Source organism: Variovorax paradoxus, from assembly GCF_022009635.1.
GTDB lineage: Bacteria > Pseudomonadota > Gammaproteobacteria > Burkholderiales > Burkholderiaceae_C > Variovorax.
In genome coordinates, this window is the sequence record NZ_CP091716.1 from 1,794,438 (window position 1) to 1,908,505 (window position 114,068).

At 66.9% G+C, this 114,068-nt stretch carries 101 protein-coding genes (2 of these 101 cut by a window edge); 81 read left to right on the forward strand and 20 right to left on the reverse strand.

What is annotated here, in order from left to right:
• On the forward strand, positions 1-613 hold the 3' portion of the coding sequence (locus tag L3V85_RS08400; RefSeq protein WP_237678860.1) for a hypothetical protein. The gene continues 518 nt to the left of window position 1, outside the view; 613 of the gene's 1,131 nt are visible here — the last part of the coding sequence; its start codon lies off the left edge, out of view; its stop codon occupies positions 611-613.
• A gap of 109 nt (positions 614-722) precedes the next feature.
• Here the strand turns inward: L3V85_RS08400 and L3V85_RS08405 are convergent, their stop codons facing one another.
• Complete coding sequence (locus tag L3V85_RS08405; RefSeq protein ID WP_237680527.1) at positions 723-1,964, reverse strand: porin; 1,242 nt, start codon at positions 1,962-1,964, stop codon at positions 723-725.
• 273 nt (positions 1,965-2,237) lie between these two features.
• Here L3V85_RS08405 and L3V85_RS08410 point away from each other — a divergent pair, with 273 nt between their 5' ends.
• A complete protein-coding gene (locus tag L3V85_RS08410) occupies positions 2,238-2,687 on the forward strand; it encodes an OsmC family protein (protein ID WP_237678861.1) in 450 nt (149 codons plus the stop codon).
• Between the two features lie 20 nt (positions 2,688-2,707).
• Here the strand turns inward: L3V85_RS08410 and coq7 are convergent, their stop codons facing one another.
• Entirely contained in the window at positions 2,708-3,337 is a 630-nt protein-coding gene (coq7, locus tag L3V85_RS08415; RefSeq protein WP_237678862.1) for a 2-polyprenyl-3-methyl-6-methoxy-1,4-benzoquinone monooxygenase, read from the reverse strand.
• A gap of 281 nt (positions 3,338-3,618) precedes the next feature.
• On the opposite strand from coq7, the gene L3V85_RS08420 reads away from it, so the two are divergent.
• From L3V85_RS08420 to ygiD, 10 genes are all read left to right on the forward strand, one after another.
• The gene (locus L3V85_RS08420) at positions 3,619-4,905 is read left to right on the forward strand and encodes a porin (protein ID WP_237678863.1); all 1,287 of its coding nucleotides are present in this window, start codon (positions 3,619-3,621) and stop codon (positions 4,903-4,905) included.
• Positions 4,906-5,089: 184 nt separating this feature from the next.
• On the forward strand, positions 5,090-6,070 hold the full coding sequence (locus tag L3V85_RS08425) for an ABC transporter permease (protein WP_237678864.1): 981 nt from the start codon (positions 5,090-5,092) through the stop codon (positions 6,068-6,070).
• A gap of 1 nt (position 6,071) precedes the next feature.
• Positions 6,072-7,343, forward strand: a complete 1,272-nt coding sequence (locus L3V85_RS08430) for a M20 aminoacylase family protein (RefSeq protein ID WP_237678865.1) — start codon at positions 6,072-6,074, stop codon at positions 7,341-7,343.
• 31 nt (positions 7,344-7,374) lie between these two features.
• Entirely contained in the window at positions 7,375-8,958 is a 1,584-nt protein-coding gene (locus L3V85_RS08435) for an ABC transporter substrate-binding protein (protein WP_237678866.1), read from the forward strand.
• A 157-nt stretch (positions 8,959-9,115) separates the two neighbouring features.
• Entirely contained in the window at positions 9,116-10,027 is a 912-nt protein-coding gene (locus L3V85_RS08440; RefSeq protein ID WP_237678867.1) for an ABC transporter permease, read from the forward strand.
• A 22-nt stretch (positions 10,028-10,049) separates the two neighbouring features.
• Entirely contained in the window at positions 10,050-11,120 is a 1,071-nt protein-coding gene (locus tag L3V85_RS08445; protein ID WP_237678868.1) for an ABC transporter ATP-binding protein, read from the forward strand.
• Complete coding sequence (locus L3V85_RS08450; RefSeq protein WP_237678869.1) at positions 11,117-12,154, forward strand: ABC transporter ATP-binding protein; 1,038 nt, start codon at positions 11,117-11,119, stop codon at positions 12,152-12,154. Before L3V85_RS08445 ends, L3V85_RS08450 begins: the two co-directional genes overlap by 4 nt.
• A 94-nt stretch (positions 12,155-12,248) precedes the next feature.
• Positions 12,249-12,428, forward strand: a complete 180-nt coding sequence (locus L3V85_RS08455) for a DUF3311 domain-containing protein (RefSeq protein ID WP_237678870.1) — start codon at positions 12,249-12,251, stop codon at positions 12,426-12,428.
• Entirely contained in the window at positions 12,428-13,933 is a 1,506-nt protein-coding gene (gene mctP / locus L3V85_RS08460; RefSeq protein WP_237678871.1) for a monocarboxylate uptake permease MctP, read from the forward strand. The genes L3V85_RS08455 and mctP overlap by 1 nt, the downstream gene beginning before the upstream one ends.
• Before the next feature lie 73 nt (positions 13,934-14,006).
• Positions 14,007-14,915 carry a 4,5-DOPA dioxygenase extradiol gene (gene ygiD / locus L3V85_RS08465; protein ID WP_237678872.1) on the forward strand — a complete coding sequence of 303 codons (909 nt, stop codon included), beginning with the start codon at positions 14,007-14,009 and terminating at the stop codon, positions 14,913-14,915.
• Positions 14,916-14,933: 18 nt separating this feature from the next.
• Here the strand turns inward: ygiD and zwf are convergent, their stop codons facing one another.
• The gene (gene zwf, locus L3V85_RS08470; protein ID WP_237678873.1) at positions 14,934-16,406 is read right to left on the reverse strand and encodes a glucose-6-phosphate dehydrogenase; all 1,473 of its coding nucleotides are present in this window, start codon (positions 16,404-16,406) and stop codon (positions 14,934-14,936) included.
• 144 nt (positions 16,407-16,550) lie between these two features.
• Here zwf and L3V85_RS08475 point away from each other — a divergent pair, with 144 nt between their 5' ends.
• The 4 genes from L3V85_RS08475 to L3V85_RS08490 all read left to right on the forward strand — a co-directional run bounded on the left by L3V85_RS08475 (position 16,551) and on the right by L3V85_RS08490 (position 21,559).
• Positions 16,551-17,564 carry an ABC transporter substrate-binding protein gene (locus L3V85_RS08475; RefSeq protein WP_237678874.1) on the forward strand — a complete coding sequence of 338 codons (1,014 nt, stop codon included), beginning with the start codon at positions 16,551-16,553 and terminating at the stop codon, positions 17,562-17,564.
• 93 nt (positions 17,565-17,657) lie between these two features.
• Positions 17,658-19,838 (forward strand): ABC transporter permease, encoded by a 2,181-nt coding sequence (locus L3V85_RS08480; protein ID WP_414080226.1) that lies wholly within the window; start codon positions 17,658-17,660, stop codon positions 19,836-19,838.
• On the forward strand, positions 19,835-20,884 hold the full coding sequence (locus L3V85_RS08485; protein ID WP_237678876.1) for an ABC transporter ATP-binding protein: 1,050 nt from the start codon (positions 19,835-19,837) through the stop codon (positions 20,882-20,884). Before L3V85_RS08480 ends, L3V85_RS08485 begins: the two co-directional genes overlap by 4 nt.
• Before the next feature lie 12 nt (positions 20,885-20,896).
• Complete coding sequence (locus L3V85_RS08490; protein ID WP_237678877.1) at positions 20,897-21,559, forward strand: HAD family hydrolase; 663 nt, start codon at positions 20,897-20,899, stop codon at positions 21,557-21,559.
• Here the strand turns inward: L3V85_RS08490 and L3V85_RS08495 are convergent.
• On the reverse strand, positions 21,505-22,173 hold the full coding sequence (locus L3V85_RS08495; protein WP_237678878.1) for a lipocalin family protein: 669 nt from the start codon (positions 22,171-22,173) through the stop codon (positions 21,505-21,507). The two genes, L3V85_RS08490 and L3V85_RS08495, sit on opposite strands and share 55 nt — an antisense overlap.
• 247 nt (positions 22,174-22,420) lie before the next feature.
• Here L3V85_RS08495 and tal point away from each other — a divergent pair, with 247 nt between their 5' ends.
• The 3 genes from tal (at position 22,421) to L3V85_RS08510 (ending at position 25,407) form a co-directional block, all read left to right on the forward strand.
• Positions 22,421-23,377, forward strand: a complete 957-nt coding sequence (gene tal / locus L3V85_RS08500; protein WP_237678879.1) for a transaldolase — start codon at positions 22,421-22,423, stop codon at positions 23,375-23,377.
• A gap of 2 nt (positions 23,378-23,379) precedes the next feature.
• Positions 23,380-24,933 (forward strand): glucose-6-phosphate isomerase, encoded by a 1,554-nt coding sequence (pgi, locus tag L3V85_RS08505; RefSeq protein ID WP_237678880.1) that lies wholly within the window; start codon positions 23,380-23,382, stop codon positions 24,931-24,933.
• 141 nt (positions 24,934-25,074) lie between these two features.
• Positions 25,075-25,407 (forward strand): DUF805 domain-containing protein, encoded by a 333-nt coding sequence (locus L3V85_RS08510; protein WP_237678881.1) that lies wholly within the window; start codon positions 25,075-25,077, stop codon positions 25,405-25,407.
• Between the two features lie 67 nt (positions 25,408-25,474).
• Here L3V85_RS08510 and L3V85_RS08515 read toward each other — a convergent pair whose 3' ends face one another.
• Positions 25,475-26,524: a 4-hydroxythreonine-4-phosphate dehydrogenase PdxA gene (locus L3V85_RS08515; RefSeq protein WP_237678882.1), complete on the reverse strand. Its 1,050-nt coding sequence runs from the start codon at positions 26,522-26,524 to the stop codon at positions 25,475-25,477.
• A gap of 37 nt (positions 26,525-26,561) precedes the next feature.
• Positions 26,562-27,545, reverse strand: coding sequence for a Bug family tripartite tricarboxylate transporter substrate binding protein (locus L3V85_RS08520; RefSeq protein ID WP_237678883.1), 984 nt, complete (start codon positions 27,543-27,545; stop codon positions 26,562-26,564).
• A gap of 93 nt (positions 27,546-27,638) precedes the next feature.
• On the opposite strand from L3V85_RS08520, the gene L3V85_RS08525 reads away from it, so the two are divergent.
• The 11 genes from L3V85_RS08525 (at position 27,639) to xylB (ending at position 39,382) form a co-directional block, all read left to right on the forward strand.
• Positions 27,639-28,568 carry a LysR family transcriptional regulator gene (locus tag L3V85_RS08525; RefSeq protein ID WP_237678884.1) on the forward strand — a complete coding sequence of 310 codons (930 nt, stop codon included), beginning with the start codon at positions 27,639-27,641 and terminating at the stop codon, positions 28,566-28,568.
• Positions 28,569-28,747: 179 nt separating this feature from the next.
• Positions 28,748-30,058, forward strand: coding sequence for an ABC transporter substrate-binding protein (locus L3V85_RS08530; protein WP_237678885.1), 1,311 nt, complete (start codon positions 28,748-28,750; stop codon positions 30,056-30,058).
• Positions 30,059-30,197: 139 nt separating this feature from the next.
• Positions 30,198-31,055: a carbohydrate ABC transporter permease gene (locus L3V85_RS08535; RefSeq protein ID WP_237678886.1), complete on the forward strand. Its 858-nt coding sequence runs from the start codon at positions 30,198-30,200 to the stop codon at positions 31,053-31,055.
• 13 nt (positions 31,056-31,068) lie between these two features.
• Complete coding sequence (locus L3V85_RS08540) at positions 31,069-31,905, forward strand: carbohydrate ABC transporter permease (RefSeq protein WP_237678887.1); 837 nt, start codon at positions 31,069-31,071, stop codon at positions 31,903-31,905.
• A 17-nt stretch (positions 31,906-31,922) separates the two neighbouring features.
• Positions 31,923-32,963 (forward strand): ABC transporter ATP-binding protein, encoded by a 1,041-nt coding sequence (locus L3V85_RS08545; protein ID WP_237678888.1) that lies wholly within the window; start codon positions 31,923-31,925, stop codon positions 32,961-32,963.
• An 85-nt stretch (positions 32,964-33,048) separates the two neighbouring features.
• Positions 33,049-34,443, forward strand: a complete 1,395-nt coding sequence (dalD, locus tag L3V85_RS08550; RefSeq protein WP_237680528.1) for a D-arabinitol 4-dehydrogenase — start codon at positions 33,049-33,051, stop codon at positions 34,441-34,443.
• Positions 34,440-35,228, forward strand: a complete 789-nt coding sequence (locus tag L3V85_RS08555) for an L-iditol 2-dehydrogenase (protein ID WP_237678889.1) — start codon at positions 34,440-34,442, stop codon at positions 35,226-35,228. The genes dalD and L3V85_RS08555 overlap by 4 nt, the downstream gene beginning before the upstream one ends.
• Before the next feature lie 22 nt (positions 35,229-35,250).
• A complete protein-coding gene (locus tag L3V85_RS08560; protein ID WP_237678890.1) occupies positions 35,251-35,922 on the forward strand; it encodes a transaldolase family protein in 672 nt (223 codons plus the stop codon).
• A 30-nt stretch (positions 35,923-35,952) separates the two neighbouring features.
• Positions 35,953-36,921 (forward strand): carbohydrate kinase family protein, encoded by a 969-nt coding sequence (locus tag L3V85_RS08565; RefSeq protein WP_237678891.1) that lies wholly within the window; start codon positions 35,953-35,955, stop codon positions 36,919-36,921.
• An 11-nt stretch (positions 36,922-36,932) separates the two neighbouring features.
• The gene (locus L3V85_RS08570; RefSeq protein ID WP_237678892.1) at positions 36,933-37,889 is read left to right on the forward strand and encodes an AraC family transcriptional regulator; all 957 of its coding nucleotides are present in this window, start codon (positions 36,933-36,935) and stop codon (positions 37,887-37,889) included.
• A 26-nt stretch (positions 37,890-37,915) separates the two neighbouring features.
• The gene (gene xylB / locus L3V85_RS08575; RefSeq protein ID WP_237678893.1) at positions 37,916-39,382 is read left to right on the forward strand and encodes a xylulokinase; all 1,467 of its coding nucleotides are present in this window, start codon (positions 37,916-37,918) and stop codon (positions 39,380-39,382) included.
• 149 nt (positions 39,383-39,531) lie between these two features.
• On the opposite strand, the gene groL is transcribed toward xylB, so the two are convergent.
• A complete protein-coding gene (gene groL / locus L3V85_RS08580; RefSeq protein WP_081268077.1) occupies positions 39,532-41,184 on the reverse strand; it encodes a chaperonin GroEL in 1,653 nt (550 codons plus the stop codon).
• Between the two features lie 29 nt (positions 41,185-41,213).
• On the reverse strand, positions 41,214-41,504 hold the full coding sequence (locus L3V85_RS08585) for a co-chaperone GroES (RefSeq protein ID WP_007835162.1): 291 nt from the start codon (positions 41,502-41,504) through the stop codon (positions 41,214-41,216).
• Between the two features lie 254 nt (positions 41,505-41,758).
• Between L3V85_RS08585 and L3V85_RS08590 the strand changes: the two genes are divergently transcribed.
• From L3V85_RS08590 to L3V85_RS08610, 5 genes are all read left to right on the forward strand, one after another.
• Positions 41,759-42,268: a sigma-70 family RNA polymerase sigma factor gene (locus tag L3V85_RS08590; RefSeq protein WP_237678894.1), complete on the forward strand. Its 510-nt coding sequence runs from the start codon at positions 41,759-41,761 to the stop codon at positions 42,266-42,268.
• Positions 42,268-43,293: a FecR domain-containing protein gene (locus L3V85_RS08595; RefSeq protein WP_237678895.1), complete on the forward strand. Its 1,026-nt coding sequence runs from the start codon at positions 42,268-42,270 to the stop codon at positions 43,291-43,293. Before L3V85_RS08590 ends, L3V85_RS08595 begins: the two co-directional genes overlap by 1 nt.
• A 122-nt stretch (positions 43,294-43,415) precedes the next feature.
• Positions 43,416-45,896: a TonB-dependent siderophore receptor gene (locus L3V85_RS08600; RefSeq protein ID WP_237678896.1), complete on the forward strand. Its 2,481-nt coding sequence runs from the start codon at positions 43,416-43,418 to the stop codon at positions 45,894-45,896.
• 1 nt (position 45,897) lies between these two features.
• Positions 45,898-46,617 (forward strand): hypothetical protein, encoded by a 720-nt coding sequence (locus L3V85_RS08605; RefSeq protein ID WP_414080198.1) that lies wholly within the window; start codon positions 45,898-45,900, stop codon positions 46,615-46,617.
• 13 nt (positions 46,618-46,630) lie between these two features.
• Positions 46,631-49,246 (forward strand): sulfite reductase flavoprotein subunit alpha, encoded by a 2,616-nt coding sequence (locus L3V85_RS08610; protein WP_237678897.1) that lies wholly within the window; start codon positions 46,631-46,633, stop codon positions 49,244-49,246.
• Here L3V85_RS08610 and L3V85_RS08615 read toward each other — a convergent pair.
• Complete coding sequence (locus L3V85_RS08615) at positions 49,243-49,998, reverse strand: FTR1 family protein (RefSeq protein ID WP_237678898.1); 756 nt, start codon at positions 49,996-49,998, stop codon at positions 49,243-49,245. The two genes, L3V85_RS08610 and L3V85_RS08615, sit on opposite strands and share 4 nt — an antisense overlap.
• 137 nt (positions 49,999-50,135) lie before the next feature.
• Here L3V85_RS08615 and L3V85_RS08620 point away from each other — a divergent pair, with 137 nt between their 5' ends.
• The 4 genes from L3V85_RS08620 to L3V85_RS08635 all read left to right on the forward strand — a co-directional run bounded on the left by L3V85_RS08620 (position 50,136) and on the right by L3V85_RS08635 (position 54,626).
• Positions 50,136-50,483, forward strand: coding sequence for a hypothetical protein (locus L3V85_RS08620; RefSeq protein WP_237678899.1), 348 nt, complete (start codon positions 50,136-50,138; stop codon positions 50,481-50,483).
• 208 nt (positions 50,484-50,691) lie between these two features.
• Complete coding sequence (locus L3V85_RS08625; RefSeq protein ID WP_237678900.1) at positions 50,692-52,842, forward strand: TonB-dependent receptor; 2,151 nt, start codon at positions 50,692-50,694, stop codon at positions 52,840-52,842.
• A gap of 6 nt (positions 52,843-52,848) precedes the next feature.
• On the forward strand, positions 52,849-53,352 hold the full coding sequence (locus L3V85_RS08630) for a hypothetical protein (RefSeq protein ID WP_237678901.1): 504 nt from the start codon (positions 52,849-52,851) through the stop codon (positions 53,350-53,352).
• Between the two features lie 23 nt (positions 53,353-53,375).
• The gene (locus L3V85_RS08635; protein WP_237678902.1) at positions 53,376-54,626 is read left to right on the forward strand and encodes a Zn-dependent hydrolase; all 1,251 of its coding nucleotides are present in this window, start codon (positions 53,376-53,378) and stop codon (positions 54,624-54,626) included.
• A gap of 6 nt (positions 54,627-54,632) precedes the next feature.
• On the opposite strand, the gene L3V85_RS08640 is transcribed toward L3V85_RS08635, so the two are convergent.
• On the reverse strand, positions 54,633-56,222 hold the full coding sequence (locus L3V85_RS08640) for a phospholipase D family protein (protein WP_237678903.1): 1,590 nt from the start codon (positions 56,220-56,222) through the stop codon (positions 54,633-54,635).
• Between the two features lie 179 nt (positions 56,223-56,401).
• Between L3V85_RS08640 and L3V85_RS08645 the strand changes: the two genes are divergently transcribed.
• The 5 genes from L3V85_RS08645 to L3V85_RS08665 all read left to right on the forward strand — a co-directional run bounded on the left by L3V85_RS08645 (position 56,402) and on the right by L3V85_RS08665 (position 64,514).
• Complete coding sequence (locus L3V85_RS08645; protein WP_237678904.1) at positions 56,402-58,522, forward strand: TonB-dependent siderophore receptor; 2,121 nt, start codon at positions 56,402-56,404, stop codon at positions 58,520-58,522.
• A 33-nt stretch (positions 58,523-58,555) separates the two neighbouring features.
• Complete coding sequence (locus L3V85_RS08650; RefSeq protein WP_237678905.1) at positions 58,556-59,728, forward strand: PepSY-associated TM helix domain-containing protein; 1,173 nt, start codon at positions 58,556-58,558, stop codon at positions 59,726-59,728.
• Positions 59,725-59,919: a hypothetical protein gene (locus tag L3V85_RS08655; RefSeq protein WP_237678906.1), complete on the forward strand. Its 195-nt coding sequence runs from the start codon at positions 59,725-59,727 to the stop codon at positions 59,917-59,919. The genes L3V85_RS08650 and L3V85_RS08655 overlap by 4 nt, the downstream gene beginning before the upstream one ends.
• A gap of 171 nt (positions 59,920-60,090) precedes the next feature.
• Positions 60,091-62,307, forward strand: coding sequence for a metallophosphoesterase (locus L3V85_RS08660; protein ID WP_237678907.1), 2,217 nt, complete (start codon positions 60,091-60,093; stop codon positions 62,305-62,307).
• A gap of 80 nt (positions 62,308-62,387) precedes the next feature.
• Positions 62,388-64,514, forward strand: a complete 2,127-nt coding sequence (locus L3V85_RS08665) for a TonB-dependent receptor (RefSeq protein ID WP_237678908.1) — start codon at positions 62,388-62,390, stop codon at positions 64,512-64,514.
• A gap of 57 nt (positions 64,515-64,571) precedes the next feature.
• Here the strand turns inward: L3V85_RS08665 and L3V85_RS08670 are convergent, their stop codons facing one another.
• From L3V85_RS08670 to L3V85_RS08680, 3 genes are read right to left on the reverse strand one after another with little or no spacing between them, the layout of a single operon-like run.
• Positions 64,572-65,447, reverse strand: a complete 876-nt coding sequence (locus L3V85_RS08670) for an ABC transporter permease (RefSeq protein WP_237678909.1) — start codon at positions 65,445-65,447, stop codon at positions 64,572-64,574.
• Between the two features lie 17 nt (positions 65,448-65,464).
• The gene (locus L3V85_RS08675; RefSeq protein ID WP_237678910.1) at positions 65,465-66,283 is read right to left on the reverse strand and encodes an ABC transporter ATP-binding protein; all 819 of its coding nucleotides are present in this window, start codon (positions 66,281-66,283) and stop codon (positions 65,465-65,467) included.
• Between the two features lie 2 nt (positions 66,284-66,285).
• Positions 66,286-67,326, reverse strand: coding sequence for an ABC transporter substrate-binding protein (locus tag L3V85_RS08680; RefSeq protein WP_237678911.1), 1,041 nt, complete (start codon positions 67,324-67,326; stop codon positions 66,286-66,288).
• Positions 67,327-67,500: 174 nt separating this feature from the next.
• On the opposite strand from L3V85_RS08680, the gene L3V85_RS08685 reads away from it, so the two are divergent.
• Complete coding sequence (locus L3V85_RS08685; RefSeq protein WP_237678912.1) at positions 67,501-68,175, forward strand: response regulator transcription factor; 675 nt, start codon at positions 67,501-67,503, stop codon at positions 68,173-68,175.
• A 1-nt stretch (position 68,176) separates the two neighbouring features.
• Positions 68,177-69,613 (forward strand): sensor histidine kinase, encoded by a 1,437-nt coding sequence (locus L3V85_RS08690; protein ID WP_237678913.1) that lies wholly within the window; start codon positions 68,177-68,179, stop codon positions 69,611-69,613.
• Positions 69,614-69,634: 21 nt separating this feature from the next.
• Here L3V85_RS08690 and metK read toward each other — a convergent pair whose 3' ends face one another.
• A complete protein-coding gene (gene metK, locus L3V85_RS08695) occupies positions 69,635-70,822 on the reverse strand; it encodes a methionine adenosyltransferase (protein ID WP_237678914.1) in 1,188 nt (395 codons plus the stop codon).
• 217 nt (positions 70,823-71,039) lie between these two features.
• Between metK and L3V85_RS08700 the strand changes: the two genes are divergently transcribed.
• Both L3V85_RS08700 and L3V85_RS08705 read left to right on the forward strand, forming a co-directional pair.
• The gene (locus tag L3V85_RS08700; protein ID WP_237678915.1) at positions 71,040-71,930 is read left to right on the forward strand and encodes a lysophospholipid acyltransferase family protein; all 891 of its coding nucleotides are present in this window, start codon (positions 71,040-71,042) and stop codon (positions 71,928-71,930) included.
• Positions 71,927-72,811: a lipid A biosynthesis acyltransferase gene (locus L3V85_RS08705; RefSeq protein WP_237678916.1), complete on the forward strand. Its 885-nt coding sequence runs from the start codon at positions 71,927-71,929 to the stop codon at positions 72,809-72,811. Before L3V85_RS08700 ends, L3V85_RS08705 begins: the two co-directional genes overlap by 4 nt.
• On the opposite strand, the gene L3V85_RS08710 is transcribed toward L3V85_RS08705, so the two are convergent.
• Together L3V85_RS08710 and yihA are read right to left on the reverse strand one after the other, a co-directional pair.
• Positions 72,805-73,719, reverse strand: coding sequence for an alpha/beta fold hydrolase (locus L3V85_RS08710; RefSeq protein ID WP_237678917.1), 915 nt, complete (start codon positions 73,717-73,719; stop codon positions 72,805-72,807). The genes L3V85_RS08705 and L3V85_RS08710 overlap by 7 nt on opposite strands.
• Before the next feature lie 85 nt (positions 73,720-73,804).
• Positions 73,805-74,545: a ribosome biogenesis GTP-binding protein YihA/YsxC gene (gene yihA / locus L3V85_RS08715; RefSeq protein WP_237678918.1), complete on the reverse strand. Its 741-nt coding sequence runs from the start codon at positions 74,543-74,545 to the stop codon at positions 73,805-73,807.
• 73 nt (positions 74,546-74,618) lie between these two features.
• On the opposite strand from yihA, the gene L3V85_RS08720 reads away from it, so the two are divergent.
• The 5 genes from L3V85_RS08720 (at position 74,619) to L3V85_RS08740 (ending at position 80,729) form a co-directional block, all read left to right on the forward strand.
• Positions 74,619-75,299, forward strand: coding sequence for a c-type cytochrome (locus L3V85_RS08720; protein WP_237678919.1), 681 nt, complete (start codon positions 74,619-74,621; stop codon positions 75,297-75,299).
• Positions 75,300-75,420: 121 nt separating this feature from the next.
• On the forward strand, positions 75,421-77,586 hold the full coding sequence (locus L3V85_RS08725) for a cytochrome c biogenesis protein ResB (protein ID WP_237678920.1): 2,166 nt from the start codon (positions 75,421-75,423) through the stop codon (positions 77,584-77,586).
• Complete coding sequence (gene ccsB, locus L3V85_RS08730; protein WP_237678921.1) at positions 77,583-78,899, forward strand: c-type cytochrome biogenesis protein CcsB; 1,317 nt, start codon at positions 77,583-77,585, stop codon at positions 78,897-78,899. The genes L3V85_RS08725 and ccsB overlap by 4 nt, the downstream gene beginning before the upstream one ends.
• A gap of 116 nt (positions 78,900-79,015) precedes the next feature.
• On the forward strand, positions 79,016-80,041 hold the full coding sequence (gene msrP, locus L3V85_RS08735) for a protein-methionine-sulfoxide reductase catalytic subunit MsrP (RefSeq protein ID WP_237678922.1): 1,026 nt from the start codon (positions 79,016-79,018) through the stop codon (positions 80,039-80,041).
• Positions 80,042-80,069: 28 nt separating this feature from the next.
• Complete coding sequence (locus L3V85_RS08740; protein WP_237678923.1) at positions 80,070-80,729, forward strand: sulfite oxidase heme-binding subunit YedZ; 660 nt, start codon at positions 80,070-80,072, stop codon at positions 80,727-80,729.
• Positions 80,730-80,747: 18 nt separating this feature from the next.
• Here the strand turns inward: L3V85_RS08740 and lysA are convergent, their stop codons facing one another.
• The gene (gene lysA, locus L3V85_RS08745; protein ID WP_237678924.1) at positions 80,748-82,037 is read right to left on the reverse strand and encodes a diaminopimelate decarboxylase; all 1,290 of its coding nucleotides are present in this window, start codon (positions 82,035-82,037) and stop codon (positions 80,748-80,750) included.
• Positions 82,034-82,288, reverse strand: a complete 255-nt coding sequence (gene lptM, locus L3V85_RS08750; protein ID WP_423838537.1) for an LPS translocon maturation chaperone LptM — start codon at positions 82,286-82,288, stop codon at positions 82,034-82,036. The genes lysA and lptM overlap by 4 nt, the downstream gene beginning before the upstream one ends.
• Before the next feature lie 36 nt (positions 82,289-82,324).
• Here lptM and cyaY point away from each other — a divergent pair, with 36 nt between their 5' ends.
• Entirely contained in the window at positions 82,325-82,657 is a 333-nt protein-coding gene (gene cyaY, locus L3V85_RS08755; protein WP_237678926.1) for an iron donor protein CyaY, read from the forward strand.
• Positions 82,658-82,666: 9 nt separating this feature from the next.
• Here cyaY and L3V85_RS08760 read toward each other — a convergent pair whose 3' ends face one another.
• On the reverse strand, positions 82,667-85,078 hold the full coding sequence (locus L3V85_RS08760) for a penicillin-binding protein 1A (protein WP_237678927.1): 2,412 nt from the start codon (positions 85,076-85,078) through the stop codon (positions 82,667-82,669).
• A gap of 239 nt (positions 85,079-85,317) precedes the next feature.
• On the opposite strand from L3V85_RS08760, the gene L3V85_RS08765 reads away from it, so the two are divergent.
• From L3V85_RS08765 to L3V85_RS08815, 11 genes are read left to right on the forward strand one after another with little or no spacing between them, the layout of a single operon-like run.
• Positions 85,318-86,397 carry a pilus assembly protein PilM gene (locus tag L3V85_RS08765; protein ID WP_237680530.1) on the forward strand — a complete coding sequence of 360 codons (1,080 nt, stop codon included), beginning with the start codon at positions 85,318-85,320 and terminating at the stop codon, positions 86,395-86,397.
• Complete coding sequence (locus L3V85_RS08770; protein WP_237678928.1) at positions 86,394-87,017, forward strand: PilN domain-containing protein; 624 nt, start codon at positions 86,394-86,396, stop codon at positions 87,015-87,017. The genes L3V85_RS08765 and L3V85_RS08770 overlap by 4 nt, the downstream gene beginning before the upstream one ends.
• 6 nt (positions 87,018-87,023) lie before the next feature.
• Positions 87,024-87,701 (forward strand): type 4a pilus biogenesis protein PilO, encoded by a 678-nt coding sequence (locus L3V85_RS08775; RefSeq protein ID WP_237678929.1) that lies wholly within the window; start codon positions 87,024-87,026, stop codon positions 87,699-87,701.
• Positions 87,698-88,237 (forward strand): pilus assembly protein PilP, encoded by a 540-nt coding sequence (locus L3V85_RS08780; RefSeq protein ID WP_237678930.1) that lies wholly within the window; start codon positions 87,698-87,700, stop codon positions 88,235-88,237. The genes L3V85_RS08775 and L3V85_RS08780 overlap by 4 nt, the downstream gene beginning before the upstream one ends.
• Positions 88,234-90,414 (forward strand): type IV pilus secretin PilQ, encoded by a 2,181-nt coding sequence (gene pilQ, locus L3V85_RS08785; RefSeq protein ID WP_237678931.1) that lies wholly within the window; start codon positions 88,234-88,236, stop codon positions 90,412-90,414. The genes L3V85_RS08780 and pilQ overlap by 4 nt, the downstream gene beginning before the upstream one ends.
• A 23-nt stretch (positions 90,415-90,437) precedes the next feature.
• The gene (locus L3V85_RS08790; RefSeq protein WP_237678932.1) at positions 90,438-90,986 is read left to right on the forward strand and encodes a shikimate kinase; all 549 of its coding nucleotides are present in this window, start codon (positions 90,438-90,440) and stop codon (positions 90,984-90,986) included.
• 34 nt (positions 90,987-91,020) lie between these two features.
• Positions 91,021-92,130: a 3-dehydroquinate synthase gene (gene aroB / locus L3V85_RS08795; protein ID WP_237678933.1), complete on the forward strand. Its 1,110-nt coding sequence runs from the start codon at positions 91,021-91,023 to the stop codon at positions 92,128-92,130.
• Positions 92,127-93,257, forward strand: a complete 1,131-nt coding sequence (locus tag L3V85_RS08800) for a deoxyguanosinetriphosphate triphosphohydrolase (RefSeq protein WP_237678934.1) — start codon at positions 92,127-92,129, stop codon at positions 93,255-93,257. Before aroB ends, L3V85_RS08800 begins: the two co-directional genes overlap by 4 nt.
• Positions 93,258-93,283: 26 nt before the next feature.
• Positions 93,284-94,510, forward strand: coding sequence for a CynX/NimT family MFS transporter (locus L3V85_RS08805; protein WP_414080199.1), 1,227 nt, complete (start codon positions 93,284-93,286; stop codon positions 94,508-94,510).
• Positions 94,507-95,082: a DUF1415 domain-containing protein gene (locus L3V85_RS08810; protein ID WP_237678936.1), complete on the forward strand. Its 576-nt coding sequence runs from the start codon at positions 94,507-94,509 to the stop codon at positions 95,080-95,082. The genes L3V85_RS08805 and L3V85_RS08810 overlap by 4 nt, the downstream gene beginning before the upstream one ends.
• Positions 95,079-95,963 carry a class I SAM-dependent methyltransferase gene (locus L3V85_RS08815; protein WP_237678937.1) on the forward strand — a complete coding sequence of 295 codons (885 nt, stop codon included), beginning with the start codon at positions 95,079-95,081 and terminating at the stop codon, positions 95,961-95,963. The genes L3V85_RS08810 and L3V85_RS08815 overlap by 4 nt, the downstream gene beginning before the upstream one ends.
• Positions 95,964-95,979: 16 nt before the next feature.
• Here L3V85_RS08815 and L3V85_RS08820 read toward each other — a convergent pair whose 3' ends face one another.
• Positions 95,980-96,687: a DUF1266 domain-containing protein gene (locus L3V85_RS08820; protein ID WP_237678938.1), complete on the reverse strand. Its 708-nt coding sequence runs from the start codon at positions 96,685-96,687 to the stop codon at positions 95,980-95,982.
• Positions 96,688-96,755: 68 nt separating this feature from the next.
• Between L3V85_RS08820 and L3V85_RS08825 the strand changes: the two genes are divergently transcribed.
• From L3V85_RS08825 to L3V85_RS08900, 16 genes are all read left to right on the forward strand, one after another.
• Positions 96,756-97,451 carry a transposase gene (locus tag L3V85_RS08825; RefSeq protein ID WP_237678939.1) on the forward strand — a complete coding sequence of 232 codons (696 nt, stop codon included), beginning with the start codon at positions 96,756-96,758 and terminating at the stop codon, positions 97,449-97,451.
• Positions 97,452-97,636: 185 nt separating this feature from the next.
• Entirely contained in the window at positions 97,637-102,394 is a 4,758-nt protein-coding gene (locus L3V85_RS08830) for a glutamate synthase-related protein (protein WP_237678940.1), read from the forward strand.
• 34 nt (positions 102,395-102,428) lie between these two features.
• Positions 102,429-103,907 carry a glutamate synthase subunit beta gene (locus tag L3V85_RS08835; protein ID WP_237678941.1) on the forward strand — a complete coding sequence of 493 codons (1,479 nt, stop codon included), beginning with the start codon at positions 102,429-102,431 and terminating at the stop codon, positions 103,905-103,907.
• A 101-nt stretch (positions 103,908-104,008) separates the two neighbouring features.
• Positions 104,009-104,836 (forward strand): ABC transporter ATP-binding protein, encoded by an 828-nt coding sequence (locus L3V85_RS08840; protein ID WP_237678942.1) that lies wholly within the window; start codon positions 104,009-104,011, stop codon positions 104,834-104,836.
• Complete coding sequence (mlaE, locus tag L3V85_RS08845; protein WP_237678943.1) at positions 104,833-105,615, forward strand: lipid asymmetry maintenance ABC transporter permease subunit MlaE; 783 nt, start codon at positions 104,833-104,835, stop codon at positions 105,613-105,615. The genes L3V85_RS08840 and mlaE overlap by 4 nt, the downstream gene beginning before the upstream one ends.
• Positions 105,616-105,653: 38 nt before the next feature.
• A complete protein-coding gene (gene mlaD, locus L3V85_RS08850; protein WP_237678944.1) occupies positions 105,654-106,145 on the forward strand; it encodes an outer membrane lipid asymmetry maintenance protein MlaD in 492 nt (163 codons plus the stop codon).
• Positions 106,142-106,888 (forward strand): MlaA family lipoprotein, encoded by a 747-nt coding sequence (locus L3V85_RS08855; RefSeq protein WP_237678945.1) that lies wholly within the window; start codon positions 106,142-106,144, stop codon positions 106,886-106,888. The genes mlaD and L3V85_RS08855 overlap by 4 nt, the downstream gene beginning before the upstream one ends.
• 165 nt (positions 106,889-107,053) lie before the next feature.
• Positions 107,054-107,710: an MlaC/ttg2D family ABC transporter substrate-binding protein gene (locus tag L3V85_RS08860; RefSeq protein WP_237678946.1), complete on the forward strand. Its 657-nt coding sequence runs from the start codon at positions 107,054-107,056 to the stop codon at positions 107,708-107,710.
• A 10-nt stretch (positions 107,711-107,720) separates the two neighbouring features.
• Positions 107,721-107,996, forward strand: a complete 276-nt coding sequence (locus tag L3V85_RS08865; RefSeq protein ID WP_237678947.1) for an STAS domain-containing protein — start codon at positions 107,721-107,723, stop codon at positions 107,994-107,996.
• A gap of 33 nt (positions 107,997-108,029) precedes the next feature.
• Complete coding sequence (locus tag L3V85_RS08870; protein WP_237678948.1) at positions 108,030-108,977, forward strand: ABC transporter ATP-binding protein; 948 nt, start codon at positions 108,030-108,032, stop codon at positions 108,975-108,977.
• Positions 108,974-109,738, forward strand: coding sequence for an ABC transporter permease (locus tag L3V85_RS08875; RefSeq protein WP_237678949.1), 765 nt, complete (start codon positions 108,974-108,976; stop codon positions 109,736-109,738). The genes L3V85_RS08870 and L3V85_RS08875 overlap by 4 nt, the downstream gene beginning before the upstream one ends.
• A gap of 20 nt (positions 109,739-109,758) precedes the next feature.
• Positions 109,759-110,001: a BolA family protein gene (locus L3V85_RS08880; RefSeq protein WP_007835251.1), complete on the forward strand. Its 243-nt coding sequence runs from the start codon at positions 109,759-109,761 to the stop codon at positions 109,999-110,001.
• Between the two features lie 41 nt (positions 110,002-110,042).
• Positions 110,043-111,335, forward strand: coding sequence for a UDP-N-acetylglucosamine 1-carboxyvinyltransferase (gene murA, locus L3V85_RS08885; protein ID WP_237678950.1), 1,293 nt, complete (start codon positions 110,043-110,045; stop codon positions 111,333-111,335).
• The gene (gene hisG, locus L3V85_RS08890) at positions 111,332-111,973 is read left to right on the forward strand and encodes an ATP phosphoribosyltransferase (protein WP_081266450.1); all 642 of its coding nucleotides are present in this window, start codon (positions 111,332-111,334) and stop codon (positions 111,971-111,973) included. Before murA ends, hisG begins: the two co-directional genes overlap by 4 nt.
• Positions 111,974-111,993: 20 nt before the next feature.
• Positions 111,994-113,316: a histidinol dehydrogenase gene (hisD, locus tag L3V85_RS08895; RefSeq protein ID WP_237678951.1), complete on the forward strand. Its 1,323-nt coding sequence runs from the start codon at positions 111,994-111,996 to the stop codon at positions 113,314-113,316.
• A 32-nt stretch (positions 113,317-113,348) separates the two neighbouring features.
• Positions 113,349-114,068, forward strand: the 5' portion of a protein-coding gene (locus tag L3V85_RS08900) for a hypothetical protein (RefSeq protein WP_237678952.1). 93 nt of this gene lie beyond the right edge of the window; only the first 720 of its 813 coding nucleotides appear in the window; it begins with the start codon at positions 113,349-113,351; its stop codon lies beyond the right edge, outside the window.

A 114,068-nucleotide genomic window follows, 5' to 3' on the forward strand; every position in this document is an offset into this window, starting at 1 on the left:
CTCGCATCCGGTGCTCGATCAACTTGCAGCCGGCGAGCGTTTCTGGATTGCACGCGAGCTGCTTGCAATGCCGGACGAGTTGCCCTGGTTGATACGCTGGATGGTTAACACCTTCGTGCGCCCGAGCGACATCAAGCTCATGAAGCACAAGCACATCGAGGTCGTGCGCGGCAAGCACGTCTATCTGCGAATGAATCTGCCCGAGACCAAGCGGCACAGCCAGCCCATCGTGAGCTTGCGTCCTGCTGTGCGCGTGTATGAATGCTTGCTCGCCTATCGCGGCGAGCATGGGTACGGTGGGGCGGAAGACTACATCTTCATGCCGCAGTTGAAGAACCGCGAGCATGCGTTGGCGGTGCTCAACTTCTTCTTTCACTGGGTGCTCGAAAAGGCGGGCCTCGAGAAGGGGCCGTTGGGGCAGTCGAGAACGCTGTACTGCCTGCGCCATACCGCGATCACGCTGAGGCTCTTGTACGGGCAAGGGATCGACATGCTGACCTTGGCGCGCAATGCACGCACGAGCGTCAACATGGTCGAGCGTTTCTACGCATCGGCATTGAGCGGAGAAATGAATGTGGGGTTGCTGCAAAGCCGGCGCGGCCGGAGCAGCTGAAGAAAGCAGAGAGAAAGGACAAAAAGCCGCCCGGCGTGAGCCGGGCGACTTGAGGCTTTGCTGTTGACTCGAACTGGCAGGAGCCAGCATCGGGATCAGACGAAGAAGATCAGAAGGCGTGACGGATGCCGAAGTCGTAACCCGTCGACGTCTTCGGCGTGAACACGCGATCCGTAACCTTGTAGAAGCCAGGGCCGCCAACAGTCAGGGCGGCACCGTTCTTGTTGCTCACGCGAGCGACAGTTGCGTACAGGGCGGTGCGCTTCGAGAGGTTGTGCACGTAGCCGATCGCCAGCTTGTTCGCCTTCGGGTCAAGGTTATTGGCGGGGGTGAAGTAATCGAAGGGCAGGTTGCGGTCGTACTTGACTGCCGAGTAAGACGCGCGGATCAAACCTGCACCGACGGGCACGGTCACACCGATCAGGTAACCGGTCAGATCGACATCGGGACGCGCACCGGTGATCGGCCTGATCGCGTAATCGCGCGAGTTCTTGAGGCGCGACAGTTCGCCGAACAGCTTCGCGGGACCGAAGTCGTACGAGGCGCCCAGGTTGAAGGTCTTCACCGAGTCGGTGGTGCCGGCGAAGAACTGATCGCCGACCGTGCTGTTGCCGTAGGCCACTGCGACGTCCAGAGGGCCGTTGGCATAACCGACGCGACCACCGATGTAACGGCCGGCGCGGCTCTTCGAGGTGGCGCTGTCCGCCGGGGTGAACTGGCCGCCGCTGTACTTGTCGTTCTCATGGAACGCGTACATCACTTGACCGTAGAAGCCACCCAGGTTCGGCGGCAGGAAGTAGCCGATCGAATTGCTGGCGCGGGAGTAGTTCTGGTTGCCGGCGAAGCCGCCGGTGTCCTTGGCGCCGCCCGTGGTGAAGTTGTAGTTGCTGGCCGTGTTGATCAGGTTCGCGCCGACACCGTTGGTGCCGAACGGATCGAACACGGTGTCGTTCCAGAAGGTGGGGGTGTAGTCACGACCCAGGCGGATTTCACCGAAACCGCCCGAAAGGCTCAGGGTCGAGCGACGCGAGAAGGTCGAAACGCCCGTGGCGCCGTCGTCGTTGGAGATCGGGGCTTCGAGCCAGAAGCTGGCTGCCAAGCCGCCACCCAGGTCTTCCGTGCCACGGAAGCCCAGGCGGCTGGAGTTGTAGCCCGAGTTGGCCAGCGCCGTGCGGCTGACCTTGACGCTACCCTGATTCGTATAGGTGGGAACGCGGAAGTTGTTGGCCAGAACGGTAGGCTTCAGGTCGCGCGAGCTGTTCGAATAGCCGCTGATCGACGCGTCGACCACACCGAACAGCGTGACGGACGACTGGGCCGAGGCAACACCGGCAACAGCCAGGGCAGCCAGAGCAACTGCCCTTTCGGGGTAAAAACTAGAGTGGCCTCAGGACCCGCTAGGGTTGCCCCGCAAAGAAAAAAGCCCCGAGCTTTGCAGCTCGGGGCTAAATCCACCAATTGGAAGGGTGGAGGAGACAACTGGGTGCGCATACGTTTGCGCAATGAAATAAAGTATATCGGCTGTTTGTTGCGATGCAACAAGCGAGTGATGCTTTTCCCACACACAAAACGGGTGTCGCCATGCATTTCTGCCCGACATCCCTCACTGGAAACTCAAAAATTCATGGAATGCACAGTAAGTTGGACCGGCGACGCGGGCACCAAGTCGGCCATGGGCTTCGTGGCGGAGACGGGCAGCGGCCACGTCCTGATGATGGATGGGGCCCCTGACGCTGCAAAACCCGAGAACGGTGGCCAGAACCTGGCCGCCAGGCCGATGGAGACCGTGCTGGCCGGCACTGGCGGCTGTACGGCCTATGACGTCGTGCTGATTCTCAAGCGCGGACGGCATCGGGTCGAGCGCTGCAGCGTCAAGCTGACCAGCGAGCGCGCTGAAAAGGACCCCAAGGTCTTCACCAAGATCCACATGCACTTCACCGTGGCAGGCAAGGGCATTCCGGCGGCCGCTGTCGAGCGCGCGATCGCGTTGAGCCACGAAACCTACTGCTCCGCCAGCATCATGCTGGCGAAGACCGCCGAAATCACGACCAGCTTCGACCTGATCGAAACCTGAGGCCGGCGGTCGCCTTCAGGTCAGATGCGGTGCGCCAGCGTGGTCATCACGCGGGATGCCATGCGCATCAGGGCTTTGGCCGGAGCTGGCAACTCTGCCGCACCGGCGTCGACGGCTTGCGCCGCGTGGCGGGCTTCGTCCTGTTTCATTTGCTCGACCACGGCCCTGGAGGCGCTGTCCGTGGGCGGAAGTCGGTCCAGATGGCTGTCCAGATGGGCTTCCACCTGGCGCTCTGTTTCCGCGACAAAGCCCAGGCTCAGCGGGTCGCCGAGGCGCCCCGCGACGAGGCCGAGACCGAACGCACCCGCGTACCAGACCGGATTCAGCAGGGAAGGCCGCGCACCCAAGTCATCGAGACGTTGGCGCGTCCAGGCCAGGTGATCGGTTTCCTCGTGCGCAGCTTCAATGAAGTGCGCGCGTAGGGCGGGATCGCGCGTTACGGCCGCCTGGGCCGTGTAAAGCGCCTGTGCGCAGACTTCGCCGACATGGTTCACGCGCATCAATGCGCCGGCTTCGCGGCGCTCCGCCTCGCTCATTTCGTCCGGTACCTGAGAAGGCGCAGGCAGGGTTCGGGTTGCGTGGGGACGGGCAAACAGGGTGCGCAATGCCGCGTCCGCCGCGGTCAGAACGGGATCAAACAGAGCAGTCATGCCCCCATTTGACCGCACACGGGAAACCCCGGATCGAACGGGCGTTGCATTTCATATAGTGGGGTGCGGCGGCTCTAAGACCTTTGTTGCAGGACTGCAACGAAACGCGCGGGCCAGCCAACATTTCGGGCGATTTGTTTTGCCCTGCCGCAGCGGCTCTGGTGCAATAGCATCAACTTCCCAAAAGGAGGTTGGCCCGGGGTCCGGTGGGAGCACAAATGTGCCAGTCACGGTGAGCCCTTCGCACCGGAGCCCTATGTTTAACCTTGGAGAAACTTGCAATGAAAAAATCTCTAGTTGCTCTGGCTGCCCTGGCTGTTGCCGGTGTTGCCTCGGCCCAGTCGTCCGTCACGCTGTTCGGTGTGGTCGACGCGTCGATCAGCGGCTATTCGAACAGCTCGCGCGACCTGAAGCCTACCGTTCTGGCCAACAACTTCCGCGTTCCCACCTATACGAATCAGGGTAGCGTCAAGGTCAGCCGCACGGCGCTGGCCAACTCGGGCTACAACTCCAGCCGCCTGGGCTTCCGTGGCACGGAAGACCTGGGTGGCGGCCTGGCTGCCAGCTTCTGGCTCGAAGCTCCGATCTCCAACGACGACGGCCAAACCGGTATCTCGACGTTCGCTCGTCGTTCGACCGTGAGCCTGTCGGGTGGTTTCGGTGAAATCCGCCTGGGTCGTGACTACACCCCCACCTTCTGGAACGACACCGTGTTCGACCCGTTCGGCACCAACGGCGTTGGTACCAACCTGATCTCGACGGCTAACGGCCTGTTCGGCGGCTTCAGCGGCTATTCCGCTGCAGCGACCACCCTGGTCAATCGTCCGCAGATCCCGAACGTTGGTGGTTCCAACTACGTTCGCGCCAGCAACACCGTCGGCTACTTCCTGCCGCCGAACCTGGGTGGTTTCTACGGTCAAGTGATGTACGGCTTCAGCGAGCAAACGAAGTACGACTCGGGCGTGTTCACGCCTAACGTTGCGAACAACTCGCGCGCTGGTCGTTACATCGGCGGTCGCTTCGGCTACGCCAACGGTCCTCTGGACGTCGCTCTGGCTTATGGCAGCAGCACCATCGGTGACCAGTACTACGCTGGCGTGACCACCAAGGTCAACACCCTGAACCTGGGCGCTTCGTATGACTTCGGTCCCGTGAAGCTCTTCGGTGAAGTGTCGAAGGCCAAGAACAAGAACGACTACGAAGTGACGCCAATCCTGGGCGGCCGTCCTGACATCGATCTGACCGGTTACCTGATCGGTGTGACCGTGCCGGTCGGCGCTGGCCTGATCCGTGCTTCGTACTCGGCTGTCAAGCTCGACACGAACCAGCCTTTCGACTTCTTCAACCCGGCTAACAACCTGGACCCGAAGGCTAACAAGCTGGCTCTGGGCTACGTGCACAACCTGTCGAAGCGCACGGCTCTGTACGCTACGATCGCTCGCATCAGCAACAAGAACGGCGCTGGCTACACCACCGGCGGTCCTGGCTTCTACAACGGCCTGGCTGGCACGACCTTCACGCCGAAGAGCGCAACCGGCTACGACTTCGGTATCCGTCACGCTTTCTAATTCGACGCTGGCGTAAGCCAGCTTCGAATGAAAAGCCAAAAGCCACTCGACGCAAGTCGAGTGGCTTTTTTTCGTTCGTGCTTTTCATCCCGCTCCTCGGGAAATCACGCATCGCACCCCCGGGGAACCACCGTGCGGGCACGCACCTTGCACTGCTAGCATGCCCGTTCACTTTGTTTGATGAATGATTGCCTTTGTACTGCGCCGCCTGATCCAGGCCGTGATCGTGATGATCGCGGTCGCGTTCATCGCCTTCCTCTTATTCCAATATGTCGGTGATCCCGTCGTGTTCCTTCTGGGGCAGGACGCGAAACCCGACCAGATCCGTGAATTGCGCGCCGCATTGGGGCTCGACCAGCCCTTCTTCGTGCAGTTCTGGCACTTCCTCGTCAATGCGGCGCAGGGCGAGTTCGGGCTGAGCCTGCGCCAAGGCGCGAAGGTGTCGCGCCTGATCGGCGAGCGCTTCCCGGCCACGCTCGAGCTGGCGCTCGTGGCGGCCGTGCTGGCGCTCTTCATCGGCATTCCGATGGGCGTCTACACCGCACTGCGCCGGGGCACGTTCATGAGCCAGTTCTTCATGACGGTGTCGTTGCTCGGCGTGTCGCTGCCCACCTTCCTGATCGGCATCCTGCTGATCCTCGTCTTCGCAGTGACGCTGGGCTGGTTCCCGAGCTTCGGCCGTGGCGAGACCGTCAAGTTCGGCTGGTGGACCAGCGGCCTCTTCAGCGTCGACGGTTGGCAGCACATCGTGCTCCCGGCGGTGACGCTGGCGATCTTCCAGCTCACGCTCATCATGCGGCTGGTGCGCGCCGAGATGCTCGAGGTGCTGCGCACCGACTACATCAAGTTCGCGCGCGCCCGCGGCCTGTCGAACCGCGCGATCCACTTCGGCCATGCGCTCAAGAACACGCTGGTGCCCGTGATGACCATCACCGGCCTGCAGCTCGGCGGCCTCATCGCCTTCGCGATCATCACCGAGTCGGTGTTCCAGTGGCCCGGCATGGGGCTGCTGTTCATCCAGGCCGTGACCTTCGCCGACATCCCGGTGATGGCCGCCTACCTGTGCCTCATTGCCTTGATCTTCGTGGTGATCAACCTCGTGGTCGACCTGCTGTACTTCGTGGTCGATCCGCGGTTGCGCGTCGGCAAGGCGGGAGGACACTGACATGACAGCAGCGACAGCAGAAGCTCCGCGCCTGAAGGCATCCGGCCGCGCATTCGCGCACATCGCGAGCTTCTACCCCGAGATCACGGCCTTTCGCCGCGACCTGCATGCGCACCCCGAGCTCGGCTTCGAAGAGGTCTACACCTCGGGCCGCGTGCGTGAAGCCCTGCGTGCCTGCGGCGTCGACGAGATCCACGAGGGCATCGGCAAGACCGGCGTGGTCGGCATCATCCGCGGTCGTTCGACGGCCAGCGGCCGCATGATCGGCCTGCGCGCCGACATGGACGCGCTGCCCATGCGCGAGGACAACGACTTCGGCTGGCGCTCCGCCAGCGACGGCCTCATGCACGGCTGCGGCCATGACGGCCACACCGCCATGCTGGTCGGTGCCGCGCGCTACCTCGCCGAAACCCGCGACTTCGACGGCACCGCCGTGCTGATCTTCCAGCCCGGAGAAGAAGGCTTCGCCGGCGCCCGCGTGATGATCGAGGACGGCCTGTTCGACCGCTTCCCGGTGAACGCCGTCTACGCGATGCACAACTGGCCCGCCATGCCGGCCGGCACCGTGGGCATCAACCGCGGCGCGATGATGGCCGCGGCCGACCGCATCACCATCAGCATCAAGGGCAAGGGCGGCCACGGCGCACATGCCTACCAGACCATCGACCCCGTGATCGTCGCGGCGCACATCATCACCGCGGCCCAGACCATCGTCTCGCGCAACGTGCGCCCCATCGACGCCGCCGTCATCAGCATCTGCGCGATGCAGGCCGGCGACCTCGGCGCGATGAGCGTGGTACCCGGCGAGGCCACGCTGGTCGGCACCGTGCGCACCTTCAGTTCGCGGGTGCAGGCGCAGGTCGAGCAGCGGCTGAACGAGCTGTGCACGGCCATTGCGTCGGGCTTCGGCGCCACCGCCACCATCAAGTACGAGCGCATCTACCCCGCCACCATCAACACAGCGCCCGAGGCCATGTTCGCGGCCGACGTGGCCGAGTCTTTGGTCGGCGCGAAGAATGTCGAGCGCAGCATGGAGCCCAGCATGGGCGCCGAAGACTTCTCTTTCATGCTGCAGAAGAAGGCCGGCGCCTATCTGCGCATCGGCCAGGACGTGCGCGACGGCGCCTTCCTGCACAACAGCCGCTACGACTTCAATGACGAGATCCTGCCGCTCGGCGCCGCGCTGCATGCCGGCCTGGTCGAGCAGGGCATGCCGCTTGCCGCCACCCGCGGCGCGCAGCCAGGGAAAGCCGCCGCCACCGCGGCGTCGTGATGTGTTTGATTCCAACCCGAGGAGTGTTCCCATGAGTTTCAAGAAGAATGTGGCCGCGGCCGCCGTTTTGTGCGCCCTGGGCGCCGTCAGCATGGTCGCCAGCGCGCAGACCATCCGCATCGCGAACCAGGGGGACGCGCTATCGCTGGACCCGCACTCGCTGAACGAATCGCTGCAGTTGAGCGTCACCGCCAACGTCTATGAAACCCTCGTGGGCCGCAACAAGGACCTGAGCCTTGCACCGCTGCTGGCCACCAGCTGGAAGCAGACCTCGCCGAACGTCTGGCGCTTCGAGCTGCGCAAGGGCGTGGTCTTCCATGACGGCACGCCGTTCACCGCCGACGACGTGGTGTTCAGCTTCGCGCGCGCCCAGGGCGACGGCTCCGACATGCGCGCCACGCTGAGCGACATCAAGGCCGTGCGCAAGGTCGGCGACCTCGCCGTCGAGATCGAGACCAACGGTCCGTTCCCCATCCTGCCCGACGTGATCTCGCTGACGATGATCATGAGCAAGAAATGGTGCGAGGAAAACCAGGCCACCAAGCCGGTCGACCGCCGCAAGGGCATCGAGAACACCGCCTCGTTCAAGGCCAACGGCACCGGCCCGTTCCGCGTGCGCGAGCGCCAGCCGAACGTGCGCACCGTTTTCACGCGCAACGGCACCTACTGGGGCAAGATCGACGGCAACGCGCAGGAAGTCATCTTCACGCCCATCGCCAACCCCGCCACCCGCGTGGCCGCGCTGGTCTCCGGCGAAGTGGACGTGATGGAGCCGGTGCCCGTGCAGGACATCGCGCGCATCAACGCCGCGCCCAATGCGCGCGTCATCACCGGCCCCGAGATGCGCACCATCTTCCTGGGCATGGACCAGAAGCGCGACGAGCTGCAGTACTCGAACGTCAAGGGCAAGAACCCGTTCAAGGACAAGCGCGTTCGCCAGGCCTTCTACCAGGCCATCGACATCGCCGGCATCCAGCGCACGGTGATGCGCGGCGCCTCGCGCCCCACCGCCTTGCTGGTCGGCCCCGGCATCAACGGCTGGACCGCCGAGCAGGACAAGCGCCTGCCCTACGACGTCGAAGCCGCCAAGAAGCTGCTGACCGAAGCCGGCTACCCCAACGGCTTCGAGGTGTCGCTGAACTGCCCGAACGACCGCTACGTGAACGACGGCCAGATCTGCCAGAGCGTGGCGTCCAACCTCGCGAAGATCGGCGTGAAGATCAACCTCGTGGCCGAGACCAAGGGCACTTACTTCCCCAAGGTGCTGCGCCGCGACACCAGCTTCTACATGCTGGGCTGGACCCCGACCACCTACGACTCGCACAACGCGCTGAGCTCGCTCACTTCCTGCCCGGACGACAAGGGCACCGGCCAGTTCAACCTGGGTGCCTACTGCAATCCCAAGCTGGACGAGCTGACCAAGAAGATCCAGTCCGAAGGCGACAAGGACAAGCGCAACGAGATGATCAAGGAAGCCTTCAAGATCCACGCCGACGACGTGGGCCACCTGCCGCTGCACCAGCAGTCGCTGGCCTGGGGCGTGAGCAAGAAGGTCGAGCTGGTGCAGCTGGCCGACAACTTCATGTACTTCAAGTGGATGAGCATCAAGCCGTGATCCCCGAGGCCGTCCGCCAGGCGGCCTGACCATGGGCCCGCTTCTTGCGGGCCCATTCCTTTTGCTTCACGATGAAAAATAACCCTCACGCTCCCCTTGCTGCGCAAGGTCCGCTGCCCCCCGAGGGGGCCGCTTTTCATCTTGGGGCGGCCCGGCGATGAAAAAAACACTTGCCCGTTGGCTCGACAGCGATGTCGGCTACAGCTTTCGCACATCGCCGGTGGCCATTGCCGCGGCGCTCATCGCGCTGGTCTGCGTGGTCTGCGCGGTGTTCGCCGGCTGGGTGTCGCCGCACAATCCCTTCGACCTTGCAGCCCTCGAACTCGGCGACGCGCGGCTACCGCCCGCCTGGAGTGCCGAAGGCTCGTCCAAGTACCTGCTGGGCACCGACGACCAGGGGCGCGACATTCTCTCGGCCGTCATCTACGGCGCGCGCATCTCTCTGATCGTCGGCCTGGTGTCGGTCGTGCTGTCGGTGGTGGTCGGCGTGGTGTTGGGGCTGCTCGCCGGCTTTTTCGGCGGCTGGCTCGACTCCTTCCTCATGCGCGTATGCGACGTGATGCTGTCGTTCCCGCCCATCCTGGTGGCGCTGCTCATCGCGGGCGTGGGGCGCGCGCTGTTTCCGGGCGCCCATGAGTCGCTCGCCTTCGGCGTGCTGATCGTCTCGATCTCGCTGACCGGCTGGGTGCAGTACGCGCGCACGGTGCGCGGCTCCACGCTGGTGGAGCGAAACAAGGAATACGTGCAGGCCGCGCGCGTGACCGGCGTGGCGCCGATGCGCATCATGCTGCGCCATGTGCTGCCCAACGTGCTGGGACCGGTGACCGTGCTCGCCACGATCCAGGTGGCCACGGCCATCATCACCGAGGCCACGCTGTCGTTCCTGGGCGTCGGCGTGCCGCCGACCTCGCCGTCGCTGGGCACGCTCATCAGCATCGGCAACCAGTACCTGTTCTCGGGCGAATGGTGGATCACGGTGTTTCCGGGCCTGATGCTGGTGCTCATCGCGCTCAGCGTGAACCTGCTCGGCGACTGGCTGCGCGACGCGCTCAACCCGCGCCTGCGCTGAAGACAACAAGGAGAACGCCACCATGACGCTGCTCCAGGTCAAAGACCTCGTCGTCGAGTTTCCGCACCGCCGAGGCACGCTGCGCGCGCTCGACCGGATTTCCTTCGACATCGCGCCGGGAGAAATCCTCGGCGTGGTGGGCGAGTCGGGCGCCGGCAAGTCGCTCACGGGCGCGGCCATCATCGGCCTGCTCGAGTCGCCGGGCCGCGTGGCCGGCGGCGAGATCCGGCTGGAGGGCCAGCGCATCGACAACCTCGGCTTCGATGCGATGCGGCCCATTCGCGGGCGCAAGATCGGCGCGATCTTCCAGGACCCGCTGACCTCGCTGAATCCGCTCTACACCGTGGGTCGGCAGCTGGTCGAGACCATCCGCGCGCACCTGCCGGTGACCGACGCCGAAGCCCGCAAGCGCGCCATCGGCCTGCTGCAGGACACCGGCATTCCCGCCGCCGAGCAGCGCATCGACCACTTCCCGCACCAGTTTTCGGGCGGCATGCGGCAACGCGTGGTGATCGCGCTGGCGCTCGCGGCCGAGCCCAAGCTCATCGTGGCCGACGAGCCGACTACCGCGCTGGACGTGTCGATCCAGGCGCAGATCATTCAGTTGCTCAAGCGCATCTGCAAGGAGCGCGGCGCGGCCGTGATGCTGATCACGCACGACATGGGCGTGATCGCCGAGACCTGCGACCGCGTGGCCGTGATGTATGCCGGGCGCATTGCCGAGATCGGCCCGGTGCACGAAGTGATCCACCAGCCCGCGCACCCCTACACCTCGGGCCTGATGGCCTCGATTCCCGACATGACGAGCGACCGCGAGCGGCTCAACCAGATCGACGGCGCCATGCCACGGCTCAATGCCATCCCGACGGGCTGTGCCTACAACCCGCGCTGCCCGCGCACCTTTGCCCGCTGCCTGACCGAACGCCCCGAGCTGATGAACGCCGGCGCCACCCGCGCCGCCTGCTGGCTGCACGATGCCGCCGATCCGCACACCGGCCAGGCCGAGCTCGCCGCCCGGCACCACGACGCACTGGCGGCCGGCGAACGCGCCATGCCCGAAGCGGCCGAACCCCTGAGCGAGGTGACGCGATGAGCGCCGTGATCGAACCCCGCGGCAACGCACCCGCCGCCGCCGGCGAACCGCTGGTGGTGGCCCACGACCTGGCGCGCACCTTCGACGTCTCGCCGCCCTGGCTCAATCGCGTGCTCGAACGCAAGCCGCGCGTGCTGCTGCATGCGGTGGACGGCGTGAGCTTTTCCATCGAGCGCGGCAAGACGCTGGCGCTGGTGGGCGAGTCGGGCTGCGGCAAGAGCACCGTGGCGCGCCTGCTGGTGGGCCTGTATGCGCCCACGCGGGGCGGGCTGCAGTTCGACGGGCAGGACGCGCATGCCGCGTTCAAGACCTCCGAAGGCCGCAAGCTGCGCCGCCGCATCCAGATGATCTTCCAGGACCCCTACGCGAGCCTGAACCCGCGCTGGATCGTGGAGGACATCATCGGCGAGCCGCTGCGCGAGCACGGCATCATCAGCGACAAGGCCGCGCTGCGCGAACGCGTGGGCGAATTGCTCAAGTCGGTCGGCCTGTCGCCGCTGGACATGAGCAAGTATCCGCACCAGTTCTCCGGCGGCCAGCGCCAGCGCATTTCCATCGCTCGGGCGCTCGCCACGCAGCCCGAATTCCTGGTGTGCGACGAGCCCACCTCGGCGCTCGACGTGAGCGTGCAGGCGCAGGTGCTCAACATCATGAAGGACCTGCAGCGCGAGCAGGGCCTGACCTACCTCTTCATCTCGCACAACCTTGCCGTGGTGCGCCACGTGGCCGACCAGGTCGGCGTGATGTACCTGGGCCGGCTGGTCGAGGTGGCCGACAAGCAGAAGCTGTTTGCCGCGCCGCAGCATCCGTACACCCGCATGCTGCTGGACGCCATCCCGCAGATGAAGCACACCGGCCGCTCGCGCACGCCGGTGCAGGGCGAGGTGCCGAATCCGCTGAATCCGCCCACGGGCTGCGCCTTCCATCCGCGCTGTCCGCATGCGAATGCGCGCTGCTCGGCGGAGCGGCCGAAGCTGCTGGGCATCGCGGGCGTGCAGGTGGCCTGCCATGCGGTCGAGGAGGGCCGCATCTAGCGCGGTTCCTTAATCCGGGTCGGCGCCGCGTGTTCGGCTTCAGGTCTATAACTCCTTGGTGCTTTCGTAAAAATCACACCAAGGAGAACAGCACATGTGGGCCTTGCTCGTGTTGCCCTTCATCGGGCTTCTGTGGCTGCCGTTCTACAACAGCCCCTTGCCGGAGCTGTTCGGCTTTCCGTTCTTCTACTGGTATCAGCTGCTGTGGGTGCCTGTCACGGCGCTGCTGATCTGGATCGTCTACCGCAGCGGGTATGACGCGGGAGACGAATGATGGCCGGCCAGATCAACTGGACCGCGCTGTCGGTCTTCGTCTTCTTCTTCCTCCTGGTCACCGTGATGGGCTTCTGGGCCTCGCGATGGCAGAGCGGCGGCGCCAAGGGCAAGGGCGCCCATCTCGACGAATGGGGCCTGGGCGGGCGCAACTTCGGCACCTGGATCACCTGGTTCCTGGTGGGAGGCGACTTCTACACCGCCTACACCGTCATCGCGGTGCCCGCGCTGGTGTACGCGGTGGGTGCCTACGGCTTCTTCGCGCTGCCGTACACCATCCTCGTCTATCCGATCGTCTTCATCATCATGCCCAGGCTCTGGCATGCGGCGCACAAGGCCGGGCACGTGACGGCGGCCGACGTGGTGTACGGGCGCTACGGCTCGCGGGCGCTGGAACTGGCCATTGCCGTGACCGGGGTGGTCGCGACCATGCCGTACATCGCGCTGCAACTGGTGGGCATGGAAGTGGTCATCAAGGCGCTGGGCCTGACGGGCGAGCTGCCGCTGGCGGCGGCCTTCGTGATCCTGGCGCTCTACACCTACTCGGCGGGGCTGCGCGCGCCGGCGCTCATCGCCTTCGTGAAGGACCTGATGATCTACATCGTCGTGCTGGTGGCGGTGGTGCTGGTGCCCATGAAGCTCGGCGGCTACGGCAGCGTGTTCCACGCGGCCGGCGACGCCTTCGCTGCCAAGGGCGGCGCGACCGGCCTCACGCTCAAGCCGGCGCAATACCTGCCGTATGCCAGCCTGGCGCTGGGCTCGGCGCTCGCGGCCTTCATGTATCCGCACACGCTGACCGGCATCTTCGCGGCCAAGAGCGCCAACACCATCCGCAAGAACGCCGTCTTCCTGCCGGCCTACACGGTGCTGCTGGGCCTGATCGCGCTGCTGGGCTACATGGCCTACGCGGCCCACCTCACGGTGAAGAGCAACAACGACGTCGTGCCGGCGCTCTTCAACGCGCTGTTCCCGTCGTGGTTCGCGGGCTTCGCCTTCGCGGCCATCGCCATCGGCGCGCTGGTGCCGGCGGCCGTGATGTCGATCGGCGCGGCCAACCTGTTCACGCGCAACTTCTGGAAGGCCTATGTGCGGCCCGACGTCACGCCGGCGGGCGAGGCCAGGGTGGCGAAGATCGTGTCGCTGGTGGTCAAGCTGGGGGCGCTGGTGTTCATCCTGTTCCTGCCCACGCAGTTCGCGCTCGACCTGCAGCTGCTGGGCGGCCTGTGGATCCTGCAGACATTCCCGGCGGTGGTGTTCGGCCTGTTCTTCGGCTGGTTCCGCGCGCCGGCGCTCCTGGCCGGCTGGGCCGTGGGGCTGGCGGGCGGTAGCTGGCTGGCGTTCTCCGACGGCATCAAGCCGGTCCACACCTTCGTGATCGGTGGCGACAGCTTCACGCTCTACACGGGGCTCGCGGCGCTGGCGCTGAACATCGTGGTGGCGGTGGTGGTGCAGCTGGTCGTCAAGGGCGCGCCGCTGCGCGAGCAGCCGGCGCTTGCCGGGAGATAGCGGGCACCGCGTTCTGAAAAAAAGTGTGCGCAAAGGCACCGCCTTGCGCGCAAATCTATTGCAGAGTGCCGCCATGCCGATGACGACCACTCTTGCAACTTCCGAACTGGGCCGCCGCGGCTTCCTGATGGGCACCGCCCTCGGCGCGACCGCGGTTCTGGCTTCCCTGGCCTGCAGCATTCAGACCGCCGGTGCGGCCACGCGCCGCATGCCGGTCGTCTTCATCGGCCATGGCTCGCCCATGAACGCCATCACCGACAACGCCTTCACGCGGCGGCTGACGGCATGGGGGCGGGAGTTGCCCCGACCGACGGCCATCCTCAGCGTGTCGGCGCACTGGCTGAGCCGGGGCGCCACGGGTGTCGGCATGCAGGAGCGGCCGAAGACCATCCACGACTTCGGCGGTTTCCCGCAGGCGCTGTTCGACATCGAATACCCGGCACCGGGCCATCCCGCGCTCGCGCGGGAAACCGTCGGCGCGGTGAAACAGGCGCCGGTGATCGGCACCGACCAGTGGGGCCTGGACCACGGCACCTGGACGGTGCTGAAGTACCTGTACCCGAAGGCTGACGTGCCCGTGTTCCAGCTCAGCATCGACTACGACAAGCCGGCCGCCTTCCACTACGCGGTGGGGCGCGACCTGGCGGCCTTGCGCGACAAGGGCGTGTTGGTGATGGGCAGCGGCAACGTGGTGCACAACCTGCGCGCCACCGACCGCGGCACGCCGGACGGCCCGAGCGCCAGCCGCCCGTGGGCGCAGTCCTTCGACGATGCGGTGAAGTCCGCGCTGGCCGGCCGCGACGACCGCGCGCTGGTCGACTACGCGAAGCTGGAGGGCGCCTCCACCGCTGTGGCGACGCCCGACCACTACTACCCCTTCCTCTACGCGCTGGGCGCCGCCGGCGGCGGCGAGCGCGCGAAGACGGTCTACGAGGGGTTCCAGTCGGGCACGCTCAGCATGCGTTGCCTGCAGTTCGGCTGAGCGCGGCCGTAAGCCGGCTTACTGCTCCTCGCCCCAGGCGAAGCCGTCGCGCGCGATCATGGCGCTCGACGCGCTCGGGCCCCAGGTGCCCGCCGCATAGGGGCGCGGGCCGCCGTCGGATTCCCAGCTGTCGATCAGCGGCTCCACCCAGCGCCATGCCTCTTCCTGCTCGTCGCTGCGCACGAACAGGTTGAGCCGGCCGTCGATCACGTCCAGCAGCAGCCGCTCGTAGGCGCCCACGCGCTCGGCGCCGAAGCGCTTGTCGAAGTCCAGGTCGAGCTGCACCGGCGCCAGCTGGGTGGCCGAACTCTGGTTGCCGTTGGTGCGCTGGCGGTTGTCCTGCGCCTGCGCGAGCATGTGCAGCTCCAGCCCGTCCTTGGGCTGCAGGTTGATGACGAACTTGTTCACGTTGCCGGCCGGCGCGCGGTAGATCGCGTGCGGCGTGGGCCTGAAATTGACCTCGATGCGCGCGTCGCGCGAGGCCAGCCGCTTGCCGGTGCGGATGTAGAAGGGCACGCCGGCCCAGCGCCAGTTGGCGATTTCGGTGCGCAGCGCCACGAAGGTCTCGGTGCGGCTGTCGGGGTTCACGCCCGGCTCGTCGCGGTAGCCCTGCACCCGTTCGCCGTAGGCCGTTCCGGCCGTGTACTGGCCGCGCACCGCGTGCAGGCTCAGGCTCTCGGGCGTCCAGGGCTTGAGCGCGCGCAGCACCTTGAGCTTTTCGTCGCGGATGGCGTCTGCGTGCGAGTTGATCGGCGGCTCCATGCCGATGGCGCACAGCAGCTGCAGCGCGTGGTTCTGCACCATGTCGCGCAGCGCGCCGGTCTGGTCGTAGAAGGCGCCGCGCTTTTCCACGCCCAGGTCTTCGGCGATGGTGATCTGGATGTTGGCGATGTGCTCGCGGCGCCAGATGGGCTCGAACAACGCATTGCCGAAGCGCATGGCGAACAGGTTCTGCACCGAAGGCTTGCCCAGGTAGTGGTCGATGCGAAAGACCTGCTTTTCCTCCAGCACCTTGCCCACGGCCGCGTTGATGGCGCGGTTCGAAGCCAGGTCGTGGCCCAGCGGCTTTTCCAGCACGATGCGCGTCTGGGGGCCGTTCATGCCGGCGGCGGCGATCTGCTCGACCACCTGCGTGAAGAGCGCGGGTGCCGTGGCCACGTACATCACCACGGTCTTGGCGTCGCGCTGCTTGAGCAGCTCGGAGAGCCGTGCGTAGTCGTCGGGCTTGGACAGGTCCATGCGCAGGTAATGCAGCATCGACGCGAATTTCTTGAACTCGTCCGGCGAGGGCCGCTTGGCGCCTTCGACCGCGCTGAAGCGCGACTGGATGAGCTCGCGGTACTGGTCGTCGGAGTGATCGTCGCGTGCCACCCCGATGATCCGCCCGTCTTGCGGCAGGCTGCCGTGCCGGAATGCCTGGAACAGCGCTGGCATCAGCTTGCGCCATGCGAGGTCGCCAGTACCGCCGAACAGAACGAGATCGAAGCTCATGAGAAAACTTTCCTTGTGTCTGAGTGCCGAGCAGGCCGATGTGCCAGTCGCGATGGTACTTGTACCGATTCGCGAGACCTGTACTAAAGCTACGCTGCACGATGGCCGCAAGGCCATTTTTTTATGCCGAGGCGGAGATTCCGAATGAAGAACAAGCTTTTTACCGCAGCCGCGCTGCTGGGTCTGTCAGCCGCCGCGTCGGCCCAGACCGTCAATGTCATCTGCTCGGTCCAGGCCGAGTGGTGCAACGTGATTTCCACCGTCTACGCGCGTACCACCGGCGTGCGCATCAACATGGCGCTCAAGGGCTCCGGCGAGGCGCTGGCCCAGCTCATCGCCGAGAAGGACAACCCCAAGACCGACGTCTGGTTCGGCGGCACCGGCGACCCGCACCTGCAGGCGGCCGAGCAGGGTCTCACGCTCGAATACAAGTCGCCCACGCTGTCGCAGCTGCACCCCTGGGCGCAGCAGCAGGCCAAGCAATCGGGCTACAAGACGGTGGGCATCTACTCGGGCCCGCTGGGCTTCGGCTACAACCCCGAGCTGCTGGCCAAGAAGAAGCTGCCGGTGCCCAAGACCTGGGCCGACCTCCTCAAGCCCGAGTACAAGGGCGACATCCAGGTGGCCAACCCCGCCTCCAGCGGCACGGCCTACACCATGATCGCCACGCTCGTGCAGATGATGGGCGAGGACAAGGCCTTCGACTACCTCAAGGCGCTGCACAAGAACGTGGGCCAGTACACCCGCTCGGGCACCGGTCCGATCAAGGCGGTGGCGCGCGGCGAGACCGCGGTTTCCATCAGCTTCGTGCACGACGGCCCGGGCGAGAAGATGCAGGGCTTCCCGGTCGAGACCATCACGCCGAGCGACGGCACCGGCGCCGAGATCGGCTCCATGAGCATCATCAAGGGCGCGCGCAACCTCGACGCCGCCAAGAAGTTCTACGAATGGGCGCTGACGCCAGGGGCGCAGGAGCTGGGAGCCGCCAACAAGCAGTTCCAGCTGCCGAGCAACGTGAACGCCAAGCTCGACCCGCGCATTCCCGACTTCAAGAAGATCAAGTTCATCAACTACGACTACGCCAAGTACGGCGCCAGCGCCGAGCGTCGTCGCCTGATCGCGCGCTGGGAAAAAGACGTCAATTCGCTGCCTCGCTAAGTGGAAGCGCGCGCTATCGAAGGCGCGCCGGTCAATCCGGCGTCCCTGGCCGCCGCCCGGCGTTCGCAGCGCTGGATCTGGGCATGGGTCGCGATGGGCCTGGCGGCCTACCTGCTGCTGCCCTGGTATGCGATCCAGGATTCGACCTGGTACGAGGCCGTTCCACAGGTGTTCAGCCAGGCGGAGGGCGCCAACGGCCTGATGCAGGCGGCCACGCAGGGGCGCGGCTGGCTCTTCATCGGCCTGGCGGGGCTGCTGCTGTGCGCCGTGGGTGCATGGCTGCCGGCCGGCAAGGCGCAGGGCCGCTGGCTGCTGGCCGGCGGGCTGGTCGGCGCGCTCGGACTGGCGGCCACGGGCTTCACCATCGGCGCGCGGGGCTGGAGTTTTGCCGCCTTCAACACGCAGTTCGGCGAGCTGGCGGTCAACCAGTTCGGCATCGGCGCGGGCGGCTTCCTGGCGCTCACCGCGCTCGTGCTGCTGATGGCCTTCGGCATCGCGCGGCTGGGCCTGTTCAAGGGCGACCTGTTCGTGGCTGCCGCGGTCGTCGGCTGCGGCGTGCTGATGGCGCTGTTCATTGCCTACCCGGTGAGCAAGGCGCTGTCGGGCGCGTTCTTCAATGAAGACGGGCAGTGGTCGATCACGGCCTTCGTTGCCCGTGTGTTCACCGAGCGCATCTGGGGCCTGGGCTGCCTGAGCGGTGGCGTGCGCTGCGGCGTGGCCTGGAACACGCTGGTGCTGGCACTGCTCACGGCCGCCGGCACCACCTTCCTGGGCACGCTGATGGCGTTGATGGCCGAGCGCGGCAGCAAGCGCGGGCAGGGCGCGCTGCGGGTGCTGGCGCTGCTGCCGATCATCACGCCACCCTTCGTGGTGGGGCTCGGGCTGATTTTGCTGTTCGGCCGCGCCGGCATCGTCAACCAGGTGCTGGAGAGCGTGTTCGGCATCGAGCCCACGCGCTGGTTCTACGGCATGCCGGGCGTGCTGGTGGCGCAGCTCTTCGCCTTCACGCCCATCGCCTTCATGATCATGCGCGGCGTGGTGCAGGGCATCGCGCCCAGCCTGGAAGAAGCCGCGCAGATGCTGCGCGCCGACCGGCGCCGCACCTTCTTCACCATCACGCTGCCGCTTCTGAAGCCCGGGCTGGCCAACGCCTTCCTGGTGGGCTTCATCGAAAGCATCGCCGACTTCGGCAACCCGGTGGTGGTGGGCGGGCAGTTCTCGGTGCTGTCGACCGACATCTTCTTTGCCATCGTCGGCGCGCAGTACGACCAGGGCCGCGCGGCCTCGCTGGCCTGGGTGCTCACGCTCTTCGCGCTCGGCGTTTTCGCGCTGCAGCGGGGGCTGCTGGGCAAGCAGAACTACACCACCGTCAGCGGCAAGGGCGACGCCGGCATCGCGATGGCGCTGCCCGACGGCGTGCGCCGCACCATCTACTGCATCGCCATGCCGTGGATCGCCTTCACCGCCGTGGTCTACCTGTTCGCCTTCGCGGGCGGTTTCGTGCAGACCTGGGGGCGCGACTACAGCTTCACGCTGAACCACTTCAAGAGCGCCTTCGCGCTGGAGTGGGGCCAGTTCGGGCTGGTGTGGGCGGGCACGGCGTGGAATTCGCTGATCACCACGCTCAAGCTGGCGGGCATCTCGGCGCCGATCACCGCCGCGCTGGGTTTGCTCATTGCATGGCTGCTGGCGCGCAACGAGTTCAAGGGGCAGGGGCTCTTCGAGTTCGGCGCGCTGCTGGCCTTCGCGATTCCGGGCACGGTGCTGGGCGTGAGCTACATCCTGGCCTTCAACGTGCCGCCGTTCGAGCTCACGGGCACCGGGCTCATCATCGTGTTGTGCTTCATGTTCCGGAACCTGCCGGTGGGCGTGCGCGCCGGCACGGCGGCGTTCAAGCAGCTCGACCGCTCGCTCGACGAGGCCTCGCTGATGCTGCGCGCATCGACCTCGCAGACGCTCTTCAAGGTGGTGCTGCCGCTGCTGAAGCCGGCGCTGGTGGCCGCGCTGGTCTACAGCTTCGTGCGCGCCATGACCACGGTGAGCGCGGTGATCTTTCTGGTCACGGCCGAGAACGAACTGGCCACCACCTACATCATCGGCCGCGTCGGCAACGGCGACTACGGCATTGCGCTGGCTTACTGCACGGTGCTCATGATCCTGATGTCGCTGGCCATTGCGCTGGTGCAGTTCGTGGTGGGGGAGCGCAAGCTGGGGCGGCGAGGGGCCACGCCACAACAACACCAAGGGCATCACAAGATGGAGGGCCTGGCATGAACGGCATCGAATTCCGCAATATCACCAAGCGCTACGGCACCGACAAGAACGCGCCGCTGGCCGTCAAGGGCATCAGCTTCGAGGTGCCCGTGGGCACGCTCACCACCATCCTCGGCCCCTCGGGCTGCGGCAAGACGACCACGCTGCGCATGATCGCGGGGCTGGAGTCGCCCACCTCGGGCGCCATCTTCATGGGTGGCCGCGACGTGACCACGCTGGGCCCGGCCGAGCGCAACGTCAGCATGATGTTCCAGAGCTATGCGCTGTTCCCGCACATGAACGTGATCGAGAACGTGGGCTACGGCCTGCGCATGAGCGGCGTGAAGAAAGACGAGGCCACGGCACGGGCGCGCGAGGCGCTGCGCGGCGTGGGCCTGGTCGGCTTCGACGAGCGCCTGCCCAGCGAGCTTTCGGGCGGCCAGCAGCAGCGCGTGGCGCTGGCGCGCGCGCTGGTGCTGGAGCCGGCGGTGCTGCTGTTCGACGAGCCGCTGTCCAACCTCGACGCCCGCCTGCGCCGCGAGATGCGCGAGGAAATCCGCGCGCTGCAGCAGCGGCTGAAGCTCACGGTGGCCTACGTCACGCACGACCAGAGCGAGGCGCTGGCGGTGAGCGACCAGATCATCGTGATGGACCACGGCGTGATCGCCCAGCGCGGCACGCCCGAGCAGCTCTATGGCCGGCCCGAGAGCGAATTCGTCGCCGGCTTCATGGGCGAAGCCTCGGTGTTCCCCGCCACCGCGCAGCCCGACGGCAGCGTGGCGATGGGTCCGCTGCGCCTGCAGCCGCGCCATGCGGTGGCGCCCGGGGCCGTGAAGGTCGCGGTGCGGCCGGAGGCCTGGCGCATCGGCGCCGGTGGCGCGGCGGACGGCCTGCCGGCCACGCTGCGCAAGGCCGCCTACCTGGGCAGCTTCTACGAATACGGCTTCGATACCACCCTGGGGCCGGTCTTCGTGGTGTCGACCGACCTGTCGCGGCCGCTGGCCGCGGGCGCCCAGGCGACGCTTTCCCTCGGAGCCCATGGCGTGAGCGTGGTACCCGGCGCATGAAACAATGGCGCCATGAACGTGGTTTTCGATCTTGGCGCCGTGCTGTTCGCATGGGAGCCCACTCGCCTGGTACAGACTCACCTGGCGCCCCATGCACCCACCGAGGCCGCCGCGGCCGCGATGGGGCGGGCGCTCTTCCATCACGACGACTGGACCGGCTTCGACTGCGGCACCCGCACGCTGGATGACGCCATTGCCCGCATGTCGGCCCGCCTGGCGCTGCCGCCTGAACCGCTGCACACCATGCTCCAGGGGCTGGGCGAGCGGCTGGAGCCCATCGGCGTCACGGTCGAGATGCTCGAGCAGCTCATCGAGTACCGCGAAGCCGGCCAGCCGCTTCGCCTGTACTACCTGTCGAACATGCCGGCGCCCTACGCCCGGGCCATCGAGCGCCGCCATGCCTTCATGCGGCGCTTCGACGGCGGCGTGTTCTCCGGCGACGTGAAATTCCTCAAGCCCGAGCGCGAGATCTACGAAGTGCTTGCCATGCGCTACGGCCTCGATCCCGAGCAGACGGTGTTCATCGACGACTCCGCCGCCAACGTCGAAATGGCCCGTGCCTTCGGTTGGCATGCCATTCACTGCACCTCGCCGGCCATGCTGCCGTCGCAGCTGCAGCGTTACCTGCCGGTCAATACGACCTTGTCGGTGTCGAACCCCAGGCTGCGGGCGTAGTCGAGTTCGGCTTCGAGCACCGCGGCGTCGAGCCGCGGCGCGCGCGACAGCACCCAGAGGAACTGCCGGTCCGGCGTGCCGACCAGCGAGACCTGATATTCGCGGTCCAGCTTCAGGATCCAGTAGTCACCCCACACCAGCGGCAGCCAGCTGAGCCATGCCGGGGCAAAGCGCACTTCGAGCCTGCCCGCGCCGGGCTGGCCCGCCACTGGCACCACGCGCGCGCTGCCGATGGCCTCGTCGAAATTGCCGTCCTCCCGCACGCAGCGGTTGAGCACCTGCACGGTGCCGTCGGGCTGCGGCGTGTATTCGGCGGTGACGGGGCCGGCGCATTGTTTCTGGAAGCGATTGGGCAGGCGGGCCTGCTCATGCCACATGCCGGCATAGCGCTGCAGGTCGACCGGGGCCACGACCTGCAGCGGCGCGCGCATCAGGGGCGCGCCATCGGCAGGGCCTGCGGGCTGGGCGCGCGCGGTGCGTGCCGCCCCCAGTGCCAGCCAAGTCGCGACGCCGCCCACCACGAAGGCCGTGGCCATGGCGCCGATCGCATGGCTGGTGCGGCGGTCGTCGAAAGGTCGGACGGCGGGCGCCGTGGGGCGCGGGCGTTGGGTCATGAGGCACTCCTGAGGGGGGAAAGAAAAGGTACAGCTTCGCCTCAGGGTAGGGGCGCGCCGGGCGCCTGGCCGTCAGTCGCGGACCACAGCCGCTGTAGGGCAGGGAGGCCGGACCGGGGCCGTACAACCCCACGGGCATCAGGCTGATGGAGCCGCGCCGGAACCCGTGCTACGGTGCGCATGAAAACATCGGCCGACGCGCAACTGCGTGCAGGACTTGTCACAACCCGCACAGGATAATGATTTCATGAACCAACTCGATGCACTCCGCCAGTGGACCACCGTTGTCGCCGACACCGGTGACTTCAAGCAGCTCAGCGTTTCCAAGCCGCAGGACGCGACCACCAATCCGTCGCTCATCCTCAAGGCCGTGCAGAAGCCCGAATACCGTCCGCTGCTCGACGAGACCGTGAAGAAGCATGCAGGCAAGCCGCTCGACGAGGTCATCGACCGCCTGCTGGTGCGCTTCGGCACCGAAATCCTCTCGATCATCCCGGGCCGCGTGTCGACCGAAGTCGACGCCCGCCTGTCCTTCGATACCGCCGCCACCGTGGCCCGCGGCGAGCGCATCGTGGCGCTCTACAAGGCCGAAGGCATCGACACCGAGAAGCGCCTGCTCATCAAGGTGGCTTCCACGTGGGAAGGCATCGAGGCCGCGCGTGCGCTCGAGAAGAAGGGCATCCGCACCAACCTCACGCTGCTGTTCTCGTTCGCGCAGGCCGTGGCTTGCGGCGCGGCCGGGGTGCAGCTGATCTCGCCCTTCGTGGGCCGCATCTACGACTGGTACAAGAAGTCGGCCGGCGCCAAGTGGGACGAGGCCGCCAGCGCCGGCGCGAACGACCCCGGCGTGAAGTCGGTGCGCCAGATCTACGAGTACTACAAGCAGCACGGCATCAAGACCGAAGTGATGGGCGCGAGCTTCCGCAACGTGGGCCAGATCAAGGCGCTGGCCGGTTGCGACCTGCTGACCATCAGCCCCGAGCTGCTGGCCGAACTGGCCGCCAGCAACGAGCCGCTCGAACACGCGCTCGATGCCAAGGCCGCGGCCAAGGGCGACGCGCCCAAGGTGAGCTACGACGAAGCCGGTTTCCGGTTTGCGCTCAACGAAGACGCCATGGCCACCGAGAAGCTCGCCGAAGGCATCCGCGCCTTCGCGGCCGACGCGGTGAAGCTCGAGAAGCTCATGCAGGAAAGCGGCAAGTAAACATGGCCATGAAACTTCGCTGCGACCGTGCGCCGGCCTGGGCGCAACTGCAGTCCGCCTTCGACACCGCGGGCCGCCAGTTCGACGTGCGCCATGCCTTCGTCGACGACGCGGGCCGCTTCGATCGCTTCAGCCAGGAGGCACCGTATGTGTTCGCCGACCTGTCGAAGAACCTGATCGACGCGCGCACCGAAGAACTGCTGCTCACGCTGGCCCGGGAATGCGGCCTTGAGGCGCACCGCGACGCCATGTTCGCCGGCGAGCACATCAACAACACCGAAGACCGCGCGGTGCTGCACACGCTGCTGCGTGCGCCGGCCGATGCACCCACCGGCCCCAAGACCGCGAACGAGTTGCGCGAGGTGCACGCCACGCTCGACGCCATGCTGGCCTATGCCGAGAAGGTGCGCGCCGACCACACGATCACCGACGTGGTCAACATCGGCATCGGCGGCTCCGACCTCGGCCCGCAGATGGCGGTGCTGGCGCTGGCCGAGTTCGCGGCGCCGGGCAAGCGCTTCCACTTCGTCTCGAATGTCGACGGCCATGAACTGGCCGGCGTGCTGCAAGGCCTGGCGCCCGAGCACACGCTCTTCCTCATTGCCTCGAAGACCTTCACCACGGCCGAGACGATGACCAACGCGCAGTCGGCCAAGCGCTGGTACGAGCAATCGGGCGGCACGGACATCGCCGGCCACTTCGCGGCGCTCACCACCAACGTGGAAGCGGCGAAGAAGTTCGGCATCGACACCACCTTCGGCTTCTGGGACTGGGTGGGCGGACGCTATTCGCTGTGGTCGGCCATCGGCCTGCCGATTGCGCTGGCCATCGGCGCCGACGGCTTTCGCCGGCTGCTGGCGGGCGCGCATGCCATGGACGAGCACTTCCGCACCGCGCCGCTTGCGCAGAACCTGCCGGTGCGCCTGGGTCTGCTCGACGTCTGGTATCGCAACTTCCACAAGTTCACGACACGCAGCATCGCGCCGTACCACAGCGCCCTGAAGCGTGTGCCGGCCTACCTGCAGCAGCTCGAGATGGAAAGCAACGGCAAGCAGGTCGATGCGAGCGGCAAGCCCGTGGCCTTCGGCACCTCGCCGGTGCTGTGGGGCGAGCCGGGCACCAATGGCCAGCATGCCTATTTCCAGATGCTGCACCAGGGCACCGACGTGACCCCGCTCGAGTTCGTGGCGGTGCGCGACGCCGCGCACGACCTCGAGGGCCATCACCCCAAGCTGCTTGCCAACGCGCTGGCGCAGGCACAGGCGCTGATGGTCGGCAAGCTCGACGAGGGCGGCCACAGGAACTTCCCGGGCAACCGGCCGAGCACCTTCTTCGTGTTCGAGAAGCTCACGCCCGAATCGCTGGGCGCCTTCCTCGCGATGTACGAGCACCGCGTGTTCACCAGCGGCGCGCTGTGGGGCATCAACAGCTTCGACCAGTGGGGCGTGGAACTGGGCAAGGTGCTCGCCAAGGACATCGAACCGCGCCTCGCGTCGGGCGACATCACCGGACTCGACGCTTCCACCGCCGGCCTCCTCAAGCGCCTGAGCAGCTAGCCCGAACCGCTGAAAAGTGCACTAAATAAGCCGTTTGTTTGCGAACAGATGGCTGTTTTTAGCTGTATTTGTTGTTGAAAAATGCGCCGATATGATCGGCCCAGGGAAATTCCCCTGAGGTCAATCAAGAGGAGCCGATAAATGGATTTTCAAACAGCGGTAAAGACCTGCTTCAACAAGTACGCCGATTTCACCGGTCGCGCCACGCGTTCGGAGTACTGGTGGTTCGTGCTTGCCGAGGTGGTCGTTCTCATCGTGGCGAGCCTGATCCACCAATACGTGTACGTCATCGCTGCGCTGGCTTTCCTGCTGCCCGCACTGGCCGTGGGTGCGCGCCGCCTGCACGACATTGGCAAGAGCGGCTGGCTCCAGCTGCTGATGCTCATCCCGATCATCAACCTCGTGCTGATCTATTTCTACGTGCAGCCGACGCAGCCCGAGCCCAACGCCCACGGTGCGCCGCCGGCCGTCTGAACATCGAAGCGGCGCCGCCGGGCGCCATGGTTTCCAAGGGCCGCGCAAGCGGCCCTTTTTGTTTGTCTCAGGCGGTCTGCTCGCGCACCGGCGCGCCGCTGGCCATGCGCACGCACAGGTCGAAGGCCTGCTGCAGCCCCTCGATCTGCGCCACGCCCCGGCCCGCGATGTCGAAGGCGCTGCCGCTGGCCGACGTGGCCACCGGCACGGGCAGGCCGCCGTGCAGGGTCACGCCCTGCTCGAAGCCCATGAGCTTCATCGCGATTTGGCCCTGGTCGTGGTACATCGACACCACCGCGTCGACATCGCCGCGCCGCGCACCGATGAACACCGTGTCGGGCGAGAACGGGCCGCGTGCGTCGAAGCCTTCGGCGCGCAGTCGTTCGATGGCCGGCGCGATGATCTCTATCTCTTCCATGCCGATCGAGCCGCCGTCGCCCGCGTGCGGGTTGAGCCCGGTCACCGCGATGCGCGGATGCGCCACGCCAGAGCGGCGCAGCGCGGCGGCGATGATCTTCACCGCGTCGCTCACGCCCTGCACCGTGATGTGGCTCGCCACGTCCTTCAGCGGAATGTGCGAGGTCACGCGCGAGGTCCAGAGCGAGCCCGTGAGGTTGAACTCGCAGACGAAGCCGGTCACTGCAAAGCGCTCCTGCATGTAGCGCAGCTCATCCTCATGCACCAGTCCGCCCAGGCGCAGCGAATGCTTGTTGAGCGGCGCGAACAGGATCGCCTCGGCCTGCCCGCGCCGCACGGCGGCGGTGGCCAGCTCCAGCGCCTCGAAAGACGCCCGGCCGGACTGCTCGTTCGATTCGCCCAGCACCGGTTCCTGCCCTTGCATCCAGTCCTGCGCGAGCAGGGTGGGCCGGCCGTCCTCGAAGCGCAGCGTGTCGAGGCTGTCGGCCCTCAGCACGTCGAGCTTCGTGCCCGCCACGCGCTCGCCGGCCGCGAGCACGACCGGATCGGCGATCAGCAGCACGCGGGCGGCATCCAGGTTGCGCTGGCGTGCCAGCAGCTTCACGGCCATCTCGGGGCCGATGCCGCTCGGGTCGCCGAGCAGCACGGCGATGCGGGGTTTGGCGAGTGTCACGCTCGGGGTTGGGGAGGGGGTGGGCATGTTGTCGGATGCGTTGTGGAAAAAAGAAGTGGCCGGCTCACTCGGCCTTGATGTTGGCTTCGCGCACGAGCTGGCCGTAGTGCTCGAACTCCTGCCGGTTCATGGCCGCGAAGGGCTCGCCGATCAGGCCGCCGGGTTCGCCGCCCAGCGCCTTGATGCGCGCCTGCACGTCGGCCATCTTCAGCGTGCGGCCGAGTTCGGCGCTCAGCCGCTCGACCGCGGGGCGCGGCGTGCCGGCCGTCACGTACAGGCCGTACCAGGTGGACACGTCGGCGCCCTTGATGCCCTGCTCGGCCAGCGTGGGCACGTCGGGCAGCTCGGGCGAGCGCTGGGGCGCGCTCACGGCCAGCGCGCGGAACTTGCCGGCCTTGATCTGGCCCATGGCCGAGGAGGTGCTGTCGAACATCATGTCGACCTCGCCCGCGATGATGTCGACGTGCGCCTGCGAGCTGCCCTTGTACGGCACGTGGATCGACTTCATGCCGGTGGCCAGGTTGAAGGCTTCGCCGCCCACGTGCTGCGTGCTGCCGATGCCGGAAGACGCGTACTTGAAGCCGCCCGGCTTCGCGGCCATGGCCGTCACGAGGTCCTTCACCGACTTGTAGGGCGAACTGGCCGACACCACCAGCACGTTGGGCATCACCGCCACCAGCCCGACCGGCTGCAGGTCTTTCAGCGGGTCGTACTTGAGCTTGAGGATGTGGGGCGCCACCGCCTGCGCGGTGTTGGTGGCCAGCAGCAGGGTGGCGCCGTCTGCCGGCGCGCGGGCCGTGAGTTCGCCCGCGATGGTGTTCGAGGCGCCGGGGCGGTTCTCGACCACCACCGTCTGCTTCAGGGCCTGCGAGAACTTGTCGGCCAGCACGCGCGCCAGGATGTCGGTGCCGCCGCCGGGCGAGGCGCCGACCATGATGCGCATCGGCTTGTCGGGGTAGGGCGCCTGCGCGCCGGCCGTGAGCGGGGCCGTTGCGAGCAGCATGGCCGCCGCCAGCCCCGCCGCGCGGGCCAGGAAAGAAAGCTTCATCGGTTTGTCTCCAGCTTGTTATGGCGCTGAGCGTACGGAGCTTCTTGCCCGCGATCCAATCGAAAAAGCCCGGGAGTCCATATACTTTTGTGCATGACTTCCGGCCTGACAGACGCCTCGCTGATGCTCCACGTACGGCCGCGCCAGCTGCTTCTGCTGGCCCGGCTCGACACCCACCGGCACCTCGGCCGCGCGGCCGAGGCCATGAACATCAGCCAGCCGGCGGCCACCAAGTTGTTGCAGCAGCTGGAAGATTCGCTGGGCGAGAGGCTCTTCGAGCGCCTGGCGCGCGGCATGGAGCCCACGGCCTACGGCCAGATCCTCATCCGCTACGCCCATCGCGTGCTCAGCGACTTCGGCACCGCCCGCGAGGAAATGCTGGCGCTGCGCTCGGGCCTGAGCGGCGCGCTGCGCGTGGGCAGCGTGCCGGGCGCGGTCCCCGAGCTGCTGGCGCCGGCCCTGGTGGAGTACCACCGCCGCCATCCGCAGGTGGCCGTGTCGGTGGTGGTGGAGACCAGCGACGTGATCCAGGCGCAGCTGGAGCAGGGCGACGTCGACCTCGTGCTGGGCCGGCTCACCGACGGGCACGACGAGGCGAAGTACGCGAGCGTGCCGCTGCTGGGCGAGTCGCAGGTGGTGGTGGTGCGCGCGGGGCATCCGGTGTTCGAGCGCGCCAACCTCACGCTGGCCGAGATGGCGGACTGGTCGTGGGTGCTGCAGCCGCCGGGCTCGCCGCAGCGCGGGCGCTTCGAGGCGGCGATGCGCGAGGCCGGCATCCGGACGCGGCTGGACATCATCGAAACGGCATCGCCCATCGCCATCACCGCGCTGCTCGAGAACTCCGACATGGCGGCGGTGATGCCCGCCTCGCAGGCCAGCCACTACGCCCGGCTGGGCGTGCTGCGCACCGTGCCCATCGAGCTGCCGGTGCGCGTGCCGCCCATCTGCCTCATCACCCGCGAAGACCGGCCGCTGTCGCCGGCGGCGGTGCAGTTCCGGCGCCAGCTGCTGGGCGGCGTCTGAAGTCTTTTTACCGCCCCGTGTGCATGCTGTATTGCGTTAACTAGGGAATCTACCAGTCGATTGGTGCATGAAAGTACCAGGGCTGACATTCGAAGTACCAAAACCGCAAGCGCGTTTCTCCAGAATTCGGCCACGGCGACCCGACAACAAGAGGGCGTCGCTCACCTCTAGGAGACAACATGAAGCGTTTTCTGAAAGCGGGCCTCGTCCTCGCACTCATCGGCACGGGCGTCGTTTCCCAGGCCGCCACCGAACTCGTGATCGCGACCGTCAACAACGGCCACATGATCGAGATGCAGAAGCTCACGCCCTTCTTCGAGAAGGCCAACCCCGACATCAAGCTCAAGTGGGTCACGCTGGAGGAAGGCACGCTGCGCCAGCGCGTGACCACCGACATCGCCACCAAGGGCGGCCAGTTCGACGTGATGACCATCGGCCTGTACGAAGCGCCGATCTGGTCGAAGAAGGGCTGGCTCAAGCCCATCGCCACCGACGCCGCCTACGACATCGACGACCTGCTGCCGGCCATCCGCAACGGCCTGTCGTACGAAGGCAAGCTCTACGCCGCTCCGTTCTACGGCGAAAGCTCGATGCTCATGTACCGCAAGGACCTGGCCGACAAGGTGGGCGTGAAGTTCCCCGACCAGCCCACCTGGGCGCAGGTGAAGGAGTTCGCCGACAAGGCCAACGACCCGAAGAACGGCGTGTACGGCATGTGCCTGCGCGGCAAGCCGGGCTGGGGCGACAACATGGCCTTCCTGACCACGCTGGTCAACACCAACGGCGGCCAGTGGTTCGACATGCAGTGGAAGCCGCAGATCGACACCAAGGCCTGGAAGGACGCGATCACCTTCTACGTCGACATCATGAAGAAGGACGGCCCGCAGGGCGCATCGGCCAACAGCTTCAACGAGAACCTGGCGCTGTTCAACGAAGGCAAGTGCGCGGCCTGGGTCGACGCGACCATCGCGGCCTCTTTCATCAGCGACCCGAAGCAGTCCAGGGTGGCCGACAAGGTGGCCTTCGCGCAGGCGCCGACCGCCGTCACGCCCAAGGGCGCCAACTGGCTGTGGTCGTGGAATCTCGCGATTCCCGCCAGCTCGACCAAGGACGAGGCGGCGCAGAAGTTCATCAAGTGGGCCACTTCCAAGGACTACATCGCCCTGGTGGCCAAGGAAACCGGCTGGGCCTCGGTGCCGACCGGCACGCGCAAGTCGACCTATGCGAACCCCGAGTTCCAGAAGGTCGCCAAGTTCGCCGAGGCCGAGAAGAAGGCCATCGACAGCGCGAACCTGACGGACAGCACGCTGCCCAAGTCGCCGTACGTGGGCGTGCAGTACGCGGCCATTCCCGAGTTCCAGGCGATCGGCGTGTCGGTGGGGCAGCAGATGAGCGCGGCGCTGGCGGGCAAGGTCACGGTGGAGCAGGCGCTGAAGACTTCGCAGACGCTGGCCGAGCGTGAGATGAAGAAGGCCGGGTACTACAAGTAACCCGCTTCTTTTCCCTCTCCCCTCGGGGAGAGGGCCAGGGTGAGGGGGCAGCAGCGCGTCCATCGCCGACGCCGCATGCCCTCACCCCAACCCTCTCCCGCAAACGGGAGAGGGGGCCAAAGCCAGAGAGGAACCAACAATGAAACGACTCCTGCCCCGCGCCCTCATGGCGCCCGCGGTGCTCACGCTCTTCCTCTGGATGATCGTGCCGCTGCTGATGACGTTGTACTTCTCGTTCGTCAACTACAACCTCATGCAGCCCGGCGAACGCACGTTCGCGGGCATCGAGAACTTTCACTACTTCGTCACCGACCCCGACTTCTGGCCGGCCACCTGGAACACGCTGCTGCTGATCGGCAGCGTGATCGTCATCACCGTGGTGCTGGGCGTGCTGCTGGCGCTGCTGGTGAACGAGCCCTTCCCAGGGCGCGGCATCGTGCGTGTGCTGCTGATCTCGCCGTTCTTCGTCATGCCCGCTGTCAACGCGCTGCTGTGGAAGCACATGATGATGAACCCCATCTACGGCGTGCTCGCCGACCTGTGGCGCTTCTTCGGCGCGCAGCCGGTGGACTGGCTCACCGATTTCCCGCTGCTGTCCGTGATCATCATGGTGGCCTGGCAGTGGCTGCCCTTTGCGTGCCTGATCTTCATCACCTCGCTGCAGTCGCTCGACCGCGAGCAGATGGAAGCCGCGCGCATGGACGGCGCGAGCCCGGTGCAGCGCTTCTTCTACCTGACCATTCCGCACCTGGGCCGTCCGATGGCCGTGGTGATCATGATCGAGATGATCTTCCTGCTCAGCGTGTTCGCGGAGATCGCCATCACCACCAACGGCGGCCCTGGCAACGCGAGCACCAACATGACCTACATGATCTTCAAGCAGTCGCTCATGAACTTCGACGTGGGCGTGGCTTCGGCCGGCGCGCTGTTCGCGGTGGTGCTGGCCAACATCGTGGCGGTGTTCCTGATTCGCATGATCGGCAAGAACCTGGATTGAGGAGCCACACACCATGCAACAACAACAAGCTCCCAGCAATTTCCTGCCGCAACTGCTGCGCACCGTGGGTGCGTGGGCCGTCACGCTCGTGCTGTTCTTTCCGCTCGGCTGGCTGTTCCTCACGGCCTTCAAGACGGAGCTGCAGGCCATCAGCGTGCCGCCGCTCTTCATCTTCGAGCCCACGCTCGACAACTTCGGCGAGGTGCAGCGCCGCAGCGACTACCTGCTGTATGCGCGCAACTCGCTCATCACCAGCCTGGGCTCGACCATCCTCGGCCTCCTGATCGCGGCGCCCGCTGCGTATTCGATGGCCTTCTTCCGCACGAAGAAGACGCGCGACATCCTGATGTGGATGCTCTCCACCAAGATGATGCCGGCCGTGGGCGCGCTGGTGCCGATCTACGTGCTGGCGCAGACCGCCGGCATGCTCGATTCGCTGCCCGCGCTGACCATCGTGTTCACGCTGTCGAACCTTCCGATCATGGTGTGGATGCTCTACAGCGCCTACAAGGACATCCCCAACGAGATCCTGGAAGCCGCGCGCATGGACGGCGCCAGCCTGTGGACCGAGTTCCGCCATGTGGTGCTGCCGCTATCGGTGGGCGGGCTCGCCTCGACCGGCCTGCTGTGCCTGGTGCTGAGCTGGAACGAGGCCTTCTGGGCGCTCAACCTCACCTCCGCCAAGGCCGGCACGCTGGCCACGCTGATCGCCTCGTACTCCAGCCCCGAAGGCCTGTTCTGGGCCAAGTTGTCGGCGGCTTCGCTGATGGCCATCGCGCCCATCGTGGTGTTCGGCTGGTTCAGCCAGAAGCAGCTAGTGCAAGGCCTGACCTTCGGCGCCGTCAAGTAAAGAAAGGGAGACATCTCATGGCCTACCTCGAACTCAAGAACATCAAGAAGAGCTTTGGTGAAGTCAACATCATCAAGGGCGTCGACCTGCAGATCCAGAAGGGCGAGTTCATCGTCTTCGTCGGGCCCTCGGGCTGCGGCAAGTCGACGCTGCTGCGGCTGATTGCCGGGCTGGAGCCCATCACCAGCGGCAACCTGCTGCTCGACGGCAAGGACATCACCTGGACGCCTTCGGGCAAGCGCGACCTGGCGATGGTGTTCCAGAGCTACGCGCTCTATCCGCACATGAGCGTGTACGACAACATGTCCTTCGCGCTCAAGCTGGCGGGCGTGTCCAAGGACGAGATCAAGACCAAGGTCGAGTACGCGGCCAGGACGCTGAACCTCACGCAGTACCTCGACCGCACGCCCAAGGAGCTGTCGGGCGGCCAGCGCCAGCGCGTGGCCATCGGCCGCGCCATCGTGCGCGCGCCCAAGGTGTTCCTGTTCGACGAGCCGCTGTCGAACCTCGACGCGGCGCTGCGCGGCAACACGCGGGTGGAAATCCACAAGCTGCACCGCGCGCTCGGCGCGACCACCATCTACGTCACGCACGACCAGGTGGAGGCCATGACGCTGGCCGACCGCGTGGTGGTGCTGAAAGACGGGCTGATCGAACAGGTCGGCACGCCGCTGGAGCTGTACGACCGCCCGGCCAACCAGTTCGTCGCTCAGTTCATCGGCATGCCGTCGATGAACATGATGGCGGCCAGCGCGATTCCCAGCTTCTCGGCCGCCACCGGCGGCAGGCTGCCGAGCGACGGCTTCCTGGGCGTGCGGCCCGAGGGCCTGCGCGTGCATCCGAAGCAGGGCGCACCGGTGTCCGATGTGCAGGGCCGCGTCGAGCTGATCGAGGCGCTGGGCGCCGACACGCTCATCCATGTCGACGTGGGCGGCGTGCCGCTGATCGCGCGGCAGAACGACCGCACGCCGCTGCAGGCCGGCGACGACGTGGCCGTGGAGCTCGATCCGTCGGTGCTGCACCTGTTCAACCGCGAAGGCCGCTCGGTCGGCGCGTGAGCGATCCCCGATTTTTTCCAACGTCTTTTCAACGGACATCCCCGTGACCATCGCGCAAATTCCACCGGCTCCCTCGGAGTTCACGGTGCTTCATCTCGGCCTGGGCTCGTTCCACCGCGCCCACCAGGCGGTGTACCTGCAGCGGCTGATCGACGCGGGCGACACCCGCTGGTCGCTGTCGGGCGCCAACATCCGGCCGGACATGGCCGACGTCGTCGCGGCGCTGCAGGCGCAGGGCGGGCGCTACACGCTGGAGACGGTGTCGCCCGCGGGCGAATACCGCTACGAGGAAATCGACGCCATCCGCGAGGTGCTGCCGTGGGAGCGCTCGCTGGCGAACGTGGTCGCGCGCGGCGCGGCGCCGTCGACCCGCATCGTGTCGTTCACCGTGACGGAAGCCGGCTACTACCTCGACAACAAGGGCCGGCTGGACCTGTCCTTCGGCGACCTCGCCGCCGACGTTGAGCGCGCGCGCAAGGGCGAGGCCGGCGGCGACAACGTGACCATCTACGGCGCCGTGTGCGCCATCCTGCGCGCGCGCAAGGCCGCCGGTGCCGGCGCCGTGACGCTCTTGAACTGCGACAACCTGCGCCACAACGGCGAGCGCTTTCGCGCCGGGCTGCTGGAGTTCATCGAACTTGCGGGCGACGCCGATCTGCTGGCCTGGGTGAACGCGAACACGCGCTGCCCGAACGCGATGGTCGATCGCATCACGCCGCGTCCGCCGCCCGAGTTGCGCGCGCGCGTGAAGGCCGCCACGGGGCGCGACGACGCGGCCGCCATCACCGGCGAGAGCTTCATCCAGTGGGTCGTCGAAGACGACTTCGCGGCCGGCCGGCCGGATTGGGGTCGCGTGGGCGTGGAGCTGGTGGCGTCGGTGCAACCTTATGAGGAGGCCAAGATCCGCATCCTCAATGCCACGCACAGCTGCATTGCCTGGGCGGGCACGCTGGTGGGGCTGAACTTCATTCATGAAGGCACGCACGACGCGGCCATCCGCAAGATGGCGTTCGACTACGTCACCGACGACGTCATTCCCTGCCTGAGCCCGAGCCCGATCGATCTCGCGGCCTATCGCGACGTGGTGCTCGACCGCTTCGGCAACCCCGCCATCCGCGACACCAACCAGCGCGTGGCGGCGGACGGCTTCTCGAAGATTCCCGGCTTCATCGCGCCGACGGTGCGCGAACGGCTGGCGGCGGGCCAGGGCATCGACAGCGTGGCGATGCTGCCCGCGCTGTTCCTGGCCTTCCTGCAGCGCTGGCACAAGGGTGCGCTGCCCTACGCCTACCAGGACCAGGGAATGGACGAGGCGGTGGCGCACGCGATCTGCGACGCGGCAGACCCGGTGGCCGCGCTGTGCGCCGACGCGGGGCTGTGGGGCAACATCGCCGCCGATGGCCGGCTGGTCGACGCGGTGCGCCGCGCCGGCGAACGCGTCGCGCGCTTCGTCGCCGCCGGAGCACAGGAAAAGCCATGAACGGCCGCCTGCGGGACCGGCATGTGCTGCTGACCGGCGCGGGCGGCGGCATCGGCCTTGCCGTGGCGCGTGCCTGCATCGCCGAGGGCGCGCGCTGCACGGTGATCGACCGCGCCATCGCCGCGCCAGAGGCTGTGCGCACCCTGCAGCAAGCTCACCCCGACAGGCTCGCCTACATCGCGGCCGACGTGACCGACACCGCCGCCATCACGCACATGCTGGCGGAGGCGCAGGTGGCCTTCGGGCCGGTGCACACGCTGTTCAACAACGCGGCGGTGTTCGACCTCGCGCCGCTGCTGGACAGCGACGAGGCCTCGTTCGACAGGCTGTTCGCGGTCAATGTGAAGGGCATGTTCTTCGTCATGCAGGCGGTGCTGCGGCACATGGTGGAGGCGGGCACGCAGGGCGCGTCGGTCATCAACATGGCTTCGCAGGCGGGGCGCCGGGGCGAGGCGCTGGTGGCGCACTACTGCGCGACCAAGGCGGCCGTCATCAGCTACACCCAGAGCGCCGCGCTGGCGATGGCGCCGCACGGCATACGGGTCAACGGCATTGCGCCCGGCGTGGTCGATACGCCGATGTGGGACCATGTCGACAGCCTGTTCGCCAAGGCCGAGGGACTGCCGCCCGGAGAAAAGAAGCGGCAGGTGGGGCTGGCGGTGCCGCTCGGACGCATGGGCGTGCCGGACGACATCGCGGGGGCGGCGGTGTTTCTCGCCAGCGACGAGGCGCGCTACATCACGGCGCAGACCTTGAATGTCGATGGCGGCAATGTCATGAGCTGAGCCGATTTTTTTCTTGCGCGAGATGAACGACGATTTCCACCTCTACCTCGACAGCGCCGACTTGGCGGAGCTCGAGACCTGCCTGCCTCACCCCGTGGTGCATGGCGTGACGACCAACCCGACGCTGCTCAAGCGCGCGGGCGTTGGCCTTGCTGCCGTGCCGGGACTGCTCGCGCGCTGCATCGAACTGGGCGCGCGACAAGTGCAGGCGCAGGTTCATTCGGAACACGTCGACGGCATGCTCGAAGACGCTCGTGCCTTGCTGCCGCACTTCGACCTCGGCCAGCTCGTCATCAAGATTCCCGCCACGCGCCAGGGCCTGGACGCCGGCGCGCGGCTCATCGCGCAGGGCGTGCCCGTTACCTGGACCGCCGTGTACGCGCCGGAGCAGGCGCACTTCGCGGCGCAACTGGGCGCGGCCTATGCGGCGCCGTACCTCGGGCGGCTGGAAGACGCGGGCACCGACGGGCTGGCGCTGATCGCGCAGATGCAGTCGCTGGTGGCGCGGCGGCCGTCCTCCGGCACGCGGCTGCTTGTGGCCAGCATCCGCTCGCGCGAGGCCTATCTTTCGCTGCTGGGGCTCGGCGTGGGCGCCATCACCATTCCGCCGCGGCTCTTTGCCGAACTGCTCGATCATCCGGCGACACTGGCGGCCGAGAGCGGCTTCCTGGCCGATGCACGCGCCTTGCCCTGACCGACGACACAGAATTCCGATTCACACACCATGCGCATTGCACTCACGGGCGAAGCCCTGATCGATTTCACCGCCGGCGAGGCGGGCACCCTGGCTTTCCTGGGCCATGAAGGCGGCTCGCCGCTGAACACCGCCGTGGCCTGCGCGCGGCTCGGGCAGCCGACCGGCTTTCTCACGCAGCTGTCGACCGACCTGTTCGGCGAAAGGCTGATGGGCTTTCTGCAGAAGAACGGCGTGGACACCAGCTTCATTCTGCGCAGCAGCGCGCCGTCGACGCTGGCTTTTGTCGAGCGCACGCCGCAGACCAACCGCTACGCCTTCTACACGCGTGGCAGCGCCGACGCCACCTGGTCGCCCGAGCCGCTGCCGCAGCTGCCGGCGCAGTGCCGCTTCCTGCATTTCGGTTCGATCTCGCTGCTGCAGGACCCGGCCGCCACGCGCATCGCCGACCTCGTCGCCGCGAACCGGGGGCAGCGCGTGGTCGTGTTCGATCCGAACGTGCGGCCCAGCCTGATCACCGACATGGCCGCTTATCGCCAGCGCGTGGCCGGCTGGTTCGGCATGGCCGACCTCGTCAAGCTGAGCGACGAGGATGCGGCGCTGCTCGCGCCCGGCCAGCCCGTCGACGCGCTGGCCGCCGACTGCCTGGCGGCCGGCGCGCGCGCCGTGATCGTCACGCGCGGCGGCGACGGCGCCACGCTCTGGCGCGACGGGCGTGCGCCCATTACGGTTGCCGCGCCGCGCGTCGAGGTGGTCGACACCATCGGCGCGGGCGACACCTTCACGGCCGGGCTGTCGGTCTCGCTGCTGGCGCACGGCGTCGAGCGGCCGGAGCAACTGGGCGAGCTGGGCGACGACGCATGGCGCGAGGTGATGGCTTTCGCCGCCACCGCCGCCGCCCTGAACTGCACCCGCGAGGGTGCCGATCCACCCACGCTGGAGGCGGTTCACGCCGCGCTGGCGAAGGAAGAAAATACGGCTGTTGCTTCCCGGTCCTGAACCGTGCTGCCATGACGACGTCCACACGCAAACGCTCGGTCCCCCGCCAGCGCCAACCCGAGCTGGAGCGCGATTTCGCGCGCTCCCCTTCGCTGGGCTACGAGGCGCCCGAAGAAACCGGCCTGGTGCGCTGCCTGGCGCACGGCTTTCCCAGCCCGCTGGTGCGATGGCACTTCCATGAAGACTACGAGCTGCACCTGATCACCGAGACCTCGGGCAAGGCTTTCATCGGCGACTGGATCGGGCCTTTCCAGCCGGGGCACCTGGTGCTGTGCGGGCCGCGCCTGCCGCACAACTGGATCTCGCTGGACGTGCCCGAAGGCGGCGCCGCGGGGCGCGACCGGGTGATCCAGTTCCGCCACGAGCCGATCGAGAGCGCGGCCGCCGGCATTCCGGAGCTGCGCGAGGTGATGCAGTTGCTGGAGCGCGCGCGCCACGGCATTGAGTTCTTCGGCATGTCGCAGCAGGCGCAGGCGCACTGGGACCGCATCAAGGCCGCGCGCGGCGTGCGCCGCCTGGGCCTGTTCCTTGACTTCATGGCCGACCTGGCGCAATGCACCGACTACCGGCTGCTGTCGAGCGTGCAGATGCAGGGCGCGCAGGGCGCGGACGGCGACGCGCAGGTCGACCAGATCAACGGCATCGTCAACCGCATCACCAACAACATGGCGGACCCGATCTCGATGTCGGACGTGGCGGCCGAGCTGGGCATGAGCGAGAGCCGCTTCAGCCGCTTCTTCAGGCGTTCCACCGGCAACAGCTTCACCGATTTCGTCAACCGCGTGCGCATCAACAGCGCCTGCCACCTGCTGATGCAGACCGACCACTACGTGACCGACATCTGCTACCAGGTGGGCTTCAACAACGTGGCCAACTTCAACCGGCGCTTCCTGGAGATCAAGGGCATGACGCCGAGCGAATTCCGGCGCCAGGCAGACACGCGCTTCGGCGGCGGCATCTCTTCCTAAGTAAGCACAAGACCAGGGGGTTCATCTTGTATCTGGGACTCGACCTCGGCACGTCCGAGCTCAAGGCGCTGCTGCTCGTCGACGATCACCGCATCGTGGGCGTGGCGCGCGCGCCGCTCACGGTCCAGAGGCCGCATCCGCTGTGGTCGGAGCAGGCGCCGGCCCAGTGGTGGCAGGCGCTCGAGCAGGTCATGGCGCAGTTGCGAGAGGCGCACGGCGAGGCGTTGTCGGCGGTGCGCGCCATCGGCCTGTCGGGCCAGATGCACGGCGCCACGCTGCTCGATGCGGCCGGCGAGGTGCTGCGGCCCGCGATCCTGTGGAACGACGGGCGCAGCGGCGCGCAGTGCGAGGCGCTCACGCGTTCCGTGCCGCGGCTGGGCGAGATCGCGGGCAACCTGGCGATGCCGGGCTTCACCGCGCCCAAGCTGCTGTGGGTGCGCGAGCACGAGCCCGAAATCTTCGCGCGTACCGCACGCGTGCTGCTGCCGAAGGACTGGCTGCGCTTCATGCTCAGCGGCGAGGCGGTCAGCGAGATGTCGGACGCGGCGGGCACGCTGTGGCTCGACGTGGGTGCGCGCGACTGGTCGGACGAGCTTCTCGCGGCCACGGGGCTGACGCGTGCGCACATGCCGCGGCTGGTCGAAGGCAGCGAGGTTTCGGCGCTGCTGAAGCCCGAACTCGCGGCGCGCTGGGGCCTGGGGGAGGGCGTGAAGATCGCGGGCGGCGCGGGCGACAACGCCGCCAGCGCGGTCGGCATGGGGCTGGTCGAGCCGGGGCAGGGCTTCGTGTCGCTGGGCACCTCGGGCGTGGTGTTCGTGTCGACCGACCGCTTCCTGCCGAACCCCGCGCAGGCGATGCACGCCTTCTGCCATGCGCTGCCGGATCGCTGGCACCAGATGTCGGTGATGCTCTCGGCCGCGAGCGCGGTGAGCTGGGCCGCGAAGACTTTCAGGTTCGCGGACGAGGCCGCGCTGCTCGAAGCGGCGGCGTCGGTGCCGTTGGCGCAGCGCGAGCGCTGCCCGCTCTTTCTGCCGTACCTTTCGGGCGAACGCTCGCCGCACAACAACCCGAATGCGCAGGGCGTGCTGTTCGGGCTGACGCATGCGCACGGGCCGGCCGAGATCGCCTATGCCGTGGTCGAGGGTGTGAGCTTCGGCCTGCGAGACGGCTTTGACACCCTGCGGCTGCCGGCCGACATGCCGCTGCGCGAAGTGGCGCTGGTGGGTGGCGGCGCGCGCAGCGTGTGGTGGGGACAGTTGCTGGCTGACATCTTCGGCGTGACGCTCACGCTCTATGCGGGCAGCGAGACGGGCGGGGCGCTGGGCGCGGCGCGGCTGGCGTGGCTGGCCGATGGGGGGGATGTCGCCGAAGTGTGCACGTTGCCGCCAGTGAAGCAGCAGCTGATGCCGTCGACGGAAGCCGCTGCTTCGCATCAGGCGCGGCACACGCGATTCCAGGCGCTCTACACGGCGTTGCGAGACCAGTTCCACTAACCAAGCGCCCATAAAAAAACCCGTCGCAAGACGGGTTTTTTGTTTCGCGAAACACCGCGGAACCGGCTCTGCCGGGCCGCAGGTGTTGCCCCCGGTAGGGGGTAGGCGTAGCGGACACGAAGTGCCGCGCAGCCTGGGGGCGAGCGAAATTACATGCCCATGCCGCCCATGCCGCCCATGCCACCCATGTCGGGCATGCCGCCGCCGGCAGGAGCGTCGTCCTTCGGAGCGTCAGCCACCATGGCTTCGGTCGTCAGCAGCAGCGAGGACACCGAAGCGGCGTTCTGCAGTGCGGTGCGGGTGACCTTCGTCGGGTCCAGGATGCCCAGCTCGAGCATGTCGCCGTACGTGTCGTTGGCGGCATTGAAGCCGTAGTTGCCCTTGCCGGCCAGAACCGCGTTCACCACCACCGAGGCTTCGCCGCCGGCGTTGTTCACGATTTCGCGCAGGGGAGCTTCGATGGCCTTCAGCACCAGCTTGATGCCGGCGTCCTGGTCGGCGTTGTCGCCCTTGACGCGGTCGCCCACGGCTTGCTTGGCACGCAGCAGAGCCACGCCGCCGCCAGCCACGACGCCTTCTTCCACCGCAGCACGGGTAGCGTGCAGGGCGTCTTCGACGCGAGCCTTCTTTTCCTTCATTTCGACTTCGGTGGCGGCGCCAACCTTGATCACGGCAACACCGCCGGCCAGCTTGGCCACGCGCTCTTGCAGCTTTTCACGGTCGTAGTCGCTCGTGGCTTCTTCGATCTGCACGCGCACTTGCTTCACGCGGGCTTCGATGTCGGCAGCAGCGCCGGCGCCGTCGATGATGATGGTGTTTTCCTTGCCCACTTCGATGCGCTTGGCCTGGCCCAGGTCGGCCAGCGTCACCTTCTCGAGCGTCAGGCCCACTTCTTCAGCGATGACCTTGCCGCCCGTCAGGATGGCGATGTCTTCCAGCATGGCCTTGCGACGGTCGCCGAAGCCAGGAGCCTTGACGGCCACGACCTTCAGGATGCCGCGGATCGTGTTCACGACCAGCGTAGCCAGGGCTTCGCCCTCGACTTCTTCGGCAATGATCAGCAGGGGACGGCCAGCCTTGGCGACTTGTTCCAGCGTGGGGAGCAGGTCACGGATGTTGCTGATCTTCTTGTCGAACAGCAGCACGAAGGGGTTGTCGAGCAGCGCCGATTGCTTCTCGGGGTTGTTGATGAAGTAGGGCGACAGGTAGCCGCGGTCGAATTGCATGCCTTCGACGACGTCCAGTTCGCTTTCCAGCGACTTGCCGTCTTCGACAGTGATCACGCCTTCCTTGCCGACCTTGTCCATCGCGTCGGCGATGAGCTTGCCGATGGTTTCGTCGCTGTTGGCCGAGATCGAGCCGACTTGAGCGATTTCCTTCGACGTGGTGGTGGGCTTCGAAGCCTTCTTCAGCTCTTCGACCAGGGCCGTCACGGCCTTGTCGATGCCGCGCTTCAGGTCCATCGGGTTGATGCCTGCGGCCACGTACTTGAAGCCTTCGCGAACGATGGCTTGAGCCAGCACGGTAGCGGTCGTGGTGCCGTCACCAGCGTTGTCGCTGGTCTTGGAGGCCACTTCCTTCACGAGCTGGGCGCCCATGTTCTGCAGCTTGTCCTTGAGTTCGATTTCCTTGGCGACCGACACACCGTCCTTGGTGACGGTGGGGGCGCCGAACGAGCGCTCGAGCACCACGTTGCGACCCTTGGGGCCCAGGGTGACCTTGACTGCGTTGGCCAGGATGTTCACGCCTTCGACCATGCGTGCGCGGGCTTCACCGCCGAAGACTACGTCTTTTGCTGCCATGTTTTATTACTCCGAATGGGATGTTTGAATTACTTCTCGACGACCGCGAACAGGTCGTCTTCCTTCATGACCAGCAGTTCGTCGCCGCCGACCTTGACGGTCTGGCCGCTGTACTTGCCGAACAGGACGCGGTCGCCGACCTTGACGGTCAGAGCAGCCAGTTCGCCCTTGTCGTTGCGCTTGCCCGGGCCCACGGCCAGGACTTCGCCCTGATCGGGCTTTTCAGCGGCTGCGTCGGGGATGACGATGCCGGAGGCAGTCTTGGTTTCGCTGTCAACACGCTTGACGATCACGCGATCGGCCAAAGGACGAAGTTTCATTGCATCTCCTGGATGTATGGATAAGAAACGGGTTTGTGGTCGGGTGCCGGACCGGAGGCCGGCAGCCCATCGACTGGAAGCGAGGGCTGTTAGCACTCGTCAGCAGCGAGTGCTAATCATAAGGGCAATCGATGACGTTTCAAGGTCTGGGTCGGCAAGGGCGGCTTGGATGGCATCCTGCAAAAGCATACAATTGAGAACCATTCTTATTAGTGACCTTGCGCGGCACCAGCGGCTGCGCGGAAATTCCATCCATGCCGGCCGGCGAGTTCGCGTTACCCCAGCACGAGGTGCAAACGCTCTACAGCAACCATCACGGATGGCTGCACGCCTGGCTGCGCAAGAAATTGGGCTGCTCGCACAACGCCGCCGACCTGGCGCACGACACCTTCGTGCGGCTGCTGAGCAAGACGGAGCCCGTCGCCGCGGCTGAACCGCGCGCCTACCTGGCGACCATCGCACACGGGCTGGTGGTCGATTTCCACCGGCGCCGGGCGCTGGAGCGCGCCTACCTCGACACCCTGGCCGCGTTGCCCGAACCCCAGTTGCCGTCGCTCGAGGCACGGGCCATCGTGCTCGAAGCCCTGGTGGCCATCGACACCATGCTCGACGGCATGAAGCCGCCGGTGCGCCAGGCTTTCATGCTTTCGCAGCTCGACGGCCTGACCTACGCCGAAATTGCTGCCCGCCTGGGCGTGTCGGTGCGCACGGTCAACAACTACATGCTCAAGGCGCTCGAGCATTGCTACCTGCTCGCGCCCTGATGATGAAGTCCGGCATCGAACTGGCGCCCGACGACATCGGCACGCCCTCGCGCAGCGAATCCGAGGTCCGCAAGGAGGCCATCGCCTGGTATGCCCGGCTGTGCTCCGGCGATGCCAGCGAGGCCGACCGCGAGAACTGGCGCCGCTGGCATCGCGCCCACCCTGACCATCAGCGCGCGTGGCAGCGTTTCGAAGCCATGCAGGCAACGCTCAAGCGCGTGCCGGCGCACATGGCGGCTTCCACGCTGCGGGCCGCGCATGCCGACCGGCGCCGGGTGCTGCGCGGCATTGCCGTGCTGGCGGGCGGCGGCTCGCTGGCCTACCTGTCGTGGCAGGCGACCGGCACCGACGGCGGCTGGCGCGCCTGGCTGGCCGACTACCGCACCGGCACCGGCGAGCAGCGTTCCGTCACGCTGGCCGATGGCTCTTTGCTGATGCTGAACACCCGCACGTCGGTGGATGTGTCCATCGACGCCACGCACAGGCTCATCAGCCTGCGCGAAGGCGAGATCCTGGCCGAGACGGCAAAGCACCGCCGCGTGCCGGGCGCGGCGCGCACCGACAGCCGTCCCTTCCTGGTGGCGACGCCGCACGGCCGCATCCTTGCGTTGGGCACGCGCTTCACGGTGCGCACCGACGGCGCGCGCACGGTGGTGAGCGTGCTCGAGGACGCGGTCGAGGTCCGTGCCTCGCGCGCGCCGGGCCATGTGGTGCGGCTGGAGGCCGGGCAGCAGGTGGCCTTCACCGGCGTCAGCATCGAGGCGCCGCAGCCGGCCGATCCTGCATTGGCCGAATGGGAGCATGGCAGCCTGGTCGTCAACGACTGGCGGCTGGGCGACGTGGTGGCCGAACTCGCGCGCTACCACCGCGGCCGGCTGGCCTGCGACCCTGCCATCGCGGACATCCGGGTCTCCGGCGCCTTCCCGGTCATGGACACCGACAAGGCGCTGGCGGTCATCGTCCGCGCGTTTCCGGTGCGCGTGACCGGCCTCACACGCTATTGGGTGACGCTCGTACCCGCCTGATTCCGCCGCGGTCTTGCGCCTCGCGCACTTTTTCGTTCGGCGCCTTTCATCTTTTTCGATTTCGTTCGGCCTACCCATTGAGAGCCATGAATCCGCAATCAATGCCGAAGGAATTTCGAAGAATGCACGCGCACCCCTCATCACCTCATCCCGTCCGCAAGGCGCTGCTGTGCCTGTTCGCCGCGACGATGGCCCTGCCGATCGCGGCCGTGGCCGCGGACCCCGCCGAAAGCGCCCGCGCGCAGAACCAGGCCGCCCGCACGTACCGCATCGACGCCGGCCCGCTGGCTTCGGTGCTCGGGCGCTTTGCCGCGGCGTCGGGCGTGGCGCTGTCCTTCGACCCCGCGAGCACGCGGACGCTGAACTCCGGCGGCCTGCAGGGCAGCTACACCGTGCGCGCCGGCTTCGCCGCGTTGCTCTCGGGCACCGGCCTCGAAGCGGTGGAGGGCGGGGCGGGCGAATTCACGCTGCGCAAGAGCGCCGCGGCGCCCGAGGCTTCGGCGGGCGAGCCGGGCGATGCCGACGGCACGCTGCCGGCGGTGCGCGTGGTGGCCCGCGCCGCGCCGGCACCCGCCGACGCCGACGACCGCTACCAGCCCACGCCCGACGCCTCCACCCTGCGCACCACCGCGCCGGTGCTGGAGATTCCGCAGGTGGTGAACGTGGTGCCCGCGCAGGTCATCCGCGACCAGCGCCCGCGCAACATCGACGACGCGCTCACCAACGTCAGCGGCATCAACCAGGGCAACACCCTGGCCAGCACGCAGGACACCATCATGAAGCGCGGCTTCGGCGGCAACCGCGACGGCTCCATCATGCACAACGGCATGCCGCTGGTGCAGGGCCGCGGCATGAACGCGGCGGCCGAGAGCGTCGAGGTGCTCAAGGGCCCGTCGTCGCAGCTCTACGGCCTGATGGACCCGGGCGGCGTGATCAACGTGGTGAGCAAGAAGCCGCAGCTGCGCCAGCGCACGAGCCTGTCTCTGCTGGGCTCGGGCTACGCGGGCGGGCGCGACGGCACCGGCGCCACGCTGGACACCACCGGCCCCATCGGCGAGAACGGGCTGGCCTACCGGCTGATCGTCGACCACGTGGACGAAGACTACTGGCGCAATTTCGGCAAGCACCGCGAGACGCTGGTGGCGCCGTCGCTGGCCTGGTACGGCGACGACACGCAGGCCGTGCTCTGGTACGAATACCGCAAGTACGTCACGCCCTTCGACCGCGGCACCGCGCTCGACCCGCGCACCCAGCGCCCGCTGGCGCTGCCCAAGACGCAGCGCCTGGACGAGCCCTTCAACGAGATGAGCGGCGAGACGCACCTGGGCCAGCTCTCGGTCGACCACCAGTTCGGCGGCGGCTGGGCCGGCCACCTGAACCTCAGCTACAACCGGGAAACCTACGACGCCAACCAGCTGCGGGTGAACGGCATCAACACCACGCGCGGCACGCTCACGCGCAGCAACGACGCGACCCACGGCGCGCTGAGCACCGACAGCTACGCCACCGCGTATGTCGACGGCACGGTCGAGCTGGGCGGCATGCGCCACGACCTGCAGTTCGGCTGGGACGCCGAGTACCGCAAGATCTACCGCGCAGACCTGCTGCGCCAGGCCACCAAGAGCACCTTCAGCTACCTGTTCCCGGTGTACGGCCTCGAGGTGCCGTCGAGCACCGTGTCGGCGAGCGACAGCGACCAGACCGACAAGCTGCACAACCAGTCGCTGTTCTTCCAGGATTCCATCCACCTGAGCGACCGCTGGATCGCGGTGGCCGCGCTGCGCTACCAGGCGTGGTCGCAGCTCGCCGGGCGTGGACGGCCCTTCAAGGTCAACACCGACACCGACGGCTCCAAGCTGCTGCCGCGCCTGGGGCTGATCTACAAGTGGACCGACACCGTGTCGTTCTACGGCAGCTACACCCAGTCGCTCAAGCCGGCGTCGACCATCGCGCCGCTGTCCAGCGGCTACGTGCTCGATGCATCGGTCAAGCCAGAGGAAGCCAAGTCGTGGGAACTCGGCGCCAAGTTCGACATGCCCGGCGGCGTGACAGGCACCGTGGCGCTGTTCGACATCCACAAGCGCAACGTGCTGGTTTCGCAGTTCAACGACGTGACCAAGCTCACCGACTGGCGCACTTCGGGCGCGGCCCGTTCGCGCGGCCTCGAAGTGGACGTGGCGGGCCAGCTGAGCAGGAACTGGAGCGCGATCGCGAGCTACGCCTACATCGACGCCAAGACCACGGAAGACCCGCTGTACGCCGGCAACCGGCTCTGGAACGTGGCGCGGCAGACCGCGTCGCTTTCCGCCGTGTACGACTTCGGCCAGGTCTTCGGCGGGGAGGGCAGGCTGCGCATGGGCGCCGGCGCGCATTACGTCGGCAAGCGCGCGGGCGATTCGGCCAACAGCTTCGTACTGCCGGGCTACACCACGGTCGATGCCTTCGCCACCTACGACACGCGCCTGTACGGCAAGAAGGTCAAGTTCCAGTTGAACGTGAAGAACCTGTTCGACAAGACCTACTACCCGTCGGCCGCCAACGCCTATTTCATTTCGATGGGCGATGCGCGCCAGGTCTCGTTCCTCACGACCTTCGAGTTCTAGGATGAAGTCGCTCGCACACATTACCCGCCGCGCCGCCGTCTCTCTTCTGATGGCGTGCGGCTTCGCGACGGCAGGCGCACAGGCCGCCGAACTGCCGGGGCAGGGCCGCAAGGTCGTGCTGCTGGTTCAGCGCGACGGCCCGAACCTGCCGGTCGACGAGAAGGTCAAGGCGCACCTCGAATCGCGCGGCTTCGCCGTGACGCTGCAGGACCAGTCGGCCGCGCCGTCGGTGGCGGCCGGCGCGGATCTTGTCGTGATCTCTTCCACCGTCGCCGCCAAGGACGTGAGCGGCGCATGGCGCCAGTTGCCGGTGCCGCTGCTCACCTGGGAAAACGACCTGCTCGACGACCTGGCCATGACCGGCAAGCGGCACGACACCGACTTCGGCGAAGCCGCCAAGGAGCGTTACCTGTGGCTGGTCAATGCGCCGCATCCGATGGCGGCGGGCCTGCCGGCCGGCGTGACGAACGTCTACGCCAGGCAGGCCGGCATGAGCTGGGGCAAGCCGGGGCTGGGCGCCATCACCATCGCCACCTTGTACGGCCAGCCCGAGAAGGCGGCGATCTTCGGTTACGAGAAGGGCGCCACCATGGACTACGAGTCGCTCGCGCCGGCGCGCCGGGTGATGTTCTTCCTCGGCAACGAGACCTTCACCAACCTTTCGCCCGCGGGCCGGATGCTGTTCGACGCGGCCATCGACTGGACCGCCGGCATCCGCTGAAAACAAAGAATCGATGAAATTCCCCTCGCTGCGACAGCTCTGGTTTCAATTGCACTGGCTGATCGGCATCACGGCTGGCACGGTGCTGATCGTCATCGGCCTGAGCGGCGCGGTGCTGTCGTTCCGCGAGGAAATCATCGATGCGATCAACCCGCATGGGCGCCATGTGCCGGTGCAGGCCGTGCCGTCGCTCACGCCGCCGCAGCTGCTCGCGGCGGCGCGGCAGGCGTGGCCGCAGCGGCAGGTCGGCACGCTCGCACTGTTCGCCGAACCGGGCGCTGCGGCGCGCGTGATCTTCGCGCCGCCGCCCGGCGAGCGGCGCGGCGAAACCGTCTACCTCGACCCTTACACCGGCACGGCAATGCCGCCGCTCGCGGGCGCCGGTTTCTTCGAGTGGGTCGAGGCGCTGCATCGCTGGCTGCTGTTGCCGCGGGAGCCGGGGCGGGTGGTGGCCGGCGTGCTGGCGATGGGCCTGCTGCTGCTGTCGCTGTCGGGCCTCTATCTGCGATGGCCGCGCCGCCCGCTCGACTGGCGCGCGTGGCTCACCTTCGACCCGGCACTCAAGGGGCGCTCGTTTCTCTGGGGCCTGCATTCGGTGATGGGCACTGGCGCGTTGCTGATGTACGTGGTGTTCACCACCAGCGGGCTCTACTGGGCCTTCGACGCGCTGCGCGACCGTGTCGACGCGATGGCCGGCCATCCCCGCGTGGCCGCGCAGCAGGCGCGCACGGCGCCGCGCATGCGCAACGTGGCGCGCGACGATGCCGCCGCGGTGGACGTCGCGCCCGCCTGGGCCGCCTTCGAGCGCAAGGCCCGCGAGACCGGCGGCTGGAGCGAGGTCATCCTGCGCGTGCCATCGGGCGCGGCGCCGTCGGTGCTGTTCACCTGGCTCGACGTGGCGCCCCCGCACGAGCGCGCGCGCAACCGCATGACGGTGCGGCTGCCGGGCGGCGAAGTGACGCAGGACGAGCGCCATGCCGACAAGTCGGCGGGCGGCATCTTCCTGGCGGCGATCTATCCGCTGCACATGGGCACCTACTTCGGACTGCCGGGGCGCATCGCGATGATGCTGGCGGCGCTGATGCTGCCGGTGTTCTCCGTCACCGGCTGGCTGCTGTACCTCGACCGGCGCCGCAAGAAGCGCGCGGTGCGCATCGAGCGCGAGGCGCTGGAGTCGGCTGCGCGGCCGGCTGGCGCCACGGAGCCCGCGCCGGCACGCGTGCTGGTGGCCTTCGCGAGCCAGTCGGGCACGGCCGAGGGCATCGCGATGCGCAGCGCCGCCGCGCTCGAAGGCGTGGGGCTGCCGGTGACGGTGGCGTCTCTTGCGCGTCTGGACCCCGAGCAACTGCGTCACCACGAGCATCTGCTGATCGTCGCCAGCAGCTTCGGCGAGGGCGGCCCGCCCGACACCGCGCGGCGTTTCGCGCAGCGGCTCGCGCAGGTTGGCGGCGAGGCGCTGTCGCACTTGCGCTATGGCCTGCTGGCGCTGGGCGACAGGCATTACGCGCGCTTCTGCGGCTTCGGACACGCGCTCGACCATGCGCTGGTCGCGGCGGGTGCGCAGTCGCTGTTTCCGATGGTGGAGGTCGACAACGGCGATGCCGGCGCGCTGGCCGTCTGGCGGCGGCACCTGGGGGCCATGCCCGGCGCGCGCGGCGATTCGGTGCCCGATGCGATGACAGTCGTTCCCGAAGAAGAGCCTTTCGTCGCATGGACGTTGTCGGGGCGCCGCCTGCTCAATCCAGGCAGCCTGGGGCATCCGCTTTGCGAGATCGAACTGATGCCAGCGGGGCAGGGCGGCATGCCTTCATGGCGGCCGGGCGCGCTGGTCGAACTGCTGCCGCGCCATGCGCCGGAAGCCGTGGGCGCCTTGCTGCGCTCGGCATCGCTGGACGGCGATGCCGTCGTGCGATTCCAGGGCCGGGCGGTGGCCCTGCACGAGGCGCTGACGCGCAGCGCGATGCCGGCGCCGGAACTGCTGCTGTCGCGGGCGCCGGATGCACAAGCGCTGGCCGATGCGCTCGTGCCGTTGGCATCGCGGCGGTATTCGATCGCCTCCGTGCCCGCCGAAGGCCGCATCCGGCTGCTGGTGCGGCAGGCGCGGCATGAATCGGGGCTGGGGCTCGCGTCGGGCTGGCTCACGGTGCATGCGCCGCCGTCTGCGCAGGTGGAACTGCGCCTGCTGGCCAACCCCGGCTTCGAGCCGGTGGCGGACGAGCGTCCGTGCATCTTCATCGGCAACGGTTCGGGCTATGCAGGGCTGCGCGGGCATCTGCGCGAGCGCATGGCGCAAGGGTTCCGGCGCAACTGGCTGCTGTTCGGCGAGCGCCACAGCGCACACGACGCCTTCTTCATGGACGAGCTCGCGCAGTGGCGCGAGCAGGGGCTTGTTGCGCGCGCCGACCTGGCGTTCTCGCGCGACCAGCCCGAGCGCATCTACGTGCAGGACCGGCTGCGCGAAGCCGCTTCCGAACTGCAGCGCTGGATCGGCGATGGCGCCGTGGTCTTCGTGTGCGGGAGCCTGCACGGCATGGCCGCCGGCGTGGACGCGGTGCTCGAGGAAGTGCTGGGGCGGCCGGCGCTGGAAGACCTGATCGCCCAGGGGCGCTACCGCCGGGACGTGTACTAGCGGTCGGCGGTTCCCGTGCGCAGCCACCAGCCGCGCGCGAGCAGCGACACCGGAAGCAGCATCAGCACGGCGCACACCCAGCCGTAGCGCGAACCGCCTTCGAGGAAGGGCTCGGCAATCGCCACCAGGTCGAAGCCGGATGAAGTGAACATCGGCGCGCGCAGCAGCTCGCTCACGCCATGCAGCAGCAACTGGATCGACAGCAGCGACAGCAGCAGCGCCGACGCGCGGAACACCATCAGCATGCCGGAGCGCACGCGCAGCCAGCGCCATGCGGGCAGCAGCAGGCTGGCGGCGGCGGCGCCGAAGATGACGCCGGCCAGCGCATCGGCAGTGCCTTCGCGGGCATGGATCGAGCGCGCGAAGACCGCGATCTCCAGCGATTCGCGAAAGGATGCGAGCGCCACGAAGACGATCACCGCGGCGGGCGCCGCCGGGCGTTCGAGCCAGGCGTCGAAGAAAAGCTGAACGCGGCCCCGGATCTTGCCGGCCGACGCGCCCATGCCCACGGCCATCAGCAGCACGCCGGTGGCCATCGCGGTGGCGAGGGCGGCTTCCACGCCGCTGCCGAATTCAGCGTCGATCAGCACCACCGCGAGCGCCGACGCGGGCACCAAGCCGACCGCCAAGCCCCAGCCGATGCAGGCGATCAGGTCGCCGCGGCCGGCTTGGCGCAGATAGGCGGCGAGGGAGCCGACGATGAGGATGAGCTCCGCGACTTCCCGCAGCGTGATGGCGAATGCGTCGAACATGTCAGGCCGCCGCGGCGCGCCACGGCGCCTCCCAGATGACAACGATTTTCATTTGCCGAGTATCTCACCGGGTGCTCCCCGGGCGAGGCGTGCGAAACTCCCGCCGTGCCGCCGAACCTCACGCTTCCTTCCCCGCCATGGCTTTGAACGACCAGGAAATACTGGGCATCGTCGACCGCGCGGTGGACGACTTCAACGGCGACCTCGACGATCTCGAGAGCGCCATCGGCATGCTGCTGCTCGGGCGCCACTACGGCTGGCGCGTGGTGCTGCTGATCCACAGCCCGACCACGGTGCGCAAGTACCTCAAGATCCTCGGCCTGAAGAACCTGCGCGACGTTCTGCCGGAGGTCGGCGTGCTGGCGCACCGCTCCAACGCCTGGCGCCTGCTCGATGGCACCAAGAACTTCTGGAAGGTCGTGCGCGGCCAGATCGGCGGCGTGCGCACGCCGCGTGTCGAGAAGGCGCCGGGCAAGACGCCCTGATCGCCTTTGGTAGTAGCCACAACGGCTACTGAAATTCTCGTTCCGACTTTTGCTTTTCGCGAATCTCATTGGGGAGATCGCTTTTTTACGCGCCAAAACAGTAGCACTTGACAGTACTACTGTCTGCTTCTACATTCACGTCGATTTTGCGAATGGTTCGCATTACCGGCGTCGACCGCGCCTTTCCCTCTCCCTCAACGCTTTCAACATGAACAAGAATTCCAGCCCGTGCGTCCAGGCCGTCCAGCTCCTGGCCGCGGGCGCGACGATGGCCATCGGCATCAATGCCGCCTGGGCCCAGACGGCTGCTGCCGGCAACCCGCTGCCCACCGTGACGGTCACCGGAGATACCGAGCCGGGCTACGCCGCCAAGCGCAGTTCCACCGCCACCAAGACCGACACGCTGCTGCGCGACACGCCGCAGTCGATCAGCGTCATCACCGGCGACGACATGCGCGACCGCGCCGTGCAGAGCCTCGCGGAGGCCGCGCGCTACGTGCCCGGCGTGAACTTCGCGCAGGGCGAGGGCAACCGCGAGACGCCGATCTTTCGCGGCATCAGCACCACCGGCGACTTCTTCATCGACGGCATCCGCGACGACGTGCAGTACTACCGCGACCTCTACAACATCGAGCGCGTCGAAGTCTTCAAGGGCCCCAACGCGATGATCTTCGGCCGCGGCGCCACCGGCGGGCTGATCAACCGCGTGAGCAAGATGCCCGAATGGACGCCGTTCTACGGCGGCTCCGTCACGCTGGGTTCCTACGACAACCGCCGCCTGACCGTCGACCTGAACCAGCCCATCAATGACCAGCTGGCGTTTCGCCTCAACGGCATGTACGAAAACTCCAGGAGCTACCGCGACGGCGTGTGGCTCGAGCGCTCGGGCGTCAACCCGACCATCAGCTGGCGCCCGAACGCGAAGACGCTGGTCACGCTGGGCTACGAGCACTTCAAGGACGACCGTATCGCCGACCGCGGCATCACGTCGTTCCGCGGCGTGCCGGTGGTCACCTCGCCCTCGACCTTCTTCGGGAACGCGGCCGGCAGCCCCACCGGTTCCACGCTCGACGCCTTCAATGCGCTGGTGGAGCACGAGTTCGACAACGGCGTGCTGCTGCGCAACCGCACGCGCTGGTCGAACCAGGACAAGTTCTATCAGAACGTGTTCCCCGGCGCGGTCAACGCGGCGGGCACGGGCGTGGCCATCAGCGCCTACAACAACGCCACGTCGCGCAAGAGCGTCTTCAACCAGACCGACCTGACCTTCTCGCTGAACACCGGCGGCATCAGGCACAAGCTGCTGGTGGGCGCCGAACTCGGCCAGCAGGACACCGACAACTTCCGCAACACCGGCTACTTCAACAACACCGCGACCAGCGTGACGGTGCCGCTCGCGTTCCCGACCACCAACCTGCCCGTCGTGTACCGCCAGGCCGCTACCGATGCCAACAACAGCGGCAAGGCCAACGTGGCGGCGCTGTACGTGCAGGACCAGGTCGAGCTGAGCCCGCAGTTCCAGGTCATCGCCGGCCTGCGCTACGACCAGTTCAAGGTCGACTTCCGCAACAACCGCAACGGCGACCGCTTCAAGACCAGCGACGACCTGCTGTCGCCGCGCCTGGGCGTCATCTACAAGCCGGTGGAGCAGGTCTCGCTGTATGCCAACTACAGCATCGCCTACCAGCCGCGCGCCGGCGACCAGCTGGCTTCGCTGACATTGAGCAACGCGGCGCTCGAGCCCGAGAAGTTCAAGAACTACGAGATCGGCGCCAAGTGGGACGTGTCGCACTCGCTCGCCGCCACGGCCGCTCTGTACCGCCTCGACCGCTCGAACGTGGTGGTGCTCGACCCGAGCGACCCGACCGGCACGCGCACCATTCTCAGCAAGGGCCAGCGCACGCAGGGCTTCGAGCTGGGCCTGAACGGAAACATCACGCCCGCCTGGAGCGTGGCGGGGGGCTACTCGTACACCGACGCCAAGTTCGTGGCCGACACCTCGTCCACCATCCGCGCCGGCGCCAGGGTGGGCATGGTGCCCAAGCACACCCTCGCGCTGTGGAACCGCTATGACTTTTCGCCCATGTGGGGCGCCGGTCTGGGCGTGATCCGCCAGTCGAAGATGTACGCGTCGAGCGAGCAGGTCGTGACCTCGGCCGCCCCGTTCCCGAACGTCGTGCTGCCGGGCTACACGCGCGTCGACGCGGCGGTGTTCTTCACGCTCAACAAGAACCTGCAGATGCAGTTGAACGTGGAGAACCTTTTCAACAAGCGCTACTTCCTCAACGCCAACAGCAACACCAACATCACGCCCGGCTCGCCGCGCGCGTTCCGCGTGTCGCTCAACGCGAAGTTCTGACCTGCCATGCGAGGGCCCGCGACCGACGACAGCACGCCGAGCTACCTGAGCCGCAGGTCCAGGGCACGCCACTCGGTGTTCGGCACGCATTCTTGCGTCACCGAGCGGACCCTCGCGCAGCATGGCTGGATACTGGACGCGATCGCGCAGGCGCAAGGGCGCAGTGTGAGCGCCGGCGAGATCAACCAGTACCTGCTCAAGCATCGCGGCTCGACGCTGCTGCCCCACACCCTCTACCGCGGGCTCAAGTACCTGCTCGAGGACGGGCAGCTGACGCGTGAATGGTTCGGGCGCAACGGCCGGGCCTCGGCCTTGTACCGGCTGCCCGCGCAAGGCCCCGGGGCGCGGTTGCGTGCCCGGCTGGTGTGCCTGGCGTGCGCGCGCACCGTCGAGTTGCGGCCGGACGAAGGCGCGTGGTTCGCGGCGCTGTCCGAGGCCTGCGAGGCGAACGGCATGGCGCTGCCTTCGGAGCCCTTGACCATCGGCACGACCTGCCGGGATTGCGGCTAGCCGGGTTCGGCGAACATCGGGGGATGTCCCCATCCATTTCCATCCAGGCTGATCGCCTCTGGCATCGCCTCGAAACTCTTTCCTCCTTCACCCTTCCCGATGTCCCTTGGACCCGCCGCGCCTTCTCGCCCGAATTCGACAAGGCCAGGCAGTGGCTGCGCGAGCAGTTCGAGCAGGCAGGGCTCGCAGTGCATACCGATGCGGCCGGCAACCTGACCGGCCGGCGCGAAGGCTCTGAAGCCGGGCTTGCGCCGCTCGTCACCGGCTCGCATTGCGATACCGTGGTCGGCGGCGGCCGCTTCGACGGCATCCTCGGCGTGCTCGCGGGGCTCGAGGTGGCGCAGTCGCTGCATGAAGGCGGCGTGGTGCTTCGCCATCCGCTGGAGGTGATCGATTTCCTGTCCGAGGAGCCCAGCGACTACGGCATTTCCTGCGTGGGTAGCCGTGCTTTCGCGGGCACGCTGGATGCGGCCATGCTGGCCTCGTGCAACGAAGCCGGCGAGAGCCTGTCGCAGGCCATGCAGCGCATCGGCGCGCGACCCGATGCGCTGGCCGGCGCGGCTCGCGGTGCCGGTGGCGTCGCCGCTTTCGTTGAACTGCACATCGAGCAGGGCCCGGTGCTGGAGCGCGAAGGTCTGCCGATCGGCGTGGTCACGGACATCGTGGGCATCCGCCGCGTGGCGCTCACGGTCACCGGCCAGCCCGACCATGCCGGCACCACGCCGATGGACATCCGCCGCGACGCGCTGGTCGGCGCCGCGCGGCTGATCGACACGGCGCACCGCGAAGCCAGTGCCATGGACGGCCAGCCGCACTACGTGGTGGCGACGATCGGCCGGATCTCGATGAGCCCCAACGTGCCCAACGCCGTGCCCGGCCGTGTCGACATGGTGCTGGAGGTGCGCAGCAACGCGCAGTCGGTGCTCGACGAGTTCCCCGAGCGGCTGCTGGCCCTGTGCCGCGATGAGCTGCAGGCGCTGCGCGTTTCCTGCGCGATGGAGCCGCTGACCCGCACGCCGCCCGTCGAGTGCTCCGACGTGGTCATGCAGGCCGTGGCCGAAGCTGGCGACCGCCTGGGCCTGGCGCACCGTCGGCTGCCCAGCGGCGCCGGACACGACGCGATGCACGTCGCTTCAACGGGGCCGATGGGCATGGTCTTCATTCCCTGCCTCGATGGCCGCAGCCATTGCCCGGAAGAGTGGGCGACCAAGGAGCAGGTGGCGGCCGGCACGCTGGTGCTGGCCGAGACGCTCCGGGCGCTGGACCGAGGCTGAGCCCGCCTACAGCTGGTCGGTCGGCACGAACCAGGAGAACAGCAGCAGCTGCAGCCGCGTCAGCATGCTGGAGTCGGGTTCGCTGTCGAGCACTTCGTTGTTGACGTCGCCGGTGCCGACCCACTGCACGTTCTGGCCGTCCGGCTTGAGCGTGACGCGGTAGACGCCCTCGATGTCGTCGAGCTGGTAGGCGAAGAGCAGCGCCTGTGTCAGGTCGAAGCTGCGCACCCGCACGCCGAACTCGGTGTTCAGCCGGGCCGAGCGCGGATCGAGGTTCATCGAGCCGAGCAGCACCCACTGGCGGTCCACCAGCGCCAGCTTGGCGTGCAGCCGGCCGCGAGCCTTCTTGAGCAGGTCGCGGAACTGGCCGCTGCGCCGCAGCTGCTGGGTGCTGACCTCGTACAGGTTCACGCCCAGCTTGAGCATGTCGACGCGGTAGCGGTTGTAGTTGATGTTGACCAGCGGCTCGTCGCTGTCGGCCAGCGAGTTGGTGATGACGGTGATGTTCACGCCATGCTCGCGACCCATGCGGATGCGCTCCATGCCCTCGTCGCCCGGAATGAAGTAGGGCGAGATCACCACCACGTTCGACTGCGCCGTGGCCAGCATCTCGTGGAAGCGCTGCGCCAGCGTTTCGGTGGGATGCGTCATGACGCCCAGCGCCTTGTTCGGGCTGTCGGCGGAGGCGTTGGCCTCGGCGCGCATCCATTTCGCTTCCTCGATGTTGGCGAGCTGCGCGCCCAGCGGCAGGTCACCGAGCAGGTCGGTGATGGGCAGCGGCGCGGGCGGCGGGGCGTTGGCGGCGGAGGTGGCGACTTCGAAATCGGCCTTCAGCGCCTCCGGCGAGCGGCTGGTGCTGGCGACTCGCTGCAGCGGGTAGACCACGTCGCTGTTCCAGTAGGTGTCGAAGATGGCCGCGGCCTCTGGCACGACCGGGCCGGCCAGCAGCAGTTCGAAGTCGATGAAGTTCGCGTTCTCGTTGCGCAGGAAATATTCGTCGGCAAGGTTGCGCCCGCCCGCGATGGCCATCGCGCCGTCGGCCACGAACAGCTTGTTGTGCATGCGGTGGTTCAGTCGCCGGAAGTCGCCGAAGAACTCCAGCCAGCGGCCCGTCGAATGGTCGCGCGCGTTCACGAAGGGGTTGAATAGCCGCACCTCGGCGTTGGGCTCGGCGGCCAGGCCGAGCAGCAGGCGGTCCATGCCGGCGGTGTAGAAGTCGTCGAGCAGCAGCCGCACGCGCACGCCGCGCCGCGCGGCATTGCGCAGCTCGCGCAGCAGCAGGCGACCGGTCTTGTCGTTGCCGAGCTGGTAGGTCTGCACGTCGAGCGAGGACTGGGCGCGCCGCATGAGCTCGAGCCGCGCATCGAGCGCGAACGAGGCCTCGATCAGCGGGCGCATGCTCGTCAGCCCGTCCGGCGGCGTGTTCAGGGCAATGGCCGCGCGGCCGAGTTCGGTGGCGGGCGAGGCCGCGATGGCTTTCACCGGCGTCTCGGGGGCGCGGGGCGGGAGCCCGGCGCAACCGGTCAATGCAAGGGCCATCAGCCACAGAGCCGGACCGCGCAGCGCGGGAAACAGAAAGGCGATGAGCTTGTGCATGGGGCCTGCCGACGCATGAGAGGAAGCGTGCGGGCGGGATCGTAGCCTTTCGGCCCCTTTTTCGAAGACGCAATTTCGCAACGCAACGCCCTTCGGGCCGGTTGGAGATTGGCCGGGCGAAGGCTTTCTGGCCACTAAAATGCGAATGGTTCTTAATTGTGTTTTGGAGTGGAGCAGGAATGTCGAGTTTCGTGGCGCGGCGCAAGGCCGCATCGGTGCTGGTCGGGTGCCTGGCGATTTACATGCAGCATCAGGTGCTGGCACAGACGGCGAATACAGGTTCCCTGCCGGAAGTGAGGGTGGATGCGAATGCCGAAGCCGAGACCGCGAAGAGTTCCGTGATCGGCTACCGCGCGAAGAACGCGGTCACCGCCACCAAAACCGACACCCCGCTGTCCGAAACGCCCCAGTCCGTGACCGTGGTCACGCGCGACCAGATCGTCGACCAGGGCGCCACCAGCCTGCAGGACGCGCTCACCTACGCCGCAGGCGTGCGCTCGGACGCCTACGGCATCGACTCCCGCTCCGACGGCTTCTCGGTGCGCGGCAGCGATCCTTCCGTCTACCTCGACGGCCTGCAGACCTATTCCTCCGGCTGGTACACCGCCACCGCGCGTCCCGACCCCTACACGCTGGAGCGCCTCGAAGTGCTGCGCGGCCCGGCCGGCATGCTGTTCGGCGCGGGTACCGCGGGCGGCGTGGTCAACATGGTCAGCAAGCTGCCGCAGCAGCAGGCGTACCGCGAAGTGGGCGTGCAGCTCGGCTCCTTCGGCCGCAAGCAGCTGCAGGCCGATTTCACCGGCCCGCTGACCGCCGACGGCGAATGGTCGTACCGCTTGGTGGCGCTTCAGCGAAAGTCCGACACGCAGGTCGATTACGTACCGGACGACCGCTCGCTCGTCATGCCGTCGCTCACCTGGCGCCCCAGCGCCGCGACCTCGCTGACGCTGCAGGCCCTGTGGCAGAAGGACAAGACCGGCAGCACCTCGCAGTTCTTCCCGTGGCAGGGCACCATCCTGCCGAACGTCAACGGTCCGCTGCCGTCCAGCCGCTTCATCGGCGAACCGGGCGATGGCTACGACACCGAGCGCAAGACCTTCGGCTGGCAGTTCGAGCACAAGTTCAACGAGCGCTGGGCCTTCAGGCAGAACTTCCGAGCATCGCGCACCTTCAACGACTCGCACTACCACTACGCCGATTCTTTCTCCCTGCCCGGCGGCTGGTCGCTCGACCCGGCCGGCCAACGCCTGCTCGGCCGCTACAACGACAAGTCGCTGGCATGGACCAGCATGAGCGGCATCGACAACCATGTCGAAGGCCATTTCGATACCGGTGCGCTGCGCCACACGCTGCTGGTGGGCGCGGAGTATTCGCGCCAGCGCCAGGACAAGACCGAGGGCTCCGTCTACAGCACCATCGACGCCTACGCGCCGGTCTATGGCGTCGGCTACGTGCCGGTCACCGAGCTGACCCGCAAGCCGCGCACCACCCAGCGCAACGCCGGTGTCTACGTGCAGGACCAGATGAAGCTGGACAACTGGATCTTCGTGGCCGGCCTGCGCTACGACCGCAGCACCGCCGGCACGGCGGGCAGCGCTTCGGAGACGACCAGCGCCACCTCGCGCCGCCTGGGCGTGATGTACACGCTGCCTTCGGGCTGGTCGCCCTACCTGAGCTACACCGAATCCTTCACCCCGCAGGCGGGCACGAACGTCGAGGGCAACCTGTTCAAGCCGCTGCGCGGCGAGCAGGTGGAAGCCGGCGTCAAGTACCAGCCCGCGGGCTCGGCCACGAGCTTCACCGCGTCGGTCTTCTCGCTGAAGGAAAAGAACCGCATCGTCTCCGACAGCACCAATCCGAACTACGGCCGCCAGGTCGATTCGACGAAGAACAAGGGCGTGGAGCTCGAACTCAAGACGACGCTGGCGCGCGACTTCGACCTGATCGCCAACTACACCAACATCGACGTCGACGCCAAGCTCACCGAGCAGCCGCGCAACCAGGCTTCGGTGTGGGGCAAGTACCGCTTCTCCATCGCCGGGGTGCCGGGCTTCTCGGCCGGCGCCGGCGTGCGCTACATGAGCGGCTTCACCGACGTGGACGGCTCCTCCGCCGGGCCGCGCGTGCCTTCCGTGACCCTGCTCGACCTGATGCTGGCCTACGAGTCGGCCAAGTGGCGGTATGCGCTGAACATCAACAACGCGACCGACAAGACCTACTTCAGCACCTGCCTGTCGCGCGGCGACTGCTGGTTCGGCGCGCGCCGCAGCGTGGTGGCCAGTGCCACCTACCGTTTCTAAGATGCAGCCTTCAACAGCGGCCGCCACGACCACATGAACAGCCGAACCATCAAGACCTGGGCCTGGGTGCACAAGTGGAGCAGCCTCGTGTGCACCGTGTTCATGCTGCTGCTGTGCATCACGGGCCTGCCGCTGATCTTCCACCACGAGATCGGCCACCTGCTGGGCACCGAGGTCGAGGCGCCGAAGATGCCGGCGGACACGCCGCGCATCAGCCTCGACCGCGTGCTCGAGATCGCCAAGTCCAGGCATCCCGACCGCGTGGTGCAGTTCGCCTCTCGGCCCGAGGACGACGACGGCCTGTGGTTCGTCACGCTCACGCCCACGCCGGCGCCCACGGACGACTTCAAGTCGGTCGCGGTCGACGCGCGCACGGGCGACGTGCTCGCCCAGCCCAAGTTCGACGAAGGCTTCATGTACGTGATGTTCAAGCTGCACGTCGACCTGTTCGCCGGGTTGCCGGGCAAGCTGTTCCTCGGCTTCATGGGCTTGCTGTTGCTGGTGGCCATCGTCTCGGGCGTGGTGCTGTATTCGCCGTTCATGCGCAAACTCGACTTCGGCACGGTGCGGCGCGACAAGCGGCCGCGCCTGAAGTGGCTCGACCTGCACAACCTGCTGGGCGTGGTCACGCTGGTGTGGCTGTTCGTGGTGGGCTCCACCGGCATGATCAACACATGGGCCGACCTGCTCATCAAGTACTGGCAGTACGACCAGCTCAGCACGCTGCTCGCGCCCTACAAGAACGAGCCGGTGGTGGCGGTGTCGGAGCGCGGCTCAATGCAGCGCTCGATGGAGGCCGCGCTGCAGCGCGCGCCCGGCATGAAGCTGTCGTTCATCGCGTTCCCGGGCACTTCTTTCTCGAGCCCGCACCACAACACCTTCTTCATGCGCGGCAGCGAGCCCTTCAGCTCGAAGCTGTTCCAGCCGGTGCTGGTCGACGCCAAGACCGCCGAGGTCACGGCGGCGCCCAGGTTGCCCTGGTATCTCACGGCGCTGCTGGTGTCGCAGCCGCTGCACTTCGGCGACTACGGCGGCATGCCGATGCAGATCCTCTGGGCGCTGCTGGACATCGCGACCATCATCGTGCTGGGCAGCGGCCTGTACCTGTGGCTCAAGCGCAGCAACGCGCCCGCCAAGGCCGCGGCGCAACAGCAGCAGCAGCCGCAGCAACCCGATCCGGCTCCGGCCATGAAGGCACAGGCATGAAACATCAGCAGCACAGCTTCTGGCGCATGTGGGGCTGGCCGATCGTGCTCGGCCTGCTCACCACGCTGGGCCTGATCTCCGCGCTCTTCAGCGACGGCGGTTTCGGCGACATCGTCGCCTGGATCGCGCTGAGCGTTCCAGTCGTCGTGTGTGTCTGGTTCGGCTGGCTTCGACGCTCTTCCGCCCGCTAGAACACCTGGCCCGGGGTCTTTCTGCCGCAGTCAGTTGCAGGTCAGTGACTTCGTGATCGTTTGCCATTAAGAAGTCATGCAACCTTCGCATGATTGAGTCCGCGTTCATGTCACCCCTGTGAAGGGGCGATCAGGCGCTTCGCTTTCTTTCGCGGACTTTCATCCCTTCTTATGACCTTCTCGATCCTTCGCACGTCGCGTGCGCCGTCGCTGCTTGCCTGCGCGGCGGTACTCTCGCTGCTCGCAGCCTGTGGCGGCAGCGACAACAAGCCCGCCGTCTTCCTGCCTTCCTCCAGCACGCCGGCGCCCGGCCAGGCAACGCCGCCCGCCGCCGAGGCGGCCAAGCCGGTGCAGGTGGCGTTCATGCCGGACATCCACTTCCACGACGTCTACGCCAGCTTCAAGGACGGCTCGTTCCCCGGCGTCTTCAACCCGAAGTCCGGCCGCAACGCGACCATCCGCCAGATGCAGGCGCAGATGACCTCGACGCGCCTGTTCAACGAAAACTACTTCGCCTTCATCACCGCGCTCGACGATGCGGTGGCGCGCGGCGTGAAGCTCATCGCGCTGCCCGGCGACTTCTCCGACGACGGACAGCCCGTGCACATGCGCGGCCTGAAGAAGGTGCTCGACGACTACGCGGCCAAGTACGACCTGCAGTTCTTCGCCGCGCCCGGCAACCACGACCCGAACACGCCCATGGAGCGTCCGGGCGGCAAGGGCGACTACCTCGGCATCGCCTCGAACGGCCGCGTCGGCGCGCCGCAGAAGATCTACAGCAAGGGCGCCGATGCCTGCACGGCCGGCAGCTACTCCGGCGACTGGGGCAAGGTCGGCGCCGTCTACTGCACCGAAGAGGTCAAGGAGATGGGCTACGCCGGCATCACCGAGGCGCTCGACCAGCACGGCTTCATGCCCAAGGCCAACTACCGCTACTTCGAGACGCCCTACAGCACCTACACCTACCAGGACTACACCGTCGCCAAGGCGAAGGAGCAGGCCGCCTGGAGCAAGCGCGAGTTCGAGATCTGCGCCGAAGGCGCCGGCGGCGGCTACAAGAAGAGCGGCTACACCTTCTGCCACAACGTGCCCGACACCAGCTACCTCGTCGAGCCGGTCGAGGGCCTGTGGCTCGTGGGCATCGACGCCAACGTCTACGTACCTAAGGGCGCCGGCGCCAACGACTTCAACGGCTCCGGCGACGCCGGCTACAACAAGATGCTGACCCACAAGCCGCACGTGATCGCGTGGCTGAAGGACGTGGTCGCGCGCGGCAAGAAGCAGGGCAAGCAGGTCGTGGCCTTCAGCCACTTCCCGATGAGCGAGTTCTTCAACGGCGCCTCCGACGACATCGTCGCGCTGCTCGGCGCGGGCAAGATGCAGATGGTGCGCCGCCCCACCGAAGACGTGACCAAGGCGCTGGCCGAGACCGGCCTGCAGGTGCACGTCGGCGGCCACATGCACTTCAACGACACCGCGGTGCGCAACTACGACGGCGGCCGCGGCCTCGTGAACATCCAGGCGCCCTCGATGGCCGCCTACGTGCCGGCCTACAAGCTGCTGACCTTCAACGACGCCACCCACATCGACGTGCAGACCGTGCGCCTGGACAACGTGGCGCGCTTCGACGAGCTGTTCGACCTGTACCGCGAGGAGCACCGCTACTTCACCGATTTCCCCGCCGACCTGAACGGCGCCGTGCTGTGGGACAAGTCGGTGCTCGACGCCAAGAGCTATGGCGACTTCAGCACCCGCTACATGTCGGAGCTGGTGCGCCTGCGCCTGCTGAAGGACGACTGGCGCTGCGAGATGCGCGAGCTGGTGAAGAGCCCGCTCAACGGCGCCGACCTGCTGGTGCTGTCGCAACTGCAGACCTCGGTCACGCTCAAGCAACTGGCCAACACCGGCAACCAGGGCCTGCTGAGCGGCGCGTTCTTCGCCTGCCTGGCCGAAGCCGGCGGCGACGGCAGCGCGCAAGCCGCCTATGCGATCGACTACGCCGCCGCCGAAGCCAAGGCGCGCGCGCTGGCCAGCGCCAACGGCATGCGCCTGGAAGACTTCAACCAGTGGAAGGCGATCGACCTGGCCGGCGACTTCGTGCGGCTGGCCAACGCCGGCGACCTCGCGTTCGCGGACATCCCCACCGACCGCGCCCGCCAGTACAAGCTGATCGCTCAGGCCCTGGAAGGCACCAACGCCACGCTGGCGCTCAACGGCAGCCAGCAGGTGATGAACGACAACCCGGTGAACGCCGTGTTTCAGGCCCGCTTCAAGCCGCTCATGCAGATCCTGCTGAAGCTCGCCAAGGGCGCGCCCACGCAGCACTTCGTGATCGACCTGAAGACCAACACGCTGACGGACCTGACCACTGGCCCCACGCCTTTCTGAAGCCCCGGCTGCTCGCCCCCACGCTGCCCCGGTGAAAGCCTGAGGCCGCGGATGGGCGGCATGGCCGCAGAATGGGCGCGATGAATCTCTCGCCCGTCGCTGCCGCCGCCGTCGCCTGCCTGTTGCTTCATGCCGTGTCGCCCGCCCATGCGCAGCAGGCGGCGGCGCCGGGCGCGCTGCGCGAGATCACGGTCTCCACGCCGCGCGGCGAGGTCGCTCCGTTCAACGTGCCGGGCTCCGTCGACCGCGTCGACGGCGACGAGATGCGCGACAGCCGGCTGCAGGTCAATCTCTCGGAAAGCCTGGGCGCGGTGCCGGGGCTGCAGGTGCAGAACCGGCAGAACTACGCGCAGGACCTGCAGCTTTCCATTCGCGGCTTCGGCGCGCGCTCCACCTTCGGCGTGCGCGGCGTGCGGCTTTACGTCGACGGCATTCCCGCCACCCTGCCCGACGGGCAGGGCCAGACCTCCAACATCGACATCGGCTCGGTGGACCGCGTCGAAGTCTTCCGCGGGCCGTTCTCCGCGCTCTACGGCAATTCTTCCGGCGGCGTGGTGCAGGCCTTCACCGCATCGGGCGAGGGGGCGCCACGGCTGGCGTATTCACTGGCGGGCGGCAGCTTCGGCACCTGGCGGCAGTCGCTGCAGCTGAGCGGCTCGCAGGGCGCGGTCGACTACATGCTCGATGCCAGCCGCTTCCATACCGACGGCTGGCGCGAGCACAGCGCCGCGCGGCGCGACATCGCCAACGGCAAGCTGGGCATCGCGCTGGACAACGGCGACAAGCTCACGCTCGTGATGAACAGCGTGCGCATCGACGCGCAGGACCCGCTCGGCCTCACCGCCGACCAGTACGCGCTGGCGCCGCGCGCCGCACCGCTGGCCACCCAGTACGACACGCGCAAGACGGTCGAGCAGACGCAGGCAGGGCTGCTCTACGAGCGGCACATCGACGCCACCCAGGCGCTGCGCCTCATGGTCTACGGCGGCGAGCGCAAGACCACGCAGTACCAGGCCATTCCGCCGTCGGCGCAGCAGAACCCGCTGCACGCGGGCGGCGTGATCGACCTGTCGCGGCAGTACGGCGGCATCGACCTGCGCTGGAGCGCCGCGCTGCAACTGGCCGACAGGCCGCTCGACGTGGTCGCCGGGCTGGGCTACGACAACCTGCGCGAAAAGCGGCGCGGCTACGAGAACTACCTGGGTCCGCTCGCAAACCCGGTGCTCGGCGTGCAGGGGCGCCTGCGCCGCAACGAGCTCAACACCGTCTGGAACCTCGACCCCTACGCGCAGGCGACATGGCGCTTTGCCGAGCGCTGGACGCTGGAGGCCGGCGTGCGCCGCAGCAGCGTGCACTTCGATTCGCAGGACCGCTACATCGTCGGCGCCAACCGCGACGACAGCGGCAGCGCGCGCTACGGCAAGACCTTGCCCGTGGCCTCGCTGCGCTACCAGGCCACGCCCGACCTCGCGCTGTACGGCTCCGTCGGCCGCGGCTTCGAGACGCCCACGCTCAACGAGCTGTCGTACCGCGCGAACGGCGCCAGCGGCCTCAACTTCGCGCTGAGGCCTTCGGTGAACGACAGCCTGGAAGTGGGCGCCAAGGCCCGGCTCGCGGGCGGCCTGCTCACGGCGGCGCTGTTCCAGACCCGCACGCGCGACGAGATCGTGACCGACACCAACATCGGCGGCCGCGCCACCTTCCAGAACGCGGGCCGCACCAGGCGCAACGGCTTCGAGCTGGGCTGGCAGCACGAGACAGCCGACCACTGGCGCACGCAACTGGCCTACACATGGCTGGACGCGACCTACCGTGATGCCTTCTGTTCGCCGTCGCCTTGCGGCACGGGCAACGCCGTGGCGGCGGGCAATCGCATTCCCGGTATCGCGAAGCAATCGCTGTTCGCGTCGCTGGGCTGGGTGCCGCCCGAGGGCTGGCGCGCCGGTGCGGAAGTGCGCGCGCTCGGCCGCATCCTGGCCAACGACGTCAACACGGCAGTGGCCTCGGGCTATGCGGTGGCGGCCGTCTATGCCGGCTACCTGAAGAAGTGGGAGCGCTGGGAGTTCAACGCCTTCGCGCGCGTCGACAACCTGTTCGACCGGCGGTACGTGGGGTCGGTGATCGTCAACGAAGGCAACAGCCGCTTCTACGAACCCGCGCTGGGCCGGAACTGGACCGTGGGGTTGAGCGGCGCTTACCGGTTCTGAGCGGAAAATGAAAAACGGCGGGCAATGCCCGCCGTTGTCTCGTTTGGTTTCGTGCGTTCAGAACGCGGCAGGCCGCCACTTCAACAGCCGCTTCTCCAGCGAACTGAGCAGGAAGTCGGCCGCCAATGCAACCACGGCCAGAACGATCATCGCCGCGAACACGCCGCTGGCGTTGAACGCGCCTTGGGCGGTGGAGATCAGCAGGCCGATGCCTTCCTTGGCGCCGAGGAACTCGCCCACCACCGCACCGACCAGCGCGAAGCCGAAGCTCACGTGCAGGCTGGCCAGAATCCACGACATCGCCGACGGAATCACCACCGACATCGTCACCTGCCGCGGCGAGGCGCCCAGGATCTGCGCGTTCGCGATCATGTACTTGTCGGCTTCCCGCACGCCCTGGAAAGCGTTGCCGAACACCACGAAGAACACCATCACCACCGCCAGCGCCACCTTCGAGGCCATGCCCAGGCCCAGCGCGATCACGAAGATCGAGCCCAGCACCACGCGCGGGATCGAGTTGGCGATCTGGATGTAGAGGCTGAACACATCCGACAGCAGCTTGTTGCGGCCCAGGATGATGCCGCACAGCACGCCGGCGACCGAGCCGATCAGGAAGCCGATCACCGTTTCCTCGAGCGTCACCGCCACCTGCATCCACAGCGAGCCCTGCGAGGTGCCGTCGCGCATCCACTCCACGAGCTGGTCGTAGATCATCGAAGGCATCGAATAGAAGAACGGGTCGATCCACTTCAGGCGCGCCGCGATCTCCCAGCCGCCGAGCGCGACGATCAGCACCGCCAGGCGCAGGCCGATGATCATGCGGCGGCGGCCGCGGATGGCCGCCTGCGCGACCTCGGATTCGCGCGCCAGCGCGGCGTCGCTGAGCGACGAGGGCAGCACCGCTGCCGTTGGGGTGGTGGTGGAGGGCGTCATGATTCTTGTCGTTGTGTTCACTGGATCACCACTTCTTCGCGCAGGTCGTCCCAGATGCGCTTGGAGAGCTCGATGAACTGCGGGTCGTAGCGCACCTCGGACATGATGCGCGGGCGCGGCAGGTCGATCTCGTACACGCGCTTGAGCGTGGCGGGGCGCGCCGACAGCACGAACACGCGGTCGGCCAGCGCGATCGCCTCTTCCAGATCGTGCGTGACGAACACCACGCTGCCGCCGTTGCCCGACCACAGCTGCAGCAGCTCGTCCTGCATCAGCGTGCGGGTCTGCATGTCGAGCGCCGAGAAGGGCTCGTCCATCAGCAGGATCTCGGGGTTGTTGATGAAGGTCTGCGCCAGCGCCACGCGCTTGCGCATGCCGCCCGAGAGCTGGTGCGGGTAGTGCTTGCCGAACTTGGCCAGGCCCACGCGGTGGATCCACTCCTGCGCCAGTTCCATGGCCTCCTTCTTCGGCTTGCCGCGGAAGATCGGGCCGGCGGCCACGTTGTCTTCCACGCTGCGCCACGGGAACACCGCATCGGCCTGGAACACGAAACCGATGCGCGGGTCCACGCCGGTCACGGGCTTGCCCATCACCTTCACGTCGCCCACGGTGGGCTTGAGCAGGCCGGTGATCATGTTCAGCGTGGTCGACTTGCCGCAGCCCGTGGGCCCGACGATGGCGACGAACTCGCCGCGCGCCACCGACATGCTGAAGTTGCGCAGCGCCACGGTGGCGTTGCCGTCCTGGGAGATGAAGCGCAGCGAGACGTCGTTGAAGTCGATCGCCGAAGTCACGGCACTGCCGTTGCCGCCGCTGGGAGGTGTTCCGTTGCGCATGGTCACTTCGCCGCCGCTGCCGCCGCCGAGAGGTAGGCGTTGCTGTAGGTCTTCGACAGGTCGATGTTCTTGCTCTTGACCAGCGGCTTGTAGGTGGCGAGCACCTTCAGCACGTTCTCGGGGCCGCCGGCCGGCATCTTCGCGTCGGTGGTGAACATCGGCAGCGATGCCTTCAGCGCCTCGACGTACAGCGCCTTGTCGTTGCCGTAGTAGTCGCGCGGCATCTTCTCGGCGATGTCCTCGGCGCTGTGGGTGCTGATGTATTGCATGGTGCGCGCGAAGGCGCGGGCCAGCTTGGTGGCCTCGGCCTTGTGCGACTCGGCCCAGGTGTTCTGCACGTACAGGCTGGCCGCGGGGTAGAGGCCGCCCAGGGCCTTGATGGTGTCGGGCTCGGTGCGCAGGTCGACCAGCACCTTGGCGTCGCCGGTCTTGAGCATCTGCGACACGGTGGGCTCGGTGGTCATGCCGGCCTGGATGCGGTCCTGCTTCATGGCCGCGATGAAGGTGTTGCCGGCGCCCACGGGCAGCAGCGAGTATTCCTTCGAGGCCACGCCGGCGCGGTCGGCCAGGTAGCGGGTGAGGAAGTCGGTCGACGAGCCCAGGCCGGTCACGCCCAGCGTCTTGCCGCCCTTGGCGTCGGCCATGCTCTTGAAGCCGGCGGCATCGGCCTTGGTCGAGACCAGCTCGACTTCGCCCGGCACCTTGCAGAACACGGCGATGGCCTGGATTTCCTTGCCCTTGCTCTGCAGGTCGATGGTGTGGTCGTAGAAGCCCACCACGCCCTGCACGGCGCCGGCGATCAGCTGGTTCTCGGCGTCGACGCCGGCCGGCTGCGACTGCAGCTCGACGTTCAGGCCTTCTTCCTTGAAGTAGCCCAGCACCTCGGTGAGCTTGGCCGGCAGGTAGATGATCTTGTTGATGCCGCCCACCATGATGGTGATGGGCGCATCGGCCGCCTGCACGAGTGGCGCGGTGGCGGCGAGGGCAGTGCACAGGGCGGCGGCCAGCAGGGTGCGGCGGGTGGCGAACGTCGACAGGGACATGGTGTCTCTCCGTGTTGTATTGAATTGGAAGTCCGCGCTCATCTGCCGCGGGACGGGGCCAGTCTAGGAAGCGGCGTCTTTCGGCCAGCTTTCGGCGGCATGCGCGATTTCTCATGGTTATCCCTAGGACTTGCCGATGCTTCCTAGAATCCACGGCCACCACCCACGACCCCCATGAAGCTGCTGCTCATCGAAGACAACCCGCAACTCGCGCACTGGCTCTCCAGCCTGCTGCGCGAGCAGGAGTTCGTGGTCGACCACGTGGACAACGGCGACGCGGCCGACCGCCTGCTGACGCAGACGGCCTACGACGTGGTGCTGCTGGACCTGAACATCCCGCAGCTTTCAGGCAAGGCCGTGCTGCGCAGGCTGCGCGAGCGCGGCGACACGGTGCCGGTGATCATCCTCACGGCCACCGCGTCGCTCGACCAGAAGGTGCTGTGCCTGGAGATCGGCGCCGACGACTACCTCGTCAAGCCCTTCGAGATCCGCGAGCTGGTGGCGCGCATCAAGGTGCTGGTGCGCCGGCAGATGCCCGGCAAGGCCAACGACATCGCCTGCGGCGACCTGCGCTACGACCTGCGCACGCGGCATTTCGCACTGGCCGGCGAAGAGCTGTCGCTGCCGCCGCGAGAACGCACGTTGCTCGAGACGCTGATGCTGAAGGCGGGCAGCACCGTGTCGAAGCAGGCGCTGATCGATGCGATATTCGGCCTGGACGACGAGCCCAGCGCCGATGCGGTCGACATCTACATCCATCGCCTGCGCAAGAAGCTCGAGGCGAGCCAGGCGACGATCATCACGCTGCGCGGCGTCGGCTACCTGCTGCGCACCCGCCAGGAAGACTAGGGTGCCCAGGCGCGCCAGCCTTCGCCTGCGCCTTGCGCTGTGGCTGCTGCTGCCGATGTCGGTGTTCGTCGCCATCTGCGGATACCTCAACTGGCGCAACGCCGCGGAAGTGGCCGACTACGTGCAGGACCACGACCTGCTGTCCTCGGCCAAGGTGCTGTCGGACCGCCTGATCTGGGAAGACGAGGACGTGAAGGCCAGCGTGCCGCCCTCGGCATTGAGCCTGTTCGTCTCGCCCGAGCGCGACCGCGTATTCCTCAGCGTGACGGGCGCCAACGGCGAGGTGCTGGCCGGCTCGGCCGACTTTCCGCTGCCGGCGGTGCGCAAGCCCGAGGGCATCGACCGCGCGCAGTGGTACGACACCCGCTTCGCCGGCGTGCCGCTGCGCGCCGTGGTCACCACGCGCGCGATGTACGAGGCCGGCGGCGCGCGCGACATCACCATCGCCGTCGGCAAGACAGAAGGCAGCCGCGACCACATGCTGCGCACGCTGTGGTGGCCGTCGATGGAATATCTGTTGATCGCGCTGGCGCTTTCGATCGCGCTGGTCGTGGTGGCGCTGACGCTGGAGCTGCGCCCCATCGTGCGGCTGAGCCAGCAGCTCGCGCAGCGCGACCCGCTGCACCTCGACCTGGTGGTGGACCCCGGCGCGCTGCACTCCGAGCTGCGGCCGGTGGCCGACACCATCAACCGCTTCGTGGGGCAGCTGAAGGCGCACTCCGAGGCGCAGCGGCGCTTCATTGCCGATGCGGCGCACCAGTTGCGCACCCCGCTGGCCATGCAGGCCTCGCAGATCGAATTCGCTCGCTACACGCGGCAGCACCGCGGCGAATGGGACACGCGCCGCGCCGACATGGACGCGATGTGGCAGGAAATGCAGACCAGCAACCGCCGGCTGGTCGACGTGACGAACAAGCTGCTGCTGCTGGCGCAGGCCGAGCACGGCGACGCGCACACGCGGCTGGAGCCGGTCGACCTGGCGGCGGTGGCGCTGCGCTGCGTCGAGCAGCTCGCGGCGCTGGCGGATCGGCGCGGCATCGACCTGGGGCTGGAGTCGCAGGCGGCGCCGGGCGAGGCCGTGGTGCAGGCGCAGCCGGCGCTGCTCGATGCGCTGGCGACCAACCTGCTGGACAACGCGCTGCGCTACACGCAGGAAGGCGGCAGGGTGACGGTCGGCGTGCGGAATGTGGAAGGAACGGTCGAGCTGACCGTGGAAGACAACGGCCCCGGCATTCCCGCCGAGGCGCGCGAGCGCGTGTTCGAGCGCTTCTACCGGGTGTCGCAGGACACCGAGGGCACGGGCCTGGGGCTGGCCATCGTGCGGGAGATCGCACGCGCCTTCGATGCGAACGTGGACCTGGCAGCCAATCCGCGCGAGGCGCGGGGGCTGCTGGTCACGGTGCGTTTCCCGTCTGTTGTTGCTGCTGCCGCCGCCTGAAGAAGCGGCGGCCGGGGCTCATCAGCCCTTGATGCCGGCGGCTGCGCGCAGGGCCGCTGCCTGGTTGGTGGCTTCCCAGGTGAACTCGGGCTCTTCGCGGCCGAAGTGGCCGTAGGCGGCGGTTTTCTGGTAGATCGGGCGCAGCAGGTCGAGCATCTGGATGATGCCCTTCGGGCGCAGGTCGAAGTGCTCGCGCACCAGTTCGGCGATCTTCTCGTCGGAGATCACGCCGGTGCCTTCGGTGTAGACCGTGATGTTCATCGGCTGCGCCACGCCGATGGCGTAGGCCACCTGGATCTGGCACTGGCGCGCCAGGCCGGCGGCAACGATGTTCTTGGCCACGTAGCGCGCGGCGTAGGCGGCCGAGCGGTCGACCTTGGACGGGTCCTTGCCCGAGAACGCGCCGCCGCCGTGCGGGCAGGCGCCGCCGTAGGTGTCGACGATGATCTTGCGGCCGGTGAGGCCGCAGTCGCCCTGCGGGCCGCCGATGACGAAGCGGCCGGTCGGGTTGATCAGGTAGCGCGTGTCCTTGAGCCACTCCTTGGGCAGCACGGGCTTGATGATCTCTTCGATGATCGCTTCGTTGAACGAGGCCTTCATCTTGGTGGGCGTTTCGCTCTGGTCGGGGCTGTGCTGGGTGGAGAGCACCACGGTGTCGATGCTGTGCGGCTTGCCGTCCACGTAGCGCATCGTGACCTGGCTCTTGGCGTCGGGGCGCAGGAAGGGCAGGCGGCCGTCCTTGCGCAGCTGGGCCTGGCGCTCGACGAGGCGGTGCGCGTAGTAGATGGGCGCGGGCATCAGCTCCGGCGTTTCATCGCAGGCGTAGCCGAACATCAGGCCCTGGTCGCCGGCGCCGGTGTTCAGGTGGTCGTCCGATGCGTGGTCCACGCCCTGGGCGATGTCGTTGGACTGCTTGTCGTAGCAGACCATCACGGCGCAACCCTTGTAGTCGATGCCGTAGTCGGTGTTGTCGTAGCCGATGCGCTTGATGGTGTCGCGCGCGACCTGGATGTAGTCGACGTGCGCGTTGGTCGTGATCTCGCCGGCGAGCACCACGAGGCCGGTGTTGGTCAGCGTCTCGGCGGCCACGCGGCTGCGGGGGTCCTGCTCGAAGATCGCGTCCAGGATGGCATCCGAGATCTGGTCGGCGACCTTGTCGGGGTGGCCTTCGGAGACGGATTCGGAAGTGAAGAGGAAATCGTTCGCCATTTGTACAAAACTCCTTGATGTGACTTGGCGCGTTGCCAACTCTGCGGAGCCCTGGCGAACGCTTTAGCAGATGCCGGTTGCCCGGCGGGGCACAATCGCCTTCGCGCTTGTGTTTGTCGCCCTGCAAGTTGTTCCGTAACTCGGCGACAATTTGGATTCTATTCGAGCCGCGCCTACCACGCGCGCGCGTCCGTTTTTTGACCCCCTCCCGTTTTCAATGATCACCCTGTTTCGCCTGCTTGCCCGCTTGCCGATGCCGTTGATGCATCGGTTCGGCGCCATGCTGGGCTGGCTGGTCTGGTGGTGCGCGCCGGACTACCGCCGCCGCTTCAAGGCCAATGCCGAAAGCGCGGGTTTCGCCCCCGACCAATACCGCCCCGCCATCGCCGCCGCCGGCAAGATGGCTTCCGAGCTTCCCTGGCTCTGGTTGCGCCCGCAGGGCCAGACCGTGCTGGACCGCGTGGTGCGCTGGGAGGGCGTCGAGGCCTTCGAGGCCGCCATGCAGGCGAAAAAGGGCGTGATCCTCGTCGCGCCGCACCTGGGCAGCTGGGAAATGTGCGGCCAGGCCATCGGCGAGCGCTTCCTGGCGGCCTACGGCCCCATCACCGCGCTGTTCCGACCGGCGCGCAAGAAATGGATGGCCGACCTGATCGCCGCCGGCTCGCGCGACCGGCCCGGCTTGCAGACGCTTCCAACCAACAACAGCGGCGTGCGCGGCCTGATCCGCACGCTACGCGGCGGCGGCTACACCGGCATCCTTCCCGACCAGGTGCCGCCGCTGGGGCAGGGCGTCTGGGCGCCGTTCCTGGGCCGCCCCGCCTACACCATGACCTTGCTTCCCCGCCTTGCGCAACAAACCGGCGCGGCCTGTTTCCTCAGCGTCTGTGAGCGGCTGCCCGACGGGGCCGGCTACGTGATCCGCTTCGAGCCGATCGTCGGCACGGCGCTGACGGATCCGTCCGCCTCCATCGAGGAAGCCGCCGCGGCCATGAACGACGGCATCGGCCGGCTCATCCGCAGCCTGCCCGGCCAGTACGTGTGGGACTACGCCCGCTACAAGGAGCCGCGCGCCGAGCGCGTGGCGGCCGCCACCGGGGAGACCGCATGAGCTTCGGTTCCCGACTCGGCATCGGCTTCATGCGCGCGATCGCGCCGCTGCCCCTGCCGCTGGTGCGCGGTTTCGGGGCGTTCCTCGGCCGCATCCTGCATACCGTGGCGGTGCCGCGGCGGCGCGTGGTCGACACCAATCTCGCGGTCTGCTTCCCCGAGAAATCGGAGGCAGAGCGCCGTGCCATCGCGCGCGAGACCTTCGTCTTCGTGGCGCAATCGTGGCTCGATCGCGGCTGGCTCTGGCATGCGCCCGAGAAGGTGGTGGCGAGCCGGCTCAAGGTGGTCGGCGCGGCTTCGGAGATCCGCGAGATCGCCGAGGGCGACGCGCCGATGATCCTGTTCGCGCCGCATTTCTACGGCCTCGACGCGGCCGCCACCGCGCTGACCATGCACACGGCGCGCCCCTCGGCCACCATCTACACGACCCAGCGCGACCCGATGGTCGATGCCTGGATCCGCGAAGGCCGCACCCGCTTCGGCGACGTGGCGGCGCTCAACCGGGTGGACGGCATCAAGCCGGTGCTGCAGGGCCTGCGCAAGGGCGGCCTGCTGTATTTGCTGCCCGACATGGACTTTGGCCGCGACCAGACCATCTTCGTGCCGTTCTACGGGGTGCAGGCGGCCACGGTGCCCTCGCTGTCGCGCTTCGCGCGGCTGGGCAAGGCCAAGGTGGTGCCGGTGGTGTCGAAGCTCACGCGCGACGGCTATGAGATTCAGGTGCTGCCGACCTGGCAGAACTTCCCGACCGACGACGTCGAAGCCGACACGGCCCTCATGAACGAGCGCCTGAAGGGCTACATCGACACCATGCCTTCCCAGTACTACTGGGTGCACCGCCGGTTCAAGACCCGCCCCGAGGGCGAGCCGCCTATTTACTGAGCGCGCTGCAGGAAGCCCTCGATCTCGCGGGCGACCAACTGCGGCTGCTCGTGCACGATCCAGTGGGTCGCGTTCGGCACCTTCTTCAGCTCCAGCTTCGGCACGTAGTCGTCGAGGCCCTCGAGCAGGCCGGGCAGCAGCGCCGCGTCGTCCAGCGCCCAGAACACGAAGGTCGGCACGTCCACCGTGAGCCGTTCGCGCGGCAGCACCGGAATGCCGTCGATGGTCTGGCCCGGCAGCGGCGGCTTCATCGGCGTCACGCGGTACAGGTTGCAGGCACCCGTGAGACCCGCGCCCCAGACTTCGCGGTACTTCTGCTTCACTTCCTCTGTCAGCCAGCCGAAGCCGTCCGGCCCGGCCTTCATCAGCGTGAAGAAGGGCCACATGCGCTTGAAGTCGTCGGCCGCGAGCAGCGCCTCGGCATCGGGGCGCGCGAGGAAGTTCATGTAGGCGCTGGCCTGCTGCTGCGCCGCGCTGTTGCGCAGCTCGCGCGTGAAGGTGCCCGGGTGCGGCGAATTGATGATGACCAGCTTGCCGACCTGCTGCGGAAAGGCATTGGCGTAGCCCCAACCGAAGGCGCCGCCCCAGTCGTGGGCCACCAGCGCGGCCATGGTGCCGTCGGCGCTCTCGGTGGCCACGAGCTGCTGGATGTCCTGGATCAGCAGGTGCGGCTTGTAGGCCGCCACGTCGGTCGGCGCGCTCGATTTCTCGAAGCCGCGCAGGTTGGGCGCCACACAGCGGTAGCCGCCGTGGGCGGGGTCCGCGAAGTATTCGAGCAGTTCGTCCCAGATGAACGCGGCCTCGGGGAAACCGTGCAGGAACACCATCAGCGGTCGGCCAGGCTCGCCGGTGGCGCGGCAACTGAGGGTGGTGCCGTTGGGCAGGCTGCGTTGGAAGGTCTCGATCATGCTTCTTGTCTCCTTGTGTTGACTGTCGCTATTCTTTTGATAGTGAACTGTGCAGATGGGACGCCCGGTGCAGCCTGTTGCCGGGTCAGGCCTCCGGCGGCGGGGCAGGTGGCTCGGCAGGCGCCTCGCTGCCTTCCGGGTGCACCCAGCGCCACAGCAGCTCGGCCGCTTCGCCGACGCCCTGCTTCTTCAGTGCGGAAAACAGTTTCACCTCGCCGCCGCCGGCGTTCAGTCGCGTAATCGACAGCACCTTGGCGGCCTCGCTGCGCGTGAGCTTGTCGGACTTGGTCAGCAGCACCAGGAACTTCAGGCCTTGTTCCACGCGCGGGCGGATCACGTCGAGCAGGATCTCGTCGAGTTCGGTCAGGCCGTGGCGCGGATCGCACATCAGCACCACGCCGCGCAGGCTCTCGCGCGTCATCAGGTAGTTGCCCATGACGCGCTGCCAGCGCAGCTTGGCTTCGCGCGGCACGGCCGCATAGCCGTAGCCGGGCAGGTCGGCCAGCACGGCGTCGTCGACCTTCTGCTTGCCGATGCCGAACAGGTTGATGTGCTGCGTGCGGCCCGGCGTCTTGGAGGCGAAGGCCAGGCGCGTCTGCTGCGTCAGGGTGTTGATGGCGGTCGACTTGCCCGCGTTGGAACGGCCGACGAAGGCGATTTCAGGCAGGTCGACAGGAGGCAGGTGCTCCAGTTGCGGCGCGCTGGTGAGGAAGTGGGCGGTATGCAACCAGCCCAGTGCCACGCGCTCGCGTTCGGCGACCTGGGGGTCCGCGGCGGGCGCCGCGCGGGGAGGATAGGCAGCGGGCTTGGCGCGCGGGGAGGGCATCTACGGACTTTCGAAACTAGACCCACATTGTAGAATCGTGAGGTTTTGCGCCAATAAATTCGAAGCCCCCGATATGAAGTTGTTTGCCAATATTGTGCTTGCGGCCCTCGTGGGCCTCGCATCCAGCGTGAGTTTTGCAGCCGATGAACACGCCGCGGCTCCCGCTGCGGCGCCGGCCAAACCGGCCAAGCCGGACCCCGCCAAGGGGGATACGCTGTTCAGCGCGAGCACCCCCACGGTCCAGAGCTGCGCTTCGTGCCACAACGCTGACGGCAACTCGACCATCGCGGCCAACCCCAAGCTGGCGCAACAACACCCCGAATACATCCTCAAGCAGCTGCAGGACTTCAAGTCCGGCAAGCGCAAGAACAGCGTCATGAGCCCCATGGCCGCGAACCTCAGCGACCAGGACATGCGCGACATCGCCTGGTTCGTGGCCTCCAAGAAGATCAAGACCGGCTTCTCGAAGGACAAGGACACCGTGGCCCTTGGCGAGAAGATCTACCGCGGCGGCATCGGCGAGCGCTCCATCCCCGCCTGCGCCGGCTGCCACAGCCCCAACGGCGCCGGCCTGCCCGCCCAGTACCCGCGCCTGGGCGGCCAGAACGCCGACTACACCGTGGCCCAGCTCAAGGCCTTCCGTGGCGACGGCACGCCCGTGCGCACCAACAGCGGCCCCATGACCGGCGTCGCCGCCAAGCTCAACGACCGCGAAATCGCCGCCGTGGCGGACTACATCGCCGGCCTGCGCTGATGACGATGCGCTCCAGAGCGTGAACTAACCGCCGACAACAACCCCAAACAAAGGGCGGGCCGATCCACCAGGATGGCCCGCCCTTTTGCTTTTCTCCCGTCTTCCCCTACCTTTCGCCTCGATGTCCGTTTCCACCCATGGCCTTCGCGTCCATCGCGGCCCGCAAATGCTTCGCGCGGCGGTGGAGCTGCTGTCGTCGATGCGCTTCGCGATCGCGCTGCTCACCGTCATCTGCATCGCGTCGATCATCGGCACCGTGCTGAAGCAGCACGAGCCGATCAACAACTACATCAACCAGTTCGGACCCTTCTGGGCGGAGCTGTTCCGCGCGGCGCGGCTCGACTCGGTCTACAGCGCCTGGTGGTTCATGCTGATCCTGCTGTTCCTGGTGATCAGCACCTCGCTGTGCGTCGCGCGCAACACGCCGCGCATCCTGGTCGACCTCAAGACCTTCAAGGAAGACATCCGCGCGCAGAGCCTGAAGGCCTTCGGCCAGCGCGCCGAGAACCGCCTGGGCGAAACGCCGGAGGCCGCGGCCAACCGCATCGGGCAACTGCTGGTGAGCGGCGGCTGGAAGGTCAAGCTGCAGCAGCGCGAGGCCACCAATGGCAGCCGCCCGACCGGCGCCGGCTGGATGGTCGCGGCGCGCGCCGGCGGCGCCCACAAGCTGGGCTACATCGCGGCCCACAGCGCGATCGTGCTGGTGTGCATCGGCGGCCTGCTCGACGGCGACCTCATCGTGCGCGCGCAGACCTGGTTCAACGGCAAGAGCGTGTTCACCGGCGGCGGCATGATCGCCGACGTGGCGCCCGAGCACCGCCTGTCCGCCAGCAATCCGACCTTCCGCGGCAACATCCTCGTGCCCGAGGGCGGGCAGGGCAGCGTGGCCATCCTGAACCAGGCCGACGGCGTGCTGCTGCAGGAGCTGCCGTTTTCCATCGAGCTGAAGAAGTTCATCGTCGATTACTACTCGACCGGCATGCCCAAGCTGTTCGCGAGCGAGGTCGTGCTGCACGACCGCGAGACCGGCGAGCAGGTGCCCGCGCGCATCGAGGTGAACCACCCGGCCAGCTACAAGGGCGTGGAGATCTACCAGTCGAGCTTCGACGACGGCGGCTCCAAGGTGAAGCTCAAGGCGGTGCCGATGGCTGCCGCGGCCAAGCCCTTCGAGGTCGAAGGCATCATCGGCGGCCCAAGCACCGAGATCACCAACGGCAAGGAAAAGCTCACGCTCGAATACGCCGCGCTGCGCGTGATCAACGTCGAGAACTTCGCCGACGCCGGAGCCATGAGCAGCGGCGCCGACGTGCGCAAGGTCGACCTGCGCCACGACATCGAATCGCGCCTGGGCGCGGCCAACAAGGTCAACAAGCCGAAGGTGCTGCGCAACATCGGCCCGAGCATCGGCTACAAGCTGCGCGACGCCTCCGGCCAGGCGCGCGAGTACCAGAACTACATGGTGCCGGTCGACACCGGCGACGGCCAGCCGGTGTTCCTGCTCGGCATGCGCGAAAAGCCGGAGGATCCGTTCCGCTACCTGCGCGTGCCGGCCGACGAGCAGGGCTCGATGGACGGCTTCGTGCGCATGCGCGCAGCGCTCGCCGACCCCGACACTCGCGCGCGCGCCATCGAGCGCTACATCGCCAAGGCCACCGACCCGAAGCGCCCCGAAATGGCCGAGCAGCTGCGCGTGTCGGCCACCCGCGCGCTGGCGCTGTTCTCGGGCAGCGAGCGCGCCAGGGCGGACGCCACCACGGTGGGCGGCTGGCAGGCGATTGCGGAGTTCATGGAAATCAACGTGCCCGAGGCAGAGCGCGAGCGCGCCGGCGGCGTGCTGGTGCGCATCCTCAACGACGTGCTGTTCGAAGTGCTCAACCTGAGCCGCGAAGGCGCCGGCCTGGCCGCGCTGCCGAACGACGAAAAATCGCAGGCCTACCTGACGCAGGCCGTGCTGGCCATCAGCGACGCGCACTTCTATCCCGCACCGGTCGCGATGATGATGACCGACTTCACCCAGGTGCAGGCCAGCGTGTTCCAGGTGGCGCGAGCCCCCGGCAAGAGCGTTGTCTACCTGGGCTGCCTGTTGCTGATCATCGGGATTTTTGCCATGCTGTACGTGCGCGAGCGGCGCCTGTGGGTGTGGCTCACCCCCGACGGCAATGCATCGGAGACGGCCGCCACGATGGCGTTCTCGGTCAATCGCAAGACCATCGACAGCGACCGCGAATTCGAGCACCTCAAGCACAAGCTGCTCGCCCTGAACAAGACGGAACCCGAGACATCATGAACACCACGACCCTCACGCTCAATGAAAGCTGGCTCTCGCGCCGCAACCTGTTCGATTGGGTGTTCGCGGCGCTGGTGCTGGCGGGCGGCCTGTTCGCGTTCACGCGCTATGCCGGGTCGATGGACTACTACGAGAAGCCGATCCTCGCCGCCGCGGTGATCTCGATGATCGCCATCGGCTGGTTCTGGCGCCCGCTGCGCGTGCTGGCCATCGTGGTGGCCGCCGCGTCGCTGCTGGCCATCAGCTCCTACCAGGGCGACCTCGCGCGCGCCGACACGGTGTTCTGGCTCAAGTACTTCCTGTCGAGCCAGTCGGCCATCCTGTGGATGAGCGTGCTGTTCTTCATGAGCACGCTGTTCTACTGGCTCGGCTTCTTCGGCGGCAAGCAGTCGGACACCTTCGACATGATCGGCTCGCGCCTGGCCTGGGCCGCGGTGACGATGGCGCTGATCGGCACCATGGTGCGCTGGTACGAAAGCCACCAGCTCGGCCCGGACATCGGCCACATTCCGGTCAGCAACCTGTACGAAGTGTTCGTGCTCTTCTGCTGGCTCACCGCCGCGTTCTATCTGTACTTCGAGGAGCGCTACAACACGCGCGCGCTCGGCGCCTTTGTGATGCTGGTGGTCAGCGCGGCGGTCGGCTTCCTGCTCTGGTACACCATCGTGCGCGAGGCGCACGAGATCCAGCCGCTGGTGCCCGCGCTGCAGAGCTGGTGGATGAAACTGCATGTGCCGGCCAACTTCATCGGCTACGGCACCTTCGCGCTGGCGGCCATGGTTGCCTTCGCGTACCTCATCAAGGAACAGGCCGACGAGAAGCGCTGGTACAAGCTCACGCCGATCTGGCTGCTGGGCGTGGCGCTGTGCTTCGTGCCGGTGGCCTTCCGCCAGCGAGTGCAGGAAGCCGGCGGCAGCTACTGGGTGGTCTATGCGGGCATCTCGGCGCTGATTGCGGCGGGCATCCTGCTGGGGCGCAAGCGCATCGCGGCCCGGCTGCCGGCCAACGAGGTGCTCGACGACGTGATGTACAAGTCGATCACCGTCGGCTTCGCCTTCTTCACCATCGCCACCGTGCTCGGCGCCCTGTGGGCCGCAGACGCCTGGGGCGGCTACTGGAGCTGGGATCCGAAGGAGACCTGGGCGCTGATCGTCTGGCTCAACTACGCGGCATGGCTGCACATGCGGCTCGTGAAGGGGCTGCGCGGCACCGTGGCGGCGTGGTGGGCACTGGGCGGCCTGGCGGTCACGACCTTCGCCTTCCTGGGCGTGAACATGTTCCTGAGCGGGCTGCACAGCTACGGCACGCTGTAGGAGCAGGCTGCGGGTCTTTCGCGAAGAATTGAAACCGCGCGCCGCGCTGGCGCGTAACCAAATCGGGGTCGGTCACGAACTACCCTGAGCACAACGATTCCAGCGAAAGGCTTGCCATGTCGTTTCATTCCCGTCCGCTCCGTCGCCACAGCAGCAGCGACGACAACGGCTTCATTCATCCGGTGCCGAGCGAGATCACGTCGCGTGCCGCGTACGAGAGCCGGCGCGAGATGCTAAAACTCATGGCCGGCGGCGTGGCGGGTGCGGCGCTGGCGGGCTTCGCGGCACGCGACGCCTGGGCCCAGACGGCGCGGCCCAACAAGCTCGCTGCGCTGCCGGGTGCCAAGTCGGCCGTGCCGAGCGCCATGTCGATGGACAAGCTCACCGACTACAAGGACGCCTCCACCTACAACAACTTCTACGAGTTCGGCACCGACAAGGCCGACCCGGCCAAGAACGCCGGCACGCTGAAGACGCGGCCGTGGACGGTGGAGGTCGAGGGCCTGGTCAAGAAACCGGGCAAGTTCGGCATCGAAGACCTGCTCAAGCTCAGCGCGCAGGAAGAGCGCATCTATCGCCTGCGCTGCGTCGAAGGTTGGTCGATGGTCATCCCGTGGGTCGGCTATTCGCTGGCCGAACTGATCAAGAAGGTCGAGCCGCAGGGCAACGCCAAGTTCGTCGAGTTCGTGACGCTGGCCGATCCCAAGACCATGCCCTTCGTCGGCTCCCATGTGCTCGACTGGCCCTATACCGAAGGCCTGCGCATGGACGAGGCGATGCACCCGCTCACGCTGCTCGCCTTCGGCATGTACGGCGAAGTGCTGCCCAACCAGAACGGCGCGCCGGTGCGGCTGGTGGTGCCGTGGAAGTACGGCTTCAAGTCGGCCAAGTCGATCGTCAAGATCCGCTTCGTCGAAAAGGAGCCGAGCACGGCCTGGAACAAGGCGGCCGCCAATGAATACGGCTTCTATTCGAACGTGAATCCGAACGTCGACCATCCGCGCTGGAGCCAGGCCACCGAGCGCCGCATCGGCGACGGCGGCGGCTTGTTCGCCAAGCGCCGCAAGACCGAGATGTTCAACGGCTACGAAGCCCAGGTCGGGCAGCTCTACGCTGGCATGGACCTCAAGAAAAACTATTGAGCCTGCTGCGCCATCCGGCCGTTGCCCCATGAACAAGCTGCTCATGCATCCGGCGACCAAGCCGGTCATCTTCCTGTTGTGTCTTTTGCCGTTCGCGCGGCTGGCCTACGGCGCCTTCACGGACGGGCTCGGCGCCAATCCGGCCGAGTTCCTGATCCGCGCCACGGGCGACTGGACGCTGCGCTTCATCTGCATCGTGCTGGCGGTGACGCCGCTGCGCGTGATGAGCAAGTGGAACGCGCTCGCGCGCTATCGCCGCATGCTGGGCCTGTTCGCGTATTTCTACGTGGTGCTGCACCTGCTGTGCTACAGCTGGTTCGACATGGGCTTCGAGTGGGGCGACATCGCCAAGGACATCGCGAAGCGGCCGTTCATCCTTGTGGGATTCACCGCTTTCGTGCTGCTGACGCCGCTCGCGGCCACCTCGTTCAACCGCGCGATCAAGGCGATGGGCGCGAAGCGCTGGCAGATGCTGCACAAGCTGGTGTACGTGATCGCGGGGCTCGGGCTGCTGCACTTCTTCTGGATGCGCGCGGGCAAGAACAACTTCGCCGAAGTGTTCGTCTACGTGGCGATCATCGGCGTGCTGCTGGCTTGGCGCGTTTGGGATTTCGCGAGCAAGCGCAAGGCAAAGGCAACCGCGGCCGCAACGGCGCGCGGCGGCAACAAGCCGCTGCGCACCGGCTGACCGCCGGGCGAGGACAGGTCAGCCGTCGATCTCGGCGCGCAGCTGGTCTTCCATCGTCTCGCGGCGGCGGATCAGCTTGGCGGCCGCGCCGCTCACCAGCACTTCGGCGGCACGACCGCGCGTGTTGTAGTTGCTGGCCATGCTCATGCAATACGCGCCGGCCGACAGCACGGCGAGCAGGTCGCCGGCCACCACGTTGAGCGTGCGGTCGCGGCCGATCCAGTCGCCGCTTTCGCAGACCGGGCCGACTACGTCGTAGACCGGTGCGTCGCCGGCGCGGGTGCGCACCGGCACGATGCGCTGGAAAGCCTGGTACATCGCGGGCCGCGGCAGGTCGTTCATGGCCGCGTCGATGATGCAGAAGTTCTTGTCTTCGCCGGGCTTGGTGTAGAGCACCTCGGTCACGCACACGCCCGCGTTGCCGACCAGCGAACGGCCGGGCTCGATGACCAGCTTGCGCTGGCCGAAGCCGCGGGCGTCGAGCTTGGCGAGCAGCTGCTGCCAGAGCGCATCGGCCTTGGGCGGCACTTCGCCGTTGTAGTCGATGCCCAGGCCGCCGCCGAAGTCCAGGTGATGGATCGGCACGCCGGCCGCCTCGATGGCCTCGACGAGGTCGAGCACGCGGTCGCAGGCATCGAGATAAGGCGAGGCTTCGGTGATCTGCGAGCCGATGTGGCAGTCGATGCCGACGACCTCGAGGCCCGGCAGTCTTGCGGCGTGGCGGTAAGCCTCGACAGCGCGGTCGTGCGCGATGCCGAACTTGTTGCCCTTGAGGCCGGTGGAAATGTAGGGATGCGTCTTCGGGTCGACGTTCGGATTGATGCGGATGCTGATCGGCGCACGCTTGCCTTCGGCGGCGGCGACTTCGCTCAGCACGTCGAGTTCGGCTTCGCTCTCGACGTTGAAGCAGGCGATGCCGGCGGCGAGGGCCTGGCGCATCTCGGCGCGGGTCTTGCCGACGCCCGAAAAAATGATCTTCTTCGGATCGGCGCCGACGGCCAGTACGCGCGACAGCTCACCGCCCGAGACGATGTCGAAGCCGCAGCCCGCCTCGGCGAACACGCGCAGCACGCCGAGCGACGAATTGGCCTTCATGGCGTAGCAGATGAGGGCATCGCGACCTTCGAAGCCGCGCTGGTAGGCGGCCAGGGCGTCGAGCATCCACTGCTTCGAGTAGACGAAAAGGGGGGTGCCATGTTCGCGAGCCAGCGCGTCGAGCGCGACGCCTTCGACGTGCAGCGCGCCATCGCGTTGTGCGACGTGGGGTTGGCCGGGCAGGGGAGAGGACGAAGAAACGCTGCCGGTCATTTGCGGGTTCCGGTGCTGTCGTTGGTGCTGTTGGTGGTGGCACTGCTGGCCGGGGCGGCCGGCGCGGGCGTGGTGTTCGTGCTCGACGTGGAATCCGATCCGCCCGGGGTCAGCAGCTGCGGCAACGTCGCCCGCTGGGCCGCGGCGGGATCGGTCGGGAGGTACAGGGCTCCCTTCTGGCCGCAAGCGGCCAGACCGGTGGTGGCTGCGGCGAGGCAGACCATGAGCGCAGCGCGGACGCGGGTGCTCACTAGAATTTGGCGAACGTTCAACATAGCGAAATTGTAATGACCGACATTGAGTACATGGACCGCGCCGAAGCCGCGCTCGCCGCCATCGAGGAGGGCTGCGACCGCATCAACGACGCGACCGATGCCGACATCGACAACCAGAGGGTTGGCGGGATGATCACGATTTCATTCCAGAACGGCAGCCAGTTGATCGTGAATCTGCAGAAGCCCCTGCACGAAATCTGGTTGGCCGCGCGTTCGGGCGGCTATCACTACCGACACGACGGCAAGGCCTGGGTGGATACCAAGACCGGCGAAGAGTTCTTCGGCAACCTTTCGCGCGAAGCCACCCTGCAGGCCGGGCAGCCGCTGGAATTCGCGGCCGCCTGATCCACTGCGTCAGTTCCTGAAGAGATCGAGGATGCGGCTGCGCTCCTCGGGCGGGGCCGGCGGGCTGACCGGTGCGCCGGTCAGCGCTTCCACCGGCGCCACGGGCGCGGCCTCCACGCCCAGGGTCGCCACGCCGCGGCCCGGCGCGTAGTCGTCGTAGTACCACTCGCCGCCCACGTTCACGATGCCCGCTGGCGGTGCCGTCGCGATATCGGTCACCGGCACGCCCTTGATGGCGGTTTCCATGTAGTTGATCCAGATCGGCAGGCTCAGGCCGCCGCCGGTCTCGCGGTCGCCCAGGTTGCGCGGCGTGTCGTAGCCGATCCACGAGATGGCGGTCATGGTGGGCTGGAAGCCCGCGAACCAGGCGTCGAGCGAATCGTTGGTGGTGCCGGTCTTGCCGTAGAGGTCGGGACGCTTGAGCATCGCCTGTGCCTTGGCGGCGGTGCCGGCGCGCGCCACCGACTGCAGCAGCGTGTCCATGATGAAGGCGTTGCGCTGGGGAATGGCGCGCAGCGACTCGTTGAGCAGCGGCGGCTGCTTGTCGACCAGCACCTTGTCCTTGTGGTCGGTGATGCGGGTCACGAGGTAAGGATTGACGCGGTAGCCGCCGTTGGCGAACACCGAATAGCCCACCGCCATCTGCATCGGCGTGACCGAGCCCGCGCCGAGGGCCATGGGCAGGTAGGCGGGGTGCTTGTCCTTGTCGAAGCCGAAGTTGGTGATCCACTCCTGGGCATAGCGCGTGCCGATGGACTGCAGGATGCGGATCGACACCAGGTTCTTCGACTTCATGAGCGCGGTGCGCATCGACATCGGGCCGTCGTAGCCGCCGCCGTAGTTCTTCGGCTCCCAGGGCTGGCCGCCAGTGGTGCCCGCGTCGAAGAAGAGCGGGCCGTCGTTGATGACGGTGGCGGGGGTGAAGCCCTTCTCGAGCGCCGCTGAATAGATGAACGGCTTGAAGCTCGAACCCGGCTGGCGCCAGGCCTGCGTCACGTGGTTGAACTTGTTCTTGCCGAAATCGAAGCCGCCGACCAGCGCCTTGATGGCGCCGTCGCGCGGGTCCATGGCAATGAAGGCGCCTTCCACTTCGGGCAGCTGGGTGATTTCCCAGGTGTTCTTGGGCGTCTTCACCACGCGGATCACCGCGCCGCGGCGGATCTTGATGTTGGGCGGCGCCTTGTCCGAAAGGCCGGACTGCGCGGGCTTGAGGCCCTCGCCGGTGATCTGCACCGGATCGCCGTTGGCGCGCACCGCGTCGATCTGCTTGGGCGTGGCCTTGAGCACCACGGCGGCCATCACGTCGCCGTTGTCGGGGTGGTCGCTGAGCGCGTCATCCACCGCTTCGTCGATGTCCTTGGCGTCGTTGGGCAGGTCGACGAACTTCTCGGGGCCGCGGTAGATCTGGCGGCGCTCGTAATCCATGATGCCCTTGCGCAGCGCCTTGTAGGCCGCGGCCTGGTCGGCCGCGACCAGCGAGGTGTAGACCTTGAGGCCGCGCGTGTAGGTGCTGTCGCCGTATTGCGCATACATCAGCTGGCGCACCGTTTCGGCTACGTACTCGGCATGCAGGCGGTTCGGATCGGCGGCATCGCGCAGATGCAGTTCTTCCTTCTTGGCTTCGGCAGCCTGTTCGGCGGTGATGAAGCCGGCTTCCTGCATGCGGTCGATCACGTAGAACTGCCGGCCGCGCGCGCGCTGCGGGTTGTTGACCGGATTGTTCGCGCCCGGGGCCTTCGGCAGGCCGGCCAGCATGGCGGCCTGGGCGATCGTGAGTTCCTGCAGCGGCTTGCCGAAATACGCTTCCGACGCGGCTGCGAAACCGTAGGCGCGGTTGCCGAGGTAGATCTGGTTCAGATAGATCTCGAAGATCTGGTCCTTGGTCAGCAGGTGCTCCAGCTTGAAGGTCAGGAGCACTTCGTAGACCTTGCGGGTCAGCGTTTTCTCGGAGCTCAGGTAGACGTTGCGCGCCACCTGCATGGTGATGGTCGAGGCGCCCTGGCTCTTCACCCGGTTCAGGTTGGCCAGGCCGGCGCGGACCATGCCCTTGTAGTCGACGCCGCCGTGGTCGTAGAAGCGCGAGTCTTCGGCGGCCAGCACGGCGTCTTTCACGACCTTGGGAATGGCCGAGATGGGCGTCAGGTTGCGGCGTTCCTCGCCGAATTCCCCGATCAGCGTGCCTTCGGCGGAGAAAACCCGAAGCGGCAGCTTGGGGCGATAGTCCGACAGTTCGCTGATGTCCGGCAGGTTGGGATAGGCGACCGCCAGAGCCACCGCCACTACGCATAGGACCGACAGCACGCCGGCCGCGGCAATGCCGAACCCCCAGAAAAAGAGGCGCAGCAGCCATCTCAGCCAGGCTGGGCGTTTGGGGGGAGGGGTCTTGGCTGGCCCTTTGGGGCTTGAAGTTTTTTCTTGCATGGAGGGCCGAGGAGTCACCCTGCATTATAAAAAGCCGCTCCCTTCGAACCATCCGATCTTTGTTACCCTCGCCACGCGCTAATTCAAAAGTTACAGAATGCGGCTTTGCCGTCAGCTTTTGACAACGCTCGGGAACTTTGCCCCCTGGCGTCGCTTGGTTGCCGCTACGCCTGCTGCTAGCATGCAACCGAACGCAAATTTTTCCATTGGTTACAAATACAGGGGAAAAGGGACCTCACTTGGCTTCTCTTGGATCATTGTTTCGTCGTCAGAACGCTCCCCTGCTGGGGTTGGACGTCAGTTCGTCCAGCGTCAAGCTGGTCGAGCTCGGCCGTGAGGCCAGCGGCAAGCTGGTTCTGGAACGCTGTGCCATCGAGCCCCTCGAGCGTGGCTGGATCACTGACGGCAACGTCGAGAAATTCGACGAAGTCGCCGAGGCCGTGCGCCGCGTCATCCGCAAGAGCGGCACGCGCACGCGCAACGTCGCACTCGCCTTGCCCCCTTCGGCCGTAATCACCAAGAAGATCATTCTTCCGGGCGGCATGAGCGAGCAGGAGCTCGAGATTCAGGTCGAATCGGAAGCCAACCAGTACATCCCGTTTTCGCTGGATGAAGTGAGCCTCGACTTCTGCGTGACCGGCCCGAGCATGACGTCGGCCGGCGACGTGGAAGTGCTGATCGCCGCCTCCCGCAAGGAGAAGGTCCAGGATCGCGAAGGCTTGGCCGAGGCGGCCGGGCTGAAGGCGATGATTCTGGACGTCGAGTCCTATGCCTCGCGTCTCGCTACGGCACGGCTGATCGAGCAATTGCCCGGCAAGGGCGTCGATGCCGTCGTCGCGCTTTTCGAAGTGGGCGCTTTCACCACCAGCATGCAGGTGCTGCGCAACCAGGAAGTGCTGTACGACCGCGACCAGGCATTCGGCGGCGCGCAGTTGACCCAGCTCATCGTTCGGCAGTACGGCTTTTCCGCGGAAGAAGCCGAAGCCAAGAAGCGCAGCGGCGACCTGCCCGATGACTACGGCTCCGGGGTGCTCAAGCCTTTCGTGGAAAGCATCGCGCAGGAAATCGCGCGCGCGCTGCAGTTCTTCTTCACGAGCACGCCGCACAACCGCGTGGACTATGTGCTGTTGGCCGGCGGCTCTTCGTCGCTGCCGGGGTTGACCAACGCGGTGACGCGCCAGACCTCGTTCGCCTGTTCCCTTGTGAATCCCTTCGACGGCATGGACTTCGGCCCGAACATCCGTGAAAAGAAGGTGCGGCGCGAAGCGCCTTCGTACCTGACCTCGTGCGGGCTCGCCATGCGGAGATTTCTGCAGTGATTCTGATCAATCTGCTTCCGCACCGCGAAGCCGCTCGAAAGCGGCGGCGCGAGGCGTTCTATGGAACCTTGGGTGCGGCAGCTCTCCTGGGCGTGCTGATCTCCGGCTTGGGGTACCTCTGGTACGAAGCCCAGATTTCGGCGCAGCAATCGAAAAACAGCTTTCTCCAAGCCGAGATCAAGAAGCTGGAAGTCGAGATCAAGGAGATCTCGACCTTGCAGGAAGAAATCGCAGCCCTGCGCGCACGCCAGCAGGCGGTCGAAGACCTGCAGGGCGACCGGAATCTCCCGGTGCACCTCTTCAATGAACTGGTGCGGCAGTTGCCCGACGGGGTCTACCTCACCAGCATGAAGCAAGACAACCAGATCGTCACGCTGCAAGGCATGGCGCAGTCGAACGAGCGGGTGTCCGAATTGCTGCGTAACCTGGGTAACAACAGCCCTTGGTTGGTGAAGCCTGAACTCGTCGAAATCACTTCCGCGAATGTCAGCTTGAGCCAGCGCGACCAACGGCGTGTTGCCAATTTCACGATTCGCATCGGCCTGAAGCGCCCCACCGACGCCCAGAAGGCGGCCGCCGACAAGGCATTGGCGACCGCCACGGCGCAATCCAAGGGGTAACCGATCATGGCAAGCAAACGATCCTTACCCAAAGTGGATGTCGGCGTTGCACTGCAGCGCTTCAGCGAGCAATTTCGCGGACTCAATCCGAACGATCCCTCGGTGTGGCCGGCCGTGCCGCGGTATGCGCTCTGTCTGGCGGTGACCGCCTTCGTGCTGGTTGCCCTGTGGTTCGTCTGGCTGACCAATTCGAATGACGAACTCGAGGCCGAGCGCGGCAAGGAAGTCACGCTCAAGGCCGACTACCAGAAGAAAGTCGCGCAGGCGGCCAACCTCGACCTGCTGAAGAAGCAGCGCGAACAGGTGCAGCAGTACGTGACCCTGCTCGAGAAGCAGCTGCCCAGCAAGGCGGAAATGGACGCGCTGCTGTCAGACATCAATCAGGCCGGACTTGGCCGCAGCCTGCAGTTCGAACTGTTCCGGCCCGGCCAGGTGGTGGTCAAGGACTACTACGCCGAATTGCCGATCGCGGTCCGTGTCACCGGCAAGTACCACGACATGGGCGCCTTTGTCGCCGATGTCGCTGGCCTCTCGCGCATCGTCACGCTGAACGGCGTGACGATCACCCCCCAGAAGGACAAGGACACGCTGACGATGGACGCCACGGCGCGCACCTTCCGCTATCTCGACGACGACGAGCGGGCCGCCCAGAAGCGCGCTGCCGCGCCAAAGGCGAAGAAATGAAAGTCGCCGTCAAAGTCTTGGTGGTCGTGCTGATCGCCGCGGGCCTGAGCGCCTGCGATTCCGACCAGGAAGACCTGCAGCGCTGGATGGCCGAGCAGCGCGCCCAGGTGAAGCCTTCGGTGCCGCGCATCACGGAACCCAAGAAGTTCACGCCGCAGACGTACACCGAGGCGTCCTCGTTCGAGCCCTTCAACATGCTGAAGCTGACGCAGGCGCTGCGCCGCGAATCGAACCAGCCGAGCACCTCGGAACTGATCGCGCCCGAGCTGGCGCGCCGCAAGGAAGCGCTCGAAGCCTTCCCGCTCGACTCGATGGCAATGGTCGGCAGCATGAACCGCAACGGCCAGCCGGTGGCGCTGGTCCGTGTCGACAAGCTGCTCTACAAGGTGCGCGTCGGCGAATACCTGGGACTCAACTACGGGCGCATCACCCGTATCAACGAAACCGAAGTCGGCTTGCGCGAAATCGTGCAGGACGCCGCCGGTGAATGGATCGAACGCGTAGCCACGCTGCAGTTGCAAGAGAGTGCGAAATGAACCAGAAAAAATCAACGATGGCACAGTGGCTGCGCGCTGCCGGGCTGGGTCTGCTGACCTTGAGCGCCTGGGCCGTGGCTCATGCGCAGAACGCGATCGAATCCGTGACCAGTTCGACGCAGTCCGGGGCGGAAGTGATCCGCATCGATCTCGCGCAGCCACTCACCGCGGTGCCGGCGGGCTTTGCCGTTCAGACGCCTGCGCGCATCGCGCTTGATTTCCCCGGCGTCACGAATGCCATCGGACGCTCCGCGATCGAAGTGAACCAGGGCAACCTGCGCTCGGTCAATGTGGTGCAGGCCGGCGATCGCAGCCGCGTGGTGCTGAACCTGAAGCAGGCGACGGCTTACAAGGCTGAAATTCAAGGCAAGTCGCTACTGGTCGTGCTCGAGCCCGTGGCCGGCGCGGCATTGGCAGTGTCCGCCGCCACCACCTTTGCCGAGAACCGCAACCGCGACACGCTGCCGCTTCGGGATGTCGACTTCCGCCTCGGTTCCGACAATACGGGCCGGGTGATCGTCGATCTGCCGAACAACCAGGTCGGCGTCGACGTCAAGCAACAGGGCAAGAACCTCGTCGTGGAGTTCACCAAGTCGACCTTGCCGGAAGGCCTGCGCCGCCGCCTCGACGTGGCGGACTTCGGCACGCCGGTGCAGATGATCACGTCGCAGCAATCGGGTGATCGCGTGCGCATGACCATCGAGGCCAAGGGTGACTGGGAGCACAGCGCTTACCAAAGCGAAAACCAGTTCGTGGTCGAAATGCGGGCCCGCAAGGTCGATCCGACCAAGCTGACCCAAGGCGCCGGCTACAACGGCGAAAAGCTCTCGCTGAACTTCCAGAACATCGAAATCCGTTCGCTCCTGCAGGTGATCGCCGATTTCACGAATTTCAACATCGTGACCTCGGACTCGGTGACCGGTGCGCTGACGCTGCGCCTGAAGGATGTGCCCTGGGACCAGGCGCTGGACATCATCATGCAGGCGAAGAACCTCGGCATGCGAAAGAACGGCAGCGTGCTGTGGATTGCGCCGAAGGATGAAATCAATGCCAAGGAAAAGCTCGAATTCGAGGCCAAGGCGACGATCGAGAACCTTGAGCCGCTGCGGACCCAGTCCTTCCAGCTCAACTACACCAAAGCCATTGCGATTGCGCAAGGTTTGACCGGCACGGGTGCTTCGGCAGGCGGTGGCGGAGGGGGCGGCGGCGGAGGCACGACTTCCCGCATCTTGAGCCCTCGTGGCAGCGTGATCGCGGAATCCCGCACCAACCAACTGTTCGTATCGGATATCCCATCGCGGCTCGCACAAATCGCGGACTTGATCCAGAAACTGGACATTCCGGTTCGGCAAGTGCTGATCGAAGCCCGCATCGTGGAAGCCTCAGACACCTTCGGCAAATCACTGGGTGTCAAGCTGGGCGGTGGCGTGATCAACCGAAACAACTCATTCGGTACCTGGCCCTCCGTTACTGGAGGGGGGACGACGTCAACATCGACGTCGACCGGCAGCACCACGACGCAGACCTCGACCACCACGAGCCCCACCGTCACCTTCGGCTCGCCGACCAGCAGCAACTTCATCAATCTGCCGGCCGGCGATGCGGGCGGCACGGGTAACTCGGCGGGCTCCTTCGCGTTCTCGCTCTTCAATTCGAGCTTCTCGCGCATGCTGAACCTCGAAATCTCCGCGCTCGAAGCCGACGGCAAGGGCAAGCTGGTATCCAGCCCCCGCGTCATCACGGCCGACCAGACGAAGGCGTTGATCGAGCAGGGCGAAGAAATCCCGTATCAGCAGGCGACGTCCAGCGGTGCGACCTCCATTTCGTTCCGCAAGGCCGTGCTGAAGTTGGAAGTGACCCCGCAGATCACGCCCGAGGGCAATATCATCCTGACCCTGGACGTGAGCAAGGATGCCCGCGGCGTCAACACTTCCGCGGGCCCGGCCATCAACACCAAGCACGTGCAGACCGAGGTGCTGGTCGAGAACGGCGGCACGGTCGTCATCGGTGGTATCTTCGAACTCACCGAAACCAATGACGAATCGCGCGTGCCGGTGCTGGGTGAAGTGCCCTACCTGGGGGCACTGTTCCGCAAGCGCGAACGCGTTGCCAACAAGACTGAAATGCTCGTCTTTATCACCCCGAAGATGATTACCGACCGCAACGCCGCGCGCTGACGCGCGGGCGTAGCAGCCACCGCGTGGCGGTCGCACTCGTCGGCTTGCCCGGCGCCGGAAAATCCGCAGTGGGCCGGCGCCTGGGGATGCGGCTGGACCTTCCATTCGTCGACACCGATCACGTGATCGAGCACCGCATTGGCTGCTCGATCCGTGACTATTTCGACCGGGAAGGGGAAGCCGCCTTCCGAGACCTCGAACAAACCGTGATCGCCGACCTGGCGGCCAACGCTCAGGGCGTGCTGGCCACCGGCGGCGGTGCGGTGCTGCGGGAGGCCAACCGCAATCAGCTGCGCGATCACTTCCATGTGATCTACCTGCGCTCGTCGCCGGAGGACCTGTTCCGGCGCCTGCGCCACGACGTCAAGCGCCCCTTGCTGCAAGTGGCCGATCCGTTGGGCCGACTGCGCGAGCTGCATGACGCGCGCGACCCGTTCTATCGGGAGACGGCCCATGACGTGGTCGACACCGGCCGGCCGTCCATCGCCATGCTGGTGAACATCATCGTCATGCAGCTCGAACTGGCCGGGATCGTCGAGCCCGGCGCCCACCCGGAAGAGCCCGGCGACTGAGCCGGCACCGGCCGCAGCGCCTAAACTCGCTGCCATGTCCTTGTCCGTACTTTCCGCTCCGCCAGAACGCGTCGACATCCAGCTCGGCGACCGCAGCTACCCGATCCTGATCGGTGCCGGCCTGCTGGACGATCCCGCGAGCTTTGCCGCCACGCCGGCCGCGGCTTCCGCCCTGATCGTCAGCAACACCACGGTGGCTCCGCTCTACGCGAAGGCGCTGCTAGCCGCGCTGGCCGGCCGTTTCCGCACCGTGCATCTGCTCGAGCTGCCCGACGGCGAGGTGCACAAGAACCTGCAGACCCTGAACCTGATCTTCGACGACCTGCTGGGCCACGGCAGCGACCGCAAGACCGTGCTGTTCGCCCTCGGCGGCGGGGTGGTGGGCGACATGACGGGCTTCGCCGCCGCCAGCTACATGCGCGGCGTGCCTTTCGTGCAGGTGCCGACCACTTTGCTGGCGCAGGTCGATTCCTCGGTTGGCGGCAAGACGGCCATCAACCATCCGCTCGGCAAGAACATGATCGGCGCCTTCTACCAGCCGCAGCTCGTGGTCTGCGATCTGGGCACGCTGCAGACGCTGCCGCCGCGCGAACTCAGCGCGGGGCTGGCGGAAGTCATCAAGTACGGCCCGATTTACGACATGGCTTTCTTCGACTGGATCGAGGCCAATATCGAGGCGTTGACCGCGCGCGAGCCGGCCGCGCTGGCTCACGCCGTCAAGCGCAGCTGCGAGATCAAGGCGTTGGTCGTCGGCCAGGACGAGCGCGAGACCGGCCTGCGCGCCATCCTCAATTTCGGCCACACCTTCGGGCATGCCATCGAGTCGGGCCTGGGCTACGGCGAGTGGCTGCACGGCGAGGCGGTCGGCTGCGGCATGGTCATGGCGGCCCATCTGTCGCAGCGGCTCGGCGGCGTCGACGCCGCGTTCGTCGAGCGTCTCACGCGGCTGATCGAACGCGCCGGCCTGCCGACCGTCGGACCGGCCCTCGGCGCGGAGCGCTACCTGGAGCTGATGCGCGTCGACAAGAAATCGGAAGCCGGCGAGATCCGCTTCGTGGTGATCGACAAGCCCGGCTCGGCCGTGGTCCGCAGCGCACCTGACGCGCTCGTGCGCGAAGTGCTCGCGCAGTGCTGCGAGGGATGAGCCTCGCGGCCTATGCCTGCCAGCCCGCGCAATCGCGCGGCAGGCGCCATGCGGAGCCGCCCGCGCCCACGCGCGACGCCTTCCAGCGCGACCGCGACCGCATCGTGCATTCCACGGCCTTCCGGCGGCTGGTCTACAAGACGCAGGTTTTCCTGAATCACGAGGGCGACCTGTTCCGCACGCGGCTCACGCATTCGCTGGAGGTCGCGCAGTTGGGGCGCTCCATTGCTCGGGCCCTGCGCATCAATGAAGACCTGGTCGAGGCGATTGCCTTGGCCCACGACCTGGGCCACACGCCTTTCGGCCATGCCGGCCAGGATGCGCTCAATTCCTGCATGGCCGGCCACGGCGGCTTCGAACACAACCTGCAGAGCCTGCGCGTGGTCGATGCACTGGAGCACCGCTATCCGCAGTACGACGGCCTGAATCTCAGCTTCGAGACGCGCGAAGGCATCCTGAAGCACTGCTCGCGCGCCAATGCTGAGCGGCTGGAAGCGGTCGAACCTAACGGCGTGGCCCGGCGTTTCCTGGACCGCACGCAGCCCGGCTTGGAGGCGCAGTTGTGCAACCTGGCCGACGCCATCGCCTACAACGCGCACGACATCGACGATGGCGTGCGCTCCGGGCTGATCACCGTTGAGCAGCTCGGCGAGGTGGAGCTGTTCGAGCGCTACCGCCGGGAAGCGCTCGCCGAATATCCCGAACTGCAGGGCCGCCGCGTGCTCTACGAGACCATCCGGCGCATGCTCAGCGCGCAGGTCTACGACGTGATCGACGCGACGCGCGCGGCCATCGAAGCCGTTGCCCCGACCGACGCGGACGCCGTGCGCCACGCCCCGCCGCTGGTCGCCTTCAGCGAGACGATGCAGGCGCAGTCCGAGGAACTCAAGCGCTTTCTCTTCCGCAATCTGTACCGCCATCCGCAGGTCACGCAGACCACCGACCAGGCGCAGCAGGTGGTGCGCGAGCTGTTCGATGCCTACCTCGAACGCGGCGGCGAGATGCCCGCTTCGTATGCCGACCGCCGAGACCGGCCCCGGGCCGTCGCCGACTACATCGCCGGCATGACCGATCGCTTCGCCGTGCGCGAGCATGAAAGGCTCACCGGGCGGCGGGGTATCGCGTGAACCCGGCTGTGCGTCCCCGCGTTCCCGTGGCCGCTTTCGCCGTTCTGCTGGGCGGCGTCAGCGGTGCATTGCACCTGGGCAAGCTGCCGCCTGCCGTGCCCGCGCTGCAGGCGTCGCTGGGCATCGGGCTGGTCGAGGCGGGCTTTTTGCTGTCGCTGGTGCAGGTCGCCAGCATGACGCTGGGGCTGATCGCCGGTTTGGCCGCCGACAGCATCGGCCTGCGGCGAAGCATGCTGACGGGGCTCGTTATCTTGACCGTCGCCAGCCTGCTGGGCGGATGGGTCGGCAGCGGCGCCGTGGAGGGCGCTCATGCGGTCGGGTGGCTACTTGCCTTGCGGGCTGTGGAAGGCATCGGCTTCCTGCTGACCGTCATGCCCGGTCCAGGGCTGATCCGGGCCTTGACCCCGCCGGGCGCCGACAAGGCCGCGCTGGGGTTGTGGGGTGCCTACATGCCGCTCGGCGTGGCGCTGGCCTTGCTGGTGGGGCCGGCCCTGATCGCCTGGGGCGGATGGCCCGACTGGTGGTGGGCGCTGTCGGTCGTTTCAGCCGTGGCGGCCCTGTGGCTCTGGCTCGCGGTGCCGGCCGACCGGCTGCGGCCGGCAGCGGCGGGCGGTGCTTCCACGGCTTGGTCGTCGCGCCTGCGAGCCACGGTCGGCGCGCGCGCGCCCTGGCTGATCGCGCTGACCTTTGCCGTCTACTCGGCCCAGTGGATGGCGGTGATCGGCTTTCTGCCCGCCATCTACGCCGGCGCCGGCGTGCCGGCCGGCTGGAGCGCCGTGCTGACCGCGCTGGCCGCAGCCATGAACATCGTCGGCAACATTGCCGGCGGTCGCCGGCTGCAACGCGGCGTGGCGCCCGAGCGGCTGCTGCAATGGGGCTTCCTCACGATGGCGCTGGGCGGTGTCGCGGCCTTCGCCCAAGCCGGGCAGGGCGCCGATGCGCTGGGCCTGCCGCCGGTGCTGCGCTATGTCGCGGTCTGCGCCTTCTCGCTGGGCGGCGGCATGGTGCCGGCGACGCTGTTCCTGCTCGGCGTGCGTTTCGCGCCCGGGCCGACCACGGTTTCCACCACCGTCGGCCTGATGCAGCAGGCCTCTTCGCTGGGCCAGTTCCTGGCGCCCCCCGCGGTCGCCTGGGTGGCGCATCGCGTCGGCGGCTGGCACTGGACCTGGACGGCCACGCTGGCCTGCTCGCTGGTCGGCATGGCGATCGCCCGGCGCCTGGGGCGGATTCGCCCTGTGGCGGAGATGGCATGAGCGGCCCGGCGACAATCGGGGCCGCCCAGGCCTGCGCCGACATGCGGCGCTGGCTCGAACGCGCGGTGATCGGCCTCAACCTGTGCCCGTTCGCGAAGGCGGTGCATGTGAAGGGGCAGATCCACTACGCCGTTTACGAGCCCGCCGAAGAAGCCGACCTGATGGACGCGCTGCTGGCCGAAGCCGGAGACCTCGCGGCGCTCGATGCCGACGTGCGCGACACCACCCTTTTGATTGCACCCAACACCTTGGCCGACTTTCTGGATTTCAACGATTTCGCGGCGCGTGCCGAACGCCGGCTGGCCCGCGCCGGGTTCGACGGCGTGTTCCAGCTGGCGAGCTTTCATCCGCAATTCCAGTTCGCCGGCACGGAGCCGGACGACATCGGCAACGCCACCAACCGTGCGCCTTACCCCACGCTGCATCTGCTGCGCGAGGAGAGCGTGGACCGCGCGGTCGATGCCTTTCCCGAAGCGGAAGCGATCTTCGAGCGCAACATCGACACGCTCGAAGCCCTCGGCCCTGCGGGCTGGGCTGCCCTTGATGTCGGCCCCGGGAGTGCCAAGCCATGAACACCAAATTTGCTTCCAAGGCACCAAAGACGAACAAGGTTGCAAAGGCCGACGCAGAACTGGCGGAAGTGCTGAAGCCCGGCCAGTCCGTCGAGCTGCTCAAGGAGCTGCACATCCTCACCCGCGAGGGTCGGCTCAATCAGGATTCGCGGCGCAAGCTCAAGCAGGTCTATCACCTGTTCCAGTTCATCGAGCAACTGCTGCGCGAGCTGCCGGAAGAGGGGGCCGGTGCCACGCTGGCCGACCATGGCGCCGGCAAGTCTTACCTCGGATTCATCATCTATGACCTGTTCTTCCGTGCGCGGCAGGGCGGGCATGTGTACGGCATCGAGACGCGCGGCGAGCTGGTCGAGCGTTCGCGCGCGCTGGCGCAGCGGCTGGGTTTCGGCCGCATGTCGTTCCTGAATCTCACCGTGGCCGAGTCGGCGAAGGCGAGCGAACTGCCGGCGCAGATCGACGTCGTCACCGCGCTGCATGCCTGCGACACCGCGACGGACGACGCCATCGCTTTCGGCCTGGCGAAGAAGGCACGCTGCATGGTGCTGGTGCCCTGCTGCCAGGCCGAGGTGGCGGCCTGCCTTCGCGAAACCAAGGCGCTGGCGCTTTCGCGCACGCCGCTGGCCGAGCTGTGGCGCCATCCGCTGCACACGCGCGAGATCGGCAGCCAGCTCACCAACGTGTTGCGCTGCCTGTATCTCGAAGCGAACGGCTACAGCGTCACAGTCACCGAACTGGTCGGCTGGGAGCACAGCATGAAGAACGAGCTGATTCTGGCGCGCTACACCGGCCAGCGAAAGGCGAGCGCGGCGACGCGCCTGGGCGAGCTGCTGTCGCAGTTCGGGCTCGACGCGCTGGGCGATACGCGCTTCAAGCTGAGCTGAGGCTCCGGCTGTTCTCTCAGGCGGGGCGCGAGGCCAGCAGGTCGGTCAGCTCGTCCCGCGTGGGCCAGGCCACGGTCTTCCAGGGGCTGCGTTCGTTCTCGAGCAGCTTTTCCGTCACCGAAGCCAGCAGCTTGCGCCCGACGAAGTTGCTGCCCGGCGCCTCGCGTTCGCCCGCAAGAAAGTTCCGGGCGTAGTCGTCCCAACCGCTGAAACGCTCGACGGCCAGTTTCACGACGGGTACGAGCCACTCCAGTGCCGTCGGGGTTTCGACATGGCCGACCGCCGCCGCTCCAGTGGCGAGATGGCTGGCGCGGCCGATCCAGAGTGCCAGGTCTCCGTCGCTGGCTTGAGAGGGGAGGTCGCCGGCGATGGTTGCCACTGTGACTTCGGCGCTTTCACCGTCCGTGACCGAGAAGTCGCGCTCCAACAGCTTCTTCCAGGGCTCGATCTCCTTTTCGGGAATGCCGATGCACAGCAGATGCACCGCGCTGCGCCGGGCTTCCTCGGCTTCCCGCAGGTCAGGTGCGAAGGTCTCCCGGTACACGGCCGCCAGCGCCACGGCGAAGTTCTCGAAGCGGGACGAGGCGGCGAGACGCGCATCGAGCGCCGCATTGCTTTCCTGCAGCTTCGCCTCGCGCTCGGCGGCTTCCTGCGCCAGTTCGGCCCTTCCCTCCGCCATGCCTTCCTTCACCGAATCGATCAATTCCTTGAAAAGCTTGAACATTCGCGGCTCCCTCCGGTTGTTTGTAAACGGGCCGCTTAGGATACAAGTCCCGAGCGTCAACACCATCCATGGCCCGTCTTCCCCGTCTCACCCTGGCAGGCATGCCGCACCACGTGATCCAGCGTGGCAACAACCGCCAGCCAATCTTCGTGGACCGGGCGGACCATGAGAAGCTGCTCGCGCTGATGGCCGAGAACGCCGTGCGCTTCCGCGTCGCGCTGCATGCCTACATCTTGATGGACAACCACTTCCACCTGCTGGCGACGCCCGACAGCGCCACCGGCCTGCCGCAATTCATGCAGTCGGTGGGGCGCAGCTACGTGCGCTACTTCAACGATCGCCATGGGCGCAGCGGCACCCTGTGGGAAGGGCGCTACAGGTCGACGCTGATCCAGACTGACCGCTACCTGCTGACTTGCATGGTCTACATCGACCTCAATCCGGTGCGCGCCGGCATGGTGGCCGATGCGCGCGACTTTCCCTGGTCCAGTCACGGCCACTACGCCGGGCTGCGACACGACAAGCTCCTGACGCCGCACCCGCTGTACTGGGAGCTCGGCAACACCCCGTTTGCGCGCGAGGCCGCCTACGTCGAGTTGGTGCGCGCTGGCGTGCGCGCAGCCGACCAGGACGCGCTGACTCAGGCCACCCTGCGCGGCTGGGCTGCCGGCGACGACGACTTTCTGGGCACCTTGCAGAAGTCCACGGAACGCCGGGTGATCAAGGCCAAGGCGGGCCGACCGCCTTCCAACACCATTTCCTGAGCCTCGATCGACGCCAAGCCATTGGCTGAGCAAGGTTTTTTGCTCCTCTTTTTGATGTGTCCCCAATTAAATTCCGATAAGAAAACTCAACATTTAATTCGAATCTGACCCCTATTAAAGTGTTTGGCATTCTTTGTGCATCGCAATATGCTCCCTTTCCCTGCGAAAACTGAAGGAGCGCGCCCATGACGACGGCTGCCGAGATTCAACATCTCCAAGAACACGGTCTGTATTCCGGTGCCGACGAGCACGATGCCTGCGGCGTCGGCTTCGTTGCACACATCAAGGGCGAGAAAAGCCATGCCATCGTGCTGCAGGGCTTGAAGATCCTCGAAAACCTCGACCATCGCGGCGCCGTGGGCGCCGACAAGCTCATGGGCGACGGCGCGGGCATCCTGATCCAGTTGCCCGACCACCTGTACCGCGAAGAAATGGCGAAGCAGGGCGTCACGCTGCCCCCGCCGGGCGAGTACGGCGTCGGCATGATCTTCCTGCCGAAGGAGCACGCCTCCCGCGAAGCCTGCGAACAGGAAATGGAGCGCGCCATCAAGGCCGAAGGCCAAGTGCTCCTCGGCTGGCGCGACGTGCCGGTGAACCGTGACATGCCCATGTCGCCCACCGTGCGCGAAAAAGAGCCGCTGCTGCGCCAGGTGTTCATCGGCCGCGGCAACGACGTCATCGTGCAGGACGCGCTGGAACGCAAGCTCTACGTGATCCGCAAGACCGCCAGCGCCAACATCCAGCGCCTGAAGCTCAAGCACAGCAAGGAATACTACGTTCCCAGCATGTCGAGCCGCACTGTGGTCTACAAGGGCCTGCTGCTGGCCGACCAGGTCGGTACCTACTACCTCGACCTGCAGGACAAGCGCTGCGTCTCGGCCCTGGGCCTGGTGCACCAGCGCTTCTCGACCAACACCTTTCCCGAGTGGCCGCTGGCCCACCCGTACCGTTATGTCGCCCACAACGGCGAAATCAACACGGTCAAGGGCAACTACAACTGGATGAAGGCCCGCGAAGGCGTGATGTCCTCGCCCGTGCTGGGCGCCGATCTGCAGAAGCTCTACCCGATCAGCTTCGCCGGCCAGTCCGACACCGCCACCTTCGACAACTGCCTCGAGCTGCTGACGATGGCCGGCTACCCCATCAGCCAGGCCGTGATGATGATGATTCCCGAGCCCTGGGAGCAGCACGCCACCATGGACACGCGCCGCCGCGCGTTCTATGAATACCACGCCGCCATGCTCGAGCCGTGGGACGGCCCGGCCTCCATCGTGTTCACCGACGGCCGCCAGATCGGCGCCACGCTCGACCGCAACGGCCTGCGTCCCTCGCGCTACTGCGTGACCGACGACGACCTGGTCATCATGGCCTCCGAGTCGGGCGTGCTGCCCGTGCCCGAGCAGAAGATCGTGCGCAAGTGGCGCCTGCAGCCCGGCAAGATGTTCCTGATCGACCTCGAACAGGGCCGCATGATCGACGACGAGGAAGTCAAGTCCAACCTCGCCAACAGCAAGCCCTACAAGCAGTGGATCGAGAACCTGCGCATCAAGCTCGACAGCGTCAAGGCCGAGCCGGTCTCCGCGCCGCTTTCGCAGGTCGCGCTGCTCGACCGCCAGCAGGCCTTCGGCTACACCCAGGAAGACATCAAGTTCCTGATGAGCCCGATGGCGCAGGCCGGCGAAGAAGGCATCGGCTCCATGGGCAACGACAGCCCGCTGGCCGTGCTCTCGAGCAAGAACAAGCCGCTGTACAACTACTTCAAGCAGCTGTTCGCGCAGGTGACGAACCCGCCGATCGACCCGATCCGCGAAGCCATCGTGATGTCGCTGGTGTCCTTCATCGGCCCCAAGCCCAACCTGCTGGACATCAACCAGGTCAACCCGCCGATGCGGCTCGAAGTGAGCCAGCCGATCCTCGACTTCGCCGACATGGCGAAGCTGCGCGACATCGGCAAGTACACGCAGGGCAAGTTCAAGAGCTACGTGCTCGACATCACCTATCCGCTCGCGTGGGGTGACGAAGGCGTCGAAGCCAAGCTGGCCTCGCTGTGCGCCGAAGCGGTGGACGCCATCAAGGGCGGCCACAACATCCTGATCATCAGCGACCGCGGCGTGAGCCCGACGCAGGTGGCCATTCCCGCCGTACTGGCGCTGTCGGCCGTGCACCAGTACCTGGTCCGCGAAGGCCTGCGCACCACGGCCGGCCTGGTGGTCGAGACCGGTTCGGCGCGCGAAGTGCATCACTTCGGCGTGCTGGCCGGCTACGGCGCGGAAGCCGTGCACCCCTACCTGGCCATGGAAACGCTGACGGCCATGCATGCCGACCTGCCGGGCGACCTGAGCGCCGACAAGGCGGTCTACAACTACGTCAAGGCCATCGGCAAGGGTCTGTCGAAGATCATGTCGAAGATGGGTGTCAGCACCTACATGAGCTACTGCGGCGCCCAGCTGTTCGAAGCCATCGGCCTGAACAGCGAGACGGTGAACAAGTACTTCACCGGCACCGCCAGCCGCGTGGAAGGCATCGGCGTCTTCGAGATCGCCGAGGAAGCCATCCGCATGCACAAGGCCGCCTTCGGCGACGACCCGGTGCTCGCCAACATGCTCGACGCCGGCGGCGAATACGCCTGGCGCACGCGCGGCGAAGAGCACATGTGGACGCCCGACGCGATCGCCAAGCTGCAGCACAGCACGCGCGCCAACAACTGGAACACGTACAAGGAATACGCCCAGCTCATCAACGACCAGAACCGCCGTCACCTGACGCTGCGCGGCCTGTTCGAATTCAAGATCGACCCGGCCAAGGCCATTCCGGTCGACGAGGTCGAGGCGGCGTCCGAGATCGTCAAGCGCTTCGCCACCGGCGCGATGTCGCTGGGCTCCATCAGCACCGAGGCGCACTCGGTGCTGGCCGTGGCCATGAACCGCATCGGCGGCAAGAGCAACACCGGCGAAGGCGGCGAAGACCCCGCGCGCTACCGCAACGAACTCAAGGGCATCCCGATCAAGCAGGGCGACACGCTCAAGAGCGTGATCGGCGCCGCCAACGTCGAGGTCGACATGCCTCTGCGTGACGGTGACTCGCTGCGCTCGCGCATCAAGCAGGTCGCCTCGGGCCGCTTCGGCGTCACGGCCGAGTACCTGCACTCGGCCGACCAGATCCAGATCAAGATGGCCCAGGGCGCGAAGCCGGGCGAGGGCGGCCAGCTGCCGGGCGGCAAGGTCACCGAGTACATCGGCAAGCAGCGTTACGCGGTGCCGGGCGTGGGCCTCATCTCGCCGCCGCCGCACCACGACATCTACTCGATCGAGGACCTGGCGCAGCTGATCCACGACCTGAAGAACACCGCGCCGCACGCCAGCATCAGCGTGAAGCTGGTGAGCGAAATCGGCGTCGGCACCATCGCCGCGGGCGTTGCCAAGTGCAAGAGCGACCACGTCGTGATCGCCGGCCATGACGGCGGCACGGGCGCATCGCCCTGGTCGTCGATCAAGCACGCCGGCAGCCCGTGGGAAATCGGCCTGGCCGAAACGCAGCAGACGCTGGTGCTCAACCGCCTGCGCAGCCGCATCCGCGTGCAGGCCGACGGCCAGATGAAGACTGGTCGCGACGTCGCCATCGGCGCGCTGCTGGGCGCCGACGAGTTCGGTTTTGCTACGGCGCCGCTGGTGGTCGAAGGCTGCATCATGATGCGCAAGTGCCACCTGAACACCTGCCCGGTGGGCGTGGCCACGCAAGACCCGATCCTGCGCAAGAAGTTCTCCGGCAAGCCCGAGCACGTCGTCAACTACTTCTTCTTCGTTGCCGAAGAAGTGCGCCAGATCATGGCCCAGCTGGGCATCCGCAAGTTCGACGACCTGATCGGCCGCGCCGACCTGCTCGACATGCGCAAGGGCATCGAGCACTGGAAGGCTTCGGGCCTCGACTTCAGCCGCCTGTTCGCGCTGCCGAACGTGCCGGCCGACGTGGCCCGCTTCCATGTCGAAAACCAGGACCACGGCCTCGACAAGGCGCTGGACGTCAAGCTCATCGAGAAGTCGCGTCCCGCCATCGACAAGGGCGAGAAGGTGCAGTTCATCGAGGTGGCGCGCAACGTCAACCGCTCGGTGGGCGCCATGCTCTCAGGAGCGCTGACCAAGGTGCATCCGCAAGGCCTGCCCGACGACTCGATCCGCATCCAGCTCGAAGGCACGGGCGGCCAGTCGTTCGGCGCCTTCCTGGCGCGCGGCATCACGCTGTACCTGATCGGCGACGCCAACGACTACACCGGCAAGGGCCTCTCGGGCGGCCGCGTGGTGGTTCGCCCCAGCCTCGACTTCCGGGGCGAAGCCGTGCGCAACACCATCGTCGGCAACACCGCGCTGTACGGCGCGACCACCGGGGAGGCTTACCTGTGCGGCGTGGCCGGCGAGCGTTTCGCGGTGCGCCTGTCGGGCGCCACGGCGGTCATCGAAGGCACCGGCGATCACGGCTGCGAATACATGACCGGCGGCACGGTGGCCGTGCTCGGCAAGACGGGCCGCAACTTCGCGGCCGGCATGAGCGGCGGCGTGGCCTTCGTCTACGACGAAGACGGCCAGTTCGCCTCGCGCTGCAACCTCGCGATGGTGTCGCTCGACAAGGTGCTGACCTCGGCCGAGCAGACCGCAAGCGTGCACCGCAAGATCTGGCACGGCGGCGAGACCGACGAAGCCCAGCTCAAGAAGCTGCTTGAAGACCACCACCGCTGGACCGGCAGCAAGCGCGCGCGCGAGCTGCTCGACACCTGGGCGGTGTCGCGCACGAAGTTCGTGAAGGTGTTCCCGAACGAGTACAAGCGCGCCCTCGGCGAGCTGCACGACCGCAAGGTCGAACTCACCAGCAGCGGCAACAACGCGCACATCGGCCTCGAGCCGCACGCGCTGACGGCACCCGCACCGCAAACGGCCCCGGCTTCGGTCTGAGCGCCCACGAGTACAGAGAACAAAGGAAAGCACGATGGGAAAGATCACCGGCTTCATGGAGCATGAGCGCGTCGAAGAGGGCTACAAGCCCGTTGGCGAGCGCCTCAAGCACTACAAGGAATTCGTCGTCGGCCTGGATGCCGACCAGGCCAAGGTACAGGGCGCGCGCTGCATGGACTGCGGCACGCCGTTCTGCAACAGCGGCTGTCCGGTCAACAACATCATTCCGGACTTCAACGACCTGGTGTACCGCAACGACTGGCAGAACGCCTTCGCGGTGCTCGACTCGACCAACAACTTCCCGGAGTTCACCGGCCGCATCTGCCCCGCGCCCTGCGAGGCAGCCTGCGTGCTCAACGTGAACGACGACGCGGTCGGCATCAAGTCGCTGGAGCACGCGATCATCGACCGTGCCTGGGACGAAGGCTGGGTGGCGCCGCGCGTCGCCAAGCACAAGACCGGCAAGAAGGTGGCGGTGGTGGGCGCGGGCCCGGCCGGCATGGCGGCCGCGCAGCAACTGGCGCGCGCCGGCCACGACGTGACGCTGTTCGAGAAGAACGACCGCATCGGCGGCCTGCTGCGCTACGGCATTCCCGACTTCAAGATGGAGAAGTCGCACATCGACCGCCGCGTCGAGCAGATGAAGGCCGAAGGCGTGGTGTTCCGCACCGGCGTGATCGTCGGCGCCGCGAAAGACCCGCTGGGCAAGGGCTCCAAGGTCACGAACCTGGCCAAGGAAACCGTCACGCCCGAGCAACTGCAGAAAGAGTTCGACGCCGTGCTGCTCACCGGCGGCGCCGAGCAATCGCGCGACCTGCCGGTGCCCGGCCGCGATCTCGACGGCATCCATTTCGCGATGGAGTTCCTGCCGCAGCAGAACCGCGTCAACGCGGGCGACAAGGTCAAGGGCCAATTGCGCGCCGACGGCAAGCACGTCATCGTCATCGGCGGCGGCGACACCGGCTCCGACTGCGTGGGCACCAGCAACCGCCACGGCGCCGTCAGCGTCACGCAGTTCGAACTGATGCCCCAGCCGCCCGAGGAAGAAAACCGCCCGCTGACCTGGCCCTACTGGCCGATCAAGCTGCGCACCAGCTCCAGCCATGAAGAGGGCTGCGAGCGCGAGTTCGCGATCTCCACCAAGGAGTTCATCGGCGAAAAGGGCAAGGTCACCGGCCTGAAGACCGTTCGCGTGGAATGGAAGGACGGCAAGATGCAGGAAGTGGCCGGCAGCGAGCAGGTGCTCAAGGCCGACCTCGTGCTGCTGGCCATGGGTTTCATCAGCCCCGTGGCCACCGTGCTCGACGCCTTCGGCGTGGAAAAGGACGCGCGCGGCAATGCCCGGGCGACGGTCGACTTCATCGGCGGCTATGCCACCAACGTGCCGAAGGTTTTTGCCGCCGGCGACATCCGCCGCGGACAGTCGCTCGTGGTGTGGGCAATTCGCGAAGGCCGTCAAGCGGCGCGTTCGGTGGATGAGTTTCTGATGGGATTCAGCGACTTGCCGCGCTGATTTTTGTTTCAGTTTCGCGGTCGCTGTCGCGGCCCCGTTATCATCCGCTGCAAAACCGCACGCCGGGATGCTTGAAAGAGCGCCCCGGCTTTTTTATTGAGATGGACCCAGCCACACAGCCACATCCCTTCGTAGAGTTTCGCGACGTCACGTTCGGCTACGGTGCGCGCGCCATCCTCGATGGCGTGTCTTTCTCCGTGCCGCGCGGCAAGGTGACGGCGCTCATGGGCGCATCGGGTGGCGGCAAGACCACGGTCCTGCGATTGATCGGCGGGCAGCAGCGCGCGCAACGCGGCGCGGTCCTGTTCGATGGTCAGGACGTCGTCAGGTTCGACGCGGCGGCGCTCTATGCGGCGCGCCGGCGCATGGGCATGCTCTTCCAGTTCGGTGCGCTGTTCACCGACATGAGCGTGTTCGACAACGTGGCTTTCCCACTGCGTGAGCACACACAACTCTCCGAAGCGCTGGTGCGCGACATCGTGCTCATGAAGCTCGACGCGGTCGGCCTGCGCGGCGCGCGCGACCTGATGCCCAGCGAGGTGTCGGGCGGCATGGCGCGGCGCGTGGCACTGGCGCGTGCGATCGCCCTGGACCCCGACCTCGTGATGTACGACGAACCCTTCGCCGGGCTCGACCCGATCTCGCTGGGCACTGCCGCGCGGCTGATCCGGCAGCTCAACGACACGCTCGGTCTCACCAGCATCATCGTGTCGCACGACCTCGAGGAAACCTTCCGCATCGCCGACCACGTGATCATCCTGGCCAACGGCGGCATCGCCGCGCAGGGCGTGCCCGACGATGTGCGCAACAGCGCCGATCCGCTGGTGCACCAGTTCGTGAACGCGCTGCCCGACGGGCCGGTGCGCTTCCACTACCCCGGCGTCAGCATCGAAGCGGATTTCGGCAATGTCGAAGGGGGCCGCTCATGAGTTGGTGGAAGCCTGCCGATGTCGGCTTCGCGGTGCGCCGCCATCTGGCCAACCTGGGCTACGGCGCAAAGCTCTTCATGCGCCTGGTCGGTCCCGGCGCGCGGATCATGCGGCGCTTCGGGCTGGTGCGCGACCAGATCCATTTTTTGGGCAACTACTCGCTCGCGATCATCGGCGTGTCGGGGCTGTTCGTGGGCTTCGTGCTGGGGCTGCAGATGTATTACGCGCTGCAGCGGTACGGCTCGTCGGAGGCGCTCGGCCTGCTGGTCACGCTGAGCCTGGTGCGCGAGCTCGGGCCCGTGGTGGCGGCGCTGCTGTTCACCGGCCGCGCCGGTACTTCGCTCACCGCGGAAATCGGGCTCATGAAGGCCGACGAGCAATTGAGCGCGATGGAAATGATGGCGGTCGACCCCGTGCAGCGCATCCTCGCGCCGCGCTTCTGGGCCGGTGTCATCACCATGCCCCTGCTGGCGGCGGTGTTCAGCGCGGTCGGCATCATGGGCGGCTACGTGGTGGGCGTGCTGATGCTGGGTGTCGACCCGGGCGCGTTCTGGGGCCAGATGCAAGGCGGCGTCGACGTGTGGCGCGACGTCGGCAACGGCGTCATCAAGAGCATCGTGTTCGGCTTCACCGTTACCTTCATCGCGCTGCTGCAGGGCTATGAAGCCCAGCCCACGCCCGAAGGCGTGTCTCGGGCGACCACCAAGACCGTGGTCACGGCGTCTTTGGCGGTACTGGGGCTGGACTTCCTGCTCACCGCCATGATGTTCAGTATCTAAAAGGGGCCGGGCCCCAATCGTTCTAGAGAGTGCAAACCATGCAACGTTCCAACAACGACATCTGGGTCGGCCTGTTCGTCCTGATCGGCGCGGCGGCGCTGCTGTTTCTCGCGCTGCAGTCGGCCAACCTGCTGAGCCTGAACTTCCAGAAGACCTATTCGGTGACGGCACGCTTCGACAACATCGGCGGGCTCAAGCCCCAGACCGCGGTCAAGAGCGCCGGGGTGGTGGTCGGCCGCGTGGAGTCGATTTCCTTCAACGACAAGACCTTTCAGGCCAACGTCACACTGGCTTTGCAAAACCGTTACAGTTTTCCCAAGGACAGCTCTCTGAAGATCCTGACCAGTGGTCTGCTCGGCGAGCAGTACATCGGGATCGAGGCGGGCGCCGACGACAAGAACTTGCAGGCAGGCGATACCGTTACCGCGACCCAGTCGGCCGTGGTGCTGGAGAACCTGATCAGTCAGTTCCTGTACAGCAAGGCGGCGGAAGGTAATACGTCGTCGCCTGGAACAGCCAACAAAAAATGAAAACACGATCAAATCTGTCAAACGCCGTGCACCGCATGGGTGGCGGCGTACGCTGGGCAAGTGCCGCGGCGGTCTTCGCGCTCGTGGCCGGATGCGCCACCGGCCCCAACGCCAATCCGGCCGACCCGCTCGAGCCGTTCAACCGCGGTGTCACCCGCTTCAACGACACCGTCGACGACGCGGTGCTCGTTCCCGCGGCTACCGCCTACCAGAAGGTATTGCCCTCGATGGTGCGTACCGGCGTGAACAACTTCTTCGGCAACATCGGCGACGTCTGGAGCCTGGCCAACAACGTGGCCCAGCTCAAGCTGCAGGACAGCGCAGAGACCTTCATGCGCCTGAACGTCAACACCTTCTTCGGCCTCGGCGGCCTGCTGGATGTCGCGACCGAAGCGGGCATTCAACGCCACGAGAAGGACTTCGGCCAGACGCTCGGCTACTGGGGCGTGGGCCCCGGCCCGTACCTCGTGCTGCCGCTGCTGGGCTCGTCGACCGTGCGCGATGCCGCCGCCAAGCCGCTGGACTTCTACGGCGACCCGCTGAACCACGTGCACGACATCCCCTGGCGCAATTCGCTGACCGTGCTGCGCGTGGTCGACACCCGCTCACAGTACCTGCGGGCCAGCCGCCCGCTCGGCGATGCGGCGCTCGACAAGTATTCATTCACGCGCGACGCGTTCCTGCAGCGCCGCCGCAACCAGATCTACGACGGCAATCCGCCCGACGACGGCAGCGGAAAGTAAGCGTACGGTGTGCATGGGAGGCTTGGCCGCTTGCATCCGGTTGCAAGGCTTCACCTCCCGGACAGGAACCTGGTCGGCCCGGTGCCGCTCGAATCCGTTCCTGTCTCAGCACATCGCTGCTTTGACGTGCTTCGCAGATTTTCAAACTTGACCGAGGGACTCTCCATGAACAACAAGACCTTGCAACGACGCGATCTGGGCCGCCTGGTGCTGGCCGGTGCCCTGCTGTTCGGTGCCGCTGTCGCCTTCGTCCAGCCCGCGCGCGCCGCGGACGAAACGCCCGACGCGCTGGTGAAGCGCCTCTCGACCGACGTGCTCGAGACCATCAAGTCCGACCCGACCATCAAGGCCGGCGACGTCAACAAGATCATGCTGCTGGTCGACAGCAAGATCATGCCGAACGTCAACTTCCAGCGCATGACGGCATCGGCCGTCGGCCCGGCATGGCGCACCGCCACGCCCGAGCAGCAAAAGCGTCTGCAGGACGAATTCAAGACCCTGCTGGTGCGCACCTATGCCGGCGCGCTCGACCAAGTGACCGACCAGACCGTCACGATCCGTCCGTTCCGCGGTTCGCCCGATGACACCGACGTGCTGGTGCGCACCGAGGTCCGTGGCCGCGGCGACCCGGTCCAGCTCGACTACCGCCTTGAAAAGACCCCCGGCCAGGGCGCCGGCTGGAAGGTCTACAACCTGAACGTGCTGGGCGTGTGGCTGGTCGATACCTACCGCACCCAGTTCGCGCAGGAAATCAACAAGAGCGGCATCGATGGCCTGATCTCCGCGCTGGCCGCGCGCAACAAGGGCAACGCCAAGGGCTGAGGGCCGCGCGATGTTGGTCCTGCCCACCCGGCTCACCCATGACGAGGCCCCCGCCTGCATGCGCATGCTGCAGCAGGGGCTCAAGGGCCAGACCGATTCGTCGTCCACCGTGGTCGACGCGACCGCGCTGGCCCAGTTCGATTCGTCGGCGCTGGCCGTGCTGCTGGAGTGCCGCCGCGAATCGAGCGCGCTGGGCCGGGGTTTCTCGGTCAAGGGCCTGTCGCCGCGCCTGCGCGAACTGGCCACCTTGTACGGCGTTGCGGGCCTTTTGCCCGCCGCGCCCTGAAAAAGTAACAGCCCCGTAAAATCGCGGGCTCCCATGCCCGCGATCTCATTCCAATCGGTCTCCAAGACCTACCCCCCCTCCAAGCAGCAGAAAGCCCAAGGCAAGCAAGGGCTGAAGGCGGTCGACGAGGTCAGCTTCCAGATCGAGCCGGGTGAATTCTTCGGCCTGCTCGGCCCGAACGGTGCCGGCAAGACCTCGCTGATCAGCATGCTCGCGGGGCTTTCGCGCCCGACGTCGGGCACCGTCAGCGTCCACGGCTTCGACGTGCAGCGCGACTACGCCGAGGCACGCCGCCAGCTGGGCATCGTGCCGCAGGAGCTGGTTTTCGACCCCTTCTTCAATGTGCGCGAGTCGCTGCGCATCCAGTCGGGTTACTTCGGCATCAAGAACAACGAAGCCTGGATCGACGAGCTGCTGCAGAGCCTGGGCCTTGCCGACAAGGCCACGGCCAACATGCGTCAGCTCTCGGGCGGCATGAAGCGCCGGGTGCTGGTGGCGCAGGCGCTGGTGCACAAGCCGCCGGTGATCGTGCTCGACGAGCCTACCGCCGGTGTCGACGTCGAGCTGCGCCAGACGCTCTGGCAGTTCGTCGCCCGCCTCAACAAGCAGGGCAGTACCGTGCTGCTGACCACCCATTACCTCGAGGAAGCCGAGGCCCTGTGCAGCCGCATCGCCATGCTCAAGCTGGGCAAAGTGATCGCCCTGGCTCGCACCGGCGACCTGCTGAAGGCCGCCTCGAGCAACGTGCTGCGGTTCAAGACGGACGCCATGCTGCCCTGGGAGATCGCGAAGAACGCGCGCATCACCGGGCGCATCGTGCAGCTGCCGGCGCAGAACGCCCATGAAGTCGAACAACTGCTGGCCGCGATCCGCGAAGCCGGCGTCGCGGTGGAAGACGTGGAAATGCGCAAGGCCGACCTGGAAGACGTGTTCATCGACCTGATGGCGGGCGAGCAGACGCCGCTGGAGGTCGCGAGATGATGGCGGTAACCGGGTGGCGCGCGCTGCTCTACAAGGAAACGCTGCGCTTCTGGAAGGTCGGTTTCCAGACCGTCGGCGCGCCGGTGCTCACCGCGCTGCTGTACCTCATGGTGTTCGGCCATGTGCTCGAAGGCCGCGTGACGGTCTACGGCACGGTCGGCTACACGGCCTTCCTGGTGCCCGGCCTCGTGATGATGAGCGTGCTGCAGAACGCCTTCGCCAACAGCTCGTCGTCGATCATCCAGAGCAAGATCATGGGCAACCTGGTGTTCGTGCTGCTCACGCCGCTGTCGCACTGGGGCTGGTTCTTCGCCTACGTGGGCTCCTCCATCATCCGCGGGCTGGCCGTGGGGCTGGGCGTGTTCCTGGTGACCATGCTCTTCGCCGTGCCCGACTTCGTGGCGCCGCTGTGGATCATCGTGTTCGCGCTGCTGGGCGCGGCCATGCTGGGCACGCTGGGCCTCATCGCCGGGCTCTGGGCCGAGAAGTTCGACCAGATGGCGGTGTTCCAGAATTTCCTGATCATGCCCATGACCTTCCTGTCGGGCGTGTTCTATTCGATCGGCTCGCTGCCGCCGTTCTGGCAGAAGGTGAGCCACCTGAACCCGTTCTTCTACATGATCGACGGCTTCCGCTACGGTTTCTTCGGTGTCAGCGACGCCTCGCCCTGGCTCAGCCTGGGCATCGTCGGCACCGCCTGGCTGGTGGTGAGCGCCATCGCCGTCCACCTGCTTCGAATCGGCTACAAAATCCGAGGCTGAACGCCTCTTTTCCAGACCCCATGACCGCCGAACAACTCCAGGCCCTGATCCAGTCCCACCTCCCTTGCGAGCACATCACGCTCGAGGGCGACGGCCGACATTGGTACGCCACCATCGTCTCGGCCGAATTCGAGGGCAAGCGCGCGATCCAGCGCCATCAGCGGGTCTACGCCACCCTCGGTGCGAAAATGCATACCGACGAGGTGCATGCGCTTTCGATGAAGACCTACACGCCGGCCGAATGGGCGGCGGTGGAAAAATAACGTTTCGCCCCTGCAGGGGCCCTGATTTCGCTGGAACTTCGATGGACAAACTTCTGATTCGCGGCGGGCGAGAGCTCCGCGGCGAAGTACTCATTTCCGGCGCCAAGAACGCCGCGCTGCCCGAGTTGTGCGCGGCGCTGCTGACCGACCAGCCCGTGGTGCTGCACAACGTGCCCCGCCTGCAGGACGTGTCGACCATGCTCAAGCTGGTGCGCAACATGGGCGTGACGGCCGAGCGCGACGACAACGGCACGGTGCGCCTGAACGCCGCCGACCTGACCAACCCCGAAGCCCCCTACGAACTGGTGAAGACCATGCGGGCCTCCGTGCTGGCCCTGGGCCCGCTGCTGGCGCGCTTCGGCCATGCCAAGGTGTCGTTGCCGGGCGGCTGCGCCATCGGCTCGCGGCCGGTCGACCAGCACATCAAGGGCCTGCAGGCCATGGGCGCGGAGATCGTGGTCGAGCACGGCTACATGGTCGCGCGCCTGCCGGAAGGCCGCACCCGCCTGAAGGGCGCGCGCATCCTGACCGACATGGTCACCGTCACCGGCACCGAGAATTTCCTCATGGCCGCCGCGCTGGCCGAGGGCGAAACGCTGCTCGAGAACGCCGCGCAGGAGCCCGAGATCGTCGACCTGGCCGAAATGCTGATCCGCATGGGCGCGAAGATCGAAGGCCACGGCACCAGCCACATCCGCGTGCAGGGCGTCGAGAAGCTGCACGGCTGCGAGCACGCCGTGGTGGCCGACCGCATCGAGGCCGGAACCTTCCTGTGCGCCGTCGCGGCCACGGGTGGCGAGGCCTTCCTGCGCCACGCGCGCGGCGACCACCTCGACGCCGTGATCGACAAGCTTCGCGACGCGGGCTGCACCGTTTCCTGCGAAAAAGACGGCGTGCGCATCGGCTCCAGGGGCCCCGCCTACGAACACCTGAAGGCGCAGAGCTTCAGCACCACCGAATACCCCGGCTTCCCGACCGACATGCAGGCCCAGTTCATGGCCCTGAACGTGATCGCGCGCGGCGCCTCGATGGTCACCGAAACCATCTTCGAGAACCGCTTCATGCACGTGAACGAGATGGTGCGCCTGGGTGCCCACATCCATGTCGAAGGCAAGGTCGCGATGGTCAACGGCGTGCGGCAACTGTCGGGCGCCACCGTGATGGCCACCGACCTGCGCGCCTCCGCCAGCCTCGTCATTGCCGGCCTCGTGGCCGAGGGCGAGACGCTGGTCGACCGCATCTACCACCTGGACCGGGGCTACGACCGCATGGAATCCAAGCTGCGCGGCCTGGGGGCCGATATCGAACGACTGACCGGAGCCGCCGCCGCATGATCACTTTGGCTCTTTCCAAAGGCCGCATCTTCGAAGAGACGATGCCCCTGCTGGCCGCGGCCGGCATCGAGGTCACCGAAGACCCCGAGAAGTCGCGCAAGCTGATTCTCGAAACCACCCGTCCCGACGTGCGCGTGGTGCTGGTGCGCGCTTCCGACGTGCCCACCTACGTGCAGTACGGCGGTGCGGACCTCGGCGTGACCGGGCTCGACGTGCTGCTGGAGAACGGCAACCAGGGCATGTACCAGCCGCTGGATCTGCGCATCGCGGCCTGCCGCCTGAGCGTGGCCGTGCGCGCCGACTACGACTACGCCTCTGCAGTGAAGCAGGGCTCGCGCCTGCGCGTGGCCACCAAGTACGTGGGCCTGGCGCGCGACTTCTTCGCGAGCAAGGGCGTGCACGTCGACCTGATCAAGCTCTACGGCAGCATGGAACTGGCGCCGCTCACGGGCCTGGCCGATGCCATCGTCGACCTGGTCTCCACCGGCAACACGCTCAAGGCCAACCACCTCGTCGAGGTGGAACGCATCATGGACATCAGCGCCCGCCTCGTGGTGAACCAGGCGGCGCTCAAGCTCAAGCGCGAGCCCATCCGTCACATCATCGACGCGTTCGCGTCCGCCATTCCGTCCTCCTGAAACCCACCCACTCCACGCACATGACTCTGAAAGCAGCCCCCGCCCGACTGTCCACGACTTCAGCCAGCTTCGACGCTGAATTCAAGGCGCGGCTGCATTGGTCCGCGGACGACGACGCGGCCATCGAGAAGGTGGTGGCCGACATCCTCGCCGATGTGCGCAAGCGCGGCGACGAGGCGGTGCTGGAGTACACCAACCGCTTCGACAAGCTGGATGCGAAGACGCTGCCCGAGCTGGAACTCACCCAGGCCGAGCTGAAGGCCGCCTTCGAATCGCTGCCCGCCGCGCAGCGCGACGCGCTCGAAGCCGCCGCGCGCCGCGTGCGCAGCTACCACGAGGCCCAGAAGAAGGCCAGCGGCGAGAGCTGGAGCTACCGCGACGCCGACGGCACGCTGCTCGGCCAGAAGGTCACGCCGCTCGACCGCGTCGGCATCTACGTACCGGGCGGCAAGGCCGCCTACCCGTCGAGCGTGCTGATGAACGCCATTCCCGCGCACGTCGCGGGCGTGGGCGAGATCATCATGGTCGTGCCCACCCCCAAGGGCGAGAAGAACCAGCTCGTGCTCGCCGCCGCCTACGTGGCCGGCGTGACGCGCGGCTTCACCATCGGCGGCGCCCAGGCCGTGGCCGCGCTGGCCTACGGCACCGCCACCGTGCCCGCCGTCGACAAGATCACCGGCCCAGGCAACGCCTACGTGGCCGCCGCCAAGCGCCGCGTGTTCGGCACCGTGGGCATCGACATGATCGCCGGCCCGAGCGAGATCCTGGTGCTGGCCGACGGCAGCACGCCGCCCGATTGGGTGGCCATGGACCTGTTCAGCCAGGCCGAGCACGACGAGCTGGCCCAGAGCATCCTGCTGTGCCCCGACGCGGCCTACATCGACCGCGTGCAGGCCGAGATCGACCGCTTGCTGCCGGCCATGCCGCGCGCGGAAATCATCGCCGCCTCGCTCAACGGCCGCGGCGCGCTGATCCACACGAAGAGCATGGAAGAGGCCTGCGAGATCAGCAACCGCATCGCCCCCGAGCATCTGGAAGTGAGCAGCAGCCAGCCGGACCGCTGGGAGCCGCTGCTGCGCCACGCCGGCGCGATCTTCCTGGGCGCCTTCACCAGCGAAAGCCTGGGCGACTACTGCGCCGGCCCCAACCACGTGCTGCCCACCAGCGGCACGGCGCGTTTCTCGAGCCCTCTGGGCGTCTACGACTTCCAGAAGCGCTCCAGCCTGATCGAGGTCAGCGAGGCCGGCGCCCAGGTGCTCGGCCCGATCGCCGTCACCCTGGCCGAGGGCGAGGGCCTGCAGGCGCACGCCGAGGCCGCGCGAATGCGCCTGCGTAAGATCTGAGGCTCCACAACCCTCCGGGAGGAGCCAGCAAGATGATTGATCGTCTCTATCGTTCGCGTCTTTTCAAGTTCGCCACGGGCATCGTCGCCGGTGCGGCATTGCTTGCCGCCTGCAGCCAGATGCCGCAGGCGGTCACCACCAGCACCGCGCCCAGCGCGGCAGCGCCCGCGCCGCGGCTCGGCACCCAGTGGGGCGAGGGCCTCGAATCGAAGACCCGCGAGGTCGCCGCCAAGCGCCTGTCCGAGCAGCCGGACGACATGGCCTCGCTGGGCTACAACGAAGCCTCCGCCGTGCGCCGCGCGGTGGGCAACAACCCCGAACGCCGCCTGAACCTGCTGCTGGCAGACGGCGATGTCGAATGGTCGGTGCTCGACGAGAGCGGCAGCCCGCTGCCGCTGCAGCGCGCCCGCCGGGGCAGCGGCGGCGACGACACCTTCCGCCTTGCCGGCATCGAGGGCTCGCGCTACACGCTGCGCTTTCGCAACCTGAGCGAGCGCAGCTACGAGGTGATTGCCACGGTCGACGGCCTGGACGTGCTCAACGGTAAGCCCGGCAGCCTGCGCAACGGCGGCTACGTGCTGGGCCCGATGCAGGCGCTGACCATCGAGGGCTTCCGCAAGAGCCAGAACGAGGTCGCCGCCTTCCGCTTCGCCACGCCCGGGCGCGCCTATGCCGCCAACACCGAAGCCGGTGACGTGCGCAACATCGGCGTGATCGGCGCCGCGCTGTTCGAGCTGGAGCAGCGCAACGTG

Coding starts and splice junctions, on each gene's coding strand:
- L3V85_RS08410 (WP_237678861.1), top strand. CDS start 2,238: ATGGAATGCACAGTAAGTTGGACCGGCGACGCGGGCACCAAGTCGGCC.
- coq7 (WP_237678862.1), bottom strand. CDS start 3,337: ATGACTGCTCTGTTTGATCCCGTTCTGACCGCGGCGGACGCGGCATTG.
- L3V85_RS08420 (WP_237678863.1), top strand. CDS start 3,619: ATGAAAAAATCTCTAGTTGCTCTGGCTGCCCTGGCTGTTGCCGGTGTT.
- L3V85_RS08425 (WP_237678864.1), top strand. CDS start 5,090: ATGATTGCCTTTGTACTGCGCCGCCTGATCCAGGCCGTGATCGTGATG.
- L3V85_RS08430 (WP_237678865.1), top strand. CDS start 6,072: ATGACAGCAGCGACAGCAGAAGCTCCGCGCCTGAAGGCATCCGGCCGC.
- L3V85_RS08435 (WP_237678866.1), top strand. CDS start 7,375: ATGAGTTTCAAGAAGAATGTGGCCGCGGCCGCCGTTTTGTGCGCCCTG.
- L3V85_RS08440 (WP_237678867.1), top strand. CDS start 9,116: ATGAAAAAAACACTTGCCCGTTGGCTCGACAGCGATGTCGGCTACAGC.
- L3V85_RS08445 (WP_237678868.1), top strand. CDS start 10,050: ATGACGCTGCTCCAGGTCAAAGACCTCGTCGTCGAGTTTCCGCACCGC.
- L3V85_RS08450 (WP_237678869.1), top strand. CDS start 11,117: ATGAGCGCCGTGATCGAACCCCGCGGCAACGCACCCGCCGCCGCCGGC.
- L3V85_RS08455 (WP_237678870.1), top strand. CDS start 12,249: ATGTGGGCCTTGCTCGTGTTGCCCTTCATCGGGCTTCTGTGGCTGCCG.
- mctP (WP_237678871.1), top strand. CDS start 12,428: ATGGCCGGCCAGATCAACTGGACCGCGCTGTCGGTCTTCGTCTTCTTC.
- ygiD (WP_237678872.1), top strand. CDS start 14,007: ATGCCGATGACGACCACTCTTGCAACTTCCGAACTGGGCCGCCGCGGC.
- zwf (WP_237678873.1), bottom strand. CDS start 16,406: ATGAGCTTCGATCTCGTTCTGTTCGGCGGTACTGGCGACCTCGCATGG.
- L3V85_RS08475 (WP_237678874.1), top strand. CDS start 16,551: ATGAAGAACAAGCTTTTTACCGCAGCCGCGCTGCTGGGTCTGTCAGCC.
- L3V85_RS08480 (WP_414080226.1), top strand. CDS start 17,658: ATGGGCCTGGCGGCCTACCTGCTGCTGCCCTGGTATGCGATCCAGGAT.
- L3V85_RS08485 (WP_237678876.1), top strand. CDS start 19,835: ATGAACGGCATCGAATTCCGCAATATCACCAAGCGCTACGGCACCGAC.
- L3V85_RS08490 (WP_237678877.1), top strand. CDS start 20,897: ATGAACGTGGTTTTCGATCTTGGCGCCGTGCTGTTCGCATGGGAGCCC.
- L3V85_RS08495 (WP_237678878.1), bottom strand. CDS start 22,173: ATGACCCAACGCCCGCGCCCCACGGCGCCCGCCGTCCGACCTTTCGAC.
- tal (WP_237678879.1), top strand. CDS start 22,421: ATGAACCAACTCGATGCACTCCGCCAGTGGACCACCGTTGTCGCCGAC.
- pgi (WP_237678880.1), top strand. CDS start 23,380: ATGGCCATGAAACTTCGCTGCGACCGTGCGCCGGCCTGGGCGCAACTG.
- L3V85_RS08510 (WP_237678881.1), top strand. CDS start 25,075: ATGGATTTTCAAACAGCGGTAAAGACCTGCTTCAACAAGTACGCCGAT.
- L3V85_RS08515 (WP_237678882.1), bottom strand. CDS start 26,524: ATGCCCACCCCCTCCCCAACCCCGAGCGTGACACTCGCCAAACCCCGC.
- L3V85_RS08520 (WP_237678883.1), bottom strand. CDS start 27,545: ATGAAGCTTTCTTTCCTGGCCCGCGCGGCGGGGCTGGCGGCGGCCATG.
- L3V85_RS08525 (WP_237678884.1), top strand. CDS start 27,639: ATGACTTCCGGCCTGACAGACGCCTCGCTGATGCTCCACGTACGGCCG.
- L3V85_RS08530 (WP_237678885.1), top strand. CDS start 28,748: ATGAAGCGTTTTCTGAAAGCGGGCCTCGTCCTCGCACTCATCGGCACG.
- L3V85_RS08535 (WP_237678886.1), top strand. CDS start 30,198: ATGAAACGACTCCTGCCCCGCGCCCTCATGGCGCCCGCGGTGCTCACG.
- L3V85_RS08540 (WP_237678887.1), top strand. CDS start 31,069: ATGCAACAACAACAAGCTCCCAGCAATTTCCTGCCGCAACTGCTGCGC.
- L3V85_RS08545 (WP_237678888.1), top strand. CDS start 31,923: ATGGCCTACCTCGAACTCAAGAACATCAAGAAGAGCTTTGGTGAAGTC.
- L3V85_RS08555 (WP_237678889.1), top strand. CDS start 34,440: ATGAACGGCCGCCTGCGGGACCGGCATGTGCTGCTGACCGGCGCGGGC.
- L3V85_RS08560 (WP_237678890.1), top strand. CDS start 35,251: ATGAACGACGATTTCCACCTCTACCTCGACAGCGCCGACTTGGCGGAG.
- L3V85_RS08565 (WP_237678891.1), top strand. CDS start 35,953: ATGCGCATTGCACTCACGGGCGAAGCCCTGATCGATTTCACCGCCGGC.
- L3V85_RS08570 (WP_237678892.1), top strand. CDS start 36,933: ATGACGACGTCCACACGCAAACGCTCGGTCCCCCGCCAGCGCCAACCC.
- groL (WP_081268077.1), bottom strand. CDS start 41,184: ATGGCAGCAAAAGACGTAGTCTTCGGCGGTGAAGCCCGCGCACGCATG.
- L3V85_RS08585 (WP_007835162.1), bottom strand. CDS start 41,504: ATGAAACTTCGTCCTTTGGCCGATCGCGTGATCGTCAAGCGTGTTGAC.
- L3V85_RS08590 (WP_237678894.1), top strand. CDS start 41,759: ATGCCGGCCGGCGAGTTCGCGTTACCCCAGCACGAGGTGCAAACGCTC.
- L3V85_RS08595 (WP_237678895.1), top strand. CDS start 42,268: ATGATGAAGTCCGGCATCGAACTGGCGCCCGACGACATCGGCACGCCC.
- L3V85_RS08600 (WP_237678896.1), top strand. CDS start 43,416: ATGCACGCGCACCCCTCATCACCTCATCCCGTCCGCAAGGCGCTGCTG.
- L3V85_RS08605 (WP_414080198.1), top strand. CDS start 45,898: ATGAAGTCGCTCGCACACATTACCCGCCGCGCCGCCGTCTCTCTTCTG.
- L3V85_RS08610 (WP_237678897.1), top strand. CDS start 46,631: ATGAAATTCCCCTCGCTGCGACAGCTCTGGTTTCAATTGCACTGGCTG.
- L3V85_RS08615 (WP_237678898.1), bottom strand. CDS start 49,998: ATGTTCGACGCATTCGCCATCACGCTGCGGGAAGTCGCGGAGCTCATC.
- L3V85_RS08620 (WP_237678899.1), top strand. CDS start 50,136: ATGGCTTTGAACGACCAGGAAATACTGGGCATCGTCGACCGCGCGGTG.
- L3V85_RS08625 (WP_237678900.1), top strand. CDS start 50,692: ATGAACAAGAATTCCAGCCCGTGCGTCCAGGCCGTCCAGCTCCTGGCC.
- L3V85_RS08630 (WP_237678901.1), top strand. CDS start 52,849: ATGCGAGGGCCCGCGACCGACGACAGCACGCCGAGCTACCTGAGCCGC.
- L3V85_RS08635 (WP_237678902.1), top strand. CDS start 53,376: ATGTCCCCATCCATTTCCATCCAGGCTGATCGCCTCTGGCATCGCCTC.
- L3V85_RS08640 (WP_237678903.1), bottom strand. CDS start 56,222: ATGCACAAGCTCATCGCCTTTCTGTTTCCCGCGCTGCGCGGTCCGGCT.
- L3V85_RS08645 (WP_237678904.1), top strand. CDS start 56,402: ATGTCGAGTTTCGTGGCGCGGCGCAAGGCCGCATCGGTGCTGGTCGGG.
- L3V85_RS08650 (WP_237678905.1), top strand. CDS start 58,556: ATGAACAGCCGAACCATCAAGACCTGGGCCTGGGTGCACAAGTGGAGC.
- L3V85_RS08655 (WP_237678906.1), top strand. CDS start 59,725: ATGAAACATCAGCAGCACAGCTTCTGGCGCATGTGGGGCTGGCCGATC.
- L3V85_RS08660 (WP_237678907.1), top strand. CDS start 60,091: ATGACCTTCTCGATCCTTCGCACGTCGCGTGCGCCGTCGCTGCTTGCC.
- L3V85_RS08665 (WP_237678908.1), top strand. CDS start 62,388: ATGAATCTCTCGCCCGTCGCTGCCGCCGCCGTCGCCTGCCTGTTGCTT.
- L3V85_RS08670 (WP_237678909.1), bottom strand. CDS start 65,447: ATGACGCCCTCCACCACCACCCCAACGGCAGCGGTGCTGCCCTCGTCG.
- L3V85_RS08675 (WP_237678910.1), bottom strand. CDS start 66,283: ATGCGCAACGGAACACCTCCCAGCGGCGGCAACGGCAGTGCCGTGACT.
- L3V85_RS08680 (WP_237678911.1), bottom strand. CDS start 67,326: ATGTCCCTGTCGACGTTCGCCACCCGCCGCACCCTGCTGGCCGCCGCC.
- L3V85_RS08685 (WP_237678912.1), top strand. CDS start 67,501: ATGAAGCTGCTGCTCATCGAAGACAACCCGCAACTCGCGCACTGGCTC.
- metK (WP_237678914.1), bottom strand. CDS start 70,822: ATGGCGAACGATTTCCTCTTCACTTCCGAATCCGTCTCCGAAGGCCAC.
- L3V85_RS08700 (WP_237678915.1), top strand. CDS start 71,040: ATGATCACCCTGTTTCGCCTGCTTGCCCGCTTGCCGATGCCGTTGATG.
- L3V85_RS08705 (WP_237678916.1), top strand. CDS start 71,927: ATGAGCTTCGGTTCCCGACTCGGCATCGGCTTCATGCGCGCGATCGCG.
- L3V85_RS08710 (WP_237678917.1), bottom strand. CDS start 73,719: ATGATCGAGACCTTCCAACGCAGCCTGCCCAACGGCACCACCCTCAGT.
- yihA (WP_237678918.1), bottom strand. CDS start 74,545: ATGCCCTCCCCGCGCGCCAAGCCCGCTGCCTATCCTCCCCGCGCGGCG.
- L3V85_RS08720 (WP_237678919.1), top strand. CDS start 74,619: ATGAAGTTGTTTGCCAATATTGTGCTTGCGGCCCTCGTGGGCCTCGCA.
- L3V85_RS08725 (WP_237678920.1), top strand. CDS start 75,421: ATGTCCGTTTCCACCCATGGCCTTCGCGTCCATCGCGGCCCGCAAATG.
- ccsB (WP_237678921.1), top strand. CDS start 77,583: ATGAACACCACGACCCTCACGCTCAATGAAAGCTGGCTCTCGCGCCGC.
- msrP (WP_237678922.1), top strand. CDS start 79,016: ATGTCGTTTCATTCCCGTCCGCTCCGTCGCCACAGCAGCAGCGACGAC.
- L3V85_RS08740 (WP_237678923.1), top strand. CDS start 80,070: ATGAACAAGCTGCTCATGCATCCGGCGACCAAGCCGGTCATCTTCCTG.
- lysA (WP_237678924.1), bottom strand. CDS start 82,037: ATGACCGGCAGCGTTTCTTCGTCCTCTCCCCTGCCCGGCCAACCCCAC.
- cyaY (WP_237678926.1), top strand. CDS start 82,325: ATGACCGACATTGAGTACATGGACCGCGCCGAAGCCGCGCTCGCCGCC.
- L3V85_RS08760 (WP_237678927.1), bottom strand. CDS start 85,078: ATGCAAGAAAAAACTTCAAGCCCCAAAGGGCCAGCCAAGACCCCTCCC.
- L3V85_RS08775 (WP_237678929.1), top strand. CDS start 87,024: ATGGCAAGCAAACGATCCTTACCCAAAGTGGATGTCGGCGTTGCACTG.
- L3V85_RS08780 (WP_237678930.1), top strand. CDS start 87,698: ATGAAAGTCGCCGTCAAAGTCTTGGTGGTCGTGCTGATCGCCGCGGGC.
- pilQ (WP_237678931.1), top strand. CDS start 88,234: ATGAACCAGAAAAAATCAACGATGGCACAGTGGCTGCGCGCTGCCGGG.
- aroB (WP_237678933.1), top strand. CDS start 91,021: ATGTCCTTGTCCGTACTTTCCGCTCCGCCAGAACGCGTCGACATCCAG.
- L3V85_RS08800 (WP_237678934.1), top strand. CDS start 92,127: ATGAGCCTCGCGGCCTATGCCTGCCAGCCCGCGCAATCGCGCGGCAGG.
- L3V85_RS08810 (WP_237678936.1), top strand. CDS start 94,507: ATGAGCGGCCCGGCGACAATCGGGGCCGCCCAGGCCTGCGCCGACATG.
- L3V85_RS08815 (WP_237678937.1), top strand. CDS start 95,079: ATGAACACCAAATTTGCTTCCAAGGCACCAAAGACGAACAAGGTTGCA.
- L3V85_RS08820 (WP_237678938.1), bottom strand. CDS start 96,687: ATGTTCAAGCTTTTCAAGGAATTGATCGATTCGGTGAAGGAAGGCATG.
- L3V85_RS08825 (WP_237678939.1), top strand. CDS start 96,756: ATGGCCCGTCTTCCCCGTCTCACCCTGGCAGGCATGCCGCACCACGTG.
- L3V85_RS08830 (WP_237678940.1), top strand. CDS start 97,637: ATGACGACGGCTGCCGAGATTCAACATCTCCAAGAACACGGTCTGTAT.
- L3V85_RS08835 (WP_237678941.1), top strand. CDS start 102,429: ATGGGAAAGATCACCGGCTTCATGGAGCATGAGCGCGTCGAAGAGGGC.
- L3V85_RS08840 (WP_237678942.1), top strand. CDS start 104,009: ATGGACCCAGCCACACAGCCACATCCCTTCGTAGAGTTTCGCGACGTC.
- mlaE (WP_237678943.1), top strand. CDS start 104,833: ATGAGTTGGTGGAAGCCTGCCGATGTCGGCTTCGCGGTGCGCCGCCAT.
- mlaD (WP_237678944.1), top strand. CDS start 105,654: ATGCAACGTTCCAACAACGACATCTGGGTCGGCCTGTTCGTCCTGATC.
- L3V85_RS08855 (WP_237678945.1), top strand. CDS start 106,142: ATGAAAACACGATCAAATCTGTCAAACGCCGTGCACCGCATGGGTGGC.
- L3V85_RS08860 (WP_237678946.1), top strand. CDS start 107,054: ATGAACAACAAGACCTTGCAACGACGCGATCTGGGCCGCCTGGTGCTG.
- L3V85_RS08865 (WP_237678947.1), top strand. CDS start 107,721: ATGTTGGTCCTGCCCACCCGGCTCACCCATGACGAGGCCCCCGCCTGC.
- L3V85_RS08870 (WP_237678948.1), top strand. CDS start 108,030: ATGCCCGCGATCTCATTCCAATCGGTCTCCAAGACCTACCCCCCCTCC.
- L3V85_RS08875 (WP_237678949.1), top strand. CDS start 108,974: ATGATGGCGGTAACCGGGTGGCGCGCGCTGCTCTACAAGGAAACGCTG.
- L3V85_RS08880 (WP_007835251.1), top strand. CDS start 109,759: ATGACCGCCGAACAACTCCAGGCCCTGATCCAGTCCCACCTCCCTTGC.
- murA (WP_237678950.1), top strand. CDS start 110,043: ATGGACAAACTTCTGATTCGCGGCGGGCGAGAGCTCCGCGGCGAAGTA.
- hisG (WP_081266450.1), top strand. CDS start 111,332: ATGATCACTTTGGCTCTTTCCAAAGGCCGCATCTTCGAAGAGACGATG.
- hisD (WP_237678951.1), top strand. CDS start 111,994: ATGACTCTGAAAGCAGCCCCCGCCCGACTGTCCACGACTTCAGCCAGC.